Raw genomic sequence first — 115343 nt, forward strand, 5'->3', positions numbered from 1 at the left:
AAAGCCGTTGGTCCCAGATCATAAAAGCCGCTGACAGGGTCTTGTTTTGCCAGACCTTCTTTGACGAGGCTTTGCATGTAACGGTGCGCAGTTGATCCACCCGTACCGGCGCGCTTGGCGACTTCGCCAAGGGGAAGCTCATTTTCTGCATTGGCCAGAATTTTCAGAAATTTTGCGGCAATCGATACCGACTGAATTGTACCGGAACGTTTATCGCTCGCGCTTTCTGCTTGCTCTAACGAAATGCCGTCTTGCTCTTTCAAATGCCTAGCCTCCCGCCAGATGAACCAATGCCCATTTGTCATTCTTTATTCCGCTGGGGGCATGTGTAGCGTGAACTATGTTCAAAATCATACGCGACACAATGCGCATTTTATCATGACAGACCAAACCCCGCCTGTTGCCTGTGATATTCCGAAGCGTTGCCAAACTGCAACAACCAAAATCCGCTTACGTTCATACTGTATTGCGGTATGCATTCCTTATTGCGGAATTGTTTCCATGCGGATAACGGAACATGAACTACATACTCATGTTTTGGGGCGACCTATGAATATCCATTTTACCCGTGGCTTCCTCTATAATGTCAGTGTGCTGACATTGGCCGCAATTTCTGCAACGCCTGCTTTCGCACAAGACGTCCAGAAAACGAACGATTCCAAGGGATTGGTTCTTGATACTCTGGTTATCACCGGCGAAAAGGTGGCCCGGGATATTAAAAACACAGCTTCTTCGGTGACGGTGATTACCGCAAATGAGATTTCCAGCCAGAAAACGGGTGACCCTTCGGTTTCTGACGTAGTGCGCGGTACCCCGAACGTTGTTTACACGGATACGGTGAGCGCGCCTGTCATTCGCGGTCAGGATACGCAGGGCCCACACAATGGTCAGAACGTCTTTTGGGGTGGTACCGTTCCGCGCGCTACCATCAATATGGATGGTCACTATCTCAACTATAATGAATATTATTACGGTGGCACCTCTGTTTGGGATGTAAAAAACATCGAAGTTTTTCGAGGTCCGCAGACAACATCGCAGGGTGCAAATGCGATCGCCGGAGCGATCATAGTTAATACGAATGATCCAACCTTTGAACGCGAAGGTGCATATCAGGTAGAAATTGGGAACTATAATTCCAAGCGCACGTCGATCATGTTGAATAGCCCGGTTTATAAGGATGAGCTCGCTGCACGTCTTGCTGTAGATTATTCGGGACGCGACACATTTATTGATTATATTAGCCCAGACTTTCTGACGGAAGGTACGGATCAAGACTTCAAGGCATTGACTGCGCGTCTTAAGCTCCTTTGGGAGCCAGCGGAAATCCCGGGATTAGTAGCAAAGCTCACTTATTCTCATGCGCGCAGTAATCGTCCAAGCCAGGAAGCAGCTTCGGGACGTTTTGAGGACCTTGAGCACCTAACGACTTCCATGCCGACTTGGAAGCAGGATACCAATACAGGCATTCTGGATATCAGTTACGATCTGGATAATGGCTTTAAGTTGTATAATCAGACGCAGTTTTCAGCGTCGGGCGTTCACCGACATACCGGCACGCCGACATACGGTAAGGCTGATATCAATCAGAAGAATATTTCTAACGAAGCGCGGGTAACTTACGGCGAGCAAGAAGATACAATCAGCGGCGTCGCTGGCATCTTCTATGCTCACACAAAATCTGATGAATTGCTCTTGCTTCAAGGCACAACGACTTTTGATGATACCAAGTCAAATCTTGGCCTTTTTGCTGAAACGAGCTACCGCATCAATGATCAGTGGACCTTAACCGGTGGTTTGAGGTTCCAACAGGACAGCATTGAGCGTGTCGGTGTTTCCGCGCTAACAACCAAGCCTCTCAATTATGATGAAACATTTTCGGCAATCTTGCCAAAGATATCATTGGCATATGCGGTTACACCTGAGCTAACCGTCGGCGCGATGGTGAGTAAAGGCTATAATCCAGGCGGTGTTTCTTTAAATCTTTCTTCTCGTGATTGGCACTATTTTGATGAAGAAAAGCTCTGGAACTACGAGCTGTTTACGCGTGCTAATCTTCTTGATGACAAGATCATGCTCACGAGTAATATATTTTACATGGATTTCAAGAATGCGCAGTATAACATTCCCGTTATTCTGCCCGACAACCTCGTTCAGTCCTACACGATCAATGCCGAAAAAGCTCATGCTTATGGACTTGAGCTTGGGCTCGATTATCAAATATTGGATAATCTATCCATCAAGACCAGCGCAGGTATTCTCAGAACAAAGATCGACGAGATATCAAGCAATTTTAACTATAAGGGCAATGAGTTCGCAAAATCTCCAGGATATATGTTCAGCGTTGGCGCGAGCTGGAATGCGACAGAGAAACTCAACGTGTCAGGGCAGGTTCGCCATACCGATGGCTATTATTCGGACATAGCGAACACACCGACTTATGTCGTTGATGCCTATACGATTGCCGACGCTCGTGTGAGTTATGATTTTCATGAATCCGTTCAACTTTACGGTTTCGTAAAGAATATCTTTGACGAGCGGACGCCAACATATCTGCAGCAAAACCGCGGTATAGGCGGTTTGGAAGCAAGTATGACGATGCCACGTACATTCGGCATTGGTCTAAAAGGCAGTTTCTGATTGTCGTCGTAACAGGTTTACCAGCCGCGGCCTTCGGGTCCGCGGCTTTTGTCTTGAAAAGAAACCGGATTTGAAAATGACCGCGCGCAAAAAGCTTCATATCGGTATGTCACTTGCCCCAACATGGCTGAGCAATGACGGCTGGAGACACAAGAACAGCGATATTGAAGGTGTATTTGGTGCCGACTTTTATGTTGATATTGCGCGCCGCGCGGAAGCAGCAAAGCTCGACTTTGTGTTTCGTCCTGACAATCTGTTTCTCAACAGCCATATCATGGAAACCACACCGGGATTTGCCAGTCTGGATTCGACCGTATTGATGGCAGCAATCGCCCGCGAAACATCAAAGATCGGCCTTCTGACCACCGTTTCCACCACCTTCATGCCGCCTTATGCGGTTGCTCGTCAGGTTCTCTCGCTGCATCATTTGAGCAATGGTCGGGCAGGGTGGAACATCGTTACAGCACTCGACGGCAATGTAAATTTCGGTCTCGACGAGATGCCAACCTCGGACGAACGATATGCGCGCGCGGCAGAGTTCACGCAGGTGGTAGAGGCGTTATGGAAGAGTTTTCCGGGCTCTGCTTTGAAGCGCGACCGTGCCACTGGGCATTACACCGACCCATCGCAAATCAAGCCGATAGACCACGAAGGTGAGTTCTTCAAAGTCAAAGGGCCGCTGAATATTCCTTCGCTTGAAGAAGTTCCCGTTCCGCTCTTTCAGGCTGGGGCGTCGCCTGCCGGGCGCAGTTTTGCGGCCTCCGTTGCAAACGGCATTTTCTCGGCAACACCCGATATCGATGCTGCGATCAGTCTGCGTGGCGATTTGCGTTCACGCGCGCAATCCTATGGCCGTCATGCCGATGATGTGCGCCTGCTTCCGGGCTTGAGTCTTTATCTGGCTTCTACACGCGAGGAAGCAAGGGAGTTGTTCTCCTACACGCATGCGCGTGGAGATCGGGGGCGTAAGATCTCCTATATTCGCGAAATGACAGGCCTCGATCTGACTGACTGGCCTGAAGATCGTCTTATCCGACCATCCGATTTACCACCTCCGCCGGAAAAGACGCGCAGCAAAACCCATGCGGGATTGTTGCAGCGTCTGTTGTTGAAAGAGACACTTCACATTAATGATCTTTTGCGGCGGCCTGAAGTAATCAGCGCTGCTCATTGGCAGGTTATTGGTACTGTCGATGATGCGGTAGAAGAAATCCAGAAATGGTCTGAGGTCGATGCAATCGATGGATTTATTACCGCTCCCGGCGGTTCAACATCGTCCATGCATCTGGCACTTGATGAATTAATGCCACGCTTATCTGAAATTGGCTTGCTGCGTTCTGAATATGCAGGCAATACTTTCGCGCAACACTTAGGCCTGACAGATTAAAGTTTTTATGCGGGCAATCCATGAAAACTGCCCGCATTTGGCCGATTAACTTCCAGAGATTGAAGGCAAGATACTGTCTACTTTCATTGCATGATCAAGCATGCGTTGCAGATTGGCTGCGTGACGGAAATCTGGCTGCAGCCCGACATCGCTGGCGACGGCTCGTGCAAAGCGTTGATAGTTTGTCTCAACTGTTCCGGCATCAATATCGCGCCACGTGGCTGTTTCGACGTCATCACCGATGGAGCCACGCAGGCTTGAGCCTGTAGGCGTGTGAAGCACTTCCAATGCGCCCTTGTCACCATGGATGCGCAGGCGCAATTCATTGAGATGACCTGTCGCCCAACGGCTTGCATGGATGACACCCAGCGCGCCATTGGCATATTCAGCGCTCATAACGAAGCTGTCATTCGCATCCAGCACATATTCACCGATGTGATTATTTTCAGCTTTTTCGAATGTTTTCAAGTGCGCGGAGGCGCGCTCGATATCGCTACCGATGGCATAAGATGCAAAGTCCAGAATATGGATGCCGATATCACCCAGAACACCGTTGGAACCATGTTGGGTGGAAAGGCGCCAAAGCCACTTGCTTTCGGTTTTCCAGTCGCCCCATGCTTTTGATACGAGCCAGCTTTGCAGATAGGATGCCTCGAAGTGGCGTATCTCGCCAATCTCTCCTGCAAGAACCACCTCACGCGCCTTTTGCAACGGGGCGACATTGCGATAGGTCAGATTGACCATGTTGACGATACCAGCCTGTTCCGCAGCGTCGGCCATTTCTGCCGCAAGCGCATAGTTTTCCGCCAATGGTTTTTCGCAGAAAACATGTTTGCCAGCATCAATAAGAGCCAGTGTGGTCGGATGGTGGATGGGGTCAGGTGTCACGTTTGCCGCTGCATCAAACTTGCCCCATGCGATTGCATCTTCAAGTCGGGTGAAGCGATCGTGAATGGCGTGGTTTTCAGAGAAGCCATCGACGCGTTCAGCCGATACATCGCAGGCTGCAACCAGTTCAACACCATCAATGGCTTTGAAGGCTTCAGCATGGCTTTTCGCCATGCCGCCCGTTCCGATAATTAGAAGCCTCATCATGCACCTCAGCGATAACCGGCTTCGCCGGCCTTATGCAGTTTCGGGCTGCGTTCTTCGATTTGCTCTGGGGCCTTATCAACGGGCACGTTTGGTGCTGTGTGAACTCCCGTCCAGGCAGGCTGTAGGTTATAAGCCCATTTGACAGAATTACGCAGAACGGTCTGCACATTTGCATCGTGATAGGTTGGATAAGTCTCATGGCCGGGACGGAAATAGAAAATATTGCCAGCGCCACGACGCCAGGTCATGCCCGAGCGGAATACTTCGCCGCCCTCAAACCATGAGATAAATACGGTTTCGAGCGGTTCGGGTACTGAGAACTGTTCACCATACATTTCTTCGTTTTCAAGTACGAAGTTCTCTTCCAAACCTTGAGCAATCGGATGACCGCGATTGACGACCCATACGCGCTCGCGTTCGCCTGCCTCACGCCATTTCAATGCGCACGGCGTTCCCATCAGGCGTTTGAATATCTTGGAAAAATGTCCTGAATGAAGAACGATGAGACCCATGCCTTCGAAGACCCGCTTTGCAACGCGTTCAACGATTTGGTCATTGACGCCACCATGATCCTTATGGCCCCACCAGACAAGCACGTCGGTCTGTGCAAGCCGCTCTTCGCTTAAGCCGTGTTCCGGCTCCTGCAAGGTCGCGGTTGTCGCCTCAATGTGCGCATCCACGTTGAGGCTTGCTGCGATCGTGTTGTGCATCCCATCCGGATAAATTGAACGGACATCTTCGTTGATTTTCTCGTGAACATTTTCACCCCAGACGATAGTGCGAATAAGCACGATTATTCTCCTTGTTTTGGCGTTGTCGCCTCTGTCATTGAACTTGGGAGGTCTGCGTCAAATGGCTGTCAATTGAGCGCGCGGCCGGTTTCATCAAAGCGATGAATATTTTCCCCTGCGGGAGAAATGGAGAGTGTCTCGCCAGACTTGCGTGTTGCGACACCGTTTTCACGGACCACAAGCGGTTCCTCAAGGCCGAGATTGATGTAGATATATGTGTCGGACCCAAGAATTTCGGTATGAATTACCTTTCCTGTCCAACGTCCGCTTTCATGCGTTACCGTTAGGTGTTCAGGGCGCAGGCCGATGGTGTGTGCATCAAAACCTTGCGCATGTTCGCCTGTCAGGAAGTTCATTTTTGGTGATCCGATAAAGCCAGCTACGAACAGCGAATTTGGCTTTTCATAAAGCTCGAGCGGCGTTCCAATCTGCTCCACACGACCATCACGCAAAACACAGATACGGTCAGCCAGCGTCATAGCCTCCACCTGATCATGGGTGACATAAATCATGGTGGTATTTTCCATGCTGTGATGGAGCTTCGCGATCTCAAGTCGAGTTGCGACGCGCAAGGCCGCGTCAAGATTGGACAGAGGTTCATCGAACAGAAAGACTTTTGGATCGCGCACAATGGCGCGGCCGATGGCAACACGTTGGCGCTGGCCACCGGAAAGCTGGCGGGGGAGGCGTTCCAGATAGGGCGTCAATTGCAGCATTTCAGCCGCTGACTGAATACGGTTTTTGCATTCCTGCTTGGTTTTTCCAGCAAGCTGCATCCCGAAGGCCATGTTTTTATAGACAGTCATATGCGGATAGAGCGCATAGGACTGAAACACCATCGCAATGCAGCGTTTCGAAGGACTGAGACTGTTCACTACTGATCCGTCAATGGACAGGTCGCCGTCGGTAATCTCTTCAAGTCCGGCAATCAGACGCAGCAGTGTTGACTTGCCACAGCCTGACGGGCCAACAAAAACCATGAACTCGCCGGGCCGGATATCCATATCCACGCCCTTGATGACTTCAAAATTTCCGAAAGATTTGCGCACATTGCGCAGTTGAAGTTGAGCCATAAGTTAAACTCCTAGCCTTTGACGCCACCAGCTGTCAGACCGGAAACGATCCGCCGCTGGAAGATGAGAACGAGGATGACAAGAGGTACGGTGACGACGACGGATGCGGCCATGATGTTACCCCACGGAATTTCAAACTGGCTGCTGCCAGATAAAAGTGCGATGGCAACCGGCACCGTGCGCTGCCCTGCGGACGAGGTGAAGGTCAGCGCAAAGATGAACTCATTCCATGCTGAAATGAAGGCAAGCAGGCCTGTTGTTACCAGTGCAGGCCACATCAGTGGCATGAAAACCCGTGTAATGATTACCCAAGGTGAGGCACCATCGACGATTGCTGCTTCTTCGATCTCGACTGGCAAGTCACGCATGAAGATGGTCAGCACCCAAACGGTGAAGGGCAGCGTGAAGATCATGTAAGAAAATATTAGAGCGAGCGGCGTGTTGAATATGCCGAGAAAACGGATCAGCTCGAACAGGCCCGCAAGTACTGCGATTTGCGGAAACATCGACACTGACAAGATTGTAAGTAGCAACAGCCCACGTCCTCTGAAATTCACACGCGCCAGCGCATAGGCGGCGGTAACGGCAAGCAATAATGAAATCGCTACCACGACGGTCGCTACAAGAAGTGAGTTTCCAAGGCTTTCAATAAAGCTGCCATGGGTCAGAACGCCGGTATAATTGGCGATTGAAAAATTTTCGGGCCAGAAGTCGATCTGAAACAGGGCGGTCCCGGATTTGAAGCTCGTAATTATCGCGTAATAGAACGGAAAGACTGCAATCAGCATGATGAAGGCAACGAGCAGATAGAAGCTGAAGGTTTTCGCATGTTGCATAATGCTACTCTCCCTTGCCGCTGAGGTTTACACGCCCAAAAAACATGTAGAGGACAGTGATGGCTGCAATGATGAGAAACAGCACCGTTGATGCCGTGGCCCCATAAGCGAATTTGTCGAAATCAAAGAGATTTTCGCGCGCAAAAACCGACATGGTTTTTGTCTGGGCATTGTTTGGTGTCAGTACGTAAATCAGGTCAAAGATGCGCAACGCATCCAGCATACGGAAGATAACGGCGACCATCAGGGCAGGGCGTATCAGCGGAAGTGTCACGCGCGTGAAAACTTTGATCGGGTGAACGCCATCGATTTTAGCGGCTTCGTAAATGTCAGATGGCACCATTTGCAAACCGGCAAGGATCAGCAGCGCCATAAAAGGCGTCGTCTTCCAGACATCGACAATCAGAACCGCAATCATGGCCGTGTCCGGATTGGCGGTCCAGGCGATTTTCTGGCTGATAATGCCGAGATTGAGCAGAATATGATTTAAAATGCCGAACTGGTCGTTGAACATCCAACCCCACATTTTGGCCGACACAATGGTCGGGATGGCCCATGGTATGAGGATTGCGGCACGCACCAGTCCGCGGCCTCGAAATTGCGCATTCAACACCAAAGCCACGATCAAGCCGAACAGTGTTTCAAGGCTGACCGAGAAAATTGTGAATCGGATGGTGTTCCATACGGCATCCCACCAGGCCGGGTCCGCTAGAAGCCCGCGATAAACTGTCTTGCCGCTCTTGAGGGTTATCCATGTCAGATAATTCTTGAAGCCGACAAATTCGGCAGTCGCTAGACTGGTCAACGATGCATTGGTGAAGCTGAAATAGATGGTACGGAGCAGCGGCCATCCAGCAACGAGCGCCAAAACAAGAAGTGTCGGTGCAAGAAACAACCACGCAGACTGAATACGCTGCTTGTGGAGGTCCGAGTGGCGTCGGGTTCCCGATGCCGCTCTTGATGCATCAAGAGAGGTCTCCGTCATGATTTTCCTTTAAAAAATCTTGCGCTTGAAAATATGCGTTCGGATTGCTTGGGTCGATAATCCGAACGCCGCTTGAACAGTCCTTACCAGCCAGAACCTTCGAGTTCGGTCAGTTCGACTTCAAGCAATTCAAGGTTCTCAGCTGCGGTTCCGTTTCCGGAAAGCGTTTTATGCACCGCATTCCAAAACTTGGACGAAACCTCATTGTATTTCACCTTGGTAGCAGCTGAAGGGCGAGGGACTGCGTTTCGGAATATTGGTTTCCAGTTCGCCATAAAAGGCTGTGCTGCGATGATTTCCTGATCATCGTACAGAGCTTGAATCGTTGGAAGGCGAGAAATTTCAATAGCCTGTGTCTTTTGCACTTCGGGTGAAGCGAGATATTTCACCAGCGCAATCGCGGCATCCTGCTTTGTCGAATATTTGGATACGGCTAGGTTCCAGCCGCCAAGTGCAGAGGAGGGGGCCTCGCCGTCCGCGCCTGCGGGTAAAGGTGCGACGTCAAACTTGCCCTTCACCGCGCTGTCGTCATTGTTGCCGAGCGCATAAGCATAAGGCCAGTTTCGCATGAAAACGGCATTGCCTGTCTGCCAGACACCCCGAGATTCTTCTTCCTGATAGGCAAGCACACCTTGCGGCGAAATGGTGTTAATCCAGCCTTTTGCTCGGTCAAGTGCTGCTGCGGTCTGTTCATTATTCACCGAAATTGTACCATCGGCCTCAACGATTTGGCCGCCGCCCGATGATTTGACCCATTCAAGGGCGTTGCAGGTCAGACCTTCATATGCATTTCCCTGAAACACAAAACCCCAGAGGTCGGCTTTGCCATCTGCACGTTCTTTATCCATGATTTCTTTGGCAGTTGCCGTCATTTCACCCCAAGTTTTCGGGACGGGTTTGCCGTATTTTTCAAGCAAATCCTTACGATAGAAAAGCGCTGGTGCGTCGGTGTAAAATGGCAGAGCGACCAGCTTTCCATTCACGGTTTGCGAGGCAACGATTGAAGGAAAATGTGTGCCAGTCACATCTTTGGTGGCTTCGGTCAGATCCACAAACTGATCAGAGAGCTGTGGCGCCCAAACAATATCTGTTTGATAAACGTCGATATCGGCATTACCCGCTGCAAGCCAAAGTCGATACTGGCTGAATTGCTCGCTGCTGGATGACGGCATGGCAACGATATTGACTTTATTGCCGGTGTCTTTTTCAAATTTCGAAATCTGCTCTTGCAGGAATTTTATATTGTCGCCGGTTGAATTTGCGGCAATTGAAATTTCAGCGGCTGTAGCAAACGTTGTCGTCAGCCCAAGGGCGACACAAGCTGTAAGTCCACCTTTCAGCATATTCATTCGTTCCTCCTCCTATCCATTCAGTCATTCAAATTCATAAAATTGAAAACGGTTTGGATGGCAAAAAGGTTGCAGATAACGGAATTTATGTCAACCTACTCATTGTTTTAAGCTAATATTTCGCATAAAAATTGGATATTATATAATATTTTTAAATTATTGGTCTTTGACATAGATTGACGAAAGGTGCGTCTTTCAACATGAAAGGATGAGAAAGGTGCAAATAAATTGAAATCGTTTTAAATTAGAAATACTATTACAACTCATGCGTTATGTTCGTGTTTTTTCGAAAATTACGAGCTACTGTAATTTTTATCCATTCCGTTATCAGCACAGTTTTCAGAATTATTCTTCCTATGAAACTTCGTGAATTTGCCAAACAAGTCGGCCTCTCTGCCACCACCGTCAGTCGTGCTCTGAGTGGTTATCCAGAGGTCTCCGAGAGCACACGTAAGCGTGTGATGGATGAGGCTCTTCGTCTCGGCTACCGGCCCAATGTGAACGCGGTACGGTTGGTGACTGGCCGGGCAGGAGCGATCGGCGTGGTGATGGGGCGCAACAGCGAGTTTCATTTCGCAGAGTTCATGCGTGGGATGGCTGAACGGCTTAGTCTTGACGAGGTTGATATTCTCGTTAGCCCCACTGCCAGCAATGGTACCGATGACGAGGTGCAGCTGTGCCGGAGACTTGCTACCAGCCGGCGCGTTGATGCGATTATAATTACATCCCCCAAACCAAATGATGAGCGCATAAGACTATTGCATGAAATCGGCATGCCTTTTTTGGTTCATGGGCGATCTGAAATCGATATTCCCTATGCCTGGTTGGATATTGATAATGAAGGTGCGGTTTATCGTTCTACCGAGCATTTGCTGGACCTTGGTCATACACGTATCGCAATGATCAACGGTCGCTTTGGTTTCACATTTTCGTTGCACCGTGATGCTGGTTATCGCAGAGCACTGGAAGAAAAAGGGCTTACATACAATCCATGCCTGGTGGAGCACGGAGACTTTACGGATGAGATCGGGTATCGCTTGGCCAAAAAGCTGCTCGAACAAAATCCCAGGCCAACGGCCTTTGTTGCTGGCTCGATGATGACGGCACTTGGTATTTATCGAGCCGCGCGGTCTTTTGGGCTTGTGGTTGGGAAAGACATTTCAGTCATTGCGCATGATGACGTCATATCGTTTTTGAGCGCTGACAACATGGCGCCTTCGTTGACCGCCACGCGCTCATCTATGCGGGCAGCGGGTAAGCGTTGTGCTGATCTTCTGATGGATATTCTCGACGGGACTGTTCCAAAAGATGTCAATGAGTTATGGCCGGTTGAACTGGTTCTGCGTGAAACGGCCAAGCGACCTCCACAATAGAGACAAGCCAAAAACTGAGACATAAAGAAATCGGCTTTTCAGCTTAACGATTCTCCAATCAATTTGGTTGTATCACTTTTTAGGTGCTGGTTAAAATACAAGGGCTTGGAGCTTTATCTTTAGAGATAGCTCTATACCTGTTTTATCGGATAGCTGAATGAGCGGTATCGCAACCAGAACAGGCATTCTTAACGGTGCTTCCGATCAAATTCGGATGACTATGCGTAAGACTGCGCTCGTCATCGCTACGGTGATTCTGTGCATTCTCCTGATTTCGTTTCGCCCATTTTCGTCGGCTGTAGTCTCCGACGGCCAAGCATCCGGTGATACCATTAATCAGCTTGGTTTCGGCATCGTAGGTGTCGTTTCGCTCCTGTCGCTTGCGATGTTTGCCCAGCCCGTAAAAGTTGTGCGTCTGGTCAGCCTTGGCTGGCTTTTGATGTTTGCCATTCTTGTGGCCTCAGCATTCACCAGCCACGATCCATCAACGGCCATTCGCGGGATTATGCTGACACTGATCGGCATTTTCGCGATCATGGCCGTTCTTGCTTTGCCGCAGGATGCAGATGGTTATTCATGGATGCTGTTGAGTGCGGCATCGATTGTAATCATCATTTCTTATGGGGGCGTTGTGGCGCTCCCCAATCTCGGTACGCATGGTTTTGATGAGGTGGAGCCGCAGAATTCCTATCTCTGGCGCGGTGTCTTTACACACAAGAACATCGCCGGTCCGGTCATGGCGATTTTTGCCTTTGCGGGTATTTATCTGTGGCGACGCGGCTGGCGGGTTAGCGGTGCGCTGATTACCTTGTTTGCCTTGTTTTTCGTGGCGCATACCGGTTCGAAAACCACGGTAGCGTTAATTCCCTTCGCCATGCTTCTGGTGATTGGTCCGGGTTGGGTCGGTATGCGTGGCTTGGCACCGCTGATGATCCTCACCATTCAAGTGGTTTTTGCGCTGTTCACCATCGGCACTGTGTTGTTCGAGCCGTTACACCAGATGCTATTGAAGTTCTCTGTCGATCCGACCTTCACCGGCCGCACGTCGATCTGGGCTTTTGCAATTGAGGCGCTGCATAGTCATTTATGGCGGGGTTTTGGCTATGAAAGCTTCTGGAGTGCGGATGCTGCGAAAGAAGCTGCCAATCCCTATTATCTTGATTGGGATGTGCGCGGCATCGTGCACGGTCATAACGGCTATCTCGACATCACGCTTTCGATGGGCCTTATCGGGCTCATCTGCGCGATTGTCGTCATCATCATCATGCCGCTGGTCAACTATATGCGGTGCAGGCAAACACGCGAAAACCTGTTGTTGGCGGATTTCTTTTTGATGTTTGTCTTTTTCGGTACGCTCAATGCGATGCTGGAAAGCTTCTTCTTCCGTCGCATGGACCCGGTCTGGCTCATGCTCATCTTTGCGATTTTTGGCCTTCGCATGACGGCCAAAGTCACCATTCCGAAACGGTCTGTATAGAGGGGTTCCTGTTATAAAGGAATTGCAGGAACTGCTCTATCTTTTTGTTTTTACGCATTATCCTATGCAAAGCCGCTTCACACTTTTGCTGGAAATGCTCTAACCGGAGTTAATTATGAATATTGCGATCATTGGCACGGGCTTCGTCGCCGATTACTACATGACCACGCTGCGCAATTATCCGCAATTGAAGCTGCTCGGTGCCTTTGATCGCTCGGCAGAGCGCCTGAAAGTGTTTGCTTCGCATTATAACGTGCGCGCCTATGAGAGCTTCGAGGCCGTTCTTGCGGATACAAACGTGCAGATTGTGCTTAATCTGACGACGCCGGAAAACCATTATGCGATTTCACGCGCCGCTCTTGAGGCGGGTAAGCATGTCTATTCGGAAAAGCCGCTTGCCATGGATTTCAACGATGCCAAGGCGCTGGTTGAGTTTGCAGCCGCTAATGGACTGACATTGGCGGCTGCTCCGGCCAATGGTCTCAGTGACGCGCAAAAACTGGTCTCAAACTCGATGAGCGAGATCGGCACGCCGCGTCTGGTTTATGCCGAAATGGAAGATGGTCCGGTTTTTCGCGACAAATGGGCGACATGGCGCTCGCAATCGGGCGCGCCGTGGCCGGGTCTGCATGAGTTTGAGATTGGATGTACGCTGGAACATGCAGGCTATGCGCTCTCATGGCTGGTTTCGCTTTTTGGTCCCGTTGAAAGCGTAAACGCCTTCTCCTCGATCACCTTCCAGAACAAGGGGCCGGGAACAGAGCATCTGCACATGGCGCCGGATTTCTCCGTCGGTTGCCTGCGTTTCAAATCCGGTCTTGTTGCGCGTCTGACGTCCGGCCTTGCAATGCCGAAGGATCGCAGCCTGACAATTGTAGCTGACAAGGGTTCCATCACGGTTGATGATCTTTGGGATAACCGTTCTGCTGTCAGGCTTGAATCGACGGAAAGAAAGCGTTCTCTTCTGTCGCGTGTTTTTGGTCGCGTGGAAGCAAAGCTTGGCAAAACGCTGCCATGGAAACCGGCTGTCGGCAGCAAGCTCGCCTATCCAAAAGGCGATACGTTGAGCCTGCCTTCATTCCCGTCACAGATTGATTTCATGCGTGGCGTGGCTGATCAGGCGCGCGCCATTGAAACCGGTAAGACGGCTTTTTTCTCCGGTGCGGTGGCCTTGCACATCACCGAAGTAGCGCTCGCACTCAACAATGCCGGTGAAAATGCAGCGCCTTATAAGGTGCAGAGCAGCTTCTAATCCGGTTGCTTTGCAAGCACAGTGCTGACGATGTTTGCCACCGCTGCGCTGTGCTCAAGTGGCATGATCGGGCTTGAAATCTCGCCGCGTGTCACGGCATCGCGCACGGCTTGCGCCTGAAACTGCAATCCGTTTCCAGCAAAAGCATGGTGTTCAACCGTTCTGCCCGGCAAAGGCAGGCGGTTCAGAACCTTGCCAATCAACCCACCCGGTCCTTTCGGACCAAGGGCTGAATTTAGCACATTGTTGGAAAAAATCGTCAGACGCTGTGCTTTGAGAAATGGCGCATGGATTAGGATGGCACCGTCTGTGCCTTCAATCAGCATCTGGTTTTGACCATCCCGATCAAAGCCGCATGAGAGCTCAGCTTTGGCATTCGCATATGTCAGCATAAATTCCGTGCGCATATCGACGCCGCTTTTGGCCTTTTTCCAGCGCCCGCTGACACTCTCGGGCAGGCCCAGAAAGCTGAGCGTAAGCGAAACCGGATAGACACCGAGATCGAAGGCCGCTCCGCCGCCAAGTGCCGGATTGAAGAACCGGCTTTCCGGATTTTCTGCTCGGAAATAGGAAAGGTCTGCTTCGATGCGCTTGATCGTTCCGATGCGCCCGGCTTTGATATGCTCACGGGTGGCATGGATCGCCGGCAGAAAGCGACTCCACATAGCTTCCATGGCAAAGACATTATGTGCCCTGATTGCGGATGTGATCTCGTTTGCACCCTCTGCATCAAGTGTCAGCGGCTTTTCCGTGAGGCACGCTTTGCCTGCGGCGATTGCCTGTAATGTCTGCGGAACATGCATGGCATTGGGCGTTGCAATATAAACGGCGTCGATATCAGCGCTATTCAAGAATGCTGCGGCATCATCAAAAGCCTTGTCTGCACCGATGCGGCTTTTGAAATCCTCTGCACTCTGCATTGAGCGCGAACAAACAGCACTCACGCGCATATCACTGCTTGCCTGAATATCGGCTGCAAAGGCGCTGGCAATCGTGCCTGTGCCCCAGATGCCCCAGCGAAAATCCTTGCTGTCGCGCTGCTTACTCGTCATGATTTTACCGCCAACCCCTTCGCGAAACCCTTGTCATTCATCTGTTGTATATCGCATGATATGCGCGATTACGACCGGCTTTGCCTGCCGGGTGTCTCTTCATGTGATCAAGGTAAAAACATGGGTGGAATTGTTGTAGCCGTTGCACGCGATGCGAAGCATCACTTCTCGAAGCAGCTCGTTTCAGAGATAACCATTGTCGCGGGAGAGGGGGTTGAAGGCGATGCGCACAAGGGTGTGACCGTCAAACATCGGTCGCGTGTGAGAGCAGATCCCACGCAACCCAATCTGCGTCAGGTCCACCTCATTCAGGCAGAGCTTTTTGATGAGTTGACCCAGAAGGGTTTTGACGTTGCGCCCGCGCAGCTGGGTGAAAACATTACCACACGCGGAATTGATCTGCTCGCACTGCCCAAATCGACAATCCTCAAGATTGGTCCCGAGGTTGTTCTCCAAATCACGGGCTTGCGCAATCCTTGTTCGCAGATTGAGAAATTCGAAAAAGGGTTGTTAAACGCCGTGCTCGATAAAACGAAGAATGGTGAACTTGTGCTCAAGGCAGGCATCATGTCGATCGTTCTTGCGGGTGGAAATGTACAAGCCGGTGATAATATCGAGATTGAACTGCCGCCGCTGCCACATGAGAAACTCCAGCGTGTCTGAGCATTTAAATCGGTTAGTATTTTAGAAAAAGGCCTATCAAATTTGCGTCATATGCCCTAGATCATCCAACAATAGGATACAGACTGGCTCTGCTGGCGCTAGATAATGCGACAGCAGCAGCTAAGACAGTCCAGTCTGTCGGCTCTCTATTTCTGTATGACAAGCCAGTTGGCTTTGGTTCAAAAGGGCAAAAAATGGAAAAAGCAGATATCGGAATGGTCGGACTCGGCGTCATGGGTTCGAACCTTGCGCTGAACATCGCCGAGAAGGGCTACACTGTAGCCGTGTATGACCGCGACGAGCCTGTTCTGAACGCATTCATCGAAAAAGCTGGCGCGCTGCGTGACAAGATCATCCCTTGCGCCACTTTTGAAGAACTGGCTGACAATATCCGCAAGCCACGCCCAATCATCTTTCTGATCAAGGCTGGCGCACCCGTTGACGCTGAAACCACGCGCCTCAAGGCCTATCTTGAGCAGGGTGATATCATGATCGATGCCGGTAATTCCGATTACCGCGACACGATGCGTCGTCTCAAGGCACTTGGTCCGAACGATCCAACTTTCGTCGGCATGGGTGTATCGGGTGGCGCAGAAGGTGCACGGCATGGTCCGTCGATGATGGTTGGCGGCACGCAGGAAGCCTATGATCGCATCGCTCCAATACTTCTGGCTGCTGCCGCAAAATATAAGGGCGAGCCTTGCTGTGCGCTGGTCGGTCCGGATGGTGCAGGCCATTTCGTAAAGACCATTCACAATGGCATCGAATATGCCGACATGCAGATGATTGCCGAGATTTACGGCATCCTGCGCGATGGCCTCGGCCTGTCTGCACCTGCAATCGGTGATGTGTTCGAGAAGTGGAATACGGGTCCACTTAACTCCTACCTAATTGAAATTACTGCAAAAGTTCTGAAGGCTATTGATCCTGAAACCGGCAAGGCGATGGTCGATGTGATCCTTGACGAAGCTGGTCAGAAGGGTACTGGCCGCTGGTCGGCGATTGAAGCACAGATGCTGGGCGTTCCGGCAACCGGCATTGAAGCGGCTGTTGCTGCGCGTTCGATTTCGTCGCTGAAAGCAGAACGTCTGGCTGCGGAAAAGGCTTACAAGCCTGCGCCGCGCAAGCTTGATGTTGCTGATCAGGCTCAGTTCCTTGCAGATCTTGAGCAGGGTTTGTTGGCTGGTAAGATTGCAGCCTATGCACAGGGTTTCGCGGTTATGGCCGCAGCGTCCAAAGAGCATGGCTGGAACATTCCGCTTGCAACCACCGCCCGTATCTGGCGCGAAGGCTGCATCATCCGTTCGCTGTTCCTCGATGACATTGCGCAGGCTTTTGAAGGTCAGGAAATCGAGAATCTTCTCTTGGTTCCAGCATTCGTTGAACGTATGGGCAAGGCATCGAAGGGGCTTCGCAAGATCGTTGCACAGGCTGCATTAGCGGGTCTGCCGCTTCCGGCGCTTGGCTCGGCATTGAGCTACTTCGACAGCTTTACGCAGTCGCAGGGTACGGCCAACGTCATTCAGGGCCAGCGCGACTTCTTCGGTTCGCACGGCTTCAAGCGTGTGGACAAGGATGGTGATTTCCACGGCCCTTGGGGTAATTAAGAGCCTGAAGTTATGGTCCTGAGCGAGGATAATCACAAAAGGGCCATAATCTCAACATGACTTAAACACAGGATTCACAAAAAAGCCGCCAGTTTTGGCGGCTTTTTCGTTTGTTTTTGGTCTTAATCGGCCAAAACGAGCAGATCATGCGATGCAAAATGCACCGTCACTTTGTCCCCGCGCTGAGGCGGTGTGAGTGCCGGATCGTTGAACGTGTCGAATGATAACTGGTTCTTGCCAAGCGCCACGCGCGTGCGAATGACGGAGCCGAGGAAGTGCACATCCTCAATGGTGGCTTCAAGTGAAGTGTCGTGGCTCTTGCGCGCTTCCATACTGACCGCTTCCGGGCGCAGCGCCAATGTAACCGCTTTGCCCTTTTCGTGATGGCCAAGTTCTTCATTCACCTTGATCACGCGGCCATCGAGTTCAATGCTGTTCTGTCCCGGTTCGGCGACCGATGCTTCAAGCATGTTGAGCGTTCCAACGAAGGAAGCGACGAAGCGCGATGCAGGGCGGTTATAAATGTCGAAAGGCGTACCGATCTGGTCAGCCTTTCCTTCATGCATAACAACGATGCGATCAGAGATCGACAGTGCTTCTTCCTGATCATGGGTCACGAAAACCGTGGTGATGCCAAGCTTCTGCTGGATTGCCCGGATTTCCTGACGCAGCGAGATACGGATTTTCGCATCAAGTGCTGACAGCGGTTCGTCGAGCAAAAGAACTTGCGGCTTGGTTGCAAGCGCGCGCGCCAGTGCCACACGCTGCTGCTGGCCGCCGGACATCTGATAAGGATAACGGTCTGCTAGATGTTCAAGCCGGATCAGACCGAGCATTTCCTTGACGGTTGCGTCGATTTCCGCTTTTGACTTACCCGAAACGCGCAGACCAAAGGCTACGTTTTGCGCAACAGTCATGTTGGGAAACAGTGCATAGGCCTGAAACACCATACCGATATTGCGCTGGTTCGGCTTGAGATCAACCACATCCTTGCCGTCAATTTCGATTGCACCCTGATCGGCACTTTCAAAACCTGCAATCATGCGCAGCACGGTTGTCTTGCCGCAGCCTGACGGGCCGAGGAAGGAAACGAATTCACCTTTTTCGACAGCAAGGTTGAAATCGTGGACGACGGTATTGGCGCCGAAGCTTTTTTTCAGGTGCTTGAGATTAAGAAAAGCCATGACTGTTACCCGGCGTTTGTCTTGAATTTATTGAGGCGGGAAACGAGCTGCAACATGATGATGCTGAGCCACGTAATACCGAAGGAAATGATCGCCAGCGCGGAAGGTTCATAGGCGCGGTTGGCGCCAACGAGCTGCAGATAGGGACCAAAAGCGGGACGATTGAGCAGCGAAGCCAGCGTGAATTCGCCAATAACAATGGCGAAAGTGATGAAGGCACCGCTCATGACACCTGAGATCACATTCGGAAAAATGACCTTGAACATGATCCGGCCCCAGCCCGCGCCGAGACTCTGGGCTGCTTCGGTGAGCGTGCGTACATCAATGGTGCGCATGGCAGTATCAACAGCACGATACATGTAAGGCAGCGACAATGTCATATAGCCAAACATCAGCAGCAGGTCGGTGGCCCGCGTTGATGAGGTGAATGGCAGCCATGACGAAGAATTATAGATGCGCAGATAGCCGAACACGATAACGATGGCCGGAATGACCAGCGGCATCAGTGTGATAAACTCAATCAGCGGGCGCAAATGCGGCAGACGCAGGCGAACCCAATAGGCTGTCGGCACCACGAGTAGCACACCGAAGATGATCGTCAGAATGCCGAGAATGATCGAATAGCTGAAGGTTGCCTGAAAATTCGGATCGCTGAAAACGACTCTATAGGCATCAAAGGAGTATTCACCGCGACGCATACGAAGCGAAAATTCAAACGTGCCAATCAGCGGTACGAGGAAGTAGATCGCGCCAATGAAAAAGGCGATCCATGCACCGATTTTCTGGGCGTTAAGGCCTTTTTTCATCGTTGCCACCTTTCGGCACGCATACGCAGCCAGATGTAGATCAGGTTTGAAATGCCGGTAATGACGATCATACCCAGCGCCAGCGCGTAGCCTAGATTCTGGTTATGCAGCACATCACCTCTGATCTGTGCATAGAGCAGGATCGGAACGATGTTGAGCGATGAGCCGGTCAGCGCATAGGCGGTGGCAATTGCTCCAAAGGCGTTTGCGAACAGAAGCAGCGTCGTACCGAGCAGGCTTGGCCAGAGAATCGGGAAAGCAACCATTCGCCAATATTGCAGGTTGGTTGCACCCAGGATCGAAGAAGCTTCACGCCATTCTTTCTTAAGGCCATCGAGAGCAGGGGTCAGAATGAGCACCATCAGTGGAATTTGGAAGAACAGATAGGTGATTGTCAGACCGAAGAAACTCAACAGATTGAAGCCGGTCGAATACAAATTGAAGCCGAACCACTCACGCAACAGAATGGTTACGAAGCCGGTACGGCCAAGGGTCGCAAGAAAGGCGAAAGCCAGCGGAACGCCAGCGAAATTGGATGCAACGCCTGAGAATGTCAGCACCGTTGGGCGCAGCCAGCGCGGAAGATTGCCCAGCACCACGGCCCAGGCCAGAAAGAAGCCGATCAACGCGCCACCGAGCGCGGATGCAAGGCTCACTTTGATAGAAATCCAGTAGGCGCTGAGAATCTGCGGCTGGAAAAGATCCTGAACGTTTTTAAGAGTGAAATTGCCGTCCGGATCCTGAAAAGCGCCGACAATAAGATACATCGTCGGCCAAAGAAGGAAAAGTATGGCAAAGAGGAAGAACGGAGCAACGCCAAGCCACGATAGCGGCAATTGACGCTTTCGCACCTGCTTAAAAGGTACGTCTGTATCGGCTGTTGAACTCATATGTTCTTTCTTAGGGCGCGTTTTCGATCTTATGGGATCAAATCGGCACTCTATATCCTTTATTTAAAGCATAATCGAATTGATCCTCGTTTCACTCCGGTCGGATTATGCGGCTTAAAGCAAAATCTCGAAAAGACCACAGGACTTCCTGATTAATCGGCGTGAAAGCAAAGACTGTGACGACCATTTCTGGCCGCCACAGATCATAAACAGGGTAAGCTAAATTGACTTACTGGACGTTTGCACCAACCACGCTGTCCCAGTTCTTGGTGATTTCTTCCTGAGCGGTTTCAATCTGTTCAAGAGTTGGGAAAATCGCTTTTTCGTAAGATTCTGCTGGTGGCAGCTTGTCGAGCAGTTCCTGTGGAATCTTGCCAGCCTTGGCCATCGCGTTGAAGCGGATCGGGTGGCAGTAACCCTTCAGATAACCAAGCTGACCATCATCCGAATAAATATGCTCCATCCAGAGCTTTGCAGCATTTGGATGCGGTGCATAGGCACTGATTGCCTGTACATAAACGCCAGCAACGACGCCAGTCTTCGGGATCACAGTTTCGATTTCCGGATTGCCTTTGAGCGTATCACGGTCTGCGAGTGCATTGTAATCCCAGCGAATGACGATTGGGGTTGAACCCTGCGCCAGAGAAGCTGCTTTACCGATCACTGGAACGAAGTTGCCAGCGGCATTGAGTTCCTTGAAGAATTCAAGGCCTTTCTTGCCGGCTTCAGCGCCTGGTTCAGCGCCGCGTGCGATGCCTGCAGCGTGAACGCCGAGGATTGCCTGTGCGGAAACACGTGGATCACCGGCCAGTGCGACAGAGTTTGCGTAATCGCTTTTGAGCAGGTCTTCCCAATCCTGTGGGACGTCCTTAACGATGTCCTTGTTCACTTCGAAACCAAGAACGCCGTAATAGTCGCCATACCAGTAACCTTCAGGGTCCTTGGCACTATCAGGGATTTCGTCCCAGGTCGCGACCTTGTAAGGCTGAATCAGGCCGTCTTTCTTGGCAGTTGTGCCAAAAGCAAAGCCAACATCGATGACGTCAGGAGCCTGCGGGCCCTTGTTATCCTTGTTTGCCTTGATGGCCTCGATCTCGTCGCCCGAACCGGCATCAGGGTTCAGCTCGTTAACCTTGAGGCCATACTTGTCTTTGAAGCTCTTGATGATGTCGCCATAGCCGCACCAGTCATGTGGCAGCGCGATTGTGGTCAGTTCGCCTTCAGCCTTCGCAGCGGCGATGAGTTCAGCTGATGGTTCAGCGGCAGCGATCGAAACCCCACCGACAGCGATTGCCGTCGAAAGCGACAGCAGACGCGCAGTAAATGCAAGCATGTTAAACTCCCCTGTTAAGTCGGGCGAACGCTCCCGGTCGATTCCAGTGTTCGCGCACTCCCGATAGCCGTCCTAGATGACGGTTGGATGACAGTTTGTTGTTTGTCACAAATTATCAACGACGGAAAGTGAAACACGTTTTCAGAGACTTAGCAATTGACCCTAACAGATGAACTGCATTTTTATGACAATTAATATGACAAAGGTTTCGTCACTGTCATAATTTAAAAAGACGCTTTTCTCATAACGACAGGAGTTTGCCTGCGCGCGGCATTGCCGGCACAGATTGGTTTCGAATGAAAATATTTGAAGAATTATCGAAGCGAAGCCGGTTTCGTATGAAACCGTGCCTTATGTCATAAAATGGCTTTTAGTGACCTCCACCGCCACCCGCGGCCTGTTTCGGCTTGCGCAGCATGATCGCACACACAGCCAGTGAGCAGAACATCACCGTCAGGATAAAGAACACGTCGATAAATGACATGAGTGTCGCCTGCTGGCGCACCATTCCGGACAATTTGGCAATGGCGACAGTCGGGCCGTCGAGACCGGCTGCGTTATATTTGGCAGTCAGGTTTGCCAACATCTTTTCGGCTTCGGCATTGCCCCAGCGCACATGTTCGGCCAGCCGTTCGTAATGCATATCGCTGCGGCGCATCAGGATCGTGTTGATCACCGCGAGGCCGACAGCGCCGCCGAGATTACGCGTCAGGTTGAAAAGGCCGGAAGCATTTTTCATTAAAGACGGCGGCAAAGTTCCAAGCGCCAGATTGTTGATTGGAACCATACACAGCATCAGCGAACAACCACGCAAAATCTGTGGGATGAGAAGTTCGTAGAAATCCCAGTCCGCGGTTAGGCCCGTAACCATCCACGTACCCGCGGCAAAGCCCAGGAAGCCGATCATCATCATCAGCCGCGGGTCCATGCGCGTGGACAGAAACCCTGCAATCGGTGCTGTAAAGAACATGGCAAGGCCGCTGACAAACAGCGCTTCACCGATCATGAGAGCGTCGTAGCCACGTATCTGACTGAGATAGAGCGGATAAAGATAGGTAAGCCCATAAAGACCAACCCCCATCACGAATGAGAACAGCGAACCGAAGGCAAAGTTGACATTCTTGAAGGCTCGTAAATCTACGATCGGCTCTTCGGCGGTGAACGCTCTGTAAAAGAACAAAAGACCGCCGATCATCATAACACCGGTCAGAATGAAGATGGCTTCATCCTGTAACCAATCATTGCGGGGGCCTTCTTCCAGAACATATTCCATCGAACCGAGGAAAGCTGCCATCCCGGCAAGACCCCACCAGTCGAACTTGCTCAGCAGTGAGCTGTCGCCTTCGTCGAAGTCGATAAGGTTCCATGCTGCGATTGTGACGAGGATGCCGGGACCGACATTGACCAGAAACAGCCAGTGCCATGAGAAAGCATGGCTGAGATAGCCGCCGATGGTCGGGCCGATGGTTGGCGCAAGGGTGGCAACAAGGCCGATCATTGGTGACACAATGGAGCGCTTGGATGGCGGAAAGATCGTGAAGGCTGCCGCAAACACGCTCGGGATCATGCCGCCGCCGATAAAGCCCTGAATGGCGCGATAGACGATCATTTGATCGATATTGGTGGCAGTCGCGCAGAGCATGGAGGCAAGCGTAAAGCCCGCAGCGGAAACGGTAAACAGCACGCGGGTGGAGACAAGGCGCCCGAGGAAGCCCGAAAGCGGAATCATGATGACTTCCGCAATCAGATAGGATGTCTGCACCCAGGAGATTTCATCGGAACTCGCGCTCAGGCCTGCCTGAATTTCAGACAGCGATGCAGACACAATCTGGATATCCAGAATGGCCATAAACATGCCGAACACCATCGCAAGAAAGGCAATCGCCTTCTTGGGATCGATACGATCATCTGCGGGAGCCATAGGCCCCATCGTGGTGCTTGCAGCCATGAAGGCGCACTCCGAAAAGGAAAAAGGAGGTGGTGCATCGATGAAGTGCGCACCACGTAACTATTCGTTGAAAGGCCGTGTGGTGCCCTAGCTTTCTGGGGCCGTTCGGGTATCGATCTCAACGGTTACGCTAAGGCCTGCACGGATTTTGCCAGAGTCGAGTGCGTCCTGCGGGATCGTGATACGCACCGGGACGCGTTGTACGATCTTGGTAAAGTTACCCGTCGCGTTTTCAGGTGGCAACAGCGAGAAGACCGCGCCCGAAGCCGGTGCAACCGATGCAACCTTGCCTTCAAAATAAGGGCCGTCGATGGCATCAACATAGATGCGTACAGTTTCGCCAGTTTTGATATGGCCGAGCTGCGTTTCCTTGAAGTTTGCATCGATATAAAGTGCATTCACAGGAACGAGTGCCGCAATCTTCTGGCCAGCCGAAACAAGATCGCCCTTCTTGCCAGAAAGATTGCCGACGACACCATCGAAAGGTGCGCGAAGGGTGGTGAAGTTAAGATCGCGGGCGGCCTTGTCACGGGCGAGCTCCAGCGAACGCATGGTGCTTTCCGCTTCCTTATACTGCGCATTCAGCACTTCGATATTGGCATTTGCAGAAGCGATCTGCGCATTCGAGCCGGCAAGCTTTGCCTTGGCCTGATCAAGCGAAGACTGTGCATTATCCAGTTCCGATTGCGCCGAGAAGCGCGTATCATGCAGCTTCTGGACGCGTACCATTGTGCTCTCGGCATTCTTCAAAACAGCCTGCGAAGCCTGTTCGTCCGCCTGAGCCTGCTGCAAACTCGCCTTTGACGCGTCAATCTGCGCGTTGATGCGCGCAAGTGTCTGCTTCTGCGTGTTGAGCTTGGCTTCCGCATCGTCGAGTGCGATCTGATAATCACCGGCATCAAGCTGGAAGATCACATCGCCGGCTTTGACGTGCTGGTTGGCAACAACTGGAATATTTTCGATATAGCCGGTGACTTTCGGTGCAATGGAAGCAATGTCGCCCTGCACATAGGCGTCGTCCGTTGAAACCATGAAGCGGCCAACAGTCCACCATTCATATCCATACCAAAGTCCGCCCGCCACCGCAGCAATGAGAACGACCGGCAGAACAACGCGCTTGCCGAGGCCCTTTTTTTTACCACCCTGCGCAACGGCTGGTGCGGTTGTATCTGGAGAAGTCTGTGGAGCAGGCCGTTCCCCCATTGGTTCGGCGCTCACTCTGGACTGTTCTTCCTGACCAACAGGCGTCGGGAACGGTCGAATATCAGCTGTATCGACAGATTTGTGTGCGGACATGAGACAAACTTTCTGTATAACCGCTTCAACGAACCGCTTGGTTCGATGTTGACTTAGAGCAATAACTTGCCCATATCAAGTCTCATCGAACCGATTGGTTCGAGAAAATTATGAGTTTTGTACAATGAATTGTGATCAGCGCATAGAAAAGAACGCATCGATGGTTAGCGAAAGCACACCCGTCCAAACCGAGAGTGGTGCCGATTTGGAATGTGGCCGCACCCGTCTCGGTGCAGGGCAGGACCCCGCAAAGCGCCAGCAAATTCTTGAAGGCGCACAAAATGTCTTTTTGCGGATGGGCTTTGATGCTACAAGCATGAATGACATCACGCGCGAAGCAGGCGTTTCAAAGGGAACGATTTACGTTTATTTCAATAGCAAGGAAGACTTGTTTGTTGCGCTTTGTGAACATTATCGCCAGACGACATTCAGCCAGATGGTCGACAAGATCGACAAAGGCTTTTCCAATCGCGAGGAATTGGCAGAATTCGGTGTGACACTTGTCACGCTTATTACGTCGTCCACGGCCATTCGTGCTCAACGTATTATCCTCGGTGTGAGCGAAAGAAAGCCGGAACTGTCTGCGCGTTTTTATGAACGTGGTCCCAAACGTAGCCACATGATTATGGCGGACTATTTTTCGAGAATGATTGAAGCTGGGAAATTTGAGCCCTTCGACCCCATTCAAAAGGCGTATCAACTTACAGATTTATTCCTTTCAGGTCTCTATCGTCCACGTCTGTTCGGCGTGCTGGAGGAGCCGCCATCGCCAGAAATGATCAGGGATAATGTTGAATCGGCGCTCGATATGTTTTTCAAGGCGCATGCAAAAACACCTGCGAGTGTTTCAAAATAGGACAATCTGCGGTGCATTGAGCGGGTTTTGACGTTGTGTATCCCACAATTCGGCTTTTCTTTGCGGGAGCCATATTTTCGTACAGTTCTTGTGTGTAATCCGTGGCAATCAATTAATTGCGGGTTGCCAGGCAGCCTATTTTTTATGTGACTGAAAAGCGATTGAATATTCAATGGAGTCGATTCGCCGCTCATTTTTTTAACGCGGAAGTTGAAGCGACATCCTTCTGTTTACTACCAAGGATTTTATGCAATGACTCTCGATTTGATTCATTTTCCAAATTTTAAAAAGACTTTTTTCGGAAGCTCTTTTCAAAGTGATACACTGGCCCTTTTGACACGTATTCGCGATGAAATTGGATGTCGGCATATCGTTCATACTTACCGGGGACGGATCGCGGATTGCTCAAAACCCAATTCAGCGGATTTGACGGTCGTTATGACTTCTCCACCAAGCTGGGTGGCGCGATATTCTTCGAAAAATTACTTTGTTATAGATCCCATTTTTCAGGAAGATGCACCTTATTTCCGTAGCGATGTCAGCGGCATTGTCCGAGACCTCAAAGAAGATGCGGACAAATGTCCTGCTGTCGCGGAAATGCTATTGGATGCCGAAAAACACGGCATTGGTAATGTTCTGATTGCCGTTTCTGCACGTAATCCGAAGGGAGCTGTAGGCTGTACGCTTTTTAGCTTCGATTTGGAAGAAGGCGAAAACAGAGAGCAATTCGTCGCAAAGCTGCGCCCCCGTTTGCTCAGTGTCTCTGGTATTATTCATAATAGTCTTTGCGGATGTAAAGACACCAGCGCTGCTGCTTCTCTTTTGACACCACGCGAAGTAGATTGTCTACGTTGGGCTGCTAATGGCAAAACAGACGGAGAGATTGCTGAAATTCTCAGTATCGCTCGTTGGACAGTCGTTACATATCTTCAAAACGCTAAGATAAAGCTTAATTGCTCGAACAGAACATCAGCTGTGGCTACAGCCCTTTCTTTGGGTATTATTGATATGCCGGAGGTTCAACATCTTATGTAATTAATATTTAAATGTATTTGAAATAAATACATAGAATTTGTTATCAGTAATTGAATGATAATAAACGTTATTTATATTATACAGATAAATAAATTATTCTTTCTTAGAGCGTATCTTTGTCTGCAAGCCGTTTAACGCTTTGGGGATGCGCTCTAATAACAAGGCGGCTCAAGGTGCTTATGCATCACGTCTTGAGAATGTTCTGTGGCCACATAGGTTCAACCAAAGCTCGATCCGTTTTACTCTTCGAGCTTTGGTCTAAATAATCGTGGCCGGATGTACCGGAATTTTCAAGCCGAGATTATCCCGTAATGTCGCACCATCATAATCGCTGCGGGCAAGCCCGCGGCGACGAAGCTCCGGCAGAACCAGCTCGGCAAAATCTTCCAGACCTGTTGGGAAGATCGATGGCATCACATTGAAGCCATCTGCGCCATAAGTTTCAAAACGTTCTTCAAGCGCGTCAGCAACATCCTTGGCAGTGCCGACGATTTGCAGATGACCACGCGCGCCCGCAACCCGTAGATAAAGTTCGCGAATGGTCAAATTTTCGCGCCGCGCCAATTCAAACAGAAGCTGCTGTCTGCTTTTGCTGCCTTGAGTTTCCGGCAACTCAGGTACGGGACCGTCAAGGTCAAACTGCGAAAGGTCGGGACCCGACCAGCCTGACGAAAGTAGATTGAGCCCCACCGATGGGTGAATGAGGTTCTGCAGCTGGTCGAATTTATCCTGCGCCTCCTGCCGTGTGCGACCAACAACCGGAAAAATGCCCGGCATGATTTTGATATCATCAGGATTACGACCATAGCGTGCTGCACGCTGTTTGACATCCTTGTAGAAGTCCGAAGCTTCCTCGACCGTCTGTTGCGCGGTGAAAACGACATCCGCACTTTTTGCTGCCAGCTCCTTACCCGCCGCAGATGAGCCAGCCTGCACGGTCACCGGATGGCCTTGTGGCGAACGCGGCACATTCAACGGTCCCTGAACCGAGAAATACTTGCCTTTGTGATCCAGCACATGCCGCTTGTTCGGGTGGAAGAACCGTGCTTGCTCCTTGTCGTAAAGAAAGGCGTCATCTTCCCAGCTATCCCATAGCCCTTTGACGACATCGGCGAATTCTTCAGCCCGTTCATAACGGTCGGCATGTTCATAATGACGGTCGAGATTGAAGTTGCGTGCCTCAAAGTCGCTGGCCGAGGTCACAAGGTTATATCCTGCGCGACCACCGCTTAAATGGTCAAGCGACGCAAATTTTCGTGCGATGTGAAAAGGTTCATTGAAGCTTGATGAAGCCGTTGCGACAAGACCGATATGGCTGGTGACAGTGGAGAGTGCAGATAAAAGCGTGAGTGGCTCAAACTGTGCTACATAGCTGTGCGCTGTGCGGCTCAGAATTTCGAGATTGTCGCCACGCGTGCCAGCACCATCAGCAAGAAACAGAAGATCGAATTTGGCTGCTTCTGCCAGCCCGGCAATATTGCGATAATAATCGAAATTGATGCCAGCATTTGCAACAGCATCCGGGTGCCGCCATGCCGCAATATGGTGGCCGACCGGATAGACGAACAAGCCAAAACGCAGAAAACCCTCACGCTTTGCCATTTCAGGCGCTCCGGGCCTGAGATGGTGTTGCAACGGATAAGGGTGGCAGTTCCAGATTGGAGCGGAAGTCAGAACCGATATAATCCGTATCAATCAACGATCGGCGCCGAAGCTCCGGGATCAGGCCATTTAGAAGCAGATCTTCCTGATCGGGATTACCAATGCCGTGCAGCGAGAGAACGTCAACAGCACCTGTGTTGAAGCGTTCTTCAATCGCATCGACGAGCTGTTCCGGCGTGCCCGCCACTGACCAGTGGCCGGTTTCCTGCGCCTCAATGATCAACTGACGCAAGGAAAGGCCTTCACGCGCATAGCGACGGAACACTTCGACACGGCCCCGGCGGCGGTTAATGCTGGTGACTTCCGGTAGCAGGTTTTCTGGTAGCGGCTTGTCGAGCGGCAGGTCGCTCAGATCAATATGCCCGCCGAGCATATCGGCAAGTTTGATACGACCCTGATCATAATCGATTGCCTCGTGTTTATCCTTCAGGCGTCGGGCAACATCGGCTTCAGAAGAGCCAATCAGCGAATGAAGCGAATTCATGATGAATGGCAGATTGTTGCCACGGCCAAACTGAGCAGCACGACGGCGCAGCTCGGCGGCGAAGGCTACGGCATCTTCGAGCCTTGGCTGTGAGGTATAGACGACCTCAGCATAGCGTGCACCAACTGTAACACCGGCATCGGATTGACCGGCCTGAAACTGAACCGGACGCCCCTGCGGCAGAGGCGGCACATTCAGTGGACCTCTGACACTGAAATGCTTGCCTTCATAATTGATGGGATGAAATTTCGCTGGATCAACCGCGATATTACCTGATGGTTTGCGGGTGATCGCATCGCGCTCATTGGCATCATAGAGCGCATTGACGATTTCGATAAACTCCGCAGCTTTTTCGTAGCGCTCTTCCGGGCTTGGCAGATCTCCGCCGAAATTTTCCTCCCCGACCGAAGAGGTGACTGCATTCCAGCCGGTTCTGCCACAGCTCAAATGATCGAGCGTCCCAATCTGGCGCGCGAGATTGTAAGGATGCAGAAATGTCGTGGAGACAGTCGCAATAAGCCCGATATGCGATGTGGCATGAGCGAGTGCCGCCAGTGCAATCACCGGGTCCTGTGTGCCGGTGGTGCCTGCAAGACCTGCCGGATCAATCTGCAGAAGATCGGCGGTGAAAAGCCCGGTGATCCTTTCGGCTTCCGCCTTTTTTGCCAATTCTATTGCGCGTTTGAACCCAAAGCTTTTGTCCTGATCGTTGGCCGCGGACACAACATTGCTGGCACCGAACAGGGTTTTGAGGCGGCGGGTACGTGTTCTGGTCATGGAAACTTCCTCGTTTTTTAAGCAGCGCTTATCGTTGGAACTGCATCAAGCAGCGCGCGTGTGTAATTGTGCTGTGGTTGGGAAAAGACGCGTTCAACAGCGCCGCTCTCGACAATGCGGCCATCTTTCATCACCAGAACACGGTCTGTCAGATGATGAACGACGCCGAGGTCGTGGGAAATGAACAGAAGCGACGTGCCGGAGGCAGCTTGCAGCTCTGCCAGAAGGTCGAGCACCTGAGCCTGAACCGATACATCAAGCGCGCTTACAGGTTCGTCGGCCACCAGAAGTTTCGGACGCGGTGCAAAGGCACGGGCAATGGCGACACGCTGGCGCTGGCCACCCGACAGTTCACGAGGATAGCGCTTGAGAAACTGTGCGCCCAGACGCACAGCATCGAGCACTTCCACCACGCGCTTGCGCCGTTCATCGCCATAGACATGAACGGAATCGAGGCTTTCACCGACGATTTTTTCAACCGTGTAACGCGGATCGAACGAGCTTAGCGCGTCCTGTGCGATGAGTTGCATATGGGCACGTTGCGAACGGCGTTGCTCTTCGCGCAGATTGCTCCAGAGCCTGCCATCAATATGCACCGTACCCTGATCGGGTTCTGTAAGGCCCAGAACGATCTTTGCAACAGTGGTTTTGCCAGAGCCGGATTCCCCAACAATGCCGAGCGCTTCGCCAGCTTTTAGCGAGAACGAGACATCATTGACGGCCAAAGGCGTGTTGGCTTTGCCGTAATGCTTGAAAAGCCCTTTGGCTTCCAGAACATTGGTGCTTTCATCAATGCGCTTTGCCGGCAACGCTATTCTGATTTGCGGCTGGTGCGGCAGTGCTGGCGATAGCCTGTAGCCACGTGATCCGGCCGACGGAACCGCCTCAAGCAAATGCCGCGTATAGGCTTCCTTCGGCGCATTGAGGATCCGTTTTGTGGGGCCTTCCTCAACAATGCGGCCATTGTGCATGACCAGCACACGATCAGCCAGCTGTGAGACAACAGCAAGATCATGGCTGATCAGCAGAAGTGTCTGGCCTGCCCTGCGGCGCTCTGCAAGAAGATTAAGAATCTGCTTTTGAACCGTTGCGTCCAGTGCTGTGGTCGGTTCGTCAGCAATAAGCAGCGCCGGCGAACGCGCAACCGCTGTTGCGATCAGTGCGCGTTGCCGCAAACCGCCGGAAAGCTGATGCGGATATTGCAGCAATCTGCGATCGGGGTCGGGGATTCCAACTGAACGGAGCAGCGCCTTGCTACGATCCGTGACATCCGGTCGTCGGAAAAAGCCCTTCACGCCGAAGGCATCGGAAAGCTGTTGCGAGATACGGCGCAGCGGATCAAGCGAAACAAGAGCGTCCTGCAAGACAAAGCCGATCGTGTTACCGCGCAAACCGCGCCATTCCTTATCCCGATAATCGAGAACATTCAGACCATCAATCTCGAAGCGATCAGCTTCGACGACTGCTCCCGCTCCAGAAAGACCGATCAGTGCTCGCGCTGTCACCGACTTGCCGGAACCGGACTCCCCAACCAGCGCTACTGTCTCGCCGGGATGAATGGTCAGATCGATGCCTTCGACGACTTTGACGGATTGATCGTCGCGCTGAAAGCTGATGGACAGATTGCGGATTTCAACAAGGGGGGAGGTCATGACTGCCTCCGGCCTTCAAAGGCAAGTTGCCAGCGGCGTCCGAGAATGCTGATCGATATGACGGTGAGCGTGATAGCCAGGCCGGGCCAGACGCCAATCCACCAGGCAACACGCAGATAGTTTCGCGCTTCTGAGAGCATCGCACCCCATTCGGGAGCTGGTGGTTGCGGTCCCATGCCAAGAAAGCTCAAGCCCGCAGCGCTGATGATGGCTGTACCAAGTCCGATTGTTGCGAGGATCGGCACCTGTGCAATGGCGTGGGGCAATACATGCCGCAGTACGAGGATATGGCGCTTCAATCCAAACGTCTTCGCCTGCTCGACATAGCCGCTCTGTGCAATAACAAAGGTCTGCGCTCGGACGACGCGGGCGAACCGTGGAATGATGGCGACCCCAAGCGCAAAGATCAGATTGATGGTGCCCGGTCCTGTGAACGAGATGAAGACCAGCGCCAGCAGCAGGTCTGGAAACGAAGACACTACATCGAGAAAACGGGAAATTGCTTCATCGATCAGACCGCGCGATAATCCTGCCAAAAGCCCCAAAATCGAGCCAGCGATTGCTCCGATAGCCACCGCGCTAAAGCCGATCAGAACGGAATAGCGCGCGCCGTGAACCACGCGTGAAAAGACGTCGCGCCCCAGATGATCGGTGCCAAACCAATGTTCTGCCGAAGGTGGCAATTGTGCCTGTAGTGGATCGGCTAGCAACGGATCGGCTGTTATAAGCAAAGCTGGCCAGAGCGTTGCAAGCGCGATCAGTGCCAGAAAGAGCGATGGCAGTGCAAGTGCCGGGCGCGAAAGGACCAATTGGGCCAGATTACGTAAGCTTGTACCAGCCGGTTTTGCCGTCGAATGTGTTTCAAGTGCGGGGGTGACACTCATGACTTATCTCCGGCCTTCGGTTCTCAGGCGGGGATCAATCAGCAGATAGAGCACATCAACGATGGTGCTCATCAAGACATAGATAAACGCCGAGAAAATAGCGACAGCCAACACCACCGGCAGGTCGTGATAAAGCACTGCATCAACCGTGATACGTCCAAGACCGGGTCGACCGAATACGGCTTCGGTAATGACCGCACCTGAAAGAAGCCCGCCAATCAGCCAGCCGGTCAGCGTTACCGCAGGCAAAGATGCATGGCGCAAACCATGTCGCAACCGCAGCACAAGATTGCTGGTTCCCCAGCTGCGAACGGTGAGCGCAAAGGGTTCTTCCAGCGCGCGTTCCAGACCTTCGCGCAGCACCTGTCCGATGACTGCCCCAAGAGACAAACCAAGTGACAAAGCGGGCAGAACGAGTGCTGCGAAATTCCTGTCGCCTGATACCGGAAACAGCTTGAGTGTGAAGGAGAAGACGAAGAGCAGCACAATTCCAAGCCAGAAGGATGGTGTTGAAATCAGCACAAGTTCTGTGCCGGCTGCGATTGAGTGCGGCAGTTTTTTACCGGCTGTCAAAACAGCGCTGCCAACAGCAAAAACGATTGCCACAAAAAGCGCCGCACCTGCGAGTTTGAGTGTCGGCCACATCTGCGAGAACAGAAGTTGGGAAACATCCGTTTGCAGGTAATAAGAACGGCCGAAGTCGCCATGCAGAATACGTCCAAGATAGGAGAGGTACTGCACGAAAATGGGATCATCCAGACCCCATTCTGCACGAATGGCAGCTTCGACTTCTGGCGTACGCAACTGCTCGCCAATCAAGATGCTGACGATATCACCGGGCGCAAGATGGACGCTGATGAAGCTCAGTGTGATCGCGGCCCAAAGTACCAGCAGGCCTGAACTTATGCGCAGGGTGATTTGTCCCGTAAGGCTGTTGCGCGGGACTCCAAAACGCCGGGGCAACCAGCTTGCGGGTGCGCGACCGATGGTCGTGGTATTTTCAGCATCCATGATCTGTAGCTCCTCTGTGCCGAAGTCCGCAGGACGGCGTGTTTATTCGCTGCGCCAGATGTCGTAAGCCCTTTCAGGAAGTTGCTTGAACGGACGGAAGCTGATGCCTTTGACATAGCTCGCAGCAGCAACCTGGTCTTCAGGCTCATAGAGCGGCAGGGCATAGGCCTGATCCAGAATGGCGAAGTTTTGCAGCTTGCTGTAAAGCTCAAACCGCTTCGCCTGGTCGAGCGTCGAGGCGGCTTCATTCAGCCATTGTGCCAATTCAGGTGCCGAAGCACGGCTGTAATTGATGTATCCGCCCTTATCGAGTGGCAGGTAATGCAACTCGATATCGATGGCATCGGTTGGTGTGTTGGAATTGGCAATTGAGCCAAATTCGCCCGTCTTGCGGCGATCCGTATAAGTTCCGGCATCCACATAAACGATCTTGAGATCAATGCCCGCACTCTGGCGCGCCTGTGCCTGCAAAGCCTGCAACAGAACGTCACGCTGATCACGCACCGTTGCCTGTGCCTGAACAACTTCAATGGTCAGCGGCTTGCCGTCCTTGGTGCGGAAGCCTTCCGCATTGCGTTCGGTCCAGCCCGCTTCGTCAAGAAGCTTGTTGGCAAGCTCTGGATCAGCACCGTATTTTCCTTCGATGCTTTTGTCGTAGAATTGTGGATCAATCGGCGAAGTGATGCCCCATGCGCGAGTGCGTTCCCCCCGATAGACGGACTTGAGAATCGCATCGACATCAAGCGCAGCAACCAGCGCCTTGCGAACATTCAGCTCCTGCGTCGGCCCCCACTCGACATTGAGGAAAAGCGAATAAGGTGTGCCGGTATTCAAGGCTGTCTGATAAGTGAAATCAGGATTATCCTTGAACAAGGCTGCATCATTGCCGGACACACCTTCAATGACATCAACCTGACCCGAAGTCAGCGCACCTGTTCTCACTGAGGACTCGCCTAAGAAGCGATATGTCACTTCATCAAGATAGGCCGGACCCTGATGGCCGGCATTTGCCGGTGCCCAGTTGTAATCCGGGTTCTTAACGAAATTGAGTTCCTGCCCCTTGGCATAACGTTTCAGAATGAAAGGGCCAGTGCCTGCGATCTGAGGGCCGCCGGATTTGATTTCGTCTGATTTGAATGCAGCGGGCGAGAGAATTTCGAGGCCGGCGATATAATCGAGAAACGGCGCGTAAACGCTTTTGAGTGTGAAGCTGACTGTGTTGTCATCAAGCGCCTTCACATCCGCAATGCGCGACACTGGCCCGGTGCTCGTGCTACCGGAATAGGCCGGATCTTTGAGCGCCGTAATGTTGGCAATGATGGCTTGCGCGTTTAGCTTCTCGCCGTCCGTGAACTTCACATCATCGCGCAGCGTGAATGTGTAGGTTTTGCCGTCGTCTGAAATCTTATGGTCTTTCGCAAGCCACGGCACATAACCGCCGTTAGCCGTGCGTGCGAGAAGCGATTCATAAGCATTGCGCAGCAGAAGCTTGGTCTTGTCCTGACCATTAAGTTGAGGATTAAGCGTTGCGGGCTGAGTTTCAACACCCCAGACCAGCTTGCCACCTTCAACGGGTTTCACATCTTCCGCAAAAGCGATTTTTGGCAGCGCGACCGCTGCAAGAAGTGCGGTTCCAAGTGTTAGAAAATATCGGCGATTAAGCATGTTCGGTCTCTCTTGAGAGGAATGGAATTAATCCTGAAGCCAGATGTCGTAAGCATTTTCGGGAAGCCGCTTGAAAGGACGGAAACCGATGCCTTTTACGCGCGATGCTGCAACAATCTGATCGGCTGGCACATAGAGCGGCAGGCCATAAGCCTGATCGAGCAGTGCGAAGCGTTGCAGTTCTGCGTAAGTCTCGAAGCGCTTTTGAGCGTCGAGCGTGGAAGCGCCCTGATCCAGCCACTCGGAAACCTTCGGGTCTTCAGTTCGACTGTAGTTGATCGAGCCACCCTTATTGCGTGGCAGATAATGGAAGTAGATCGTAACGCCGTTTTCCTGCGTCGTGGTCGAGTTTGGAATTATCCCGTATTCGCCGTCTTTCTGGCGGTTGGAATAGGTGCCCGCATCGACATATTGCAGCGCAATATCAATGCCCGCATTCTGTCGGGCCTGTGCCTGTACCGCCTGCAACAGTATATCTCGCTGGTCGCGCACGGTGGATTGTGACTGAACAACCTCAATCGTCAGACGCTTACCGTCTTTGGTGCGGAACCCGTCTGCATCGCGTTCTGTCCAGCCCGCATCATCGAGAAGCTTGTTGGCAAGGTCCGGGTTGAAACCGTAAGTGCCTTCAATCGACTTGTCGTAAAAGTCGGTATCGGCAGGGGTGAGAATGCCCCAGGCACGTTCGCGTTCACCCCGATAAACCGACTGAATGATGCGCTCAACATCAATTGCAGCCAGAACTGCCTTGCGCACATTGATGTCAGAAGTGGGCGCGCGGGTGATGTTGAGATAGAGCGTGTAAGGTGTTCCGGTGTTGATTGAAGTTTGATAGCTAAACTCCGGATTATCCTTGAAAAGCTGGGCATCATTGCCCGGAATGCCTTCGGCTGCATCGATCTGCCCGGAGGTGAGCGCGCCGATACGCACTGAGGATTCAGGCAGGAAACGATAGGTCACATCATCAAGATAGGCCGGACCCTGATGGGCGGCATTTTCGGGTGCCCAATTATAGTCGGGGTTCTTGACGAAGCGGATTTCCTGACCCTTGACATATCGGTCGATGATAAAAGGGCCGGTTCCGGCGATTTCTTTTCCGCCGGCCTTCAGCTGAGCAGACTCGAATGCTTTGGGTGAGATCAGTTCAATACCCGCCGCGCCATCCAGAAAAGGGGCGTAAACACGGTCAACTTTGATAACGACGGTTAGGGGATCAACCGCCTCTACTGAGCTGACGCGTGCAACATGGCCTGCACTGATGCTACCCGAATAGGTCGGTTCTTTAAGTTTGTTGAAGTTGAGAGCAACAGCCGCCGCGTCGAATTTCTCCCCATCCGAAAACTTCACACCGTCGCGCAGTTTAAATGTATAGGTCTTGCCGTCTTCAGAGACTTCGTAGCTCTTGGCGAGCCATGGTACATAACCACCCTCCGGTGTGCGGGCCAAAAGGGATTCATAGCTGTTGCGTAAAATAAGCTTGGCCTTGGCCTGACCATTCAAATGTGGGTTGAGCGTGCTTGGCTCTGTCTCCACACCCCATGTGAAAGAGCCACCACTGACCGGTTCAGTCCCCGACTGTGCGAAAGCAATACCAGCTCCGGCGGAAAGAGTGAGCGCAAGGGCACTGAGCCCACCCAGTAAAAATCTTCTTGTTACCACGTTGAATATCCAGTTTGGGGGATTGAAAGGTTTTATGCCGCGATGGCCGGGCGAGCATTGGCGAGAAGCTCAATGGTTCTGAGACGGTGGGCGCCATCAGCAACCGGACAATCGACAATAAATTCTGTGACGCCGAAGTCCCGATGAAGTTGCGCTAGCTCTGCATGGACATGCTGTGGCGTTCCGCGAATGACATGCGGTGTCCGTTCTTCGATCGTATAGTGCGTGGCGCCTGCCTGTTTTGCATATTCGACCGCCTGCTCTTCGCTGCCCACATTGACAGGTTGCAAGCCTTCAACCGAAACGCGGAATCGCCGAATATCGCCAATCAGCCGTTCGGCCTCTTGATCGCTGTCTGCCACGATAATGCTGACTGCAAGTATTGCAGGCCGATGCGCAATCGCCCGGTAAGCCACAAGTGCAGCCTTTATTGCTTCGGCATCACCCTGAATATGCCCGGCATAAACAAATTCCCAGTCGAGGCGGGCGGCAAGTTCGGCACTTTCAATACTGGCACCAAGAAGAAATGTTTCCGGCTTTTGCGGTGGAACCGGATAAGCTTCGAGATGACTCTCCTCATCAGATCCTGCGTTATCATGACTGAGATAGCGATCCAGTTCAGTCAACTGCGTCTCAAAGGAAGGCTTTTTCGCCGGATCATAAGCTCCCTGCAAAGCACGCGTTGAAAGCGGCAAACCACCCGGCGCTTTTCCCACGCCCAGATCAACTCGCCCCGGTGCCAGCGAAGACAGAAGATTGAAATTTTCGGCAACCTTATAGGCGCTGTAATGCTGGAGCATGACACCACCCGACCCAATCCTGATGCGTTTCGTATGAGCGAGTAGAAATCCAATCAGCACTTCAGGCGATGAACTCGCCAGAGCGGGAGAATTATGGTGTTCGGCTACCCAGAAGCGTCTGAAGCCTGCCTGTTCTGCCCTCTGCGCAAGTGCAACCGTTCGGCTTAGAGCTGCTCTGGCATCTTCTCCGCCTTGAATTGGGCTCTTATCAAGAAAGCTAAGCGCGTAAGGCATGTAATCCTCATCAGTAAACCTATTGAAGATATAGCCTATGGTTTTTGTCTATCTTTAATCGAGAAACGTTGTTCCAATATTATGTCAATATTTAAACGTTCATATCGTGCAAATGTAAAAATAAATATGCAATCTGAATGGTAGATACTTCGATATGATTGGATATGTTCTTCTTAGAATGGTCGATTTTGAAGTATCTGTTTTCTCGGAGGCCTTTAATGGTAGATATTATTTCTCAATCGTCTCTTCTGGATCCTGCGGCGCAGCCTCTCATAGACGGGCTGGTTTATGAATATGACAGCCGTTATGCGAATCTGGATCGACCGGGTGGCGCGCGCGCCGAGATTCTGCGCTATCCTGCGGAAGCGTTTGAACCGCCACTCGGCGGTTTTCTGCTGCTTCAGCGCGATGGGGAAACCATCGCCGGAGGCGCTTACATGAGCCACGACGATGAAACTGTCGAACTCAAGCGTATCTGGACGGCGTCGCATTTGCGCCGGCAGGGGCTGGCGCGTCGTATCGTTTTGGCCCTCGAAGAAAGCGCTGGGGAGTTGGGTTACACACGTGCCTATCTCTCCACCGGCTTTCGCCAGCCTGAGGCAGCAGCGCTTTATATTTCGCTCGGCTATCGTCCACTTTTCGATACATCAGCGGATGTTCAGCACTATCGCTCATTGCCCTTTGAAAAGCACATCGGCACCAAACTGGGACAGCCAGTCTCCACACCGGTTTATCCCCCATCGTCCTCATTTGAAGAGGCAACCCAACGTGTGCAGGAACGCAAAGCGAAGCAGGAAGCAAAAATTCTCGCGCGGCTTCAAAGTTATCGCGAAGCAGCAGCCTAAAAGGAAATGAGTATGCCACTTTCAAATATTGAACATTTTGCCTTCCTCATTCCCGGCAGTCATCACGAGAATGATCCCGCACGAGGTTTGGAGGATACGCTTCAGCTTTTCGAGCACGGAGAGCGGCTGGGATATGATAGTGCCTGGGTGCGGCAACGGCATCTGGAACGCGGTATTTCATCTGCCGCGACATTCCTTGCTGCCGCTTCGCAGCGGACGAAAAACATCGGCCTCGGTACTGCGGTCATTCAGCTTGGTTATGAAAACCCATTCCGATTGGCCGAAGACCTTGCAACTGTGGACCTGCTCTCAAAGGGCAGGCTGAATGTCGGTGTTTCTGTCGGTGCCCCACCGTTTGCACATCTGATCGCAGATTTTGTGGATGAAGCGCCGATCGCCGATTACAGTCATACGCGTGCAGAAAAACTGGCTCAAGCCTTGCGGTCAGAACCGCTTTCGGACGAAACGGAAGCAGGCAATGCCGCTGGCGCACAAATCCCGCGTTTAAGACCCTTTGCCAGGGGGCTGACCGACCGTCTGTGGTATGGCGGCGGATCGCAGAATTCTGCACGTTGGGCGGGACAGGCGGGATTTAACCTTCTGACGGGCAACATTGTCAGCGGTGAAAATACGGATGATTTCCTGACGGCCCAAAAAGCCTTGATTGAACGCTTTCAGAGGGAATGGGCGCATGAGCGCGCGCCGCGCGTCGCGCTCGGCCGGGTGATCCTGCCCACGGACAGCGCGAGTCCTGATGCGCGTCGTCGCTATACGGAATTTGCCGCAGAACGCGACAAGCGAACCGGTTTCGCGCATGGTCCGCGCCGCACATTGTTTCTGCCTGACATTGTGGGGACGACAGAGCAAATTCTGGAAACACTGGCCGCCGATCCTGTTTTACCGCTTGTCTCCGAATTCCGGCTGGAGTTGCCATACGAGTTTCATGCGGAGGATTATGCGCAAATTCTCACAGACTTTGCGCGGCTTCTTCCTGCTTCGGAAACAAGGAAGCCGGAGTTGAGCGTGGTTCGCGCCGGGTAGCCCTGCAATCCATTCATTATGATCGGAATACAATCATGACGCAGTCTAAAGCTCTGCTTCTGGGCGTGGGTATCAGCGCCGCCACCACACCTCAAACAGGCAAAAAGCAAACGCGTCAGTTCTGGACGGAACTGATAAAACCGTTTGATACTGCGTTTGCATTTCTGACGCTGGAAGATGAGTTTGCACACAAGGAGGGCGATGGGCTGGATGCCATCTTGCTGGCAAACTGGCTGGCGCCACGCCTCACCAATATCGGCATTATCGCCGGCGCTTCGCTGAATTTTCTGGAACCGTTTCACGTTTCCACCGCCATTGCTACGCTTGATTATGTCAGCGAGGGGCGTGCCGGGCTTCTTGCGCAGCAGCTCACGGATCAACGCAATCTGGAAGCTCGCAAGGCGCTGGGATCGTTGAATGGGTATCCGTCGCTTGATCAACAGTCGCTGAAAACAGATACCGAAGACGCAATCGAAGTTATTCGCAGGCTTTGGGATAGCTGGGAAGACGATGCCGTCATCCGTGATCAGCAAACACAGCGTTTTCTCGACGCATCCAAGCTTCATTACATTAATTTCGAAAGCGATAATTTCCGCATACTTGGGCCTTCGATCACACCGCGTCCGCCACAGGGGCAGCCGGTTGTGGCCGCCACACTTTCAAACCTTGATGAACTGAATATCACCCGTGGTGCGGATGTAATTTTTGTTCCAGCAGATGAGCAGCTTATCAGTGTTGCGAATGCCGCACCGTTTGTCGTCGCCGATCTCGTGGTTTCTGACAAACCAACTGTTCAGGACACCATCGACGCTGCCACCGAAATCCAAGCGTGGGGCGCTTCGGGTATAAGGTTAGTGCTCTCCGACCCACAATTGCAAAGCGATTTCGTTCTCAAGGAACTGCTGCCCGCATTGCAGGCGCAAAAGCTTGTTCACATCGGTGAAGGCACTACGCTGCGGTCGCGGTTCGGCCTGCCGGATGCAATCAATCGTTACTCGACAGCCGCCTGAATGAGGGAACCGGGAAAATGACAAAGCTTAAACAGGTTATTCTTGGGGCACAGTTTCCGGGCGTCAACAATTTCACCGTATGGAGCGATCCGGCAGCGGGCAGTCAGATCGAGTTTTCTTCGTTCAGACATTTTGCCCAAACGGTGGAGCGCGGCAAGTTTGATTTTATCTTCCTCGCGGAAGGCTTGCGTGTGCGTGAGCAAAAGGGAAAGCTTCACGAGCTTGATGTGGCCGGTCGTCCCAACACGCTGGCTATTCTCACCGCACTCTCTGCAATCACTGAAAATGTGGGGCTGATTGGAACACTGACAACCACATTCAACGAGCCTTATGCGCTTGCACGGCAGCTTGCGACATTCGATGTTCTTTCCGGCGGGCGGGCAGGGTGGAACGTGGTGACGTCGCCTGGCGCATTTACGGGCGCAAATTTCCGGCGAGGCGATCATCTGCCATTCAAAGAACGCTATGAGCGTGCGCGTGAATTTCTGGATGCTGCGCAAAAAATCTGGGCTGGTGGTGATTTTGCTTTCAAAGGCAAGCATTTCGACATTATGGGTCATTCAGATCTCGCGCCTTTGCCACAAGGTGCGCCGGTTATTGCACAGGCGGGCGACTCGCAGGAAGGGCGTGAGCTTGCCGCCAGCCATGCGGATGTCATCTACTCCCGCCATGGGACGCTGGAAGCAGGGCAGGAATTTTATCGCGATGTGAAGCAGCGTTTGGTCAAGTATGGACGAAGCCCGGATTCACTCAAAATCTTGCCGGGAGCAAATTTTGTTTTGGGCGATACCCGGCAAGAGGCAGAGGAAAAACTGCGCGAAATCCGTCTGCAGCAGGTCAGCCCGAAATCTGCCATTACGTTTCTGGAACAGGTATGGAACCGCGATCTCTCAAGCTATGACCCTGATGGACCTTTGCCTGAACTTGAGCCGGATATTGCGCATGAGCAATTGGCTCTGGGCCGTGCAACACGCTATGATGACCGCATTGATACGGCGCGCGCGTGGCGCGAGCTTGCTGAACGTGACAAGCTCAATATCCGTGACCTGATTATCAAGGTTACAGCACGGCAGCAGTTCGTCGGCACACCGCAGACGATAGCGGATGAAATCAACGCTTATGTGCAGGCGGATGCAGCCGATGGATTTGTGTTTGCTCCGCATCTTACACCGGGTGGATTTGATGAGTTTGTCGAAAAGGTTGTGCCAATTTTGCAGGAGAAAGGTGTGTTCCGTGCGGAATATTCGACAGGCACTTTGAAAAGCAATCTTGGTCTATCGGATTGAAATCGTTAACTGTGCAATCAAGCGGTCGAAATTTCTGCCGCTTGATGTTTCTTATCTCGCATTTCGTTGATTTTAATTTTCTACAAGTTTAGTCGAATATAGAATTAGCATTCTGGGTACGCTCGCCGAGGGCTGATACGTTGGGATGGAATGAAATATCTGGAGTAATGGACAGAGATGGCTTCAACCGTAACCTATCTGCGCGAAACTCTTCCTCAAATCGAAGAAGAAACAGTTGCTCCTGCCGAGCTTAAAGCGGCGATGCGTCAGCTTGCTGGCGGTGTGAGCATTGTAACCGCAGGTTTTGATGAAGGGCGCTCGGGTGCGACTGTGACCTCAGCAACGGCCTTGTCGGTAGAACCTGCGACAATTATTGTGAACATCAATCTCTCATCATCTGTTTGGCCGGTGATCAACCGTCATAACCATTTCTGCGTCAATATTTTGTCTGCTCATCAACAGGCTGTTGCTGATCGTTTCGCCGGTAAGGGTGGCATTAAGGGCGCTGCACGCTACGAAGATGCTCAATGGTACGCGCTCGAGAGTGGCGCTTTGGCGCTTCACGGTGCACTTGCGTCGATTGATTGTGCCGTTGAAGACGTTATTGAGCGCCATACCCATGCAATCATCATTGGCCGGGCACTTAAAATTGTCACAGGCGAGGGCGAGCCACTGCTTTATCATGGCGGTGCCTATAAGTTTTTAGGTGTATGAAACACTGATTAACTGAAGAAGAAGCTTTTAATACTGAGGCTCGGGATTCATGCACTTCGTCCTGTAGCGCATTCCGAAAAGCAATCAGCCGTCGTGCCCGTCTACGATCTCTCTTTAAAAAGCACGCTCTGATCGAAAAGATAACGGTGAGAAAGCGGCAAACTTGCCGCGCCCATCGTCTTTCCATGAATGCCGACTCTGCCTTCGAGAATTTCGGGCGCCGAAAGCCCTTGCAGGTCGATGCGTTTAAGCTCCAGTTTCGTTGCTTCGACGATTCTGAACCGAACATTTTGCGGCAGCCAGCCGTCAATAATCGCAGCAGGAAAATCAATCACCGATGCGGCAGCAACGGCTGCATGGGCCAGTCCGCGTGCGGCCAGCGCAATCCATTCGTCTAACAAATCGCCGAAATCCGGCCAGCTTTCCGGTGAAAGCCACAGCTCTTCCGATGAGATATCATGTTCATGCAGCATGCGTTCAAGGACGAAGAGCGACGCCGTATCAATTAGCTGAATTGTTTTGTGCGAGTCGTCACTCCCACGCATACGCATGGGCATTGATCCCAGAGCGCCAGCGTTACCCGTACGGCCAGGATAGAGCGTGTTGTTCAGAACCACGCCACCGCCGATGAATGATCCGATTGAGAAATAGACGAAATCTGTAAACTCAGGCCCACGCCCGAAGGTCAGCTCCGCACCGCAAGCGGCGGTGCCGTCATTTTGCAAAAAGACCGGAAATGGCAAACATGATCCAAAATCGTGAATCAGGTCGGCATCAAGCCAGGCATTCATATCGGCAGCGGGGGCTCCAACTTCCTCGACCCAGTTCCAAAGTTCAAAAGGCAGCGCAATGCCAAGACCTGCAATACGTTCGCGTTTGTCTTCATCCAGTGATGCGGTAAATTGATTGATGCTGTCGAAAGCAAATTCGCGAATTTTGTCGGGAACGGGCCAGGAATATGTGACGTGGCGACGCTGGCGAATGTGGCCCAGAAAATCCATCAAAATGATTTCTGCGCTGCGCCGTCCGATTTTAAGGCCAAAGGAAAAAACACCGTCAGCGGCAAGCCGCATTGGCATTGATGGTTGCCCGACGCGCCCGCGCATGCGTTCGCCCTGTGTAATCAGACCATCTCTTTCCAGTTCGCGAATGATCACAGAAATTGTTTGGGCGGACAGCCCGGTCTTTCTTGCAATATCGGCCCGCGCCATTCCTCCATGACGGCGCACCAGATCGAGCACAAGGCGCTCATTGTAAGCGCGAACGCCGACCTGATTGGATCCGCGATTAATACTGGCACCGGCTCCGCCAAATTGCGGCAAAGCTGAAGCGGTCGCTGCGGGATCGCTGCGCTGCTCAGAACCACGTTCTGCAGTGTGCCTGATCATATCCTCTCCCAGAATCCTGCAAATTTATTCAGCTTGCCTATCCCAATCGTCGGTGTCGAAAAAGCCTTTATTTTAAGAACATGATAATTAAAACAGCGTGTTAGCTGCCTGCTTTGTCCCCAATGCTGACGAGAAAGTTTCATCTCCCAGGTAAGAGAGTGGCACGACAAATTAATAAATCAAGTGGATTTATTAATTGACTCTCCGAAGAAGCCGTGTTTTGTTTTTATCACGCCGGGGGAAAGAGGAACCGGTTTCACTCTGGGAGGAGTTCATGAAGAAGACAGTTCTTTCGGCAGCGATTGCTGCCTTAACGCTGGGTGCAGCTGCTTCTGTTGCAGGCCAAGCCCATGCGGCTGATGTCGGCGCTTGCCTGATTACCAAGACCGACACAAATCCCTTCTTCGTCAAGATGAAGGAAGGGGCTATCGCGAAAGCCAAGGAGCTCGGCGTTAATCTCAAGACCTATGCCGGCAAGATCGACGGTGATTCAGAAAGTCAGGTTGCAGCCATCGAAACCTGTATCGCAGATGGTACGAAGGGCATTCTTATTACCGCTTCCGATACAAAAGGAATTGTCCCAACCCTGCAAAAGGCCCGCGAAGCCGGTGCGTTGATCATTGCTCTTGATACGCCTCTGGAACCAGCGGATGCGGCGGATGCTACTTTCGCGACAGACAATTTCCTTGCCGGTGAGCTGGTCGGAAAATGGGCTGCGGCAACGCTTGGAGAGAAGGCCAAGGACGCGCGTGTGGCTTTTCTCAACCTGACCGCTGCGCAGCCAAGCGTTGACGTTCTGCGTGACCAGGGCTTTGACGTTGGTTTCGGCATTGATCCAAAAGACAGAACGAAGCTGGGCGATGAAGACGATCCACGTATCGTTGGCCGTGATCTCACCGATGGTAATGAAGAAGGTGGCCGTCGCGCCATGGAAAACCTTCTTCAGAAAGATCCGACCATCAATGTCGTCCACACGATCAACGAACCGGCAGCTGCTGGTGCCTATGAAGCGCTTAAAGCTGTGGGTCGTGAAAAAGACGTTCTGATCGTTTCGATCGATGGCGGTTGCCCCGGTGTTAAAAATGTCGAAGCTGGCGTGATCGGTGCAACATCGCAGCAATATCCGCTGCAGATGGCCGCACTTGGCATCGAGGCCATTAAAAAATTCGCGGATACTGGCGAGAAGCCAAAGCCAACCGAAGGCAAAAATTTTGTCGATACAGGTGTGGCGCTCGTCACGGACAAGCCGGTTGAAGGTGTTGAGTCAATCGACACGAAAACTGCGCTCGGCAAGTGCTGGGGATAATGGTTTAGGGCATTTCCTGTTCTGATCGCACCCTTGGAAATGCTCTAACCATCTGTTTTTACGTGCATCTTGTTCCAAAACCGCTTCGTACTTTTTGGGATGCGCTCTAGTGATAATTTGCATCCGGCGGTTTTTGCCGGATGCTCTTGCCCCATAAAGCAGGAGACAGGCATGACTGAGCCGCAGGCGACGACCACTGCTGTAAAATCATCAATGCAGGAATTTGAAAAACCTCTCTTGCAAAGTGCGAGCGATGTCGCATCGTTCGACGCTGGCGATCACTCGGTGCTTTATCGCGTCCGGCATTTCCTGCATCACAATCCAGCGGCTGTGCCATTGATTGTGCTCATGATTTCGTTGCTGGTCTTTGGCATCACGCTGGGTGGGAAGTTCTTTTCAGCCTTTGCGTTGACGCTCATTCTCCAGCAAGTCGCGATAACTGGTATCGTGGCTGCGGCGCAGACTTTGGTGATCCTGACCGCCGGTATTGATCTTTCAGTCGGCGCAATCATGGTTCTATCTTCCGTTGTCATGGGGCAATTCACATTCCGCTATGGCCTGCCTGCAGAGATTTCCATTCTGTTGGGTTTTGCGACCGGCGCGCTGTGTGGCTTCATCAACGGCTTCTTGATTGCTTATGTGCGGCTGCCACCCTTTATCGTTACGCTTGGCATGTGGCAGGTAATCCTTGCCACGAATTTCCTCTATTCCTCAAACGAAACCATTCGTGCGCAGGAGATTACGGCAGAGGCGCCGATCCTGCAGTTTTTTGGTGAAAGTATCCGCATAGGTGGGGCAGTGTTTACCTATGGCGTCATCGCAATGGTGTTTTTGGTGCTGCTGCTGTGGTTTGTGCTGAACCATACGGCCTGGGGACGCCATGTCTATGCCATAGGTGATGATCCCGAAGCCGCAAAATTATCCGGCGTTTCCGTCAAGCCCATCCTGATGTCGGTCTATGTTCTGGCGGGGCTTATCTGTGCGCTTGCTGGCTGGGCCATGATTGGGCGCCTCGGCTCTGTATCACCGACAGCAGGACAGTTCGCCAATATTGAATCCATTACGGCCGTTGTGATCGGCGGGATTTCGCTCTTTGGCGGGCGAGGATCCATTCTCGGCACCATGTTTGGTGCGTTGATCGTTGGCGTTTTCTCATTGGGTCTGCGCTTGTGGGGTACAGACCCGCAATGGACCTACCTTTTGATTGGTGTTCTTATTATTGCCGCCGTTGCCATTGACCAGTGGATCAGAAAGGCCGCCGCATGAAAACTTCACTCACGCCTGTCCTCTCCGCTAAAGGCCTGGTCAAGCGCTATGGACGCGTTACTGCCCTCGACCATGCCGATTTCGATCTCTATCCGGGGGAAATCCTCGCTGTCATTGGTGATAACGGCGCAGGCAAGTCGTCGCTTATCAAGGCGCTGTCAGGTGCAATTCGCCCTGACGAGGGCGAGATCCTGCTTGATGGCAAGCCAGTTAGCTTCCATTCTCCGATGGAAGCGCGTCATGCAGGTATTGAGACGGTTTATCAGAACCTCGCTCTTTCGCCTGCGCTATCCATCGCCGATAATCTGTTCCTCGGACGTGAAATTCGTCGCAAGGGACCGCTTGGTTCGTTACTCAGGATGCTTGACCGTGGGGCAATGGAAAAGATCGCCCGCGAAAAGCTGTCGGAACTCGGTCTGATGACCATCCAGAATATTGGTCAAGCGGTGGAAACCTTGTCGGGTGGGCAGAGGCAGGGCGTTGCGGTTGCACGTGCTGCAGCATTCGGCTCCAAGGTTGTCATCATGGATGAACCAACGGCGGCACTTGGCGTAAAAGAATCCCGACGCGTTCTTGAGCTTATTCAGGATGTGAAAGCGCGTGGAATGCCGATTGTGCTCATCTCCCACAACATGCCGCACGTATTTGAAGTGGCTGATCGCATCCATATTCATCGTCTTGGTCGCCGCTTGACGGTTGTCGATCCTAAACAATATTCAATGTCGGATGCCGTCGCCCTGATGACGGGCGCAATGGCGCCGCCTGCCGAGGCTGCCTGATCTGTTTGGTCCGGCCATTGTCCTTATGCCCAAAAAGACCTTGCGAGCTCACCCCAACTTGTGAAATGAGTTGAGAAATCAAAAGGAAAAGGTTGTATCCGGTAAATCTGTCACAAGATGTCGCGCCGGATTTTACCACGGTCAAAGGCCAGTGAATGAGCGAGAGTTTTGCATCTGTCGATGAAGAGCAGGAGCGCGCGCGTGTGGCGTGGCTCTATTTCATCGGGGGCCAGACCCAACAGGAAATTGCGCAGCGGCTCAACATCACACGGTTAAAGGTCAACAAGATCATCGGTCAGGTTCGGGAGTCCGGGCAGATACAGGTCAATGTAAGCCTGCCGCTTGTGGATTGCATCGAACTGGCGGAGAAGGTCGCAGCGCGCTACGGTTTAGCCGACGCCGTTGTGGTACCGGATCTTGATGATTATCTGGAGCAGAAGCGTGTGATCGGCGAAGCCGCCGGAACCATGGCAAGCGAACTGATTGCAGGGCGGGACATGGGCGTGGGCATTGCTTCGGGCCGCACTTTGAGTTTCGCAGTCAGAAATCTGCGTTCGCGACCGAAAGCTGAGAGCTGGGTCGTCAGTCTGACGGGCGGCGTGACCAGCGGCTCATCGACCAATACATTTGAAGTCGCAACCGATTTTGCCCGTGCGCTTGGCGTCGAGTGTCATTATCTTACCGCACCGATCTATTGCGCCAACCGCGAAAGCCGCGATGCCATACTTTTAAGCGACGAGCTGACGGACGTTCTGGCACGCACCGAAATTGCCGATATCGGCCTTGTCTCTTGCGGCGCACTGACATCGGAAACGTCACTCACCCATATCCGCGTGGTGAAGGACAACCTGGACTCCGTGCTGAAGCTTGGGGCGGTCGGTGAATTTCTGGGGTATTTTCTTGATGCTCAGGGGCGTCCGATTGACCATTTCCTCAATGATTCAATCATTGCATTGCCACCGGACAAGCTCAAACTCAAACCAGCATCTGTTCTGGTTTCGGGTGGGTTGAACAAAATTCCGATCATTCGGGCCATTCTGCGCGGCGGTTATGTCAATCGCCTCGTCACCAATGAAGGCGTCGCCCGCGCATTATTACAGGGGCCACGCTAAACACGGGCCCCGGTGCTGCTTGATTAAGCCTTTGCTTGAAGCGCTTCTGCCATGGCGCGCAAGGTTACGAATGTAGACGCTGCACCCGGATCAATATGACCGATAGAGCGTTCGCCAAGTTTGGCGGAACGGCCACGGCGCGATTCCATTGCAGCCGTCGCATTCATACCCGCTTCGGCACCATCGCGAGCGGCAATCAGCACGTCGAGCGTGGATTTGCCGGCCTTTGCCGCTTCATTCGCAGCCTCAACTGCCGGGACCCAGGCATCGATCATCGTCTTGTCGCCCGGTGCCGCACGGCCCCGATCCTGGATGCCCTGCGATGCTGCTGCAAGCCATTCGGCCATGCCGGCACCATCAAGGTTCAGACGATTACTGACAGCTGTGCCTGCGCGCAGGAACGCGGTTGCATAAAGCGGACCTGACGAAGCGCCAACCGCATCCAGAAACGCTTTGGCCATGCGCTTGCAGATGGCTTCAATGGTTTCATCGCCCTGCTCGTCTTCAAGCGCATGTTGCACGGCCTTCCAGCCGATCTCCATGGTGATGCCATGATCGCCATCGCCAATCACGCCATCAAGTTCCGAGAGCCAGTTCTTCTCGGCGATGATCTGATTGCCGACATTCATCATCATCGCCTTGAAAAGGGCAGGCGTCACATCGCCCTCGGTAATGAGCTTGCGCGGCGTGTCCGTAGTCGCTTCCTTGTGTTCAGCAGCGCGTGCTGCCTTGCGATGTGAAGCCGGTTCACGATCCGCTGCCTGCACAGCACCAACCGTCAAGGCAGGCGTATGGCATGGATGATCCAGCAGGGTCTGCAAGGTGTCATCGAGCTTCATCAGCGTGACAGATGCACCGGCCATTTCGAGCGACGTCGCATATTCGCCAACCCATGAGGCGTGGATCTGAACGCCTCTGCCATCCAGAATCTGCTTCACGCAACGGAAGATCAGGTAAAGTTCAATATGTGTGGTCGCACCAAGTCCGTTGACCAGAACTGCAACGCGATCACCAGCCTTGAGCGCCAGTTCCTCAACGACCGAGGTCATCAACTCGTCGGTCACTTCATCAGCAGGCGCAAGTTTCTGACGACGAATTCCCGGCTCGCCATGCAGGCCCATGCCGATTTCCATTTCATCGTCACCGATGGCAAAGTTCGGCTTTCCGGTCTGCGGCAGCGAGCAAGGGCTCAATGCCACGCCCATCGAACGGGTCGCCTCATTGGCAGCCTGTGCAAGGGCTTCCACACGCGGCAGGGATTCACCCAGATCAGCGGCAGCGCCCGCAATCTTGAACACGAAGAAATCACCGGCGATCCCGCGACGCTCTGTCTTGCGATCAAGCGGGGCGGAGGCCACGTCGTCTGCAACCGCAACATGACGCACATCCATGCCATCCTGTGCGAGTTCTTCCGCAGCCATGGTGAAGTTGAGGACGTCGCCGGTATAATTGCCATAGAGCATCAGTACGCCCGCGCCGCCATCCGCAGCCCGTGCTGCTTCTGCAATATGTGCAGGCGATGGCGAAGCAAAAACATTGCCAACAGCGGCTGCGTCTGCGAGACCGCGCCCGACATAGCCTGCAAAAGCTGGCTCGTGACCTGAACCGCCGCCCACAACAATGCCGACCTTGCCTTCACGCGGGCCATCGACCGCCACAACTGCACGCCCCGTTTCGCCCTCAACGCGCAGCATATCGGGATGCGCACCGACCATGCCTTCGATCATTTCTGCAATGATGTTTTCCGGCGCGTTGATCAGCTTCTTGGTTTTGACTTGTTCATTCATGTCTTTAGCTTTCTAAAACTCGTCGCGTGTTCAGATCAGTGGGCATCCCGGCGCAGATAACGACGCGATATGGCATCGAACGAAATAGCCAGCACGACGATTGCACCCGAAACAATGCCCTGCCAATAAGGAGAGACACCGAACAGAACGATAATGTTTTCAATAATAGCGATAATACCAGCACCGAAGATCGCACCGATCGGGCTGCCGATACCACCCGTTGTGGCAACGCCGCCGATGACCGAAGCCGCAATCGGCGCCAGCACCCAGCTATCGCCAATGGATGGCTGTGCGGTTCCAAGACGCGCAACCATCAGCACACCTGCAAGGCCAGCAATGGCACCGGCTGCACCGAACACCATAAGGCGCACACGGTCTACGCGAATACCCAGCATACGGGCGCCGTCACGATTGTTGCCAATCGCATACATGTAGCGACCGAACGGCGTTTTCAGCATCACGAAAGTCGCGATCAACAATGCAACAAACATGATGATGAATGGCACCGGAATGCCGAACAGATCGCCACGGCCAAGATATTGCACATCACGCGGAATGCCGGTGATGGCAACACCACGCGTCAGCACCAGATTGGCACCGCCAAAAATACCTGCCGTGCCTATGGTGAGCACTAGCGAATGCAGGCGGAGGAAAGTGACAAGGAAGCCGTTGAACAGACCAAGGCAAAGGCCGAGCAATATTGCCAGCAGCATGGCCGAATAAGGCTCAAAACCCATCCGTACCATCAAAATGCCGGAGACCACGCCGCAAAGCCCACCGATCACGCCAAGCGACAGATCGAGCTCGCCCAGCACCATCAGCATCGACTGTGCGATTGTGATGAGGCCGACAAAGGCGAGGCCGCGGGCAACAACCGACAAATTGTACGGCGTCAGGAAGTATGGTGACATGATGGCCGAGAGAGCAAAGATCACCAGAAGCGCCACAAAGACACCGGCAAGCGGCGTGCGGATGAGTTTGGAAAGGGGATTAGTTTGCATCGGCTTTTACCTCTGTTCCAAAGATCGCGCCCACGAGTGTTTCATTGTTGGTATCGGTGGTGGAGAACTCACCGGTGATATGGCCGTTATGCATGGTGATGATACGGCTTGCGCATTTCTGCAATTCGTTGAGTTCCGAGGAGACGAGGATGACACCGACGCCTTCCTCGGCGAGATTTTTCATGATGCGATAGATCTCGGATTTGGTTCGGATATCGATACCCTTCGTCGGCTCATCAAAGATCAGCACACGCGGACGCGTCGCCATGGCGCGACCGATAATGGCTTTCTGCTGATTGCCACCTGAAAGCTGCGAGATGCGCTTGCTCATTCCAGACGTGCGGATACCGTAGTCGTCGATAATCTTCTGTACGATATTGCGTTCACGGCGGTCCGAAATGCCGAGCTTGCCGCTGGTCAGCTCCAGTATCGAAATGCCGATATTCTCACGCAGTGAAAGCAGAGGCAGAATGCCGTGATGTTTGCGCTCTTCCGAAAGATAGAGCATGCCACCCGCAACCGAACGTGAGGTATCATTGAGTGTCCAGTTTTCGCCTTCGACCTTTACCTCGCCGGATTTGGCTTTCAGAAAGCCGAAGATCGTCTGCATCACTTCGGAGCGGCCAGCGCCTACCAGCCCGGCAAAGCCGAGAATCTCGCCCTTGCGCAGATCAAAACTGATGTCTTCAAAGCGCGACCCGGACAGACCGCGCACTTGCATGATGGTTTCAGTGGTCGGCTTTGACGGGCGGAAATGTTCGTCAAAGGAAAGATCGCGGCCAGACATGGCCCGGATCAGATCGGCTTCAGTGATGTCCTTGATGTGACCGCTTTCGATCTTCGTACCATTGCGAAGAACCGTATAATCATCGCCAATCTGGAAGACTTCTTCCATCTTGTGGCTGATGAAGACAATCGCGTGATCGCGATCAAGAAGACCGCGAATAACCTTGAAGACGCGCTCGACTTCAACCCGCGTCAGCGATGACGTCGGCTCATCAAGGATCAGCACCTTCATCTGCTCATTGGTGCAGGCGCGCGCAATCTGCAAAAGCTGCTGATCGGACACGGAAATATTGGCGACCAGATCATCCGGTTGCGCTTCGATACCGAAGCGGTCGAGATAGGATTTCGCCTCTTCCATCAACGCCTTGCGGTTAACGATGAAACCGCCATGGCCGGTTCGGCTGAATGGCATGAACAGATTTTCCGCAACGCTCATCTGCGGGAAAAGCGTCAGCTCCTGCGGCACATAGGCAACGTTTTTATAAAGCGCAGGATCAGCAACCGGATCGCGACCATCGATCAGCACCTGACCGCGCGATGCGCTGTCGGTTCCGGTCAGAATTTTAACGAGTGTGGATTTGCCGGCACCGTTTTCGCCAGCAAGAATATGCGTGCGACCCAGCTCGATTTTCAGGTCAACACCATCCAGCGCGGTTACGCCCGGAAAGTCCCGGCCTAATCCGCTTGTTTCAAGATAAGCCATGATGGACACCTTGGAAAACTATCGCTGCGTTTCCGGCAAGCTGCCGGTCATAGCCGATAGGACAGGAAAAAAGGGAGCACGGGAGAACCCGTGCTCCAGCAACGAGATCGGAACGGATCAGTTGCCTACGTTTTCCTTGGTGAGGAAAGCATTGCCGGTGTCGATATAACCGGGAACCGGAGCGCCGGTCGCCTGTGCCCAGAGCGTCATCACCGACCAGTAACCTTGAAGTTCAGGCTGCGATGCGGACGAGCTGTCAGCGACGCCATTGCGGATCATGTCGAGCATTTCCGGCAGGTTATCGAGGCCGACCAGCGTAACCTTGCCCTGCTTGCCGGCTTCAACGATAGCCTGACCGATACCAATAGGACCAGCTGCATCCGATGCAACCCAGCCCTTCAGGTTTGGATTGGCCTGCATGATGGCTGCGGCCTGCTGCTGCGCGATTTCGATGCTGTCATTGTCGATGCCTTCAGCAACAACCTTGATGCCCGGATGTTCCTTGAACACTTCGCGGTGGCACTCAGCGCGGATCGAATGGTTCGGTGCGGTTGGAACACCCATCATGATTGCGACTTCGCCTTCACCACCGAGCACTTCGACCAGACGACGGGCAGCAATCTTGGCCTGCTCGCAGAAATCCGACCCGATATGGGTGATGCTCATGCCTTCCGGCGGCACGGAATCGAACAGGACCAGCGGAACTTTCTGGTTCTGCGCTTCTTCGAGTGATGCACGGTTGCCCGATGGATCGAGCAGATCGAGTGCAAGACCATCCGGACGGGTGGCAAGTGCGCTGTCGATAATCTGGTTTTGCTGAACAACGTCTGCGCTCTGTGGTGCCGAGTAGACGATTTCAACATTGGCACCAGTCTGTGCCTTGAGTGCGGCGGCGGCCTGCTGGGCGCCTTCATTCACCTTGTCAAACCAAGGATGAACAACCTTTGGAACGATAACGAATCGATAACTGTCTTTTTTGATTGTTCCGGGTGCGTCCTGCGCCATGACGGAAACAGGCAGCGAAAAGGCAGCAACGGCTGCCAACATAGCAAGCTTTTTCATAAATTCCTCCCTTGGAAATCAGACGAAACATCCTCCGCCTGACCGCTTGAAAGATCACCCGGGAGGCTCCTCTGCCTTCGCCCCGATAGCGAACTCACCTCTAAATACAGATGTATTTTTATAATTACAAGAGTAATTAAAGCTCCGCTTTGCGTTATTCACTTTAGAAAAACAAAAGCTCCGGGCGTTGCCGCCCGGAGCTCAATTCGAAAAAATATGGTTGTGTTATCAGTTTGCGGAAACAAAATCCGACATGCTGGTAATCAACAGCATTCCGACAGTTGCGCCTGCGTCCTGAAGACCGATGGTCTTTTCTTGGAAAGCGGCAGCTTTGCCGTGCTGGGCAACCATCGTTTTGGTCGCTTCAAGCGCATCTTCGGCAGCTTTGGCGGCGGCGGCAAGTGCATCTGGCAGCGAAGCACCCGTTGCAGCTTGTGCTTCAAGCGTCACCGCGATTGGATCAAGAACATCGAGAAGCGTTTTGTCGCCAACCTTTGCCTTGCCGCGCTCGGCAATGCCATCGCGATAGGCGCGCCAGAAAGCGGCAATCTGTGTGGTTCCCAGCTCATCGATGCCGTCGCAGGCCTTGGATGCACGAAGGAAGCCGGTTGCGGTCAGCGTACCCATGGTCGATGGCGCGACGCGTGCCATGGTGGCACCAGCCGTGCGCAGCAGCTTGGAAATACCAGCCGCTTCCCCTTCAGCTTGCAGAGCTTCTGCGGCGCTCGCAAAGGCTTTGCTCATGGTGATGCCAAGATCGCTATCGCCAACCTTGCCATCCAGCGCGATAAGGAATTCGCGCTGCTGAGCAAAAAGCTGCTTCCAGCTATCGAAGAGGTTGATCAGATCGGATGCTGTAATGACGTTCATGTCTACACCTCAACCCGCAAAATGCTTGAAGAATGGGGTGTTAGCCGCAGCGGCAACCAGTGGCTCCAGTTCTTCATCAAGATGCAGCACGGAAACTGACGCGCCAGCCATTTCCATGGAAGTGGCAAACTCGCCGATCCAGACATGCTTGACCTTGACGCCACGCTCGTCAAAGAGCTGCGAAACCCGCCGGAACATGATGTAGAGCTCTTCAAGCGGGGTGCCGCCAAGACCATTCACCAGCACAGCAACTTCATCGCCCTTCGCATAGGTCTGCTCGGCGAAAATGCGTTCCATCAGCTCGTCGATGACAGCATCTGCGCTGGCAAGCTTCTTGCGGCTGATACCAGGTTCGCCATGGATGCCCATGCCGATTTCCATTTCATCTTCGCCGATGGAGAAGGTGGCATGACCGATTTCCGGCACAACGCAGCTGGAGAGAGCAACGCCCATGGTGCGGGTGCGCAGACGTGCCTTATCGGCAAGACGTGTCACTTCATCAAGCGACAGACCGTTGGCTGCAGCGGCACCAGCTGCCTTGTAGACAAAGAAGATACCGGCGACGCCACGACGCTTGTGTTCTTCACCGACAATCGAGGACGCCACGTCATCATTGCCAACAACCTGCTTGACGGTGATGCCATCGAGATCGGCAAGTTCCGCAGCCATATCGAAATTGATGATGTCGCCGCTGTAATTACCATAGATGTAGAGCACGCCAGCGCCCTGATCTATGGCTTTGGTCACCTGGTACATCTGCTCTGAGCTTGGCGACTGGAAGACGCCGCCGACGGCCGCGCCATCAATCATGCCTTCACCGATATAGCCGAGGAACAGCGGCAGGTGCCCGGAGCCGCCACCTGTTGCAATGCCGACCTTGCCGGATTTGGTATTGGCTGTGACCATGCAACGCTTGTCATTATCGACAAAGGTAAGCTCGGGATGTGCCCGATAGATGCCTTCGAGCATCTCATCCACGAAATTGACGGGATCGTTCAGGAATTTCTTCATGATTTCCTCTTGAGAGTATCGGGTTATTTCTTGCGTTGACGGGTGACGAAGAAGGCGGCAGCCAGCAGGATGAAGCAGCCGACGACGAGACGCTGCCACGTACTTGGGATGCCGACGAGCACCAGAACACTGTTGATGACGGTGATGAGAAGCACGCCGAGAAGGGTGCCGAAGACGGTGCCGGTGCCGCCGGTGATGCGTGCACCGCCGAGAACTACAGCGGCGATAACCGCAATTTCTGTTCCAACAAAGTCGAAAGGGCTCGACTGGCGATTGGCACAGACATGGATGATGCCTGCAAGTCCGGCCAGACCACCGGCATAGCCGAACAGGAAGATATGGATGGTGCGCAGGTTATAACCGAGGCGGCTTGCGATCTGGCTGTTGCCACCCATCGCAAAGATCGCGCGGCCCATCAAAGTGCGGTTCAATATCCACCATGTCAGGATTGCAGCCGCAGGCAGAACCAGAAAATAGAACGGCATGGTGATGGTGGCACCGGTTGCGGATTCAAACTGGAACAGCGGAAGGCGACCGAATGCACCCATTGTCGGGGGCAGGGACATAATCCAGACCGTGCCGACAAAAGCCAGCAGGAAGCCGCGAAACAGATATTGCGTGCCGATAGTGACGATCAATGAAGGCACATTGAGGTAATGCACCAGAAGCCCATTGAGAATTCCGAGAAAAATGCCGCCCGCAATCGCCATCAGAATGATGAAGATGATCGGCAGTTCCGGCATATAGGCTTGCACCAGAAGCGTCAGCGAATAGACGGTCGTGGCCGCAATCGCCGTAAAGGAAACATCGATGCCGCCAGAGGCGAGAATGATGAAGACGCCAAGCGCAAACAGGCCCATCACCACACTGGCACGGCCGATATCGATCAATGTCGAGGCTTGCAGGAATGCAGGGTTGATGATCGAGACAATCGTACAGATTGCCACAAGCAGGAAGAAAGTGATCGATTCCGGGCGCCTGCGAATGAAGTCACCCAACTTGAAGGATTGGACCTGACCCACATCCTGTTGATACTGTGACGCACTCATTAGGCAACTTCCTTCTGCGACGACATCATGGCTTGATAGAGCTGATCTTCGGTGGCCTCTGCAGCATCGAGCTCCGCGACAATGCTGCCCGAGTTCATGACGAGAATGCGATCGGCGTTCTGCAGAAGCTCCGGCAGATCATCGCTGACGATAATGAGGCCCATGCCAGCTTCGGCCAGCGCCTGAATTGCGCGGTAAATTGTGTCTTTTGATCCCACATCGACGCCGACGGTCGGACCGTGCAGCACTAAAAGCTTGGGTGCGATGCTAAGCCACCGACCAATCAGAACACGCTGCTGATTGCCGCCCGAAAGCGCGCCAACAGGCAGATCCAGATTGGTGGTGTTCAGTCGCATCTCTTTCATCAGCGAGGCGGCGATGTTGCGGCCCTGTTTCTGGTCCACGATGCCAAGGCTGTTGCAGAGCTTTCTAAAGATCAGCGCGATCTCGTTTTGGAAGATCGACTTGTCGAGGAAGAGGCCTTCTGCAAGCCGGTCTTCCGGCACATAGCCTATGCCGCGCTCGATAGCTTCCGCAGAGCTTTTGACCTCGGTTACATTTCCTTCGAGGCGGATTGAACCGGAATGCGCAGGCACAACGCCAGTGATCGCCATCGCAAGCTCGTTGCGGCCGGAATCTGCAAGGCCGGTGATGCCGAGGATTTCGCCTTTGCGTAAGCGAAAGTCGATGTCCTTGAAGCCCGAGGCGGAAAGGTGGTCGAGTTTTAGCAGTTCGGAATCACTAGGCTTTCCCGTGCGATAACGTTCGGCATCGATTTCCCTGCCGATCATCAGCTCGGAAAGCTGCTTCTTGGTGTAGTTTTCGATCGGGCCTTGCGCCACGCATTGGCCATCGCGGAAGACAACCGCATTGCCGCCGATGCGATAGCACTCATCGAGCTTGTGGGTCACAAAAAGGACGGCAACGCGTTCAGCGCGCAAGCGTTCAACGACTTCAATCAGATTGTCCACTTCGCGACGGGTCAGCGATGTAGTCGGCTCATCCATGATGACAAGCTTGGCGTGTGTTGCAATGGCGCGCGAAATGGCAACCAGCTGACGCACGGCAAGCGGCAACTCGGAAACGATTGTGTTGAGAAAAGCTTTGTCTGTTGGCAGACCAACCGTGCTCAATGCCCGTTGTGCAGTCTCGCGAAGCTGCGAAAGCTTGACGCTGCGGAACAGTCGACCATTGCCTTCCACGAGCTGCTCATTCAGCGCTACGTTTTCAGCGACGGTCAAATTGGGAATAAGTGACAGATCCTGATAGACGGTCTCGATACCGGCTGCCAGCGACTGGATCGGATTCAGCGACGTGTATGTTTTGCCATCGAGAATGATCTCGCCTTCGCTGGGTGCGTGTGCGCCGGACATGATCTTGATGACGGTGCTCTTGCCGCAGCCATTTTCACCCAACAGGTGATAGGCCTGACCAAGATCGATTGTCAGGTCGATGCCGCGCAGCGCATGAACGCCGCCAAAGCGCTTATGAATGTTGCGCAGTTCGAGAAAACGATCCGGCGACCGGTCGTTTTTCGTCCCATTCGTCGTTGTAGTTGACACGTTGAATTCCTTTGTCGCCGCACCGTTCGAACAAGCGATTGTGCTGGCTGTAGGACCGCCTGGCTATAATTGCCGCGCGCCAATGTCTTGATTTAATGTTTTTTGGTCCGGCCGAATTGCCCGGATGCGCGGGGGCTGCATCCGGGCTTTGACGCTATCCTGTGCAGATGAACGGTATCTGTACAGGATAGTGCGTCAGCCAATAGCCACGCTCTTAGAACAGGTGTTCCTTATAGCTAGCCTTGTCAGCGATAACCATACCATTGCCGATGACAAGAAGGCCGTCACCTGCACCCTTCTTGACGCTCACGCTGTTGTAGCCTTCAACGCCGAGATCGGTGCCGTCCTTGACTTCCTTCTTTTCGAGCAGAAGCTTGGCAAGGGCATTCATCGCCATGCCAGCCTTTTGTGGATCCCAGAAGCCGATTGCCGTGATCGCACCGGATTCAAGCAGATCAGCCGATGGGTTTGGCAAGCCCGTGCCAACCAGGCAGACCTTGCCGCTCAGGCCAGCTTCATCGATTGCGCGACCAACGCCGAGAACGTCGTTACCGGCAGATGTCTGGAAGCCCTTCAGGTCAGGATGCTTGCGCAGGATTTCCTTGGCCTTTTCATAGGTGCCGTTGGCGTCGTCGAAGGATTCATTGTTCGGATCGACGAGCTGCATGTCAGGATATTTCTTGGCATTTTCTTCCGCTGCGCCAACCCACTGCATGTGTGTGCGGCTGCCGAGCGAACCAACGAAAGTCGTCCACTTGCCGCTCTTGCCCATGCATTCTGCCAGACGCTCGTTGAGTGCGGTGCCGTAATCGGCGTTATCGAAAGCTTCAACGTCGGCCATGGTGTTGACCTGGTTGTCGGCTTCGTGGGTCACAACAACGATGCCGCGTTCCATGGCGCGCTTGAACGTGCCTTCAAGAACAGCCGGGTCCATCGGAACAACCGCAAGTGCATTGACGCCCTTGGCGACGAGATCCTGAACGATCTGGAGCTGCTGCGCGGCGTCAGCTGTTGCTGGACCGCTCTGCGTTGCAACCACATCTGGATTTGCCTTCTGATAGGCTTCAACGCCGGTGTTCATGCGGTCGAACCAAGGAATACCGCTGATCTTGACGACCGTTGCGATAACCGGCTTTTCCTGAGCGACGAGCGCGCTTGCGCTGCCTGCTGCAATTGCTGCACCGATGACAGTTCCAGCGAGCAGTTTTTTCGTTACTGATTTCATGACTTCCTCCACGCTAACATTCCCCCAATGTCTATGTTCGGGTGCCTGAGGGTTGAGCACCGATGTTTCCCTTTTGGCGATTGCCAAGGGTGAAGAAGCTCGCAATGTCGTATTTTCCGACAGCGAGGAAGGCGAGCAGCAGCAAGCCCCATGCAAAATCGCGGACAAAATTGGATAGGCCACCAAAGTTGAGCAGGCTCGACATAAGCTGCAATGCAATGGCGCTCATCACGACACAGATCACGCGGCCATAACCGCCTTCCGGCTTAACCCCCGCCATGACGGCGATCAGAATGGCGACCAGAAGGTAGGAACTGCCATAGTCGAACTTCACATTCACATTTCGTGCTGCGATGATGATGCCAGCGATGCCAGGCAGAAATCCGCTGGTTGCGTAAGTGGCAACCAGTACGCCGTTGCGCGGAAAGCCGGCAAAAACAGCAGCTTTAGGATTGGTTCCCATCAGCATCAGCCAGTATCCGTAAGGCGTAAAGCGCACGACGGCGGCAATCAGCAATGCGACTGCAATGAAGATCAGGAAGCTGATTGGCACGGCGAGGAACATATCGTTGCCGATGCGTGACAGAAGGTCCGGGCTGCCAACCATGACGGCACGACCACCAGACACGACAACTGCAAGTCCTGTAAATGCCATCTGTGTGCCGAGCGTGCAGAGGATCGGTGTGATATTGAAACGCGCAATCAGCACACCATTGACGATGCCGCCCGCAAGACCGATCGCAAGCGCCAACCCGATGAAAGCCAGACTAAAGCCGAGCTGGTTTTCGGCGCTTGAAATGAACATCGAAACGATAACTGCGGAAAGCACGCCTGCCAGATTGGCCAGAGCAATACCCGAAAGGTCGATCCCGCCATTGCCAGCGCACATTGCCAGCATCACGCCAATTGCCAGAAGTCCGATTTCCGGCACCTGGCCTGCCATCGACTGCAGATTGAACAGGGATAGGAAAGATCCTCCCGAAATATACGCGCCAAGCACGAGCAATCCGAGATTAATGACAACAAGCATAGCAAGCTGATTGCTTGTCTTCTGCATGGTCTCCTCCTGCCATGTTTAGTAAACAAGAATGTTATTCACTAAATGATTCAACAGATGGTGTGGCACTGTCAAGCCCAATATCACAGGATTTTGGTTGCTTAGAGCCTGAAATTAGCCTAATCGTTTTAAACGATGTTGTTTATGTTTACTAAACGGCGATCCATTTTTCGTTTGATGCGCGGAGAGCATGAAGAAAAAAAAGTCTTTTACGATCAGGGATATTGCTGAAAATGCGGGTGTCTCACCTGCCACGGTCTCGCTTGTGTTGAATGGCAAGGGTGAGATTTCAGGTGAGACGCGGGCACGTGTTCTTGAGTCGGTTTCCAGGCTGAATTATGTCCCACGCACTTCTAAAACCGGCACAAGCACGGGCGAAACGATACGCTTTCTCAAGATTGCCAAACATGGCGAGACGGTAAATCGCGATCACAGTGTTTTTGTCTCTGATTATATTGATGGCATGTCGTCTGAAGCGACACGCCGCAACTACACGCTGGAGGTCGTCAGCTTTGAAGGGCAGCCGATCAGTGCTGTTGCTGAATCGCTGGCCGGTGCTTCAATCCGAGGGGTGATAGCCCTGGGAACCGAGTTGTCTCCAGCCGACATTCACATGATTCAGGGACTCGGTTTACCCACTGTTTTCATTGATACATTCTACGAAGTCGTTGAAGCGAATTTTGTGGACATGAACAATGAAGATGCGGTCTTCAAAGTGCTGTCACGCTTCAAACAACTCGGACTTTCGCGGATCGGCTTTGTCGCCAGTCACACAGAAACAACAAATTTCCGGCTTCGACGTGATGCTTTTTTCAAGAATATGCAGCGGTTGGAGCTGAGCGTTCAGGAGCGTGACATTCTGTCGGTCGAGTCGACTTTTGAGGGTGCCCACCGAGATACATGTGCGATGCTGCATTCCGGACTTGATCTCGCGGAGGGCTATTTCTGCACCAATGATATTATTGCTTATGGGTTTATCCGTGCTTTGAAGGCAAAGGGTATACGTATCCCTGACGACGTATCTGTCATTGGTTTTGATAATCTTCCTCAAAGTGCCACGATGGAGCCGGGCCTTACGACGATCGAGGTGTCCAAGCGCAAGATTGGCAATCTGGCTGTGACCATCCTTGATGATCTGATTAATACATCTGAGACGCAGCCACCCGTTAAAATTCTTGTGGGTGCTGATCTTGTCTTGCGCGGCAGTGAGACGGTTTCCGTGAGACAGAAGGCGAAAAGCCATGAGTTTGGTTGAGTGTTAATACTTCGGTCGCAGCGAATTTTTGCTCGTGAAAATCGTATAGATCAGAGCAACCAGTTCGTTGTTAGGCGAGGTAAAGCGCTTTGGATTCGGGGTCGATTTCTATTCTGTCGCGCCCGTTGACTTTGGCCTGATACAGGCTCTTGTCAGCACTATCGATTAAATTCGGCAATGATAATGGATCGGCTGATCCGTGGCTGATGCCCGCACTCACCGTTAACGGAATTCGCGTATTCTCGAATAGGAACTCATTTGCCTTCATCGCAGTTTGAAGCTTTTTCGTAAGCTTTTCAGCTTCATGTATTTCTTGCTTCGGCATTACGATGAGAAATTCCTCGCCTCCGACGCGTGCAATAAGGTTGTATTCTCTAAAGGTGTGACGAATTAAATCTGCGCAATGTTTGAGTGCCGCGTCGCCGGCGCCGTGACCATAAGTGTCGTTTACAGATTTGAAATGATCAATATCGAGCATAACAGCCGATGCGCTGTGATCTGCGTTTCCTGTTTGAATGGTTTCGGATAGGGCCTGTATGCTCCAGCGGTTATAGAGCCCTGTCAGAGGGTCGCGCATTGCTATTTCGCGCAACACGGAGACGCTTCTTTCATAGGCAATCGAAAGAGAAAAGGCTCCGCTGGCGCTGATGTGAATAGTCGCCGCAATCAGGTTTAATTCCAGGAATATATCTGAGGGCAGAAGATTTTCTATCTCGGAAGACAGTACCCAGCCTTGAATTACCCTTAACAGCGATGATAGAGCGATGAAACTATAAGCAATGATTAAAGCGATTTTGGAAGGAAGTTTTTCCTTTTCTTTCCCAAGACATATAATAATTGCCAATATCTGTGCCGCGATCACAAAATTGATAAACCCGAACACTAAACTCTGGCCAAGTGACTGTGATAACAGCAAGGCAACGACAATTAAAACCGCCAGCGCAATAAACCAGATTGGCGAAGAGCGATGTCCGAAAAAATTTCGAATGGCTTGCCAGCGAAGCCCCAGACCGATCACGAGTAACGCATTTGGAACTAATAATGCTCCTGCTGTTCCATTAATATTCTTAGAGAATTGAAAAAAGGCAGCAGCAAATAACAAGTTTGAAATAACTAGATTAATCCAATAGCTTCTATCTTTTCTACCCATGCTGGCCAGCAGGAATGCCACAGCGAATACCAGCAATAATAGGGCGTTAACCATGAACATTGTTTGTTGGTCAAGGTTGAATAAGGCGTCCATTCGCTCTTCATGGCCCAATAAATTTAATAATGCTTATCAGCCTATAAACTGAATTACTTAAAAGTGATAGATTTAACATCAGGTTTAGGTCTTGTTATCCTCCCAGATAGATTGTCTGGGAGGTATAGCATTCAGGGGGCCTGATTAGCTTGTTTGAAGAAAGGCTCTCAGTTTCTCAAGTTCAGCCGGACGGATTTCATGTCCACCGGGTGCAATCAGTGATGTCACTTCCGCACCCTGTGCCTCGAACCAGTCAATCAGGCTCTTCGACAGCTTCAATGGCGAGATCGGGTCAGCTTCGCCCGCGGTGATCAGAACGCGTTTACCCAACAGCTTCGGCTGTGGTTCCGGTGTCCACGGGATCAGTGGATGCATGAGAGCTGCACGGTCGAACAAACTCGGATCCGCAAAAAGCATGGATGCCAGAATGTTGGCTCCATTTGAATAGCCGAGCGCATAGATTTCGCGTTCCGTGTGATGCTCACGAACCTCGCGTATAAAATCCAGCATCTTCTCCGTGCGCAGACGAAGATCGTCCATGTCATAGACGCCTTCGCCGGTGCGCCGGAAGAACCGGTTCGCACCGAATTCCGAAACATCACCGCGCGGAGCAACAATACCTGCGTCCGGCAGAATCTGGTCGATCAGGCCTGTGAACTGATGTTCATTGCCGCCTGTGCCGTGAAACGCGATAACGACTGGCGAACCGGCTGCACCTTCGCGACGGAAACTCTGATAATCATTTCTGGTCATGCTAATCCTCCAAAGAAGCGCCTCCGGCAGAGCCGGAGGCAACCCATTATTTGTCAGTAAGAGGAATGAGATTGGCTTCGATACGATCACGATAAGCTTCGTAACGGCTTGGCAGTTTGAGTGCTTCACCCAAATGTGCCGTATCCTCATCGCGGTCAAACCCGGGTTCGTTGGTCGCGACTTCAAACAACACGCCGCCCGGCGTACGGAAGTAGATCGCCCAGAAATAATCGCGGTCGATCACTGGTGTGACATGGTAGCCAGTGTCCATCAGCGCCTTGCGCACTTCAAGTTGTGCAGCTCGGTCCGGCACCGCAAAAGCGATATGGTGGACAGAACCCGCTCCCTGACGTGCAGCCTGTGCCGAAGGCAAAGCTTCAAGGTCAATCGTATCTGCACCATTGCCATTGGGAATGATAAAGCGGCTGACATTGCCTTCGGTTTCAGCGCGTTCATAACCCATGAACTTGAGCAGTTCCGCACTGGCATCAATATCGTGAAGCCGCATACGGGCGCCACTGAAGCCGCGAATAGCCACATCTTCAGACACGCCCGCACTGATCCATGGCGCACGCTTGTCGTCGTCAATCTCAACGAGTGCAAAACCATCACCATCCGGGCCCTGAAAGCGAAGGCGCTCAGCACCAAACACACGGTCTGATTCAAGACCTGTTACGCCCTTTGCGACCAGACGGTCTTTCCAGAAGCTGAGCGAACCCTTTGGTACTGCAAATTCGGTTTCACCAACTTCGCCGACACCTGGACGGCCGCGTACGATATTCGGAAACGGGAAGTAGGTCATGACCGAACCGGGGGTGCCGACTTCATCACCATAATAGAGGTGATAAACGCTTGGTTCGTCGAAGTTCACGGTCTTTTTCACGCGACGCAGGCCGAGTGTGTCGGTGAAGAAGCTGTTGTTCTGGCGGGCATCAGCGGCCATGGAGGTGACGTGGTGAAGGCCCTTGATCTGGTTCAGCATGATGTTTGCCTTTCTGCGGCATTGCCGCTTTGCAATCTTGTTGAACACAATCTAGTTCGCTTGATAATTGATAACAATTGATGCATTAATTGGTATACTGTTACGCAGATTGCAATAATGGCATGAATGAACTTAAAGCGCTGAGAACTTTTTTACTTGCTGCCGAGAAGCGAAACTTCGCGCAGGTCGCGCGCGAGATGGATATGACGCCAGCTTCCGTTACCCGCACAATCGCGGCGCTTGAGGCTGAGTTGGGCGTGCAACTTTTTGTCCGCACCACACGACAGGTCTCACTGACAAGCGATGGCGCGGTGTTTGCCGCGCGTATTGAGCCTGCTGTCAATACGCTGGAATCTGCGCGGCTTGAATTGATGAATGTGCATAAGGCCGATCAGGGGCGGCTGCGGATCAATGCGCCGATGTCGCTCGGTCAGCAGGTATTGCCGCAGATTCTGTGCGCTTTCCGCGAGCTTTATCCGAAGATTGAAGTCGAGCTTTCATTGACCGACCAGATGCTCGATATCGTTGAGCAGGATTTCGATCTGGCGATCCGTATTTCAGGCGCGCCATCTGATAAATTCACGATCTGGCGCAAGATCATCGAAATAAAGCGTATTCTGGTGGCTGCGCCCAGTTCGCCCTTTGTCGACGCTGCGCATCCGAGTGAGCTGCCATCGGATCGATGTCTGGGCTATAGTTCAGAAAGTCGCCGGGAAAACTGGGCTTTGTCGGATGGAGGCTCAACGGTCAATGTTTCTGCCGGGCGTATGATCAGCGCCAATAATGGCGAAGTGCTGGCCAGTATGGCGGCTGATGGGGCAGGGGTCGCCATGCTGCCTGTTTTCATCGTGGCGGAACATCTGCGCACGGGACGCCTTGTGCAAATTTTGCCGGAATGGTCACCGCCGCAACTCTGGCTCACGCTTTATTATCCGCCATTCCAGAAACTGCCTCCTCGTATTGCGGCCTTTTCGGATTTTTTCGAGCGTGAGATCAAGGCAATCGTCACGCGGATGGTTTGATGGTTGTATGAAAAGCGGTGATTTGATTTATTGATCGACGCGCGGTTTTGGGCTGCTTGACGCATCTCTTCTGCCTGATTGCGCCCTCATAAATACAATTTATTGACAAAATGACGATAAGCTGATGACATAAAGTTAATAAAATAAAAGGGACATTCTATGGTGCATGAGGCAGATCCGCAGAGCGGCTCAGATATTTTGCTGGCAATGCAAGAATCGGGTTTCGATGAAGTGTCGCTTCCGAAGCATCTGCGTTCCGTTGCATCCCTCGGCCCTATTGTATCTTCCTCACATCTTGCCGAAGGTGGTTCGCCGGGCATGTCAGAAGTCGAATACGGGCTTATTCTGGCATCCCACGCATTTTCGCGCTGGATGGTTCGCTGCATGGCGGCGGCAGGCTTGCCGGGATTGTCTCCCATTGAAGTTTTGATCCTTCATTCGATCCGGCATCGTGGCCGCGAGAAAAAACTCGCTGATATTTGCCTCGTGCTCGATATCGAAGATACGCATATCGCGACATACGCCATCCGTAAGCTGGAAAAGGCGGGGCTTTTGACCACTGGCAAAGCTTCCAAGGAAAAGACAGTCAAAATTACCGAGAAGGGTGCAGAGGCTTGCGCGCGCTATCGCGAGATTCGCGAGCGACTGCTTGTTGAATCAACAACCAATGCACGCCCTTCAGAAGAGACGTTGTCGGAGGTTGCGGCACTTCTGCGCTTCATGTCCGGTGCATTTAATCAGGCCACACGGTCGGCCATTACACTATAAGAGAGTTACTGGTTTGAGTGGAACTGTGTCCAAACCTCTGCTGACGGTTGAGGGTCTGAGTGTTGAATTCGGTGCCAATCGCGTCGTTAATGATCTGAATTTTTCTGTCTCCGCTGGTCGCACACTGGCTGTTGTTGGCGAATCTGGTTCGGGTAAGTCGATTACGTCGCTTTCGATCATGCGCCTTGCGGATATGAGCGGCGCAAAGTTTCCCGACGGACGCATTCTGTTTAATGGCCCTGAAGGTGAACGCGATCTGCTGAAAGTCGATCAGAAAGCAATGCGTGGCATTCGCGGCAAAGACATTGCGATGATCTTTCAGGAGCCAATGACGTCACTTAATCCGGTCTTCACCATCGGCAATCAGATTTCAGAAGTGCTGATGCTGCATGAAGGCATGTCGAAGAATGCCGCTCTGGCTGAAGGCAAGCGTTTGTTGGAGATGGTGCGTCTGCCGGATGCGGAAGGACTGCTCAAGCGTTACCCGCATCAGCTTTCCGGCGGTATGCGCCAGCGCGTTATGATCGCGATGGCACTTGCTTGCCGTCCAAAGTTGCTTATCGCTGACGAACCCACCACTGCACTCGATGTCACCATTCAGGCCCAGATTTTGCACATCATCAAAGATTTGCAGAAAGAGCTTGAAATGGCGGTCATTTTCATCACGCATGATATGGGCGTGGTGGCTGAAATGGCCGACGACGTTGTTGTCATGTGGAAGGGCAAAAAGGTTGAAGAAGGCCCAGTTGGCCGCATCTTCGAAGCGCCACAGCATCCTTACACACAGACGCTTCTGTCGGCCGTTCCGAAACTTGGCAGCATGACGGGCGAAGCGTTCCCGAAGCGCATGCCGGTGATGATGATGCGCGATGGTGTGCCTGTGCTGTCAGGCGAAGAGCGCATTCAGGACACGGCACATTATAACGGCAAGCCGCTTCTTGCCGTTGATGATCTTTATGTGCGCTTTCCGATCAAGAAGAATCTGTTTGGCAAAGTTACCCATGTCTGCAATGCAGTCTCGAAGGTTGCTTTCGACATTTATCCGGGTGAAACCCTCGCACTTGTTGGTGAATCCGGTTCTGGCAAGTCGACCATAGGACGCACGATCCAGCAGCTTCAATCGCCGCTTTCCGGCGATATTCGTTTTAACGGCAAAGCCTATTCGCAGATGAGCGCTCAGGAACGCTATGCGATGCGCCGCGAAGTGCAGTATATTTTCCAGGACCCATTTGCTTCGCTTGATCCGCGCAAGACTGTCGGCTTTTCCATTGCAGAGCCGATCCGCACCCATGGCCTTCTTGATAACAATAAAGCGATCAATGCGCGGGTGGCAGAATTGCTGGAACGTGTCGGTCTCGGTCCTGAACATGCTTCGCGTTATCCGCATGAGTTTTCCGGCGGCCAGCGTCAGCGTATCTGCATTGCACGCGCGCTTGCATCAAAGCCCAAGCTTATCATCGCCGATGAAGCACTCTCGGCGCTCGATGTTTCTATTCAGGCGCAGGTAATCAACCTGTTTATGGACCTCCAAAAAGATCAGGGTCTGGCCTATTTGTTCATCAGCCATGACATGGCGGTTGTTGAAAAGATGAGCCATCGCGTTGCTGTGCTTTATCTTGGGCAGATCATGGAGCTTGGCTCACGCCAACAGGTTTTTGAAACGCCTTCGCATCCTTACACGCAGCGTCTGTTGTCTGCCGTACCGGTTGCCGATCCTTCGACGAGGACCCAACGCGCAGCTCTGGAAGGTGAAATTCCAAGCACAACGCGCCGGATTGATGACAAGCCTGTCATTTACAATCATCGCGAAGTTTCACCAGGCCATTTCGTTGCTGAAAGCGCTTGATTTCCTAAACTTAAATGAAACCCAAAGGGGAAAATAATGATAAAGAAAGCACTGAAAGCCGCTCTTCTGGCTTCCGTTCTGTCGGCTGCCGTGATCGCATCGGCTCCGGCTTTCGCCGCAGGCAAGCTGACTGTTTCGTCGCCGCAAGACCCGGGCAGCTGGGACCCGATCGACACATTCCTCGTCAACTGGGCTTCGGTCGCAACCAATATTTTTGACGGCCTTGTTTATCGTGGCCCTGATCTTAAAATCGTACCGGGCTTGGCTTCGTCGTGGGAAGAACTCGATGAAGGCAAACGTATTCGCTTCAACCTGCGCGAAGGCGTGAAGTTCCACGATGGTGAACCATTCAACGCAGAAGCGGTGAAATTTACCTTTGATCGTCTGCTTGGTGAGGAAGGCGCGAAAGGTCCGCAGCGTTCCAATTATATCGCCATCGAAAAGATCGAAGTGATCGACGACAAGACGGTCGATTTTCACCTGAAGACACCTGATCCGGTTCTGATCACCAAGCTTGCTGGCTATGGCGCAATGATCGTTCCGCCGAAATATATCGCTGAAAAGGGCGAGGACTATTTCAACACGCATCCGGTTGGCACCGGCCCTTTCAAATTTGTGTCCTACGAACCAAAGGTCAATATCCAGCTTGAAGCCTTTGCTGATCACTGGGGCGGCGCACCGAAGATTTCAGAACTTGAATATCGCTTCATCACAGAACCTTCGACTGCCGTTGCTGAACTTCAGGCCGGCCGCGTTGATCTCGTTATCCCGCCAACCATTCCTATTGGCATGATCCCGACGATTGAAGGCGATGCAAACCTGGAATTGGTTACAACTGATGGCCCGACGGTTGATGCGCTGCGCTTTAACACGCGTGATGGCATCACAAAGGATGAGCGCGTTCGTAAAGCCCTGATTATGGCTGTTGATCGCGATGCGATCATCCAGTCGATCCTTGCTGGTCAGGCAGAGCCGATTGCCAGCTTCCAAGGCGCTTTGTCGTTTGGCTACGATCCTGAACTCAAGCCCCTGCCATACGACCCTGATCAGGCTAAGAAGCTCCTTGAAGAAGCAGGCGTTCAGCCCGGCGCAACGGTGCAGATTGACGTTCGTGGTAATGACGCGACTTTCAATGAAGTGACACAGGCTGTTGCAAGCTTCCTGCAGATGGTCGGCATCAATGCAACGATTAAGCCATATGACGTGAATGTGCTGCTGAACGATGTTATTCCACAGGGCAAGACTGGCGCTATGTTCCAGCAGAAATGGGGCGGCTGGACGTTTGATTATGATAACACCGCTTACTCGATGTATCATTCGGGTGAGAAGTGGAATCCGTATGAAGAGGACGAGCAACTCGACAAGATGCTCGAAGCGCAGCGCTCTGTTCTCGACCGTGGTGAGCGCGAAAAGATGCTTCAGGAAATCGCAAAATATGCGGCTGATAAGGCATATGAAATGCCACTTTATAGCTCCAAAGCGATTTTCGGCGTGAACAAGCGTGTGAAAAACTTTGTTCCAGCACCGGATAACCGTCTGCGTTTCACAGATGTAACCGTCGACTAATCAAAAATAATACGGCAAGCCGTTAACCGGCTTGCCGCTCTGTTTCGGAGGTGCTCAGGTGGCCGGATTTCTGATAAAACGAATTTTGCAGGCGTTGTTCGTGCTGATCGCGATGACGATGCTCGTCGCCTATGCGATTCGCCTGACGGGTGACCCAGCACTGATGTTGACGCAAGGTGCGGGTAGTGTCACAGAGGCTGATCTTGAGCGTATCCGTGAAGGACTTGGTTTGAACCAGCCGTTCCTCGTTCAGTACTGGCAATTCCTCAAAGGGTTGTTCACATTTGATTTCGGTCGCAGTTTTCTCGGCGGCACGCCTGTTTCTGTACTGGTTGGAAAAGCCTTGCCTGCAACGCTGATGCTTGCTTTTGCGTCGCTGTTTGTCTCGCTTGTGATTTCCATTCCACTCGGCATTAAAGCGGCTGTGTCCCGCGGTAAATGGGCGGATCAGCTTATTCGTGTTTGCTCACTGGTTGGCCTGTCGTTCCCGAATTTCTGGCTGGCCACGATGCTCGTTTTGCTTTTCGGTATTTCGCTGCAATGGTTGCCGCCAAGCGGTATGAGCGGCTTCTCAAGCTTCATTATGCCAGCAATGACGATGGGCATTATTCTGACCGCAACCAATGTGCGTCTGGTCCGTACGTCGATGCTCGAAACGCTGCAATCGCAATATATTATGGTGGCGCGTGCCAAAGGACTGAGCGAAAACAAAGTGCTCTACAAGCACGCTCTTCGTAATTGCGCGATCCCGCTGATTACATTCATTGGTCTTCAGTTTGGTGGTCTTTTCGGCGGCATCGTGGTCATTGAAAAAGTGTTCAATTGGCCGGGTATGGGCACACTTGCTTTTGATGCGGTTGGTGGCCGTGATTACCCGGTTCTTCAGGCAACAATTGCAATTTTGTCGATGATGATTATCGGCGTCAATCTTCTGGTAGACATAGCATATGGCCTTGTCGATCCGCGTATCCGGACGGAGTAGTGCAATGGCTACACAAGCGGTTAAAAAGACCTCAAACCTGCGGCTTTCGCGCTTTGCAAATCTGGAATTCATTGTTGGATTTCTGCTGACAGGCGGCATCTGTTTTGCGGTTATTTTCTCCAGCTCTCTCTTTCCCGCTGGTGCGAACAAGGTGGACCTTCTGGCGCGTTTGACGCCGCCCTTTGTTAATCCTGCGCATATTTTCGGAACCGATCCGCTCGGACGCGATGTTCTGGCACGTGTGATTATCGGCGGTAAAATTTCACTCTTTGTCGGCTTTGTATCGGTTATTGGTTCTGTGATCATTGGTACGATCATGGGGCTGGTTGCAGGTTATTATCGCGGCTTCTGGGACATGGCCTTGATGCGCTTTGTTGATGTGCAGCTTGCGATGCCATTCATCCTGCTTGCGATTACTTTCATGGCTATTCTCGGCGGCGGACTGGTTAACACGATCATCCTGCTGATTGTCTCGCAATGCGTTCAATATGCCCGGCTGGTGCGCGGTTCGGTATTGTCGCTGCGCGAGCGCGAATTTATCCTCTCAGCGCGTTCGATTGGCGTCAAAGACTGGCGTATTATCTTCCAGCATCTCCTGCCGAATCTGATGGGCCCTGTCATTGTTCTGATGACGCTCAATGTGGCCAATAACATTCTGCTTGAATCAAGCCTGACCTTCCTTGGTTTTGGTATTGATTCAACCATTCCAAGCTGGGGCGGAATGCTCGCTGATGGACGTACCTACCTCCAGACAGCATGGTGGGTAAGCCTGTTCCCGGGCCTTGCAATCCTCTTCACCGTGCTTGGCCTCAACCTTCTGGGTGATTGGCTGCGCGATAGTCTTGATCCTACAGGCAGGACTGCACGATGAGCGTGATTTTTGAAAAGACCTACCAGCGTTCAATTGATGTGCTGATCGAGCGCTTTGTAAAGTCGCAAATGCGTGGCGCGCGAGTTGAAGCCTGGCTGTTCGATGACCAACCCAGCCGTTTTGCTGCGGAAACGAAGCTGCGTGAGTTGGGCGTCGAAGCGTGTCTGCGTTCAGCCTATAAGCCGCTTCTGCATTTCTTTTTGGAAGAGGTAGACGGTGCTGAACTGACGGCTGCAACCGTTCGCTATCCGCGCCATGACAATTGCGTCGAGAACCGTTTCTTGCTGGAAACCTATCCACTGTCAGCACTTCTTCCAGAAGCAAAAATCAGCTTCAGTGCATCTGGCAAAGATGATTTTTTCTATGAAGTCGATTTGACGTTTGCCGATGGGCACAATGAAAGCCATCGCGTTTTCGCACCCAATCGCGTTCATGAAGATTTTATTGGTGAAACGCTTGTTTCACCGACCGGCTGGCTGGTCGTTGAACATGAAGGCCGCGTTGAAAGCGCACGCTTTGAGACCGATTATGAAAAGCTGTTTCACGATACGATTTCGACCATTGCGACCCATGACTGGGGCAGGGGTGAACCTTATTTCGAAGAGCTGAATATTTCGGTCAGTCTGCCGATTACCGACCGTCGCCTGCCTTTTGATGAGGAAGCGCTGAGCCTGACGGAAGCTCTGCACGAGGATATATATTTCTCGCTGCTGGAGGTCTTTCAGAAAAAGTCTGGTCGCCCTATTGGTGATCGTGGTTTGCAACCCGGGCAGATCATGCCGGAAGTCCGCTTCCATGATGCCGAGCCTATGGTGAAAGTCGAAACACGACCACTTGCAACAACTGATGCGCTGACTGCCGAGCAGGTTTTGGAAAATGCACAGGCACCGCTTTCCGCTGACCAGATACGCCGAGAAATTGCGAAGCTTGGCGGCTCGCCGTTTGACGCTAAGACGCGTGCAGGGCGAACCGTGCGGGCAACCTATGTTTCGGGCAGTAATTTGCCGATGATGATTAGTGCTGGCCAGCACGCCAATGAAACAACGGGGATTGTCGGCGCATTGCGCGCTGCAAACCGTCTAGTTGCACGCGATGGCGCACATTTCACAATCTCTCCGCAGGAAAATCCGGACGGCTATGAAATCCATAAGCGTCTTTGCGTTTTGCACCCGCATCATCTGCACCATGCCTCTCGTTATACGGCGCTGGGCGATGATCTCGAATATCGCAGCGGCGAAGGTCTTTTTGAGAAGGCGATCCGTGTAGAAGCAGAGGCCCTTACAAGTGCGAAGCTTCATGTCAATCTGCATGGTTATCCGTCGCATGAATGGACACGGCCACTGTCAGGCTATGTGCCACGTTCTTTTGCCATGTGGACGCTGCCAAAGGGCTTCTTCCTGATTATTCGCCACCATGCATCATGGGAAAAGCAAGCTGAACAATTAATGGATCATGTGACAAGGCACCTTGGTGCTATCGATGGTTTGCTTGATTACAACGATGCGCAGATCAGGCTTTTTGAGCAATATGCGGGCGAAACGGGTTTTCGCATTATCAATGGCTTCCCATGTCTGGTCGGCGTTGATGATCGCCATACGGTTCCGCTGACGCTGATTACGGAATATCCGGACGAGACGATCTATGGCGATGCTTTTGTAAAAGGTCATACCGCACAAATGGAAACTGTTGTCGCGGCTTATGAGGCTCTGCAATTGTTCCGTTTCGGATCAGCCCTAACCAGCTGATGTGACAGCGTTAAGTTGAAAGCAGAAAGCCGCCCCTCATAGAAAAGGTGCGGCTCTTTTTATTGTGTTTTTGAAGCTTAAACCGGAAGCCTTTGACGGACAAGCGTTGTCCAGTAAGAGCATCCCCATGCAATGACATCATCGTTGAAATCATATTTTGGATGATGAAGATTGGCGCTCGGGCCATTGCCGATGTTGATCATGGCGCCCGGTACTTCATTGAGCATGAAGGCAAAATCTTCGCCGCCGAGGGTCGCAGGCATATCGCGTGTAACCCGATCAGGGCCGGACACAGCCTCCGCTGCGAGAGCGGCCAGTTCTGTTTCATTCTCATGATTGACTGTCACAGGATAATTACGCTGATAATCCAGCGTGGCTTTTGCACCGAATGCATCGGCGATGCCTTGAACAGCTCGTGTAAGACGCTCTTCGACGTGATCGCGTACTTCTTCACGCAGGGTACGCACGGTGCCGGTCAGCTTGATCGACTGAGGAATAACGTTGAAAGCATCGCCACCATGGATTGTGGTGATCGAAATCACAGCAGAATCCAGCGGATCGATTGTGCGGGCAGTCAGGGTCTGGATCGCCTGAATAAGCGCTGCCGTCACCGGTATAGGATCAATCGTATGATGCGGCGATGCGGCGTGACCGCCAACCCCGTCGACCACGATGTCGATCACATCTACAGAGCCCATGATCGGACCCGAATTGATTGTGAAGTTGCCCACTGCCAGATTGGGGCGATTATGCATGCCATACACTTCGTTGACCGGCCAGCGCTTGAAAAGCCCATCGTCGATCATGGCCTTTGCACCCGCACCACCTTCTTCGGCAGGCTGGAAAATGACGATGACCGTGCCGTCAAAGGCCCGACTTTGAGCCAGTTCGCGCGCCGCGCCCAGAAGCATCGTGGTGTGACCATCATGACCACAGGCATGCATCTTACCGGGAACCTTCGATGACCATTCTGCACCAGTCTCTTCGAGAATTGGCAGCGCATCCATGTCAGCACGCAACGCAATAGCGCGGCCGGACTTGTTGGTTTGTCCGCGAATAACGCCAACCACGCCTGTGCGACCAATGCCGGTCACAACTTCATCGAGACCCGCTGCACGCAATGCTTCCGCCACTTTTTCGGCGGTACGGTTCACATCATAAAGCAGTTCCGGGTTTTCATGCAGATCACGGCGGAAAGCAACCAGATCGTCAAGCTGGTTCGAGGTCCAGTTTTCAACCGGCATATCAGGCTCCCTGTTGTTTGGTGTCGAGGCTGTATCGGAAGTCGCAATGGCTTGCGCCCTTCATGATGGTCTGTGTGCGCTCCAGCTTCATTTCTGGATTATAGCCGATGCAGAAATCACCATCGCGATTACAGGACAGCAGATGGCCGATATGACCAAGCCCCATATCGCGGTACATTTCTGAATAACGGCAACGCTTCACGTTAAAATCGAAATGATCCTTGCCCTGCGATAACACTTCGATTTCCAGCGCGTTATCTTTTGTCCACAGCGGCAAAATATCGGCAAAGTCCTGAAGATCGGGCGTCCGGCCAAGTTCTTCCGCAAAGTTCTTACCTTGTTCAATCGCTGACCTGGTAACAGCCTCACCGATTGCGGCCTGAGCTTCTTCCTCGCCTGACCGCTCGCGAAGAACCTCATAGACATTTTTCAGAACGAGCGCCTCGATGCGGCGGCGCTCGAGAATTGGCATTTGATTCATGGATCTACCTTTCACATGAATATTGATTGGTATGTTCAGAGATTGGGCTCGGTAAGGTCCTTGCGTCGCAGCCATGCGAGATAAAAGGGTGCGATCTTCCGCGCGATTTTATGGAAAGGCAGCGGCGCCTGCTCTGAGAACGGCAATGCAAGTTCCTGAACCGGCTCCCCATCCAGTGCTCGCGCCAGCTCTCGCCCAAGTGCTGTGCCGAGGGCCACCCCGCGGCCATTGCAACCGATCCATGCCCAGCCATCGGTGCCGAGCTGATGGACACGCGGAAAACGGTCCCATGTCATGCCGATATAGCCGCTCCAGACATGGGTCATTTCGGGCTGCCCAAGCGCTGGGAAAGCCTCTGCCAGATTGCGCGCAGCCTTGTGCTTCACACGTTCTGCAACATTGTAGTCGCCCATGACCACACCGCCGGTAATCAGACGATTGCGCGCATCATAACGGAAGAACCGCAGGTCGCCACGTGTATCGGATACCGCCTGACGGCCGAGAAGAATTGTTGCACGGAGGTTGTCGCTGAGTGGTGCCGTTGCCATCTGCCACGAGAGAACGGGCACGATGCTACGTGCCAGACGTGGCGCCAGTTTTTCACGCAATTCACCCGTATAGGCGTTGGTTGCGAGCAGAAAGCCTTTTGCACGAACCGTCGCGTTTTCGGTGCGTACTTCCCAATGATCGCCCTTGCGTTCATAGGAAATGACCGGGCTTTGTTCATGGATAGTTGCACCATGGCATTCGGCTGAGGCTGCAAGGCCACGGGCCAGAGCCAGCGGATTGATATGGCCGCCAGTCGGGTTGAACATGCCGCCATACCAGAAATCGCTGCCTAGCAGCTTGGCGGTCGCAGCACAATCAAGATATTCTGCCGGAAACCCAAACCGCTTCCATGCTTCGACACGCGCTTGTGATAGCTTGATCCGTCCTGGTGAATGCGCAGGCTGGAACCAGCCGGTTTGCTCTGCTTCCGCTGCGATGTTCTCCTCACGCACGATGGAAAACAAAATATCCGCACTGTTGCCAATCAGCTTTGCAAAACGCTCACCGGATGTTCCGTAACGTTTGGCGATAGCATCAGGTTCGGCGGCGGTCATGGTGGGAATGACTTGGCCATTGTTGCGTCCGGATGCTCCCCAGCCGACTGCTTTGCCTTCAAGCAAAATGACACGCTTGCCGCGCTTGGCGAGGTGTAAGGCTGCTGATAGGCCCGTGAAGCCGCCGCCAACGATAACGACATCTGCTTCAGCATCGCTTATCAAGGGCTTTGCAGGCGGACGGCTTGGGGCTGTTGCGGCCCAGATTGATGGTGGGAACTGGATGTTTTCCATAATGTCTGGCGCTTTCATTCTGCGCTGGTCGAGCGAGGAGGCGTCCAGTTTTTGCCGGGAATGGAGGCAAGCAGACGCTGCGTATATTCATGCTGCGGATTGGCAAAGACTTCAGCCGTTAGCCCGGCTTCCGCGATTTCACCCTTCGACATCACGATAATTCGGTCGCAAAGCTGTGCTGCAACACGCAGATCGTGCGTTACAAAGAGAAGCGAGAGGTTGAGCCTTTCGCGCAGATCAGCCAGCAGGCGCAGTACTTGTGCCTGAACCGAGACATCGAGTGCGGAAACCGGCTCATCTGCCACGATAATGCGTGGCTCCAGAGCCAGTGCACGGGCGATGCCGATACGTTGGCGCTGACCGCCGGAGAATTCATGCGGAAAGCGATCCGCGGCAGAAGGTGAAAGCTCAACCAGTTCGAGCAGTTCACGGGCTTTGGCATGGGCCTGTTTTTTTGGCACGCCATGAACAATTGGCCCTTGTGCAATCAGATCAACGACGCGTCGACGCGGGTTGAGTGAAGCCATCGGGTCCTGAAAGACCATCTGGATATCTTTGCGCATGGCGCGAACTTCGCGTGCGCTGGCGCTGAGAAAATCACGGCCATTCACATCGACTTTGCCACTGTCGGCCTCAAGCAGTCTTGTCACGATCCGTGAAACTGTGGTTTTTCCCGATCCGCTTTCGCCAACAACGCCCAGTGTTTCACCCTGTCGAAGTTCAAACGACAAGTCTTTGACAGCAGGCACGGCACTGCGCTTGCCGCTGAACAAACCACCCTGCGCCTTGAATGTCTTGCGAAGATTGCTGGCCTTGAGAATGACAGGCAGACTATTGCCGGATGATGTGACTTCTGGCGGCGTCAGTGCGGGAACTGATGCGATCAGCGCCTTGGTGTATGGATGCTGCGGATGATTGAGGACCTGTTCGGCAGGGCCTTCTTCAACGAGCTCACCAAGACGAAGCACCGCAACACGATCCGCGATTTCTGCCACCACGCCAAAATCGTGGGTGATGAACAGGATACCCGTATTGTGTTCGCGCTGAAGATCGCGGATCAGCTTGAGAATTTGCGCTTGCGTTGTAACATCAAGTGCAGTTGTGGGTTCATCGGCAATGATAAGGCGCGGTTTCAGAATAAGCGCCATGGCAATCATGACGCGCTGGCGCTGACCACCGGAAATCTGGTGCGGATAGGCATTATAAGCCGATTGCGGGTCAGGGATTTTGACTTCCCCCAACATGTCGAGCACGGCAGCACGCCGTTCCTTGCGACCAAGCTTGGTATGAAGCCGCAGCACCTCATCAATTTGCCAGCCCACTGTCTTTTGCGGGTTGAGTGCCGTCATAGGTTCCTGAAAAATCATCCCGATACGGTCGCCGCGCAGCTTTTTCATATCGGCTTCGCTCAGCGAATAAAGGTCGGTGCCTTCGAGCTTGATTGAGCCGTTTGTAACGCGCACATGTGGCTCTGGCAGAAGCCGCATGATGGCACCCGCCGACAGGGACTTGCCCGAGCCGCTTTCACCCACAAGACAGACGATTTCACCCGGCTTGATGGTCAATGTCAGGTCCTGCAAGGCGTAGCGGCGATCCGCCCCCTTGGGCAGGGCGATTTGCAGGTTCTGAATTTCGAGAACGGGAGCCGCAGTCATTTCTTCTTCTGCCTTGGGTTGAGCGCGTCGTTAAGCCCTTCGCCGAGCAGGCTGAAAGAAAGCACGGTGAGCAGAATGGCAATGCCGGGAATAACCGAACAGAACCAGTCGGTGCGCAACACGGCACGGCCTTGACCGATCATGTTGCCCCAGCTCGCATAATTGGGATCGCCGAGGCTTAGAAACGCCAAAGCACTTTCCATGAGAATAGAGGTCGCCATGACCACCGACGCAAAAACCACGACCGGCGGCAAGGCATTGGGTAGAATTTCACGGAAGATAATCGACAGGTTTCCGACACCGAGATTGCGCACAGCGTCAACAAATTCGCGCTTACGCAGAGCCATAAATTCGGCGCGGACCATACGCGCAGGCGCGGTCCATGAAACAATGCCAATACAGATGATGATGTTCTCGATAGAGGAACCGAAAATTGCCACCAGTGTTAGCAGCAGTACAAAGCTTGGCACGGTCTGGAAGGCTTCCGTCACACGCATGAGCGCATCGTCGATCCAGCCGCCGTAATAGCCTGCAACTGCGCCAATGATGATGCCAATGACAATCGAAATCATGGTGGCAATAACACCAATCAGCAGCGAAATGCGCGCACCGTGAAATATTCCCGCCATGATGTCTCGCCCGAGCTGATCGGTTCCCAGGGGCGTTGCAGCATTGACGAATGGCCACGTAAGCGGTTCACCCACGCGGCGCAGTGGATCGCCGGGTGTAATGACATCGGCAAAAACTGCGATAAACACCACGGCAATGAACAGAATAAGGCCGAGTACAGCTGCACGGTTGCGGCTGAAACGCTGCCACAAAATCCGGGCGCGTGAGGCTTGCGGGCGAGGAAGAGTGAGGTCTTGAGAAGTCATGACAGTTCAATCCTGGAATCAAGCCGCGCATAGATAAGGTCGGTGATAAAATTCACGATCACCACAAGCACCGAGCATAGAAAGATGATACCCATCAATGTGTTGAGGTCGCGCTTTATCACAGAGGTGTAAGCCAGCTGACCAAGGCCGGGCAGTGAGAAGATCGTTTCAATCACCACGGAACCACCAAGCACAGTCGAGAACTGAAGCCCGAGGAGTGTTACGACCGGAAGAAAGGCATTGCGCATGATGTGATGGAACATGAGGCGCGCACCACTCGCACCTTTGGCGCGTGCGGTACGGACATAATCCAGATCTTCGACTTCCAGAACACTGGTGCGCATCAGGCGCATGTAGAAAGCAACATAAATCAGCGAAAGCGCTGTGGTGGGCATCACCATGTGAACGGTAATGTCCCAGACGTTTTTCCAGCCAGAGTAGAATCCGCCAATCGTTTTGTAGCCGCCAACAGGCAGCCATCCAAGTTTGACGGAAAAGACAAACATTAAGATGAGGCTCAAGAAGAAGCTTGGCATCGCATAACAGATCAGGCCAAGTGTTGAGATCGCATTATCCGTCAGTGAATAGGCGCGGCGTGCCGCAAAGGCGCCAAGCGCGATGCCGAACACAAAAGCCACCGTAAGCGACGAAACCATGAGAATAAGGGTTGGTACAAGGCGGGATATCAGCACATCCAGCACCGGTAACTCATAGACATAGGACCAGCCGAAGTCGAACTGTGCAAGCTTCGTCATGTAAATCCAGAGCTGAACCCAGACTGACTGATCAAGACCATATTCGGTACGCAAATTGGCGACAAATTGCGGATCGGCACCGCCCATGTCGCCGACAAGGGCATCCACCGTGTCGCCGGGTGCAAGCTTGATAAGAAGGAACGAGCCGATCATGATCAAAAGAATGACCGGTATCGCCTGCAAAATACGCCGGAGCGCAAAACTCAGGATGGGAGGCAGGGACATTGGGGATTATCCTGCAGATATTCGGATGCAGTTTCTGCTTTAAGGAGGAGAAAAGCTGTTGCCGGAAGCCGGCAACAGCCTGATTGCGGTTATTGATCGATCCAGAGGTCATACCAGCTTGAAGAATCCCAACGCGGTGTATTGTGATGGTTCTTCAGTGCCTTGTTGGTTACGCCGACAAACGGATGTTCAATTGCAAAGATGACGGGAAGATCTTTCATCTCAAGCTTCTGAATCTGATGATAGAGATCTGCACGTTTTGCCGGATCAAGCTCGGAAGCGGCCTGATCAATCAGCTGATCCATTTCATCGGATTTGTAATCGAACTGGTTCGACCACGCTGTGCCAACCGGTGCGCCCGAACGGAGCCAGACGGTTGTGGAAACAGCAGGATCAGAGCGGAACTGATGCCAGCCGCTTGCCGTGTCGAAATCGTGATCACGATAGACGCCATTCAGGAAGCCCGGTGCATCATTGGTCAGCAATTCCACATCGATGCCGACTTCTTTCAAAGCCTGTGCGTAATATTCAGCCCATAGCTGCGTATATTCCCCCCAAGGTGCCGGACGATGGCGCAGTTTGAAGCGAATACCATCAGGGCCCGCGGGATACCCAGCTTCGTCAAGCAGCTGCTTGGCCTTTTCGACGTCGTAAGGGTATGTTTGCACGTCATCTGTATAATTTGCGCCACCAGAGCTTGGGATCGGGCCACGACCCGGCTTGGCATAGCCGCGCATGATGTTCTTGATCGCGAAATCAATATCAAGCGCGTGATAGATCGCCTGACGAACTTTCAGATTTGCAAGGATCGGATTGCGCAGGTTGAATTCAACAGTCGAGTGCGCAACGTTGTTTTCAAAACCTTTGGTTCCGGTGTCGAAACGGCCATCTTTCTGGAGGCGTTCGGTGTCGGACATGGAAATACCGTTAAAGCCGGTTTCCATCAATTCGCCAGCTTCAAGTGCTGCCGCAGCCGCAGCCTTATCAGGCATGAAGCGCCATATCACACGGTCGAGATAAGGATATTCCTTGCCGCGCCAGTAGTCATCGTTACGCTCGGCAATGATGTGCTGCCCGCGCTCATACTCAACAAATTTAAACGGACCCGTGCCAACTGGCGCCGAGTTGTATTTGTTCTTTAGAATATCCGTGCCTTCATAGAGGTGTTTTGGTACCGGATGTCCAAGATCAGGCATGGCCGCAACGAGCAGTTCCAGCGGCATAGGCTTTGAATAGTTGAAAACGGCCGTATGCGGATCTGTGCAATCAACGGATTCCAGATTTGCCTGGAGCGTCGTTGAATAGTTGAGCAGTTTTTTCCACAGGTTCATCGCGCTGAAGGAAACGTCCTCGCAGGTGAAAGGCTGACCATCGTGCCAGCGAACATTCTCGCGCAGCTTGAACGTGATCGCCTTGCCGTCTTCCGATGAAGTCCAGCTTGTTGCCAAAACAGGCACATAGCCTTCATAGGTGCGATCAATAAGCGGCTCCATAATACGGCCAGTAATCTGGTATACGCCAGTGGAAGCGCGCAATGCAGGGTTAAGGACACCCTGTTCGGTATTCATGTGTACAATGACCGAGCCGCCGCGTTTCACTTCTTCGGCGTGAGATGACGCCGAAGCGAGCGAAAAAGCGGCGAGAAACAGGCCAAGGCCGGCTTTTCTGATATGCATTATATGTTCCCCTGAAGGACGTTGAGGGAGGGCTTTCAAGCCTCTTTTCCCGCACCGGCCAATATTGTTCAAGCCCTTGAAATAGCTCAAAAAGCTACCTCAAAGTGCAAATAATCCATGCAAGCACGACTATGCTAGAATCTGCTGAGATATTGTCAAGATAAACTAATAATCATCCCAATAATGGTAAAATATACCGGATGAGCAATGTTAATAAGTGTCGATTTTCTGCAGGCGGGCAGGGCAAAATTGCTAAATATGAGATTTGGAGGCCTTATATGCGAAAAATGCATCCCGATTTGAGCAAAAATCTGGATTGAAAAGCCAGCTTCGATGTCATGCCTTTTCTTGTTGGCTTGCACTTACGAAATCCGCATGCACTATTCCGCAGCCAACAGACCACCCGTATCGCGAAACGCAAATATCTGAATAGAACAAGCGAAAGGAACTCTCTGCATGTCTCATCCTGTTAAAGGTGTCGATCACGTTTTTCTTCTGGTCAACGATCTGGATAAAGGCGCGGAGCAATATCGACGTCTGGGCTTCACATTGAGTCCGCGTGGCCTGCACAGTAAGGAAAAGGGTTCCGCCAATTATACGATCATGTTCCCGGATGATTATTTCGAGCTTCTTGGCATGGTTGCGGAAACGGAAGGCAATGTTCATCTGCGCGAGAAGTTGAATGTGCAGGGTGAGGGGCTACATGCGATTGCTTGCCGTATAGAAAGTGCTGAACAAGCTAAGTCGGAACTTGCTGCTTTGGGTATCAATACGGGGGAAGTGGGCAAGTTTTCCCGCCCGGTGTCATTGCCAAATGGCAGTGAAGGCGTGGCTGCATTTGAGACAGTTTCGTTTGCTGATAGTGAAGTGCCACAGGGTATGGTTTTCATGTGTCAGCATAAAACCCGCGATACCGTATGGGTGCCAGACTTACTGCAACATGCAAATGGAGCGAAAGGATTGGCGGCGATTGTTGCTATTTCAGACGATCCGGCCACGACTGCCGAAGGCTTTGCAAGGCTTTTCGCTGAAGGCAAAGTAAGTGAAGATAACGGCGAGTGGGCTGTTGTTACCGGACCTAATTCTGCTGATATTCTGGTGTTTACACCAGAACAGGCAAAAAAGGCTTATGCAGGAATCGATTTCAGTACTGTGCCCGCGCTGGCTTTTGCGGCATTGCGCATAAAAACAAGCTCGCTTGAGATTGCACGTGCCGCTCTTGATATGGCGAATGTACGGTATACGGAAACATCGCGTGGCTTTCTGGTAGATCCAGAAAATGCAAATGGGACGGCGCTTGAATTTGTAGAAGCGTAATCTGCATTCATTGGCTGACTAAAGGATCGTGTCCCAGAAGTGATATCTCAACGCTTGGGGCACGATTCAGTATGAAACAGAAATCATGCTTGAAGTTTGCTCGGGAATGCATTGAATCAATTTCAACGTGTGGAACTTACTAAGTTTTGACAAAGCTTGAAAAGCAAAAATCCCGGACAAAGCCGGGATTTTGATGCCTGAAACTTATCGGAAAAATGGAGCGGGCGAAGGGCTTCATCCTACAGTTTCAATTTTATAAGTCATTGAAATTACTTAATGTAATTCCCCATGGATTCTCAATTTTGTACCACGGATTGTACGTCATTTTTCAATAACTCTCCGTGTTAATAGAGCGCGCTATTCTCTGGGCTCTTAACTGGTTTAGTTCGAAAACTAACCAGTTTTAATTACCTGAAGCACTTTTGCGTCCCGGTCGCAGATTCTCCATTAAAAATGCTTCTTGATCAGGCTGGTCAAAAAAATCTCGCACGTCGCATTGCAACGCTGTCGCTAATTTAGCGAGAGTTTTGATCGTTGGGTTCATTAAACCTCTTTCCAAGCGCCCAGTGTAGGCGCGCTCTACCCCAGAAATCAGTGCAAGTTCGTCCTGAGAAATGCCGCGAGCTACTCGGATACGACGAAGGTTAATTGCTAATAGTTCATGAATCTCCATTTGCAGACGAAACACCGTTGCCAACTGCTTGACCACGTTATAATAATTCCCGTAATATAGGACGTTTAATCGTATAGTTGGTATAAACGTAGGTGGCATAAAATGGCTGATATCGTAAACGCGCTGGTCAAAGTGAAGAATGCAGATGTGCTATCCGTAAGTGAGTTCATTTCCGAGCGTTTCAAGGACGTTTTTTCGACAGCTAACGGCTACACAAAAAGATGCCGATCAAACGTGATATTCAGGCGGTTCAATCGTTCGTCCATGGGGCTTTAAAGCGATAGCTACAGTTCAATTAGCGGACGCTGACGCCTTAATCATCAAATTGTGGGGCAGGCCGAAGTTTCAGCTGATGAGTTATATCGCCCTGCTGCTGCTGATGATTGGCGGCTTTCTATGCTTGGTCATTAACCCGATTGAGTACTGGTTTTGTGCAGTCCTCATGCTGCTATTCTATATCGCTCTCATTTCAGAACGAAAAGCGACCGCAAAAAAGATCAGCCAAGTGCTCGAGGAAGTGAAAGTCCGTTTCTCGTAATTTCCAGTCATCTCGCAGCGTTTTGGAGAATGAGATGTATATGAAGCGATCCGCATGGTTGTTGAGCTAGGCCTTTCCGTGAGCACTGCTGTCTCTGCGGAGAACAAAGCTTATATGAATGAAGCGGGCTGGGAGGTCTATTTGGACAAACCAACTTCAGACCCGCATGACGATGTCTGCATGTTAACCACCATGGACGTCTTCAAGAAGGTGAGACTGTTCTATAGCGTGAAAGTTAAGTTTGAAACTGATCGCTTATCTCAAAGTTCCGTGTTGGCTCTGTTTTTCAACCGCGTAGAAGGACGAGTTGGACAGGATTTGTCGAACCTAGTCAGAATCTGAGTTTCAGCTTCCGGATGGGAAATGCCGATTACACGCGCACGACAGCCGTTGCAAAAGTGGTGAAGCCTGAATCCGACCCGGTAGCAGCAGTTATCTATTCGGTCGATGACCGGTTTAACAGTGGTACGATGGGAAACATGAGATTTTCCGGTCGTGGGACAGCTGAAGCTCAAATATTAGAAATGGATAATGGAAATCGGTTCACTGCGTCATTTGATGCAGGAGACAGCATTTATCCTGCCAATGCGATGAACAAATGCGTCAATGAATTGCGACAAACCATCAGTAAGAAAAATGGACTTCCATTTTGAAATCCGGGCTCGCTCAGTGAGTGGATTGCAGTTTATGCAATTTTGTGAAGACATCTATCAGCTTCAAACTAGGCTGCACTAAAAATCTATCCAACTTCGGTTTAGTCCAACTGTAGACAGATACTCATAGATTATTCAGGTAGTTAATAATGGAAGCCGCAGGCTGCGATTGCAGCTGTCGCGGTTTTTCTACTGCGTGGTTCTGGTGATATCCCAAACCGACAGATACAAAGCATGACGATAATTGAATTGAATTCGTCGCAAAAGTGATAGTTCTACCAAAGATTTGTTCGACTAAAGTATTGTTACCCTGTGAATATCCCTAAAATGGCTTGACATGTAAGCGGAAATTGCGCATCCGGCAAACATTATTTTAGGTTGCAGCATTGATGTTCTGCGTGTTGGGCGCGAGTAACATTTGATTATCGTGCAACCAACGCATGCATAGTACAGTCGAATATTGATCATCTACGCTGGTGAAGCTGTTTGATGGTCCACTGACCTTTTTGCGGGAATTGGTCGGATCTATCGGGGACGTATTGAAATGCAGTTTGGTATGAATTTGGCTCCCTTGGGTGCCACCGTAATAATATTGATGTCGAGCTTTTTTCCTGTGCAGGCACAGGAGACTGCTACCGGCGTAGCACAATCCGAAGCACCAGCTGTTCAGTCAAAACGTTTTGATGACTGGTATTATCGTTGCGCCGAAGTCAAAGCCGCAGACGGGAAAACTCTCGCACAATGTGAAGTCGCTCAGATCGCTCAGGTCAAACAGGGCGAGGAGAACGTCAATGTTCTCACGCTGGCCATTGCTAAAACTGCGCCTGAAGCCGGAAAGAAACCCTCCGGCAATGAGCTGTTATTGACTGCACTCGTTCCGCTGAATGTTGTGCTGCCAATTGGTCTTGGTATGGCTGCTGACAGCAGAGATGTTGTTACGATCCCTTATCGCAACTGTAATCAGGCTGGATGCTGGGCGCAGCAGAAGCTCGATCAAAAAATGCTCGCTGCTTTGCAAAAAGGGTCTGCGGGAGAAGCGCGTCTGCGTCTGATGAATGGGCAGAATATCAATCTCAAGTTTTCTTTGAAGGGGCTCACCAAGGCTCTCGCAGAATTGCAAAAGCCAACTAAAGCCTGACGGATAAGATTATGATGTTTTCTGTTCGTTTGGGCCAGCTTTGGCTTGGACTCAGTGCTTTGTTGCTTGCTTCGACAACTTCTGGTTTTGCCCAGCAGCTACCCAATGGTGTGCCGAATGCGGCTGCATCCCCTGCCGATGATTTCATGCGTCGTCAGGCCGAACAGGATTTGGAACAGCGACTGCGTGCTTTGGGTGATGCAACACCGCGTGAAGTGACACCAGTTAGGCGCGAGCATGCCGAGCCGACGACGGACGCTGCAACCGGACCATGCTTTGCAATCACCCGTGTTGAGGTGGAAGGTGTCACTCTGCTTTCAAGTCAAACACTAGCTCCCACATTGGCTTCATATCAGAACAAGTGCATTGGACTTGCTGATATCAATGTTCTGTTGAAAGACATCACCAGCCTTTACATGGATGCGGGGTATATTACGTCACGCGTTTATGTGCCGGAGCAGGATATCGCAAAGACCAAGGTCTTGCGCCTTGTGGCAGCGGAAGGTTCACTTTCAGACATCTACCTCAATGGAAAGCCTGCTGAATATCCGGGCTTGCTTGCAACTGCCTTTCCCGGTCTCAAGGGGAAGCCTGTTAATATACGTGATGTTGAACAAGGGCTTGATCAGGTCAATCGACTGTCTTCTAACAATGCAAAGACGTCAATGTTGCCAGGGAAAGAGCCAGGGGCTTCTATTCTCAATGTCGAGAATAAACCCGGTCTGCCGTGGCATTTCTCACTGGCCAACAACAATCTTGGTCAGAAATCGACCGGTTATTCACGGTCTTCGGTTTCATTCCGTATGGATAATCTGTTCAATCTGAATGACCTTTTGTCGCTCACCTATGAACATACCGGACCTGATTATCCATGGCCCAATGACGGTGTTGGTCAGAGCAACAGCATTTCTGGCTCAATCAGCGTTCCCTATGGCTACTGGACCTTCACGCTCAACGGCTCCTATTACAAATATCGCAGTTCCGTTCCCGGCCAATATTCGGACATCGACAGTTCTGGTAAATCGAAGCAACTGGGCTTTAGCGTTGATCGCGTTATTCTGCGAGACAAGGATTCCATCACGACTCTCAATGCTGGTATCGCTTATAAGGCTACTGACAATTTCCTGATGGGCAGTCTGATTGAAGTCGGTAGCCGTGAATATTCTGTTGCTAATCTTGGCATATCACATTCGCGACGGATGCTCGGCGGGCTTTGGGTCTTCGATCTGAGTTATAATCAAGGACTTGGCCTCTTTGGCGCAACGAAACGCGGTGAACCGGGCGCAGGCGATGCCGAGCCAGAGTTTGCGAAGTTCACGGGCACGATCAACGTCACCAAGCCCTTCCAGTTAGCCAGCCAGAACCTGCAATTCTCGACACTGATCAACGGACAGTATTCGCCCGACAACCTTTATGGCGCAGAGCAGATTTCACTGGGTGGATACTCCAATGTGCGTGGTACTCGTGACAGCATCCTGTTCGGGAATAATGGCCTGTTCACCCGCAATGAGCTCGTCTGGCGCACCTTGCCGTGGAAGGATAGTGAGCTGTTGACCAAGCGCCTCGGCGAATTGCGGCCCTACGCAGCCATTGATTATGGCCATGTATTCGAGCAGTCGCGGTTTGGCATTGAAGGCGGCGATGTCTCCGGCTGGACCGTAGGGACGCGTCTGGCGGGCGGCAATATTGGTGCCGATATCGGCTATTCACGCATCATCAAAAGCACAGCCGATACCAATGGCACGGATTTGTTTTTTGTCAGCACATCGCTGCAGTGGTGATGTGCGAGCAGGGGTTAATTATGTTTTCCGGGGATATTATGAACAGCAAGAAACAGTATTTTGCAGTAGCTGCAGCGATGGTCCTTAGTATCGCCCTCGCAGGCTGTGGCGGTCGTGAAGCAAAACCTATTGCAATAACCAATCCAACCGATAGCGCATTTGATTGTGCGGGGATTTCACGTGAGTTCGCTGCGAATGAGCGACAGATCACGGTAACCTTGAAAGAGCGCAGTCAGGCGCAGGGCAAGAATATCGTTCTGGGAGCCGCAGGCGTGTTCTTCCTTCCAGCACTGTTCTTCATGGACCCGAAGTCGCCTGAGAAGGTGGAGATCGATGCGTTGCGCAATCGCAACAAGGTTCTCGAAGATATTGCACGCACCAAGAAGTGTTCGGTACCCAAATCCCAACTGACAGAAGTTTACAAAAAACTCGACAATCCGGGCAGCGGACAATCCGTAAAATCGAGAGATTAGAGACTCTTGCGGCGTAAACGTCGCATGATTTTCGATTCATATTTTAAGGCAGGATCGGCCATGAAGAATTTTGCATACCGTCATTATTTCTCGCATGTCTCCGGTTTCTCCAAAGGAACCAAGCGGACACATCGCTGGTTTGATCCTGCCGCATTTGCCCGCAAAAGCGTTGCCAGCCTATTGAGCGGGCTTCTGGTGCTCCAGCCTGTATTATTGCAAGCGCAGCAGCTCACCCCTGATGTGAACGCACCAATTGGCAATCAGCCTGGTATTGGAGCCGCACCCAACGGCGTGCCGCTTGTTGATATCGTCACACCCAACGCTCAGGGCCTTTCGCATAATAAATATGGCGACTTCAATGTCGGCACGCCCGGTCTGATCCTCAACAATCACAATGGTGAATTTGGGACTTCCAAACTCGGTGGCGTGACACCCGGTAATGCCAATCTGAAGAACAGTGGGCCTGCGAGTGTTATTCTCAATGAAGTGACAAGCGGTAGCCGGAGTTCACTGCTTGGGCCGACAGAAGTCTTTGGTGGTCGGGCCGATGTCATTATCGCCAATCCGAATGGCATCACCTGTGATGGCTGCGGCTTCATCAACACACCGCGTGCAACACTGACCACTGGCACGCCAGACATCGATGGCACAGGACGGTTGTCCGGGTTCACCGTTCAGGGCGGTGATGTCACCTTTGGATCAAAAGGTGGCAATTTTGCTTCCGGCGATGGTGCGGTTGATCTGTTCGATATCGTGTCCCGTCGCATTCAGATCGATGGTCCGGTCAATGGTAAAAACCTCCGGCTGACGGCTGGTCGACAAAAGTTCGACTACGCCACGGGTGAGGCCACCGCTTTAAGTGGTGCGGACGATGCGGGCGAGTTTGCCATCGACGGCTCAGCCTTGGGTGCCATGCAGGCGGATCGCATCAAGATCGTTGTGACCGATAAAGGCGCTGGCGTGCGCATGCGCAATGATATGGCGGCCAATGCAGGCGAGTTGACACTTTCTGCAGACGGCAAAATATCGCTTGGTAATGCTTCTGGCCGTGATGGTGTATCCGTTCAATCGAAAAACAGGCAGGTCGAAGCAAGGAAGATCACCTCGAAGAAGAAGGTGGTCGTAAAGGCAGCCAAAGGCATCACACTGGAAGCGGTTTCTGCCGACGAAGATGTCATTCTGAGCAATGGCGGCGGATTGCTTTCGGTGGCTAGCGACGTTGTATCGCTTGGAAATATAGAGTTGACCTCGTCCGGTGCGATTACGACTGGCAATGTTGCGGCTGGCAAGAACGCAAGCTTGCAGGCGGGACAGGGCATCGCTTCTGGTCAGGTCATAGCCGACGGTGCGGCAAATCTTGCCACAACATCCGGCAATATCGCGCTGTCTGGCACCGCCAAGGCAGGCGGTGGCGCACTGACTATGACGGCAACGTCCGGTTCCATCGCCGCTGCCTCGCTTGTCAGTTTCAACAATATGACGCTCACCGCAGGAACGGACATTACGAGCGGTGACATTCTGTCCGGCGGCGCACTTGTTGCCTCCGCGCATTCTTTGAAAGCCGGGAATGTCGTCTCGGGTGTCGATTTTGCCAAAACGAACGCTGCCACTGCGAGTGGTGCGACCACTGCGGGTGGAGCGATCAATGGCGCTGTCCAGATTGGTTCGACGGGCGATATGCGCCTTGAAACGACGAGAGGTGTTGAGGTTGCTTCGCTGCTTTCTGCTGGAAATCTGAATATTTCAGCGTCTTCGCTTGCAGCGAAAAACGTGACCAGCCATGGGACGGTTACGATTTCTGGCGAAACGAATGTCTCGGGCCAGCTTCTGGGGAGTGGCAATGTCAGCATTACGGGCAAAAACATCGCAGCTGGTGCGATCATCTCAGGCGTTGATTTTGCAGCCAGCAAGTCGTCAAACGGTGCCGTCATTGTCGGAAACACAGGCGATATAACACTTGTAGCACAAGCCGGAACGATTGATGTCGCAACACTTTTGTCGGCAAGCAATCTTGTTGGCGATGCTGCCACTTTCAAAGCGGCCAATGTCACCAGCTATGGTACAGCCAATATCTCCGGCACAACGACGATCAGCGGCCAGCTTCTCGCAGGCTCAGACATCACTGTTAACGGCCCAGCCATTTCTATCGGTGCTGCCGTTGCTGGTGTCGATCTCAATGCATTACGACAGGGCAATATCGTTTTGGGGAATGGCGGACGCACGCTTAACCTCACCGCAACTGCGGGTGATTTGACAGCAGATCGATTGCTTTCCTCTGGAAACACAACTGCATCTGCATCAGCAAATCTATCTGCCAATATCCTCACGCATGGGGATTTGCAACTGACATCAGGTAACAATCTTACCCTCGTCGGACAGTCACTTTCCGGTGGCAATGCCACGCTTGCGGCACGAGCCATGAACATCGGAACGATTGTTTCCGGTGTAGATTTTGTAGCAACTGAACAATTAGGCGGATCGCTCACATTAAAGTCTAACAATACTCAATCCGGCTACACGACATTAACGGCCAATGGAACGATTGATGCCGGAACCTTGTTGTCGGCACAGGCTTTGGCGGTCAATTCGGGTTCGTTCAATGCCACAGACGTCACGAGTAACACCACAGCTAATATCACGGGCGCGACTACAATCAGTGGCCAGCTTTTGGCGGGTTCTGATCTTTCGGTTACGGGGGCTGCGATCAATATCGCGACGGCTGTCGCTGGCGCTGATCTTATTGCCTTGGCAAAAGGTACAATTACGACCAGTGGCGCATCGCATGATCTCAATCTTATAGCCACGGCTGGCGATCTGATTGTCAACCGTCTTCTGTCTTCTGGAAACACAGTTGCCTCCGCTACTGAAAACTTATCTGCGAATGCTGTTTCGCGTGGCGATCTGACCCTGACAGCCGGGGGCGCTGTTACGCTTTCAGGCCAATCTCTGGCAGGTGGCAATGCAACGATTAACGGTGCATCGCTGAATATTGGCACACTTGTTTCCGGTGTTGATTTTGCTGCCACCGAGCAATCAAATGGCTCTCTTATCCTTAAGACAGGTGTACCAACAGTTGGCCAGATGACACTCGGAGCGTCCAGTGGCTCGATCATTGCCGATCAATTGCTCAGTGGCGGCGATCTGAAGGCAAAAGCACAACAGAATATCTCCTATAACAGCCTGCAAAGTTTTGCTTCTGCCGATCTCAACGCTGTTTTGGGTTCCATCAGCCTTGATAAAAATACGGTCGCGAAGGGCAATATCGCACTCACATTGCAAAGCCTTGATTTGAGCAATGATCGTTCAAAGCTTGCGACTGCTGGAACCCTGATCGTTACGGCTGATAACGCCAATCTTTCTAACTCGACGCTCACTTTTGGCGGTATTGCTCTGAACCTCTCAGGTTCTACTGACGCATCAAATTCAAAAATCCGTGCAGTAACTGCCAATGGTGGCAGTGGTGATATTACGATCAACGCTCAGACGGTCGTTACAACCTCTGCCACAGCTTTATTGGCAGCACATGATCTGACTTTGACGCTGGCCTCGCTTACCAATGCAGGTCAGCTGGCTGCCAACAATAATCTTGGCCTCAAGATCAATAATGACCTCACCAATAACTCAACCGGTTTGATCTATGCAGGCAATAACGGCCAATTGTTCGTCAACGGCACGATATCCAATAACTTGGGTGCGATCCTATCTGGAAATGACCTCACCTTCGCCAACTATGCGGGTGCGGGCAAAAACGCCGCACTGATCAATAAAGCCGGGCTGATCCAAGCGGGTAAAAATCTCTCCATTCAGACCGAGTATCTCAAGAATGAGGCCAATGGCGAACCGACGATTGGCGAGCGGCAGGAAGATGGTCCTCGCTATTCATTCGGAACGCCCGATAAATATGATGAGCTTTTTGACAACGACACCCTAATGCGGGGGCGGTTGTTCTATGATGCTCGTGAGGCTGTCAAATGGGGTAGGGGCGGTTGCCGTTATAAAAATGGCGATCCTTGCGATGTGACGTGGCTCGATAAGGGGCTATGGAACACCAAGGAAGAGACCTATGGCTATATCACCTTGCCGGACGGTACGACCTATAAAGCCTTTACATGGAATGAAGTCGGCTCCAACGATGGCAAGGGCAAGATCTGGTATGACTGGAATGACCAGGCGGCAATGTCTGCGCAATATCAGAGTCAGTATTTTGTATCAAAACCAACCATTCAGGGCATCATACAGGCCAATGGCGATATGGCGATTGATGCCACCAAAATCGACAATTTCTACAGTTCGATTGAGGCAGGTGGCAACGCTGAGATCACAAGCGATCATCTGACCAACAAGGGCGTTACGCTCTATAAAAACGTCTATATGACCTGTCTCGCTGATGCTGAAACCTGCTACGGTTACAATGCAGACGGGACGCGCAATTCAGCCGCTGACATTAGTGCTAATGCTTCCGTGCTTGTTGGCCGGGAGGCTGTTGATAGTCTGTCGTCAGTGATCAGAGCCCGTGGCGCACTGACACTGAACGTTGCCACCACCGATAATACGGCTGCTGACGGCTCAATTGCAGGATACGCACGCTATGAAGCAGCCTCTACAACCGGTGATCCGCTCAGCGCTTTGAATGGGATCACTGCAGGCGGGGCACTGTTCACACCGAATGCTGCCCTTGATGCTCTGCTTGCAGAAAAGGGGCTGTCGCTTTCAGGTAATGGCCTCCAAGCAGGGGGCATTTCCATATCCGCAGCAGAAATTGCAGCAGCACTTGGTAATTCTGCGCCGAAACCAGATTCAGGTGGTTTTGGCGGCACATTGCCGGGCCAAAACTTCATTTACGAGACACGGGCCGAATTCCTTGATGTCAGCAAGTTCTATGGCTCCGGCTATTATCTCAATCGTGTCGGCTATAAGCCCGATACGCAGATGCTGTTTCTGGGCGATGCTTATTTTGAAAATCAGCTGATCGACAAACAGATGCGCGAAGCTACAGGTCGTGGCCTTGGAAGTGGTTCGTATAATTCTGTCGATCAGATGAAGGCGCTGCTCGATAATGGCGTTGCATATGCACAAAGCCATGGCCTGGTGTTTGGCGAACCGTTGAATGCTGAACAGCTTGCAGCACTCGATAGCTCTATCGTCATCTACGTCAAACAAAATATGAACGGTGTCGAAGTCTTTGCACCTGTGCTTTATGTGGCTGCGAAAGACCGCGAAGCAATCGTTTCTGCGGGCGCGATGATTGAAGGCAATAGCGTTGTTGTCGCAGGTGATGCTGTCTCCAATTCCGGTCTCATTGCATCCAACACTGATCTGCGCGTTGAAAGCACGACAATTTCTGCGACCGGTGGCGGCTTTACGGCCAATGGTAATCTGACGCTTGCTGTAAGCAACGCCATTACGCTGAGTGCTGGAACAACGACGTTCAACGGACAGACCGTTGTGGTTCCGACAGATGCGGTTGCGGCTGGCGGTAATGCGATACTTCAATCTCGTACAGACGTTAATCTGAATGGGGTTAATGTCAAAGCAGGTGAAGGCCTGGCAATCAGCGGCGAGAACGTCAGCATCGGTGTTGCCAAGGGAACATCAGTCGATGGCTCTGAGAGCGTCACAGGCTCAAACCTTGCAGCGGGCAGCGATCTTGCCATCAAAGCCACCAATGATGTGAGCGTTTCTGGCAGTCAGATTAAGGCTGGTGATAACCTAGCCATTGCCGCAGAAACGGGAAACCTCACCATTCAGTCGGCTCAGGCTAATCGTAAGGATGGCTTTGGTGAAACCACAACACAGCAAAAATCTGAAATCGCTTCGGGCGGATCGACATCGCTGACTGCTGACAAGAATGTTGTTATTGCAGGCTCTGATGTCAGCTCAGGTGGCAATCTCGCAGTCCAGGCAGGTGAGAGCGTCGCTATTATCGCGACGCAGCATCATGCCAGCGGGTCATTCGGCTCCAACAGTTTTGATACCACCACCCAGCAAGGTTCCAACCTGTCTTCCGGTGGAGATACGAGCGTCAAAGCCGGAACTGACATTCTGATTGGCGCCTCCAATCTTGATGCAGGCGGCAATGTCGATCTGGCTGCTAAAGGCGATGTCAACATCGTGGCGATGGCAGATCGCAATGAAGAACACACGAATGGCAAAATCTATCAGCGCAATGAGACCGAGACCAATGCTGTTGGATCATCGATTTCGGCTGGCGGAAATGTCAAAGCGGATGCAGGCAATGATCTCAACATCATTGGCAGCGATATTAGCGCCGATGGCTCTGTTGGGTTGAAAGCTGAAAACAACGTCAATGTGCTGGCTGCAGAGAGTGAATATCACCTCGATTCCAAATTCAAGGAAAGCGGGGGCACATTCGGCAAAACGCGCGCATGGACGAAGAACGAAGACAGCACGACGCTGACAGGCTCGTCGATCAGCGCAGGCACGGGCGTTGATATCAGTTCCGGCAAAGATACAACGATTGCCGCATCAAAGGTTCAGGCTGGCGATAAAGACCATAAGGCTGATCTCAACCTTAACGCAGGTGGCGATCTCATCATCGCCTCCGGCAAAGACACTGTCGATCAGGATAGCTCCAAGTCGAAATCCGGGTTCCTTTCAAAGAAGAGCAGCACAAATCAGAACTACGATGAAACAACCGTCGCATCGGAATTGGGCGCATCGGGCAATGTGAACCTCAATGCTGGTGACAATGTTGCGATTTCCGGCTCGAAAGTCAAAGCAGGCGACAATATTGCTATCGAAGGTGACAGCGTTTCCATCATAGGTGCACAGGAGCAACATGACAGCGCTTCATCCTCGAAAAAATCTGGCTTTGGTGTTGGCTCAGGCAACGGCTTTTATTCGGTCTATGGCAAGGAGCAGAAAAGCGCGAGCGAGAACATCGTTGCCAATGTTGGCTCTGAGCTCTCAGCTGGAAACGATGTCTCCATCAAGGCCCGTGAAAGCGATGTGAATATTGTCGGCTCGAAAGTCGCAGCGGGCAACGATATCGCACTGGATGCAGCGCGCGATGTGAACATTCTGCCAGGTAGCGAAAGCTACGCATCCGAAGAAAAAGAAAAACGCTCGGGATTCGGCATACAGGTTAAGTCTGGTGAAGGCAGCGCTTCCGTCGGTATAGGCTTTGGCTCGTCAAAAGATGAAACCAGGCATGGCGCTGAAACCAATGCAACATCGGCGCTCAGTGCGGGACGTGATGTGGTCATCACAGCCGGACGTGATGCCAATCTGCAGGCAGCGAAGGTCGAAGCAGGCTCGACAGTCGATATTCTAGCCGAACGTGATGTCAATCTGCTCTCGGCGCAGGACAAGACCAACTTTGAGACCATGCATGAGGAATTGTTCGCTGGCATTACAGCGACGGTTTCTTCAAGTGTCGCGTCGGCAGCCAGCAACATTTATGATGCTGCGAAAAAAGTTGGCGATGGCAGTTCCAGCCAGTCAATTGCGATGGGTACGATTGCCGCGATCAATGGTTACTATGCCTATGATGCACTGGTGAACGGGAAGCCAATCACACCAGGTGAGTTCAAACAAGATGGACCACTTCTTTCAACTTCCATCACGGCAGGCTTCCAATATTCGAAGAACAGTGCCTCAGGGTCGACATCGACACCTGTGCCTACGACTATTCGTGCTGGCGACACAGTCATCATTGAAGCGTCGAGCGGTGATATTAATGCAGTCGGTGCGCAGATCGCAGCTGGTTATGATGAAAAAGGTATGCCGTCAGGCGGTCGCGGCGATATCGCTCTGATTGCTGGAAATGACATCAATCTCATCAGCGCTCAGGCGACAACGGAAAATTCCAGCAAAAACGTTTCTGGTGGCGTGCAGATCAACCTTGATCTCACTGGCGGCAACTTCAACTTTTCGAAGGGAAATGCTGACGGAACGACCGTCACAAACGTCAACACGCATGTTGTGGGTACTGGCGGGGTTTACCTGCAATCTGGCAATGACACGAACCTGAAAGGTGCAACTGTCACCGGAGAAACGGTAATTGCCGACATTGGCGGTGACCTTAATATAGAAAGTCAACTTGATACGTCATCAGGAAAAGCCAAGCAGGTTGGCGTTGGCGGCGGTATTGGAACGAGTGGCAATGGAATCTCTGGCAGTTATCAGACTGCCAAAGGCGACGCTGCTATTGTCTCCGAACAATCCGGCATTCATGCAGGTGAGGGCGGTTTTGACATCAAGGTCGAAGGCAACACCAAGCTTACGGGCGGTGTGATTTCCAGCGAGGCCGACCCGAAAGACAATCGTCTTGAAACCGGAACGCTCGAATTCGAAGACCTCGACACCCATTCCGAGTGGAAGGCAGATACCTATGGCGGCGGTCTCTCCGGCAAAGGACCACTCGTTTCCCCGCCAATCAAGGAAGGTGAAAGCGAAACAGGCAAGGCGCTGTCAGCAATCTCTCCCGGCGAGATCATCATAACCGATCCTGCTAATCAGCAGCAGAACATTGATGATCTGCGGCGCGATACGACAGATACCAATACCTCGCTACCTGGCATTCCGGATCTTCAGAAAATTCTCGGCGAGCAGCTCAAAACCCAGCAGCTCTATGATGATGCAGCCGCCAAAGCAGCCAACATGATCGGCACCAAGGCCGGTGACTTGGCCAATGCTGCATACGAACGTGACGACAAAGACGAATATGAGTTCTGGAAAGAAGGTGGTCCTGGTCGCGCGGCCCTTCATGCAATCGCAGGTGGTCTCCTTGGAGGGGTAACAGACTTCAGCGGCATGTTGAGCGGCGCTCTCGGCGGCGCATCTTCGGCTCTACTCGCGCCCAAGATTAGGGAACTAGTTGCAGAGTTCGTCAAAGAATCTGGACTGACGGGTTCGGCAGCAGAGTTCATGACCAACACAGTAACTGGTTCAATCCTTCAAGGAATTGGCGGTGTTACTGGTGGGGCCGGAGCTGCTTATGCAGGGAATGCATATCAGTTTAATTATCTCGATCATGCGGATGCTGAAAAGCGGACTGCAGCTAAAGCAGCATGCGCTCAAGGCGATGCAGCTGCCTGCGAAACGGCCAAGCAACTTGATGAAAAGGATGAAAGGCAACAGAAAGCTTATGTAGATTGTCGAGCAAATGGCTTTTCTGGCGATGGTTGTGGAAACGTCCTTTGGGACGCAACTGCGGCGATGTCGAGTTATAGCGGAATCGCTAGCATTTATCTCCAGCAAGAAGATTGGACCCGGATCGTTCAAGACCCGGATGTTCAGCAGCAACTCGTTAACCTATTCGCACCAGAAGGCTATGAAAATCTTTCGGCTGAAAAACGCGCTGAGCTGAATAAACTCGTGTCGTTTTTGGTTTCTGACCCATCGGGATTTACTGGATTTCCTTATCTGATCAAGAAGGTGGAGGAGGGCGATCTGCTCGCAATCGCGCAGTTTGTCGGGCTGGTTTCCAAGACCAAAGGTGCGGGGGCGATTTCAAAAGCTCTTGGGAAGTCCGATGACGGTAGCATCCCGCAGGTGATTATCAATCAACAGAATGGCGCGGCTTTCGAACAGCAGGTGGTTGACGCTTTTGGCCATGTCGGAGGGGTCAAAAATAGTACACCGGTAACTGTGACGTTGCCGAATGGTGCCAAGGTTACCACCATTCCTGACCTATGGGGTGCAAACGTTGGGGGCTTGGTTGAGGCAAAAAACGTTCAAAGGCTTTCAATGTCTAATCAGTTACGTGCCCAAATTAAAATAGCAATGGATACTGGACAGCCAATGAACTTAGTTATAAGCCCCAGAACAACCAATGTTTCCGGCCCGCTCATTAGAGATGTCCGAGGCACGGGTGGAAATATTTATGTATACAATCCCTCAACCTCGAGCCTTGATCGTTGGCAGCCATGAATTATCATCTTGTTATGAGTTTTGTAACTACGAAAGACCTTTCTGATTGGAGTGTGGGTAGAGAAATATTGTCTAACGTATTTAACGAACCCAAACTAATGCCGCAGAGAATAGCAACCTTTGGCGAGGTCACCGGAAAGCATGGAATAGATGTAGCAGACCTTTCAGAGTGTCAGAAGTACTGGGCTAATATAGGGACATCAACCTTTAATGGAGTCAGTAATTCTTTTTTGCTGGATTTCCACTGGAAGAGAAAAAGTACAATTAAGTCGCAGGGTGCTGTTGTCTTTCCGCATATCATAGGAAATACAAGAACGGCATCGAGAATTTCATTCGATTCACAATTCAGGAAGGATGTGGATTGGCTCAGCCTGTTTCAGAGGTGGGTTGAGGTCACTTCCCCAACAACAGCGGTTTTTCATCCATTTATCGGTGAGGACCGACCAGCTAAGATCAATAAAAACCTTCTAGAATATAGCTTCAAAGAAGATGTATTAGAAGAAGCGTGGTCCCGGTTCTTGACTGGAGATGTCTACACCAAATTCCGAGCCGGAGAATTAAATAGTCTTGTGTCTGGTTTAACAAACTTAGGATGGGCCACTTATCTCGGAGGCGAATTCGCTCAGGAGGTAGATGAGAAGGCTATTTTGTCGGCGGGTTTCAAGGTAACCAAAATCGAGGGGGGGTATATGATTCTAGTTACCGAGGATCTGGAAAATATCATTGGAGATTATACCCGGTTCTCAGAAGAGAGAGCAAAGCTTAAAGCGCTGTTTCGCTCTAATTTATTCTTAATAGATAATTAACCAAAATAACACTGATTGCTTGGGGGATTATCCACCCACAGAAATGATCGACTGGCTCCTAATGAATGGGCATGCAAGCGATCTCTTAGCTATGATGCTAGGGGAGAATAAGCATGCGGATATTGATTCATTTAACAAAATGGACTCAAACTCGAACATACTTCGGAAAATGGTTGTGCATCATCTGGAATTTATTATCAGATTTGGGGATGTGCAAAACCGTATCGAAGTAGATTGTAATATTTTTTCATCAAAATCTGAGTATTTTAAAGCTTGGATACTTGCTATAATGCCCGGTATTTCGCTCATACAACTTTATTGGACGTGCGTAGATCTTGGTATTAGTTATTGCATAGATATATAAACGTAATTTAGTTTTAATTTTATTCGACTTATTGAAAATAATACGGGTGGTTTATGGAAGAAGAACAATGTTATTTTCAATGAATGGTAAAAATCATCTATGTCCTCGATGCAATCAAGATTCTGTATTAAAAGCCGTTGTTAAGAAAACGGGTAAAGATTTATACATATGTGATGAGTGTGATGCAGTATGGTTTTGCAAAGAAAGCATCGAATATGCAACGTTTAATTATTTTGATGTATATATGGAGAGGCAAGGACTTGAAGATAACTGGGATGAGTTGGAAACCAATGTGAAGTTATAATTAATAGGCTTCGATATTGTATCATAGGGTATCAGAGTTCGTGGACAAAATTTGAATGCTTGAATCGAATTTTGATTCAAGGCTGTTGATTTTTACTTGAACTTCAACCGCTTTTCCACCTCGCGCTGAAACGAGCTCAAGATGGAAACCCCATTTTTCCATTGGCTTAAGATCAATACTCTGGGTCACGAGCACACTGAAAGGTTGGATTACTTTATGTGGGAAATCAACGCCAGCAGCGAATAAAGCGAATACTTTATCGGGTGGCAATGCTGGAGGTGAGCAGATCAAACTGCAGCGCGACACGCACCTCTGAAACTGAAATTGCAATGCTAAATATTTCTGAATCGGCGCTGATGAGTGAAAAGGGCGGCAGAAGCAAAATATATTAATTTGTCTGATGACAAAGTGGCGCAATTTAAGACACTTGATATGGCAAAAATGGCTCAATCTATAAAAAAATATTTAGACGCTGAAAGGAATTTTAAAGATGATGAGTGGGGGCAAACGGCATTTTAAGATTGCACTTTTGCTAGGTGCAGTTGCGTCCATGCTTACGGGATGTGCTGGCGGAAAGGGAGGATTAAATATTCGCCTCTTTGCTGAAGCCAATCAGCTCGATAAAGAATGGAAGAATAAATCAGTCGAATCTTTCGAAAAGCGATTTGGTGAGCCGATTGAAAAATCGAATTCGAATAATACAGTTGTCATGCGATGGACGAAGACATCTGCGCCGTTTTGGGTGCCGTCGCAACTTTACTATCAATCCATGGGTCCCAATATGTCGATGCGGGTTCATAAGCCAGCGCATTATGAGACAGCAAACTGCATCATCGCTGTATCGAATGTTAATGGACGCATAACAGGTATCAAGACAGTCGAGGATGGGTGGATTGATAAGAAGTCGTTCTGTCAAAAATCTTTTGGAATTTGATTAATCGCTAGCCGATGCAGGCTTTGCGGGTCTGATAGCCTTTGATGTGATAAAAAAATTGCTGGGAATGGCTTATGGCAACAGCAATATTGCTGCGGCCTCTATTGGAGTAAGACTTTGAATAACCAAAGTCGAAGGAAAGTTCTGAAAGTTCGGTTCCGGTCGTTACAGGCATTCGCGGTGGCAACAGCGTAACGATTGAAGCAATATCGGGTGATATCAACAGCCATGGTGCTCAGATTATTGCAGGTTATGATGAAAATGGTCTGCTTTCTGGCGGTGCTGGCGATATCAGCCTGAAAGCAGGCAATGATATCAATCTCGAAAGCGCGCAGACAACCAACAGTTCATCTTCGTCCAGCAAATCAGCTGGCGCAAGCATTGGCTATTCTGTCGGGATTGGACTAGGCAGCACGACCGGGGGCGTAACCGGAAGTGCCCATGCTGGTTCCGGAAAATCGAACAGCAATGGAACGACGCAGGTTAACACTCATGTCACCGGTTCAGGCAGTATCAATATTGAATCCGGTCGCGACACCAATCTGAAGGGTGCAGTTGTTGAAGGTGACACGATTACCGCCAATGTCGGTCGCGACCTCAACATCGTCTCGGTTCCTGATACCGGTGAAAGCTCCAACAAGTCGTCGTCATTCGGTATCAGCGGCTCATTGAGCGGTGGAACACCGAAGGTCACCGGTGTTTCGCTGGGCTATGGCACAGGATCAGGTGAAACCAACTGGATCAACGAGCAGTCCGGTCTCGTATCGAAAAGCGAGATGGATGTTCGCGTTGAGGGCAACACGCATCTTGGTGCAGGCAAGATCGTCTCGGAAAACGGCGATCTGAAGCTCGACACCGGTACGCTCACGCACGAAGATTTCTCCGGCTCGAAGAAATACGAAGGCTTCGATATTCAGGCCAGTATTGATCTGACCCCGAAGGATGCTGACGGCAACAAGCAGCAGCAGCCGGATCAGACCGCTCAGCCCAACCACACTGCAGAAGGCACATATCAGCTTGACGATACACGTCAGGAAGTACGCGCCACCGTTGGACCGGGCAAGATCATCATTCGTGACAAGAATAAGCAGACAGAGCTTGAAGCGAGCGGCCAGACTGAGGAGCTAGCTGCCCTGAACCGTGATCCTGACAAGGCATACGAGATCACCAAGGATAAGCACGTCGAGATAGAATATTATCTGTCGGATACCAGCCTGAATGCCGTCGCATCGAGCATTGGAAAGGCAATGGAACCGGGCGGCTTCGTGGATCGTTATCTGCTTGGGAAAAACCTGACGCAAGATGAGAAAAATAACATCCAGAATGGGTTGGCTGCCATTGCGAATGGCGGAACCTTGGGAGGTTGTGGTCAACGGCAGTGCTTCAACTGGCTGAATCCGGCGAGTTGGATCGTGTCGTCTGCCTATGCGAGTGAAATCAGCTATTACATCATCCAAGCAGATGATTCGCATATCGACTTGGGCATAAAGACCTATGATGACTGTAAGGATGCGATCTACGATTACCTAAATTCATTGGGCTACGATCAGCGCATTGCCGTTTTGCAATCCGCTGGCTTTGGCACCAAAATGCTGGGAAATACCGCTATTGGCGAAGCGGTTTTCCTGACTGATTGGTTGATGAACGCTATTGATCAAATGGATGGAAAGCCGAATGGCTTTTACTCTAAGCAGTTCACTGATGGATATATTGACAGCTACAACATTGACGAAGCCAAGAAGCTCGAGCTTCGAGCGAACTTGGCCGACTCCTCGTTGTCGTTTGATGAGAAAGCTCAGCAATTAGAAGCAGCTGGAATAGATATTCATGCAATGCTGGCCGCTGCAATGTTGGGAGCCGCCGCAAAGGGAGGTAAATCTTGGGTCATTTCAGTCGATGCGACTAGTAAGATTCCTACCACTTGGGGAAGTGGTCAACCCAATAAGAAAGGCGTTGGAACCCGTTGGCAAGACCCCAATAATCCGGGCCATGGCTTTCGCATTGATCAGGGAAACCCAAACCATAGTTTGCCGAGCCAGCGAGAAGATCACGTGATTGTCCGTTCTGGGGGAAAGTTATAGGCAGAGATGGTAAGCCAATTTCCGGGAGTATTCATGATAATGCTCAGCAAGCCCACATTCCCTTATCAGAATATAAAAATTGGTCTAGTTGGAATTCACCATGATTAACAATGATCTAAAATATCCATCAATGCGTGAAGAGCTTCTTCGTAGCCTCTTAGAATTATCTGACGCTGAGTATCAGAGGAATAAGTGGTTGCCGGAGAACTCTTTAAATGGTATTCCGGAAAGTAATCTTGACTATTCTGTTCATTTTCTTTTTGATGACACTAGTTTATCGACATCTCCAGAAAAATGTATTGGTTGGTTTCTGAATGATGAACGTGAAGCAAAATTGGTCTTTGAAGTAATTCAGACGTTGAGTAATATTTTCACAAAATATGGAACTGAAATGGAGGGTCGGGATTACATACAATTACGTGAATGGGCAGACGTTGTAAGGAAAGCAAAATTTGCATACGATGCAATAAAGTAGATGTATACTCCTTTGCGCTTTGTATATGATTATACGTCATTTTTATTGCGCCACAGTTTGCATTCCTAAAGCGGTGATCTGACGCTCGATACCGGCACGCTAACCCATGAGGATTTCTTAGGCTCGAAGAAATATGAAGGCTTCGATATTCAGGCCAATATTGACCTGACCCCGAAGGATACTGATGGCAACAAGCAACAGCAGCCGGATCAGACCGCTCAGCCCAACCACACTGCAGAAGGCACATATCAGCTTGACGATACCCGTCAGGAAGTGCGTGCGACCGTCGGGCCGGGTGAGATCATTATCCGTGACAAGAATAAGCAGGCCGAGCTTGAAGCCAGCGGCCAGACCGAAGACCTCGCAGCCCTTAACCGCGATCCCGACAAGGCCTACGAGATCACCAAGGATAAGCATGTCAAGATCGACTATTACCTGTCGGATACAAGTCTGAACGCCGTTGCATCAAGCATCGGCAAGGCAATGGAACCGGGCGGCTTCGTGGATCGCTATCTGCTTGGGAAAAACCTGACACCTGAAGAGCGTGCAAACATTCGCGAAGGACTGGACGCGATTAATAACGGCGGCAGCTTTGGCGGTTGCGGCGGAAAGCGCCAAGGCTTCAACAGATTCAATCCGTTAGGATGGGTCGTTTCATCTGCATACGCGTACGACACCAGTTGCTTCATTATCAAAGCTGATGGTTCAAAAATCGAACTGGGTATTTCGACTTACGAGCAATGTCAGGATGCCATCAAGGCGTATTTAAACACATTGAGCTTTGATGAGCGCGCAAAGGTTATTCAGGAGGCGGGCTTTGCATTCGGCTCAGGTGCTATCCCAGCCGATCTGCTTACTTGGCACGTGAATGAACTGCTTCGTTTGGTTGTCGATGATCTGGATAATGGGCAACGGGGCCAATATAGCGAATTCTATAATCAGGGGGTGTTTGCAGGAACCGAATCCGGGATCGCCAAGTCTGCAGAATTGAGCGCTATCTGGAATAATCCGTCCCTCTCATTTTCTGAGAAGATTGATGAACTCTATGATGCTGGTCTTGATGTCATGGGCATCATGGCTGCAGCAACAATGGGAGGAATTGGAAATAATTCTGGAATTGCCGGAAAAGGCCTGATTTCATCCGCCCGTGCAAACCATATTCTATATGGAGATAGTACAGGTGGTGGGCATTTGTGGCCTGGTGGTCCAGGTAAAAGCCCCTTTCCCAAGAGCTGGACATCACAACGAATACTGGATGAAGTGGATGCGATCGCGAAGAATCCCAATATCATCGGGACAACACAATATAATCAGCGTATCGTGAAAGAAGCTGTAGTTGATAATGTTAAAATCAGGGTCGTCATAGAACCAGCCTCAAAGGGGGGGGTGTTGTGACCGCATTTCCTACAAATGTACCTAGGAATCCGTAGTTATGACTTCAAAAAATGCTGGAAATTTTCAGAAGATTGAAAGTCTTTTGATTGAATCTCTTAATAAAGTGAGTGAATACATCGATGATAAAGACCATAAAGATGTACAAGAATATATAAACCATCAAGAGTACGGAGTTGCATGGGAGTTGTTGTGGTGCATTTTAGTAGATAAACAAGTGATCATTCCAGAATCGATGAGGATAAGTGGAAGAATGATGGGGTTAGGAACTGACCAATGATAGCCTTCAGATGCGCGACAGAGTGATGTATTGCGATGGCGCGCGATCAGTCTGCCGGACACAATGTGCGATCCTGAGGAGACTGAGATGATAGAAAAAGCAAAAGAATGGCCTTCGAGGGGTAAATCAGTGCAGCAGCTAATTAGGGAACTAGAGAGTTTCGAAAACAAAGAAATGAAGGTTCTTTTGCACGTAGATGGTGTTGAAGGCGCGAAGGAAATCAGTTTGGTTGGAAAAAAAGATGGAGCCTTTGTGTTTTTCAGCTTCGATTCTAACACGGGAAAAGGATAGTTTTTTCTTTGCAGTTTCGATTGAAGTTTATACTGGTCAGGTGTTGCTATGCGTCAGCTCGAATGGAAACACCTCATCTGTTGTGTGGGCTCAGCCAAGTTCTTTAAAACTACAGAACTTGGTTTACCGAGTATGGTTTATATGCCGCGAGTTTTGTTGTCGCTCTAAGCGCTAAGGAAGGTAAAAGTTCGGCTCTGTTTCTGCATTACGCCTATGCGGCTTTTTCGCTGATATTATGCTGTTTCAAATTCTTGCCATAGATACCACAATTACAGGACAAATTATCTAATGTCAGAAGGCAATCCGGCAATTAAAGACGACAATGATCTCCCCGAAGGGAATATAAGCCTAGATACCGCGACAACAGTTGCTTGGGCGATTTAAGCGATTTTAGAAGAATTCGAGGTGCAACCCGTACTGTTTATCGGTTCTGGATTACCCAGACGGTATATTGGGGCCCCAGATTGGGAGGGCGCTAAGGTATGCTCTTGATGCAGTTGGGGATAAAGCTCAGCCTTATTCCTATTTTGTTCAGAAATTTGGTGACGACAAAGTCAAGATTGGAACTGCCATCGCCGATCTCATTTTTGAATGGGCTTGGGCCCCGGGCAAGGAACGGTTCGATGCATCGCTTTTCAAAGGTACTGATTCCCACGTTTTTATGAAGTCGCTGATTGCTGAGCACCTCGACGAAATCACTCCAAAGACGCGGGAGCATTTTATCAATGACTTCGAAGCCGAGCTTGCCGCCCTGCGGGACATTCGCCCGCATGCAATCATCACTACTAACTATGACTCTATGATTGAGCTGATATTTGAAGGTTATGAAGCTATCGTGGGGCGTGGAGTACTCCGCTATGATCTAAACTCCTTCGGCGAGATCTTTCACATTCACGGGATGACCAGTAATCCTGAGAGCTTAGTTCTTACCGCAACAGATTACGACAATTCGCACAAACAAAGTCGGTACTTTGCGGCTAAGTTACTTACATATTTTGTTGAGCACCCAGTTTTCATTTTTGGCTACGGATTGGGCGATCCAAACGTTCGAACCCTTCTTCAAGATATTGGCCGCATTGCTGCAGACGAGACCGGGCTTGTCGGAAATGTTGCTCAGATCGTTTGGCACGCGGAACTTAAAGGCGGTCCGTCTCAGTCTGAGGTTGTCATTGACGACGAGGATGACGAACGGCAATATCGGCTGAGGGTGTTCAACGTGACCTCTTTGAAGGAAGTTTTTGAGCTTCTGTCGGCTCGCCATGAACTTAAGCAAGTCAATCCAGCGCTCCTACGGTCTCTTGCTGCTAGACTCATGAAACTGACCCGCAAGGACATTCCCGGAGGCACCGTGGAAGTTGATTACACAACCTTGGAGAAGGTGGCGCAAGACGACAAACATCTGCCGAAAATGTTGGGGCTGTCATTCGCGGACACCGACAACAAGACCCATCCGTTTACCCTTGGACAAGTCGCTGACGAACTAAAACTGAGCGGATGGAATGCGGTCGACAAGCTGATTAAGCGAATTAAGTTTGACACGGGCGTCGACCTTCGAGCATCTGACAATTGTTATCATGAGCGGATCAAAACTGGAAAGAAGTCTGCAACAAGAAAATGGTCGCATGAGGCTGTTGATCTGTTTCGCAACGTTATGGCAGGTAAGCCATACAAGCTACGAGAGTAGACATTCATTCCGCCAAGGATTTTATAACACGCCCCCAAATCCGACTGCGCCCGTTAAAGCAACTAGACGTTTTCAACACGTGCTAGGGTATGTGTAGGTCTGTCGGGTACGGCGACTTCAGGCCTCAAAAGGCGTTTTACGCTAACGCAGATTTCGTAGTTTCGAAAGGGTCTAGCGGCTGCAGCCGGTTGCGGCAATTATGCTATTCCAGCTTTGGCCGCCCTCCAGCATCTTCAGAAGCGCTGCATTCCGCGACTTATTTTCTGGCCTACCTTTATATTTTCCATCGACCTTGGCTTTGGCTATTCCCTGTTTCTGCCGCCGCCTACGATCATCATAATCTTTTCGAGCTATCGCTGCGATCATATCCAGAAGCATACTGTTGATTGCTTCAAACATCCGAAGCGTAAATTCATCCGTACTATCGGAAGCCATTGACCATGAAGTGGGAAGATCGAGCGCCACAACCCGGATTTGTTTTATTCTAATTTCCGCCTTCAATTTTTCCCAGTCGGCAGCGTTCAAACGGCTCAACCGGTCCACTTGCTCAATTAAGAGTACATCACCGGGTTGGCTGTCCGAAAGAAGCCGGAACAACTCGGGGCGATCCAGTGAAGCGCCACTTTCGTTTTCGACATAGAAGGCAGCGATCTTCAAACCACGTTCTTAGGCAAAGGTAATCAGATCGTCCTTTGCCCGATTAGCATCTTGTTCCTTGGTTGACGCTCGCAGATAGGAACGTAGAAACATAGAACTACTCAAAAAATTCGTTTTAAGTAGTTCCTTTATATTTGGTTCGTTTTGAGTTTTAAACGTTAATTATCGAACCAGAAACGCGCTGGTTCTCTTGAGGTTTAAACGTAGACACCGTTATGTTTTTATAGACATATAATACCAGGAGAAAATTTTCTCAATTGCACCTTTTCTTGCACCATCAACTAAGCTGCTAATGGTACGAAAATAATAAAATCAATAATTTATATAAAAAACCTACAGAAACACTGGAGCGGGCGAAGGGATTCGAACCCTCGACCCCAACCTTGGCAAGGTTGTGCTCTACCCCTGAGCTACACCCGCTCGCGCCAGTCTTCTCTGAGAGAGAAGTCGTTTCCGTTAGGCAGGCGGTATATGGACTAACGGATTCCGGATTGCAATAGGGAATTTCATGCGTTTTTAAAAAAATCCGAAAAGATTCACAGGCTTGTTGGTTTTCATGTTTGTTAAGCAAAAAATATATCCCAGTATGATTATCGCTTCCGACGCGAAATGCTGATGATAGATGCGAATGCGGCAAACCCAGCAGCAATAAGCAGGATGCGCGGGATGTTGCTGATACTCCAATGCGAGAGCAGGAATGCGACGAACGCAGCGCCAAGTGACTGACCAAGCAAGCGAGCTGTTCCCAGCATACCGCTTGCAGCGCCACTTCTTGCGCGTGGGGCGGAGGTTATGATCATGCGGTTGTTTGGAGCTTGAAAGAAGCCGAATCCGATGCCGCAAATCGCCATGCGCCAGCAAATATCGACCACGGACGGTTGCTCTGGCAGCGTCCCGACGAGTGCCAGCCCGACAGCGAAGAACACAAGCCCGACCAGGCCGAGCGTGGCGGGCGAATACTTGTCCGAAAACTTGCCGGATAGCGGTGCAACGATGGCCAAGGCAATCGGCCAAGGCATCATCAGGAAACCGACCTCGATAGGTTGGAAGCCATAGACGTTCTGAAACAGGAATGGCAACGATATGAATGCCATCATCTGTGCCAGAAAGGACATGATTGATGTGCAGAGCGACAGGCTGAACACGGGGATGCGTAGAAGATCGAGCGGCAGCAGGGGATTAGTTGTCTGCTTGGAGCGACGTATCAGCCAAGTTGCTGCAACTGCACAGCCGATTGCCTGCAAGGCCAGAAATGTTGAGCTGACGCCATTGCCAGCACTATCAATAACCGTAACCAGCAGGCCGAGCGTGCAAGCAGTGAGGATAGCACTCAAATAATCGAACCGACGTGATGAGAGTTCGTTATAAGGCAGGCTTTTCACCCCCATGGCAACAGCGAGAACTCCGAGTGGAATATTGATGACGAACAGCCATGGCCAGCTGAGTGAATGAAGGATGATTCCTGCAAGTGTTGGCCCAATGGTCGATGAGAGGGCAACGACCAGTGCGTTCAAGCCAATTGCAGTTCCAAATTTTGCTTGTGGCACCGTATAGCGGAGCAATGCCGCATTGACGCTCATCAAGCCTGCTGCACCAAAGCCTTGTATGATGCGGGCAATTGTGAGCGCTTCAAGCGACCGCGCAAAAACGCAGGCAATTGATGCAAGCGTGAAGAGCGACACACCAAGCAAATAGACGCGACGGTAGCTATAAATCTCGCCCAAGGCTGCAAATGGCAGCAATGTAATAACGATTGCGAGCTGATATCCGTTGACGATCCAGATGGACGCAGCTGGTCCGGCAGAGAAATCGGCTGCGATAGTGGGAAGTGCAACATTGGCAATCGTGCCATCGATAACTGCAAGTGTGAGGCCGACCATAAGGGTTGCCCAAGCCCAATAAATTTGTGGCTTTGGCAAACCATCCTGAATTACTGACTTGTTCGGCTCAATAACTGCTTCGTGTTTCATTCAATGGACCAGTCATGCGAAATTTCAAGCAACCTTACCCCACAAGGCAAGGACGGCAAGTCATCTAATCCAGAATTGGCCACAGAACATAGGCAAACCCGTATTATCGCGTCAGGTAACGCTATTGTGTGCCACTTTCGGCAGGAAGGGCCAGATTCATCACATGCGCGTAATGGCGCGGATTAAAGCGCAGATAGAGCGGACAGATGCTTGCAACCAGAACCAGATGTATGATCCACCCGGATGCAAAGGTGCCGGTTAAATTGTGCAGCAACGCCGTTGCCACGGGGCCCAGAGCTGCGATCAGAAAGCCGCCGCCTTGCATCATCGCGGCCAGAGCGCCTGCTTCTTGAGGCTTGGGCAGATGATCAAGCGAGGTAATCATGGCGAGTGCGAAACTGCCGCCAAGGCCAGCGCCGCAAATTGCGGACCAGAAATAAGGTGAGATTTGCGGTGCAAAAGCCAAACCGGCAAAGCCTGTCGCTTGCATCACCAGTGTCAGGAGAAGCCAAGGGCGACGATCAATGCTATGTCGTGCAAGCAGCGGCAGGCCAAAGGCCGACAAAGCCTGCGCTATTGCCATGACGGCGACCAGATTGCCGGTTTCTGCCGCTTCCATGCCTAATGACTTATAGTACGGCGCAAGCCAGGCCACCATTGATGAATAACCGGCATTGACGAGGCCAAAAGCCGCCATCAGCATCCATGTCCGCGGGCGACGGAGCAGCTTTCCGGTGATGCCGGATTTTGAACTAGAAGACGCCGTTTCTTTAAGAATTGGAATAGCAGTAAGCAACGCAAGCACTGCAGGAATTGCAAGAACAGATAGCGCGAAACGCCAGTTGTGATCCGTACCCGCAAGCCATGGTGTCAGTCGGGCGCCAAGCGCGCCGCCGCCCATGATCATTGCAGAATAAAGGCCGGTAACAGCCGCAATACTTGCCGGGAAATTTGCTTTGATCAGGCCGGGCATAAGTGCCTGTATCATAGCAACCCCAGCGCCGCACAGAACGGCGGTAAGCACCAGAGAAAAACCATCTGGCACGAAGCCCCGCAAAACAGAACCCAATGCAAGAATGATAAGGGCTGCGAACATGCTCCGGCGTGTGCCGACCATCGATTGAATGCGTGGAGCGATGAAAGCACCTAGGCCCATCAGCGTCATGGGGAGGAATGTCAGCAAAGACAACATGCCAAAACCCATTCCGGTATCTGCTACAATATCGGAAAGCACGGGTCCTGGAGCCGTCAAGAAAGGTCTTAGATTAAGGCCAATAAGAACAACGAGTGCGATAAGAGCTATGGGTGCGGCTTGCGTGCTGCCATGGCTTTGCTGGGTCTGCATGATGAATTCAGTCTTTTATTTGTTCTTTTCCTGCCAGCGCCGATAAAGCGCGGCATCATCGTCTGGCGAACAATGTCTAAAATAAATGCCAGTTTGCTCCGTCACTGGCTTGGCCAATTCCGAGGCAATTTTTGCTGTCGAAAGGCCGAACGGTTCTGCCTGCTCGTTGGAGTAGGCGAACATGATTTTATTGATGCCTGACATCCGCATTGCAGCGAAACACATAGGGCAGGGTTGGCCGCTCGCGTAAACGCTGCAATCATCCAGCCGAGGCGACTGCAAGATCTTGCCTGCGGCACGCAAGGCGAGGAGTTCAGCATGGGCTGTCGGATCGCAATCCGCCTGCATACGATTGACGCCGATGGAGATAATCTTGTCATCCTTTACGACAACGGCTCCAAAGGGACGACCGCCGAGTTCGACATTGTCGAATGCAAGTGCGATTGCCTTCTGCAAATACTCCTGCTCGTTACTCATTTGCCGCCTGCTTTCTCAAGCATCGCCACCATGGGCGCAAAGCCGCGCTGGCGCGCATGCTGCAATGGCGTAACACCGTCATTGTCGGCGAGGTTCACGTTAGCACCCGCATCAATCAGCAATTTCACGATATTGATGTGGCGCTGACCGCCATCACCCAGGATCACGGCTTCAAGCAAAGCCGTCCATCCAAGATTGTTGACGTGATCAACGTTTACACCCGCTTCAATCAGTGTGCGGACGGTTTCGACGTGCCCACGTTCTGAGGCCGGGATAAGTGCCGTTCCGCCATAGCGATTGGTACTTTTAAGATCGGCACCATGCGTAAGCGTGAGTTTCAGGATTTCCAGATGTCCGCGTGCGCCTGCGTAAAGATAGGGGCTATCCTTGATCGCATCCTTTGCATTCACATCTGCACCAGCCTCGATCAGTGCGCGGGCAACATCGACATGATTGGCATGTGTGGCCGCAAGAAGCGCTGTTTCGCCGGCCTTGCCTCTGGCTTCAAGACCGACGCCTGCCTTGATCGCTTCTTTAACCGCAGCAAGATTTCCAGCAGCAGCGGATTGAATGAGTGGTGTTTCAGCGCTCGCTACGGCATGGCTGACAGGTAAAACTGGTTCGATCATGATTATTGTCCCTGCAATCAATGCCAAGGCACCCAAGCTGACTATTGTCTGACGCATCGGCAGTACTCCTTGTTCATTGCTAAAATAGTTGCAATAAGACATATTTAGAAATTAAATGTTCAACTGGAATTTATTTGAATTATGAATACGATATTTAGCCTCGATCTTATGCGTGCTTTCGTAGCCGTCGTTGAAAGTCGCAGCTTTACGGCTGCAGCCGCTCAACTATATTCGACACAATCAACCATCAGTCAGAAAATTCTGCGCCTTGAACAAGCTGCCGGACAATCGCTTCTCGAGCGGGCACGGCATGATGTTCGGCCAACTGATGCGGGTGAAAAGCTGCTCGGCTATGCGCGGCGGATGCTTCACCTCCATGATGAGGCAGCAGCTGCCATGACTGGCAGTGCGCTTACAGCAGTCCTTCGCCTTGGTCTGGCCGAAGATTTTGCAGCAAAATTGGTGACGCCGACACTTGCTGCATTCTTGCGCGCACATCCCAAGATGAAACTTGAAGTGACGAGTGGGTTAAGCCGGGAATTGCAGAAAGGTTTTGAAACAGGGGAATTTGATCTGGTGATGATCAAGCAAAAGCGCGGTGAAACACTTGGGACTATGCACTGGGCTGAACCATTGTCCTGGTTGGAAAGTGCCGATTATCCTGTTTCAGACATGGATGCGCTGCCTCTCGTAGCGTTTCCACCGAATGGTTTGTACCGGAGCGACATGATGGAGGCGCTCGATCACATTGGAAGGCCGTGGCATGTCGTTTTCACGAGTTCGAGTCTCGCGAGTGTGCAAAGTGCGGTTGCTGAAGGACTGGGGGTCAGCCTGTTGCCTGCGCGTGTCGCGTTACCATCGCATCGCATTGTTCCCGAAGCAGCCGGATTACCTTTTGTAGAGCCGATGGAAGTCGTCATTCAGCACATCGAGAATGGACCTGATCAGATCGGGCAGCTTGTACAGATGCTAGCCGAAATTGTCAGTGAGTGATGGATTATTGCTTTAAGGACTCGATTTGATGTGACTCATTGCGCCAGCGATGCTGAATCTGTTTGACTCTACCGCGAGTGCGGTGTTTTTGCCTGCTGATAGCGCTACAGAAATGCCGACAGGATAGCTCCACCACCATCATCTCAAAGTTCCCTTCGTTTGCTGCAATCACCAGGCGGCACGGTTTTTGCTTGTTGCAGACGGGAGGCACTTTACGGGAATACGACAATGTCCAACACCACGATCACGCATAACGACGGAAATACCCTGTTTCCGATTGTCCTTTCTATCGTTGCAGCTGCTGCAACTGGCGTTCTTTGGGCTTATGCCAATCCGATCCAGCTCGTTCCGGGTGTGATCCAGTGGCGAATTTTTGCATTTCTGCCACCGTTGGTCGGCATTCTTCTGGGCCGCAAGAGCGGATTTATCTGTGGTTATCTCGGCACGGTCATCTGGTCGCTCCTGGCTGGCACGTTCATTCCCGCGCACTCTCTGATCATTGACGGCATCATGGTTGGCCTTACAGGCCTGATTCCGGGAATGCTGTTTGATCCAAAGACCACAACGTTTAATCGCGCAACGCTGATTAAAATTGCAGCAACCTGCCTTGTTGTGGGTCTTGTGATGGTTGCCGCCGTTTCGGCAAGCTTGGCTTATCTCGGCATTTTCCCATACTGGTGGGCAGTGATGTATCTCGGCCTTTCAGATATCGTTCCAATGCTGATCGGTACGCCGTTGTTGGTTGTTCCAGCTCTCAAGATTCTCAAGGGCGCTCATCCGTCCGGTTTCACCCGTTTCTGATAGAGAGCAGTAAAAGTGCTCAAACTACAGAATGTAAAAGTAGGCTTTGGCGATTCCGTTCTGGCAATCGCCGATGCCAACCTCGAAATTCGCGACGGCGAACGGCTTCTGGTTTGTGGCGCGGGCGGTAGTGGCAAAACCACGCTGCTCAACGCTGCATCGGGCATCGTTCCGCGCCTCATTACCCCACAAGTCTTCGGTGGTGAAGTCTCACTCAATGGCAAGCCGATGTCTTCCATGCCGAAGGATGAGCTGTTCAGCACAGTCGGCGTCGTTTCGCAGAATGTGGAAGATCAGCTTTGGGATCTGAGCGTTGAAGATCTCGTCGCTTTTCCACTCGAAAATCGTGGACTTGCCAAGGATTTTGTTCGTGCTCGTGTTGACGAGCTGCTCAACGAGCTTGAGCTGAACGCATTGCGAGGACGGCGCGTCTTGACGCTTTCGGGCGGCGAACGGCGCATGGTGGCTATGGCCGCGGCACTTGCGGCAGAGCCGAAATTGCTTGTGCTTGATGAACCGACAACCGGACTTGATCCTGCAGCGCGCCAGCGTCTCGTGCGGGTTTTAAAAAAACTCGGTGCATCCATATCAGCCTTGCTGATTGCAGAGCAGGATCCAGCATCGCTGCAGGCGGTCGTCACCGATGTCGGTCTGGTGAAAGAAGGCAAGCTTGCGCCCGTCGTGCCGCTTACTTCGATTATCAACGATGCGGCAGCGTGGGAAGATGCCGGCGTTCTGCCGCCAATTGCTGCACGCAAACGTCTGACGAATGCGAAGAGCGGCGGTGAAGTTCTTGTTTCCGTTTCAGGAATCAAGACACAGCTTCAGCGACGCGATGGCCAGCCGGTTCTGGAAAATGTGAATTTCCAGATCCGCGCCGGTGAAGTCGTCGCTCTGATCGGCAAAAACGGTGCAGGTAAAACCACGCTGTTTCAATCGATCCTCGGGCTTCAGAAAATTGCAGCAGGCTCAATCATCATTGGCGGCGAGAAGGCCGACAAATGGACGGCTGCGAAGCGTGCCCGCTCGGTGGCTTACCTGCCGCAGAACATGCGCCGCATCCTGTTTAACATGACTGTGCTGGAAGAAGTGGTCTTTGCGATCACCGCCGCGACCCGTGCAGCAAAGGACGATGCAGTGACTGCTCGCGCAACGGCCTGCCTGCAAAAATACGGACTTGGTGGCCATGAGGAAACCAATCCATTTGCGCTTTCGTCTCGGCAGCAGGCCTTGCTTGGTCTTGCCTGTGCAGAAGCGGCAGGTGCTTCGGTTGCCATCCTTGATGAGCCGCTGCTTGCACGCGATCTCAATGGTCGTCGAATGCTGGAACTGTTCCTCGAAACGGCGCTCGCCGAAAGCCGTGCAGTCATGTTGATCTCTCATGATCTGGAACTCGTGGATGACGTTTCGTCCCGCGTCATGATCCTGGATCGCGGTCATGTCACCTTTGATGGCGATGTGGATGCATCCTGGGATTCCGATGCCTATCGTGCGCTGGG

94 protein-coding genes, 1 tRNA gene and 2 pseudogenes (2 of these 97 running past the window's edge) are annotated in these 115343 nt (G+C 51.8%); 47 read left to right on the forward strand and 50 right to left on the reverse strand.

The window, feature by feature from the left end:
- Positions 1-305: the beginning of an IclR family transcriptional regulator gene (locus tag H5024_RS16085; RefSeq protein ID WP_247875309.1), read on the reverse strand. 556 nt of this gene lie to the left of the window's left edge; 305 of the gene's 861 nt are visible here — the first part of the coding sequence; it begins with the start codon at positions 303-305; its stop codon lies beyond the left edge, outside the window.
- Positions 306-549: 244 nt separating this feature from the next.
- On the opposite strand from H5024_RS16085, the gene H5024_RS16090 reads away from it, so the two are divergent.
- A complete protein-coding gene (locus H5024_RS16090) occupies positions 550-2637 on the forward strand; it encodes a TonB-dependent receptor (RefSeq protein WP_187548129.1) in 2088 nt (695 codons plus the stop codon).
- Between the two features lie 76 nt (positions 2638-2713).
- Positions 2714-4024, forward strand: coding sequence for an NtaA/DmoA family FMN-dependent monooxygenase (locus tag H5024_RS16095; RefSeq protein ID WP_187548130.1), 1311 nt, complete (start codon positions 2714-2716; stop codon positions 4022-4024).
- 45 nt (positions 4025-4069) lie between these two features.
- Here the strand turns inward: H5024_RS16095 and H5024_RS16100 are convergent, their stop codons facing one another.
- From H5024_RS16100 to H5024_RS16125, 6 genes are all read right to left on the reverse strand, one after another.
- Positions 4070-5116, reverse strand: a complete 1047-nt coding sequence (locus H5024_RS16100) for a Gfo/Idh/MocA family oxidoreductase (protein ID WP_187548661.1) — start codon at positions 5114-5116, stop codon at positions 4070-4072.
- Between the two features lie 8 nt (positions 5117-5124).
- On the reverse strand, positions 5125-5910 hold the full coding sequence (locus tag H5024_RS16105) for a ThuA domain-containing protein (protein WP_187548131.1): 786 nt from the start codon (positions 5908-5910) through the stop codon (positions 5125-5127).
- A gap of 68 nt (positions 5911-5978) precedes the next feature.
- Complete coding sequence (locus H5024_RS16110) at positions 5979-6983, reverse strand: ABC transporter ATP-binding protein (RefSeq protein ID WP_187548132.1); 1005 nt, start codon at positions 6981-6983, stop codon at positions 5979-5981.
- An 11-nt stretch (positions 6984-6994) separates the two neighbouring features.
- On the reverse strand, positions 6995-7822 hold the full coding sequence (locus H5024_RS16115) for a carbohydrate ABC transporter permease (RefSeq protein WP_187548662.1): 828 nt from the start codon (positions 7820-7822) through the stop codon (positions 6995-6997).
- 1 nt (position 7823) lies between these two features.
- Entirely contained in the window at positions 7824-8804 is a 981-nt protein-coding gene (locus H5024_RS16120) for a sugar ABC transporter permease (protein WP_187548133.1), read from the reverse strand.
- 83 nt (positions 8805-8887) lie between these two features.
- The gene (locus H5024_RS16125; RefSeq protein WP_187548134.1) at positions 8888-10153 is read right to left on the reverse strand and encodes an ABC transporter substrate-binding protein; all 1266 of its coding nucleotides are present in this window, start codon (positions 10151-10153) and stop codon (positions 8888-8890) included.
- Positions 10154-10509: 356 nt separating this feature from the next.
- On the opposite strand from H5024_RS16125, the gene H5024_RS16130 reads away from it, so the two are divergent.
- From H5024_RS16130 to H5024_RS16140, 3 genes are all read left to right on the forward strand, one after another.
- Positions 10510-11526: a substrate-binding domain-containing protein gene (locus H5024_RS16130; RefSeq protein WP_187548135.1), complete on the forward strand. Its 1017-nt coding sequence runs from the start codon at positions 10510-10512 to the stop codon at positions 11524-11526.
- A gap of 214 nt (positions 11527-11740) precedes the next feature.
- Positions 11741-13003 carry an O-antigen ligase gene (locus tag H5024_RS16135; RefSeq protein WP_247875368.1) on the forward strand — a complete coding sequence of 421 codons (1263 nt, stop codon included), beginning with the start codon at positions 11741-11743 and terminating at the stop codon, positions 13001-13003.
- Positions 13004-13118: 115 nt separating this feature from the next.
- Positions 13119-14255 carry a Gfo/Idh/MocA family oxidoreductase gene (locus H5024_RS16140; RefSeq protein ID WP_187548137.1) on the forward strand — a complete coding sequence of 379 codons (1137 nt, stop codon included), beginning with the start codon at positions 13119-13121 and terminating at the stop codon, positions 14253-14255.
- Here the strand turns inward: H5024_RS16140 and H5024_RS16145 are convergent.
- Positions 14252-15307, reverse strand: coding sequence for a Gfo/Idh/MocA family oxidoreductase (locus H5024_RS16145; protein WP_187548138.1), 1056 nt, complete (start codon positions 15305-15307; stop codon positions 14252-14254). The two genes, H5024_RS16140 and H5024_RS16145, sit on opposite strands and share 4 nt — an antisense overlap.
- A gap of 120 nt (positions 15308-15427) precedes the next feature.
- Here H5024_RS16145 and H5024_RS16150 point away from each other — a divergent pair, with 120 nt between their 5' ends.
- Both H5024_RS16150 and gndA read left to right on the forward strand, forming a co-directional pair.
- Entirely contained in the window at positions 15428-15970 is a 543-nt protein-coding gene (locus H5024_RS16150; protein WP_187548139.1) for an MOSC domain-containing protein, read from the forward strand.
- 194 nt (positions 15971-16164) lie between these two features.
- The gene (gene gndA / locus H5024_RS16155) at positions 16165-17577 is read left to right on the forward strand and encodes an NADP-dependent phosphogluconate dehydrogenase (protein WP_187548140.1); all 1413 of its coding nucleotides are present in this window, start codon (positions 16165-16167) and stop codon (positions 17575-17577) included.
- 122 nt (positions 17578-17699) lie between these two features.
- Here the strand turns inward: gndA and H5024_RS16160 are convergent, their stop codons facing one another.
- The 6 genes from H5024_RS16160 to H5024_RS16185 all read right to left on the reverse strand — a co-directional run bounded on the left by H5024_RS16160 (position 17700) and on the right by H5024_RS16185 (position 25034).
- Positions 17700-18761 (reverse strand): ABC transporter ATP-binding protein, encoded by a 1062-nt coding sequence (locus tag H5024_RS16160; RefSeq protein ID WP_187548141.1) that lies wholly within the window; start codon positions 18759-18761, stop codon positions 17700-17702.
- 5 nt (positions 18762-18766) lie between these two features.
- The gene (locus tag H5024_RS16165; protein ID WP_187548142.1) at positions 18767-19567 is read right to left on the reverse strand and encodes an ABC transporter permease; all 801 of its coding nucleotides are present in this window, start codon (positions 19565-19567) and stop codon (positions 18767-18769) included.
- Positions 19564-20457, reverse strand: a complete 894-nt coding sequence (locus H5024_RS16170) for an ABC transporter permease subunit (RefSeq protein ID WP_187548143.1) — start codon at positions 20455-20457, stop codon at positions 19564-19566. Before H5024_RS16170 ends, H5024_RS16165 begins: the two co-directional genes overlap by 4 nt.
- Before the next feature lie 229 nt (positions 20458-20686).
- A complete protein-coding gene (locus H5024_RS16175; RefSeq protein ID WP_187548144.1) occupies positions 20687-21790 on the reverse strand; it encodes an ABC transporter substrate-binding protein in 1104 nt (367 codons plus the stop codon).
- Positions 21791-22160: 370 nt separating this feature from the next.
- On the reverse strand, positions 22161-23738 hold the full coding sequence (locus H5024_RS16180; protein ID WP_187548145.1) for a DHA2 family efflux MFS transporter permease subunit: 1578 nt from the start codon (positions 23736-23738) through the stop codon (positions 22161-22163).
- Positions 23739-23825: 87 nt separating this feature from the next.
- Complete coding sequence (locus H5024_RS16185; RefSeq protein WP_187548146.1) at positions 23826-25034, reverse strand: HlyD family secretion protein; 1209 nt, start codon at positions 25032-25034, stop codon at positions 23826-23828.
- Between the two features lie 160 nt (positions 25035-25194).
- Here H5024_RS16185 and H5024_RS16190 point away from each other — a divergent pair, with 160 nt between their 5' ends.
- Positions 25195-25890 (forward strand): TetR/AcrR family transcriptional regulator, encoded by a 696-nt coding sequence (locus H5024_RS16190; protein WP_348770705.1) that lies wholly within the window; start codon positions 25195-25197, stop codon positions 25888-25890.
- 252 nt (positions 25891-26142) lie between these two features.
- Complete coding sequence (vjbR, locus tag H5024_RS16195; protein ID WP_187548148.1) at positions 26143-26925, forward strand: HTH-type quorum sensing-dependent transcriptional regulator VjbR; 783 nt, start codon at positions 26143-26145, stop codon at positions 26923-26925.
- A 258-nt stretch (positions 26926-27183) separates the two neighbouring features.
- Here the strand turns inward: vjbR and H5024_RS16200 are convergent, their stop codons facing one another.
- From H5024_RS16200 to H5024_RS16235, 8 genes are read right to left on the reverse strand one after another with little or no spacing between them, the layout of a single operon-like run.
- On the reverse strand, positions 27184-28527 hold the full coding sequence (locus H5024_RS16200; protein WP_187548149.1) for an LLM class flavin-dependent oxidoreductase: 1344 nt from the start codon (positions 28525-28527) through the stop codon (positions 27184-27186).
- Between the two features lies 1 nt (position 28528).
- Positions 28529-29848 carry an NtaA/DmoA family FMN-dependent monooxygenase gene (locus H5024_RS16205; protein WP_187548150.1) on the reverse strand — a complete coding sequence of 440 codons (1320 nt, stop codon included), beginning with the start codon at positions 29846-29848 and terminating at the stop codon, positions 28529-28531.
- Positions 29849-29865: 17 nt separating this feature from the next.
- Entirely contained in the window at positions 29866-31500 is a 1635-nt protein-coding gene (locus H5024_RS16210) for an ABC transporter ATP-binding protein (RefSeq protein ID WP_187548151.1), read from the reverse strand.
- Positions 31497-32384, reverse strand: a complete 888-nt coding sequence (locus H5024_RS16215) for an ABC transporter permease (RefSeq protein ID WP_187548152.1) — start codon at positions 32382-32384, stop codon at positions 31497-31499. The genes H5024_RS16210 and H5024_RS16215 overlap by 4 nt, the downstream gene beginning before the upstream one ends.
- A 3-nt stretch (positions 32385-32387) precedes the next feature.
- Entirely contained in the window at positions 32388-33395 is a 1008-nt protein-coding gene (locus tag H5024_RS16220) for an ABC transporter permease (RefSeq protein WP_187548153.1), read from the reverse strand.
- A 42-nt stretch (positions 33396-33437) separates the two neighbouring features.
- Entirely contained in the window at positions 33438-35060 is a 1623-nt protein-coding gene (locus tag H5024_RS16225) for an ABC transporter substrate-binding protein (RefSeq protein WP_187548154.1), read from the reverse strand.
- Between the two features lie 27 nt (positions 35061-35087).
- A complete protein-coding gene (locus tag H5024_RS16230; RefSeq protein WP_187548155.1) occupies positions 35088-36719 on the reverse strand; it encodes an ABC transporter substrate-binding protein in 1632 nt (543 codons plus the stop codon).
- 32 nt (positions 36720-36751) lie between these two features.
- On the reverse strand, positions 36752-37753 hold the full coding sequence (locus H5024_RS16235; protein WP_187548156.1) for an LLM class flavin-dependent oxidoreductase: 1002 nt from the start codon (positions 37751-37753) through the stop codon (positions 36752-36754).
- Positions 37754-37971: 218 nt separating this feature from the next.
- On the opposite strand from H5024_RS16235, the gene H5024_RS16240 reads away from it, so the two are divergent.
- From H5024_RS16240 to H5024_RS16260, 5 genes are all read left to right on the forward strand, one after another.
- Complete coding sequence (locus H5024_RS16240; RefSeq protein WP_187548157.1) at positions 37972-38598, forward strand: GNAT family N-acetyltransferase; 627 nt, start codon at positions 37972-37974, stop codon at positions 38596-38598.
- 12 nt (positions 38599-38610) lie between these two features.
- Complete coding sequence (locus H5024_RS16245; protein WP_187548158.1) at positions 38611-39639, forward strand: LLM class flavin-dependent oxidoreductase; 1029 nt, start codon at positions 38611-38613, stop codon at positions 39637-39639.
- Between the two features lie 35 nt (positions 39640-39674).
- On the forward strand, positions 39675-40649 hold the full coding sequence (locus tag H5024_RS16250) for an LLM class flavin-dependent oxidoreductase (protein ID WP_187548159.1): 975 nt from the start codon (positions 39675-39677) through the stop codon (positions 40647-40649).
- A gap of 17 nt (positions 40650-40666) precedes the next feature.
- Entirely contained in the window at positions 40667-41935 is a 1269-nt protein-coding gene (locus H5024_RS16255; RefSeq protein ID WP_187548160.1) for an LLM class flavin-dependent oxidoreductase, read from the forward strand.
- A gap of 177 nt (positions 41936-42112) precedes the next feature.
- Positions 42113-42649, forward strand: coding sequence for a flavin reductase family protein (locus H5024_RS16260; RefSeq protein ID WP_187548161.1), 537 nt, complete (start codon positions 42113-42115; stop codon positions 42647-42649).
- 101 nt (positions 42650-42750) lie between these two features.
- On the opposite strand, the gene H5024_RS16265 is transcribed toward H5024_RS16260, so the two are convergent.
- Positions 42751-44037, reverse strand: coding sequence for an ROK family protein (locus H5024_RS16265; RefSeq protein WP_247875310.1), 1287 nt, complete (start codon positions 44035-44037; stop codon positions 42751-42753).
- Between the two features lie 274 nt (positions 44038-44311).
- Here H5024_RS16265 and H5024_RS16270 point away from each other — a divergent pair, with 274 nt between their 5' ends.
- The 4 genes from H5024_RS16270 (at position 44312) to H5024_RS16285 (ending at position 48500) form a co-directional block, all read left to right on the forward strand.
- Positions 44312-45343 (forward strand): sugar ABC transporter substrate-binding protein, encoded by a 1032-nt coding sequence (locus tag H5024_RS16270; protein WP_187548162.1) that lies wholly within the window; start codon positions 44312-44314, stop codon positions 45341-45343.
- 171 nt (positions 45344-45514) lie between these two features.
- Complete coding sequence (locus H5024_RS16275) at positions 45515-46609, forward strand: ABC transporter permease (protein WP_187548163.1); 1095 nt, start codon at positions 45515-45517, stop codon at positions 46607-46609.
- Positions 46606-47388 (forward strand): ATP-binding cassette domain-containing protein, encoded by a 783-nt coding sequence (locus tag H5024_RS16280; RefSeq protein WP_187548164.1) that lies wholly within the window; start codon positions 46606-46608, stop codon positions 47386-47388. The genes H5024_RS16275 and H5024_RS16280 overlap by 4 nt, the downstream gene beginning before the upstream one ends.
- Before the next feature lie 155 nt (positions 47389-47543).
- Positions 47544-48500, forward strand: coding sequence for a sugar-binding domain-containing protein (locus H5024_RS16285; protein WP_187548165.1), 957 nt, complete (start codon positions 47544-47546; stop codon positions 48498-48500).
- 23 nt (positions 48501-48523) lie between these two features.
- Here H5024_RS16285 and dhaL read toward each other — a convergent pair whose 3' ends face one another.
- The 10 genes from dhaL to H5024_RS16335 form a co-directional block, all read right to left on the reverse strand.
- The gene (gene dhaL / locus H5024_RS16290) at positions 48524-50287 is read right to left on the reverse strand and encodes a dihydroxyacetone kinase subunit DhaL (protein WP_187548166.1); all 1764 of its coding nucleotides are present in this window, start codon (positions 50285-50287) and stop codon (positions 48524-48526) included.
- 35 nt (positions 50288-50322) lie between these two features.
- Positions 50323-51288 (reverse strand): ABC transporter permease, encoded by a 966-nt coding sequence (locus H5024_RS16295; RefSeq protein ID WP_187548167.1) that lies wholly within the window; start codon positions 51286-51288, stop codon positions 50323-50325.
- The gene (locus tag H5024_RS16300; protein WP_187548168.1) at positions 51278-52777 is read right to left on the reverse strand and encodes a sugar ABC transporter ATP-binding protein; all 1500 of its coding nucleotides are present in this window, start codon (positions 52775-52777) and stop codon (positions 51278-51280) included. Before H5024_RS16300 ends, H5024_RS16295 begins: the two co-directional genes overlap by 11 nt.
- Positions 52778-52894: 117 nt before the next feature.
- The gene (locus H5024_RS16305; protein ID WP_187548169.1) at positions 52895-53839 is read right to left on the reverse strand and encodes a substrate-binding domain-containing protein; all 945 of its coding nucleotides are present in this window, start codon (positions 53837-53839) and stop codon (positions 52895-52897) included.
- A gap of 228 nt (positions 53840-54067) precedes the next feature.
- Positions 54068-54709 (reverse strand): dihydroxyacetone kinase subunit L, encoded by a 642-nt coding sequence (locus H5024_RS16310; protein WP_187548170.1) that lies wholly within the window; start codon positions 54707-54709, stop codon positions 54068-54070.
- 9 nt (positions 54710-54718) lie between these two features.
- Positions 54719-55720 (reverse strand): dihydroxyacetone kinase subunit DhaK, encoded by a 1002-nt coding sequence (locus tag H5024_RS16315; protein ID WP_187548171.1) that lies wholly within the window; start codon positions 55718-55720, stop codon positions 54719-54721.
- 23 nt (positions 55721-55743) lie between these two features.
- Positions 55744-56769: an ABC transporter permease gene (locus H5024_RS16320; protein ID WP_187548172.1), complete on the reverse strand. Its 1026-nt coding sequence runs from the start codon at positions 56767-56769 to the stop codon at positions 55744-55746.
- Positions 56769-58331, reverse strand: a complete 1563-nt coding sequence (locus H5024_RS16325; protein WP_187548173.1) for a sugar ABC transporter ATP-binding protein — start codon at positions 58329-58331, stop codon at positions 56769-56771. The genes H5024_RS16320 and H5024_RS16325 overlap by 1 nt, the downstream gene beginning before the upstream one ends.
- Positions 58332-58545: 214 nt before the next feature.
- Positions 58546-59556 carry a substrate-binding domain-containing protein gene (locus tag H5024_RS16330; RefSeq protein ID WP_187548174.1) on the reverse strand — a complete coding sequence of 337 codons (1011 nt, stop codon included), beginning with the start codon at positions 59554-59556 and terminating at the stop codon, positions 58546-58548.
- Between the two features lie 31 nt (positions 59557-59587).
- Positions 59588-60613, reverse strand: coding sequence for an ABC transporter permease (locus tag H5024_RS16335; RefSeq protein WP_187548175.1), 1026 nt, complete (start codon positions 60611-60613; stop codon positions 59588-59590).
- A gap of 190 nt (positions 60614-60803) precedes the next feature.
- On the opposite strand from H5024_RS16335, the gene H5024_RS16340 reads away from it, so the two are divergent.
- Entirely contained in the window at positions 60804-61868 is a 1065-nt protein-coding gene (locus H5024_RS16340) for a LacI family DNA-binding transcriptional regulator (RefSeq protein WP_187548176.1), read from the forward strand.
- Positions 61869-61938: 70 nt separating this feature from the next.
- Here the strand turns inward: H5024_RS16340 and H5024_RS16345 are convergent, their stop codons facing one another.
- The 3 genes from H5024_RS16345 to H5024_RS16355 form a co-directional block, all read right to left on the reverse strand.
- A complete protein-coding gene (locus H5024_RS16345) occupies positions 61939-63111 on the reverse strand; it encodes a GGDEF domain-containing protein (RefSeq protein ID WP_187548177.1) in 1173 nt (390 codons plus the stop codon).
- 144 nt (positions 63112-63255) lie between these two features.
- Complete coding sequence (locus H5024_RS16350) at positions 63256-63864, reverse strand: alpha/beta hydrolase (RefSeq protein WP_187548178.1); 609 nt, start codon at positions 63862-63864, stop codon at positions 63256-63258.
- A gap of 46 nt (positions 63865-63910) precedes the next feature.
- Positions 63911-64846 (reverse strand): VOC family protein, encoded by a 936-nt coding sequence (locus H5024_RS16355; RefSeq protein WP_187548179.1) that lies wholly within the window; start codon positions 64844-64846, stop codon positions 63911-63913.
- 122 nt (positions 64847-64968) lie between these two features.
- Here H5024_RS16355 and H5024_RS16360 point away from each other — a divergent pair, with 122 nt between their 5' ends.
- The 7 genes from H5024_RS16360 (at position 64969) to H5024_RS16390 (ending at position 73646) form a co-directional block, all read left to right on the forward strand.
- Complete coding sequence (locus H5024_RS16360; protein WP_187548180.1) at positions 64969-65868, forward strand: LysR family transcriptional regulator; 900 nt, start codon at positions 64969-64971, stop codon at positions 65866-65868.
- A gap of 159 nt (positions 65869-66027) precedes the next feature.
- On the forward strand, positions 66028-66636 hold the full coding sequence (locus H5024_RS16365; protein ID WP_187548181.1) for a winged helix DNA-binding protein: 609 nt from the start codon (positions 66028-66030) through the stop codon (positions 66634-66636).
- Positions 66637-66661: 25 nt separating this feature from the next.
- Positions 66662-68482, forward strand: coding sequence for an ABC transporter ATP-binding protein (locus tag H5024_RS16370; RefSeq protein ID WP_348770706.1), 1821 nt, complete (start codon positions 66662-66664; stop codon positions 68480-68482).
- Positions 68483-68518: 36 nt separating this feature from the next.
- Positions 68519-70048, forward strand: a complete 1530-nt coding sequence (locus tag H5024_RS16375) for an ABC transporter substrate-binding protein (RefSeq protein ID WP_187548183.1) — start codon at positions 68519-68521, stop codon at positions 70046-70048.
- Positions 70049-70106: 58 nt separating this feature from the next.
- Positions 70107-71030, forward strand: coding sequence for an ABC transporter permease (locus H5024_RS16380; RefSeq protein ID WP_187548184.1), 924 nt, complete (start codon positions 70107-70109; stop codon positions 71028-71030).
- Positions 71031-71034: 4 nt separating this feature from the next.
- The gene (locus tag H5024_RS16385) at positions 71035-71901 is read left to right on the forward strand and encodes an ABC transporter permease (RefSeq protein ID WP_187548185.1); all 867 of its coding nucleotides are present in this window, start codon (positions 71035-71037) and stop codon (positions 71899-71901) included.
- Positions 71898-73646 (forward strand): peptidase M14, encoded by a 1749-nt coding sequence (locus tag H5024_RS16390; protein ID WP_187548186.1) that lies wholly within the window; start codon positions 71898-71900, stop codon positions 73644-73646. Before H5024_RS16385 ends, H5024_RS16390 begins: the two co-directional genes overlap by 4 nt.
- Positions 73647-73723: 77 nt before the next feature.
- Here the strand turns inward: H5024_RS16390 and H5024_RS16395 are convergent, their stop codons facing one another.
- The 7 genes from H5024_RS16395 to H5024_RS16425 all read right to left on the reverse strand — a co-directional run bounded on the left by H5024_RS16395 (position 73724) and on the right by H5024_RS16425 (position 81894).
- Entirely contained in the window at positions 73724-74890 is a 1167-nt protein-coding gene (locus tag H5024_RS16395; protein WP_187548187.1) for a M20 aminoacylase family protein, read from the reverse strand.
- Between the two features lies 1 nt (position 74891).
- Positions 74892-75371 carry an L-2-amino-thiazoline-4-carboxylic acid hydrolase gene (locus H5024_RS16400; RefSeq protein ID WP_187548188.1) on the reverse strand — a complete coding sequence of 160 codons (480 nt, stop codon included), beginning with the start codon at positions 75369-75371 and terminating at the stop codon, positions 74892-74894.
- 35 nt (positions 75372-75406) lie between these two features.
- On the reverse strand, positions 75407-76726 hold the full coding sequence (locus tag H5024_RS16405; RefSeq protein ID WP_247875311.1) for an FAD-binding oxidoreductase: 1320 nt from the start codon (positions 76724-76726) through the stop codon (positions 75407-75409).
- Positions 76723-78363 carry an ABC transporter ATP-binding protein gene (locus H5024_RS16410; RefSeq protein WP_187548189.1) on the reverse strand — a complete coding sequence of 547 codons (1641 nt, stop codon included), beginning with the start codon at positions 78361-78363 and terminating at the stop codon, positions 76723-76725. The genes H5024_RS16405 and H5024_RS16410 overlap by 4 nt, the downstream gene beginning before the upstream one ends.
- Entirely contained in the window at positions 78360-79238 is an 879-nt protein-coding gene (locus H5024_RS16415; protein ID WP_187548190.1) for an ABC transporter permease, read from the reverse strand. The genes H5024_RS16410 and H5024_RS16415 overlap by 4 nt, the downstream gene beginning before the upstream one ends.
- Positions 79235-80218 (reverse strand): ABC transporter permease, encoded by a 984-nt coding sequence (locus H5024_RS16420; protein WP_187548191.1) that lies wholly within the window; start codon positions 80216-80218, stop codon positions 79235-79237. Before H5024_RS16420 ends, H5024_RS16415 begins: the two co-directional genes overlap by 4 nt.
- A gap of 89 nt (positions 80219-80307) precedes the next feature.
- A complete protein-coding gene (locus tag H5024_RS16425; protein WP_187548192.1) occupies positions 80308-81894 on the reverse strand; it encodes an ABC transporter substrate-binding protein in 1587 nt (528 codons plus the stop codon).
- A gap of 456 nt (positions 81895-82350) precedes the next feature.
- On the opposite strand from H5024_RS16425, the gene H5024_RS16430 reads away from it, so the two are divergent.
- A complete protein-coding gene (locus H5024_RS16430) occupies positions 82351-83211 on the forward strand; it encodes a VOC family protein (protein ID WP_187548193.1) in 861 nt (286 codons plus the stop codon).
- Between the two features lie 403 nt (positions 83212-83614).
- Here the strand turns inward: H5024_RS16430 and H5024_RS16435 are convergent, their stop codons facing one another.
- Entirely contained in the window at positions 83615-83920 is a 306-nt protein-coding gene (locus tag H5024_RS16435) for a helix-turn-helix transcriptional regulator (RefSeq protein WP_348770707.1), read from the reverse strand.
- 316 nt (positions 83921-84236) lie between these two features.
- Between H5024_RS16435 and H5024_RS16440 the strand changes: the two genes are divergently transcribed.
- From H5024_RS16440 to H5024_RS16520, 17 genes and pseudogenes are all read left to right on the forward strand, one after another.
- Entirely contained in the window at positions 84237-84422 is a 186-nt protein-coding gene (locus tag H5024_RS16440) for a hypothetical protein (RefSeq protein ID WP_187548194.1), read from the forward strand.
- A gap of 356 nt (positions 84423-84778) precedes the next feature.
- Entirely contained in the window at positions 84779-85075 is a 297-nt protein-coding gene (locus tag H5024_RS16445) for a hypothetical protein (protein ID WP_187548195.1), read from the forward strand.
- A 595-nt stretch (positions 85076-85670) separates the two neighbouring features.
- Positions 85671-86213 (forward strand): invasion associated locus B family protein, encoded by a 543-nt coding sequence (locus tag H5024_RS16450; protein WP_247875312.1) that lies wholly within the window; start codon positions 85671-85673, stop codon positions 86211-86213.
- Positions 86214-86224: 11 nt separating this feature from the next.
- Complete coding sequence (locus H5024_RS16455) at positions 86225-87994, forward strand: ShlB/FhaC/HecB family hemolysin secretion/activation protein (RefSeq protein WP_247875313.1); 1770 nt, start codon at positions 86225-86227, stop codon at positions 87992-87994.
- A 20-nt stretch (positions 87995-88014) separates the two neighbouring features.
- The gene (locus tag H5024_RS16460; protein ID WP_187548197.1) at positions 88015-88467 is read left to right on the forward strand and encodes a hypothetical protein; all 453 of its coding nucleotides are present in this window, start codon (positions 88015-88017) and stop codon (positions 88465-88467) included.
- Between the two features lie 60 nt (positions 88468-88527).
- Positions 88528-98361: a hemagglutinin repeat-containing protein gene (locus H5024_RS16465; RefSeq protein ID WP_187548198.1), complete on the forward strand. Its 9834-nt coding sequence runs from the start codon at positions 88528-88530 to the stop codon at positions 98359-98361.
- Positions 98349-99167 (forward strand): hypothetical protein, encoded by an 819-nt coding sequence (locus H5024_RS16470; RefSeq protein ID WP_187548199.1) that lies wholly within the window; start codon positions 98349-98351, stop codon positions 99165-99167. Before H5024_RS16465 ends, H5024_RS16470 begins: the two co-directional genes overlap by 13 nt.
- 431 nt (positions 99168-99598) lie before the next feature.
- Complete coding sequence (locus H5024_RS16475) at positions 99599-99835, forward strand: hypothetical protein (RefSeq protein WP_187548200.1); 237 nt, start codon at positions 99599-99601, stop codon at positions 99833-99835.
- A 360-nt stretch (positions 99836-100195) separates the two neighbouring features.
- Positions 100196-100354: a hypothetical protein gene (locus tag H5024_RS16480; protein WP_187548201.1), complete on the forward strand. Its 159-nt coding sequence runs from the start codon at positions 100196-100198 to the stop codon at positions 100352-100354.
- Positions 100326-100769, forward strand: a complete 444-nt coding sequence (locus tag H5024_RS16485) for a hypothetical protein (protein ID WP_187548202.1) — start codon at positions 100326-100328, stop codon at positions 100767-100769. The genes H5024_RS16480 and H5024_RS16485 overlap by 29 nt, the downstream gene beginning before the upstream one ends.
- A 173-nt stretch (positions 100770-100942) precedes the next feature.
- Positions 100943-101356, forward strand: a pseudogene (locus H5024_RS21315) (hemagglutinin repeat-containing protein); the annotation flags it as partial.
- Positions 101357-101545: 189 nt separating this feature from the next.
- A complete protein-coding gene (locus tag H5024_RS21320; RefSeq protein WP_247875314.1) occupies positions 101546-102850 on the forward strand; it encodes a hypothetical protein in 1305 nt (434 codons plus the stop codon).
- A 100-nt stretch (positions 102851-102950) separates the two neighbouring features.
- The gene (locus H5024_RS16500; protein ID WP_187548203.1) at positions 102951-103325 is read left to right on the forward strand and encodes a hypothetical protein; all 375 of its coding nucleotides are present in this window, start codon (positions 102951-102953) and stop codon (positions 103323-103325) included.
- Positions 103326-103598: 273 nt separating this feature from the next.
- On the forward strand, positions 103599-104720 hold the full coding sequence (locus tag H5024_RS21630) for an EndoU domain-containing protein (RefSeq protein WP_187548204.1): 1122 nt from the start codon (positions 103599-103601) through the stop codon (positions 104718-104720).
- A 37-nt stretch (positions 104721-104757) separates the two neighbouring features.
- Positions 104758-104997, forward strand: a complete 240-nt coding sequence (locus tag H5024_RS16510; protein ID WP_187548205.1) for a hypothetical protein — start codon at positions 104758-104760, stop codon at positions 104995-104997.
- Positions 104998-105084: 87 nt separating this feature from the next.
- Positions 105085-105288, forward strand: a complete 204-nt coding sequence (locus H5024_RS16515; RefSeq protein WP_187548206.1) for a hypothetical protein — start codon at positions 105085-105087, stop codon at positions 105286-105288.
- Between the two features lie 451 nt (positions 105289-105739).
- Entirely contained in the window at positions 105740-106972 is a 1233-nt protein-coding gene (locus H5024_RS16520; protein WP_187548207.1) for an SIR2 family protein, read from the forward strand.
- Positions 106973-107143: 171 nt separating this feature from the next.
- Here H5024_RS16520 and H5024_RS16525 read toward each other — a convergent pair.
- From H5024_RS16525 to H5024_RS16550, 6 genes and pseudogenes are all read right to left on the reverse strand, one after another.
- Positions 107144-107722 (reverse strand): annotated as a pseudogene (locus H5024_RS16525) (recombinase family protein).
- A gap of 252 nt (positions 107723-107974) precedes the next feature.
- Positions 107975-108049, reverse strand: a tRNA-Gly gene (locus tag H5024_RS16530).
- Positions 108050-108219: 170 nt separating this feature from the next.
- Positions 108220-109599 (reverse strand): MFS transporter, encoded by a 1380-nt coding sequence (locus tag H5024_RS16535; protein ID WP_187548208.1) that lies wholly within the window; start codon positions 109597-109599, stop codon positions 108220-108222.
- A gap of 121 nt (positions 109600-109720) precedes the next feature.
- Positions 109721-110944 carry a cyanate transporter gene (locus tag H5024_RS16540; RefSeq protein WP_187548209.1) on the reverse strand — a complete coding sequence of 408 codons (1224 nt, stop codon included), beginning with the start codon at positions 110942-110944 and terminating at the stop codon, positions 109721-109723.
- Between the two features lie 15 nt (positions 110945-110959).
- Entirely contained in the window at positions 110960-111421 is a 462-nt protein-coding gene (locus H5024_RS16545) for a nucleoside deaminase (protein ID WP_187548210.1), read from the reverse strand.
- Positions 111418-112107, reverse strand: coding sequence for an ankyrin repeat domain-containing protein (locus tag H5024_RS16550; protein ID WP_187548211.1), 690 nt, complete (start codon positions 112105-112107; stop codon positions 111418-111420). The genes H5024_RS16545 and H5024_RS16550 overlap by 4 nt, the downstream gene beginning before the upstream one ends.
- 84 nt (positions 112108-112191) lie before the next feature.
- Between H5024_RS16550 and H5024_RS16555 the strand changes: the two genes are divergently transcribed.
- The 3 genes from H5024_RS16555 to H5024_RS16565 all read left to right on the forward strand — a co-directional run.
- Positions 112192-113043: a LysR substrate-binding domain-containing protein gene (locus H5024_RS16555; RefSeq protein WP_187548212.1), complete on the forward strand. Its 852-nt coding sequence runs from the start codon at positions 112192-112194 to the stop codon at positions 113041-113043.
- A gap of 228 nt (positions 113044-113271) precedes the next feature.
- Positions 113272-113844, forward strand: coding sequence for an aminotriazole resistance protein (locus H5024_RS16560; RefSeq protein ID WP_187548213.1), 573 nt, complete (start codon positions 113272-113274; stop codon positions 113842-113844).
- A gap of 15 nt (positions 113845-113859) precedes the next feature.
- Positions 113860-115343, forward strand: the 5' portion of a protein-coding gene (locus tag H5024_RS16565) for an ATP-binding cassette domain-containing protein (RefSeq protein WP_187548214.1). It continues 43 nt past the right edge of the window; the window shows 1484 of its 1527 coding nt (coding positions 1-1484); the start codon lies at positions 113860-113862; its stop codon lies off the right edge, out of view.

Source organism: Ochrobactrum sp. Marseille-Q0166, assembly GCF_014397025.1.
GTDB lineage: Bacteria > Pseudomonadota > Alphaproteobacteria > Rhizobiales > Rhizobiaceae > Brucella.

Excerpts from the sequence above, each read along its gene's own strand:
- H5024_RS16090 (WP_187548129.1), top strand. The coding sequence starts at position 550 with ATGAATATCCATTTTACCCGTGGCTTCCTCTATAATGTCAGTGTGCTG.
- H5024_RS16095 (WP_187548130.1), top strand. The coding sequence starts at position 2,714 with ATGACCGCGCGCAAAAAGCTTCATATCGGTATGTCACTTGCCCCAACA.
- H5024_RS16100 (WP_187548661.1), bottom strand. The coding sequence starts at position 5,116 with ATGAGGCTTCTAATTATCGGAACGGGCGGCATGGCGAAAAGCCATGCT.
- H5024_RS16110 (WP_187548132.1), bottom strand. The coding sequence starts at position 6,983 with ATGGCTCAACTTCAACTGCGCAATGTGCGCAAATCTTTCGGAAATTTT.
- H5024_RS16120 (WP_187548133.1), bottom strand. The coding sequence starts at position 8,804 with ATGACGGAGACCTCTCTTGATGCATCAAGAGCGGCATCGGGAACCCGA.
- H5024_RS16125 (WP_187548134.1), bottom strand. The coding sequence starts at position 10,153 with ATGAATATGCTGAAAGGTGGACTTACAGCTTGTGTCGCCCTTGGGCTG.
- H5024_RS16130 (WP_187548135.1), top strand. The coding sequence starts at position 10,510 with ATGAAACTTCGTGAATTTGCCAAACAAGTCGGCCTCTCTGCCACCACC.
- H5024_RS16135 (WP_247875368.1), top strand. The coding sequence starts at position 11,741 with ATGACTATGCGTAAGACTGCGCTCGTCATCGCTACGGTGATTCTGTGC.
- H5024_RS16140 (WP_187548137.1), top strand. The coding sequence starts at position 13,119 with ATGAATATTGCGATCATTGGCACGGGCTTCGTCGCCGATTACTACATG.
- H5024_RS16145 (WP_187548138.1), bottom strand. The coding sequence starts at position 15,307 with ATGACGAGTAAGCAGCGCGACAGCAAGGATTTTCGCTGGGGCATCTGG.
- H5024_RS16150 (WP_187548139.1), top strand. The coding sequence starts at position 15,428 with ATGGGTGGAATTGTTGTAGCCGTTGCACGCGATGCGAAGCATCACTTC.
- gndA (WP_187548140.1), top strand. The coding sequence starts at position 16,165 with ATGGAAAAAGCAGATATCGGAATGGTCGGACTCGGCGTCATGGGTTCG.
- H5024_RS16160 (WP_187548141.1), bottom strand. The coding sequence starts at position 18,761 with ATGGCTTTTCTTAATCTCAAGCACCTGAAAAAAAGCTTCGGCGCCAAT.
- H5024_RS16165 (WP_187548142.1), bottom strand. The coding sequence starts at position 19,567 with ATGAAAAAAGGCCTTAACGCCCAGAAAATCGGTGCATGGATCGCCTTT.
- H5024_RS16170 (WP_187548143.1), bottom strand. The coding sequence starts at position 20,457 with ATGAGTTCAACAGCCGATACAGACGTACCTTTTAAGCAGGTGCGAAAG.
- H5024_RS16175 (WP_187548144.1), bottom strand. The coding sequence starts at position 21,790 with ATGCTTGCATTTACTGCGCGTCTGCTGTCGCTTTCGACGGCAATCGCT.
- H5024_RS16180 (WP_187548145.1), bottom strand. The coding sequence starts at position 23,738 with ATGGCTGCAAGCACCACGATGGGGCCTATGGCTCCCGCAGATGATCGT.
- H5024_RS16185 (WP_187548146.1), bottom strand. The coding sequence starts at position 25,034 with ATGTCCGCACACAAATCTGTCGATACAGCTGATATTCGACCGTTCCCG.
- H5024_RS16190 (WP_348770705.1), top strand. The coding sequence starts at position 25,195 with ATGGTTAGCGAAAGCACACCCGTCCAAACCGAGAGTGGTGCCGATTTG.
- vjbR (WP_187548148.1), top strand. The coding sequence starts at position 26,143 with ATGACTCTCGATTTGATTCATTTTCCAAATTTTAAAAAGACTTTTTTC.
- H5024_RS16200 (WP_187548149.1), bottom strand. The coding sequence starts at position 28,527 with ATGGCAAAGCGTGAGGGTTTTCTGCGTTTTGGCTTGTTCGTCTATCCG.
- H5024_RS16205 (WP_187548150.1), bottom strand. The coding sequence starts at position 29,848 with ATGACCAGAACACGTACCCGCCGCCTCAAAACCCTGTTCGGTGCCAGC.
- H5024_RS16210 (WP_187548151.1), bottom strand. The coding sequence starts at position 31,500 with ATGACCTCCCCCCTTGTTGAAATCCGCAATCTGTCCATCAGCTTTCAG.
- H5024_RS16215 (WP_187548152.1), bottom strand. The coding sequence starts at position 32,384 with ATGAGTGTCACCCCCGCACTTGAAACACATTCGACGGCAAAACCGGCT.
- H5024_RS16220 (WP_187548153.1), bottom strand. The coding sequence starts at position 33,395 with ATGGATGCTGAAAATACCACGACCATCGGTCGCGCACCCGCAAGCTGG.
- H5024_RS16225 (WP_187548154.1), bottom strand. The coding sequence starts at position 35,060 with ATGCTTAATCGCCGATATTTTCTAACACTTGGAACCGCACTTCTTGCA.
- H5024_RS16235 (WP_187548156.1), bottom strand. The coding sequence starts at position 37,753 with ATGCCTTACGCGCTTAGCTTTCTTGATAAGAGCCCAATTCAAGGCGGA.
- H5024_RS16240 (WP_187548157.1), top strand. The coding sequence starts at position 37,972 with ATGGTAGATATTATTTCTCAATCGTCTCTTCTGGATCCTGCGGCGCAG.
- H5024_RS16245 (WP_187548158.1), top strand. The coding sequence starts at position 38,611 with ATGCCACTTTCAAATATTGAACATTTTGCCTTCCTCATTCCCGGCAGT.
- H5024_RS16250 (WP_187548159.1), top strand. The coding sequence starts at position 39,675 with ATGACGCAGTCTAAAGCTCTGCTTCTGGGCGTGGGTATCAGCGCCGCC.
- H5024_RS16255 (WP_187548160.1), top strand. The coding sequence starts at position 40,667 with ATGACAAAGCTTAAACAGGTTATTCTTGGGGCACAGTTTCCGGGCGTC.
- H5024_RS16260 (WP_187548161.1), top strand. The coding sequence starts at position 42,113 with ATGGCTTCAACCGTAACCTATCTGCGCGAAACTCTTCCTCAAATCGAA.
- H5024_RS16265 (WP_247875310.1), bottom strand. The coding sequence starts at position 44,037 with ATGATCAGGCACACTGCAGAACGTGGTTCTGAGCAGCGCAGCGATCCC.
- H5024_RS16270 (WP_187548162.1), top strand. The coding sequence starts at position 44,312 with ATGAAGAAGACAGTTCTTTCGGCAGCGATTGCTGCCTTAACGCTGGGT.
- H5024_RS16275 (WP_187548163.1), top strand. The coding sequence starts at position 45,515 with ATGACTGAGCCGCAGGCGACGACCACTGCTGTAAAATCATCAATGCAG.
- H5024_RS16280 (WP_187548164.1), top strand. The coding sequence starts at position 46,606 with ATGAAAACTTCACTCACGCCTGTCCTCTCCGCTAAAGGCCTGGTCAAG.
- H5024_RS16285 (WP_187548165.1), top strand. The coding sequence starts at position 47,544 with ATGAGCGAGAGTTTTGCATCTGTCGATGAAGAGCAGGAGCGCGCGCGT.
- dhaL (WP_187548166.1), bottom strand. The coding sequence starts at position 50,287 with ATGAATGAACAAGTCAAAACCAAGAAGCTGATCAACGCGCCGGAAAAC.
- H5024_RS16295 (WP_187548167.1), bottom strand. The coding sequence starts at position 51,288 with ATGCAAACTAATCCCCTTTCCAAACTCATCCGCACGCCGCTTGCCGGT.
- H5024_RS16300 (WP_187548168.1), bottom strand. The coding sequence starts at position 52,777 with ATGGCTTATCTTGAAACAAGCGGATTAGGCCGGGACTTTCCGGGCGTA.
- H5024_RS16305 (WP_187548169.1), bottom strand. The coding sequence starts at position 53,839 with ATGAAAAAGCTTGCTATGTTGGCAGCCGTTGCTGCCTTTTCGCTGCCT.
- H5024_RS16310 (WP_187548170.1), bottom strand. The coding sequence starts at position 54,709 with ATGAACGTCATTACAGCATCCGATCTGATCAACCTCTTCGATAGCTGG.
- H5024_RS16315 (WP_187548171.1), bottom strand. The coding sequence starts at position 55,720 with ATGAAGAAATTCCTGAACGATCCCGTCAATTTCGTGGATGAGATGCTC.
- H5024_RS16320 (WP_187548172.1), bottom strand. The coding sequence starts at position 56,769 with ATGAGTGCGTCACAGTATCAACAGGATGTGGGTCAGGTCCAATCCTTC.
- H5024_RS16330 (WP_187548174.1), bottom strand. The coding sequence starts at position 59,556 with ATGAAATCAGTAACGAAAAAACTGCTCGCTGGAACTGTCATCGGTGCA.
- H5024_RS16335 (WP_187548175.1), bottom strand. The coding sequence starts at position 60,613 with ATGCAGAAGACAAGCAATCAGCTTGCTATGCTTGTTGTCATTAATCTC.
- H5024_RS16340 (WP_187548176.1), top strand. The coding sequence starts at position 60,804 with ATGAAGAAAAAAAAGTCTTTTACGATCAGGGATATTGCTGAAAATGCG.
- H5024_RS16345 (WP_187548177.1), bottom strand. The coding sequence starts at position 63,111 with ATGGACGCCTTATTCAACCTTGACCAACAAACAATGTTCATGGTTAAC.
- H5024_RS16350 (WP_187548178.1), bottom strand. The coding sequence starts at position 63,864 with ATGACCAGAAATGATTATCAGAGTTTCCGTCGCGAAGGTGCAGCCGGT.
- H5024_RS16355 (WP_187548179.1), bottom strand. The coding sequence starts at position 64,846 with ATGCTGAACCAGATCAAGGGCCTTCACCACGTCACCTCCATGGCCGCT.
- H5024_RS16360 (WP_187548180.1), top strand. The coding sequence starts at position 64,969 with ATGAATGAACTTAAAGCGCTGAGAACTTTTTTACTTGCTGCCGAGAAG.
- H5024_RS16365 (WP_187548181.1), top strand. The coding sequence starts at position 66,028 with ATGGTGCATGAGGCAGATCCGCAGAGCGGCTCAGATATTTTGCTGGCA.
- H5024_RS16375 (WP_187548183.1), top strand. The coding sequence starts at position 68,519 with ATGATAAAGAAAGCACTGAAAGCCGCTCTTCTGGCTTCCGTTCTGTCG.
- H5024_RS16385 (WP_187548185.1), top strand. The coding sequence starts at position 71,035 with ATGGCTACACAAGCGGTTAAAAAGACCTCAAACCTGCGGCTTTCGCGC.
- H5024_RS16390 (WP_187548186.1), top strand. The coding sequence starts at position 71,898 with ATGAGCGTGATTTTTGAAAAGACCTACCAGCGTTCAATTGATGTGCTG.
- H5024_RS16395 (WP_187548187.1), bottom strand. The coding sequence starts at position 74,890 with ATGCCGGTTGAAAACTGGACCTCGAACCAGCTTGACGATCTGGTTGCT.
- H5024_RS16400 (WP_187548188.1), bottom strand. The coding sequence starts at position 75,371 with ATGAATCAAATGCCAATTCTCGAGCGCCGCCGCATCGAGGCGCTCGTT.
- H5024_RS16405 (WP_247875311.1), bottom strand. The coding sequence starts at position 76,726 with ATGAAAGCGCCAGACATTATGGAAAACATCCAGTTCCCACCATCAATC.
- H5024_RS16410 (WP_187548189.1), bottom strand. The coding sequence starts at position 78,363 with ATGACTGCGGCTCCCGTTCTCGAAATTCAGAACCTGCAAATCGCCCTG.
- H5024_RS16415 (WP_187548190.1), bottom strand. The coding sequence starts at position 79,238 with ATGACTTCTCAAGACCTCACTCTTCCTCGCCCGCAAGCCTCACGCGCC.
- H5024_RS16420 (WP_187548191.1), bottom strand. The coding sequence starts at position 80,218 with ATGTCCCTGCCTCCCATCCTGAGTTTTGCGCTCCGGCGTATTTTGCAG.
- H5024_RS16425 (WP_187548192.1), bottom strand. The coding sequence starts at position 81,894 with ATGCATATCAGAAAAGCCGGCCTTGGCCTGTTTCTCGCCGCTTTTTCG.
- H5024_RS16430 (WP_187548193.1), top strand. The coding sequence starts at position 82,351 with ATGTCTCATCCTGTTAAAGGTGTCGATCACGTTTTTCTTCTGGTCAAC.
- H5024_RS16440 (WP_187548194.1), top strand. The coding sequence starts at position 84,237 with ATGAGTTATATCGCCCTGCTGCTGCTGATGATTGGCGGCTTTCTATGC.
- H5024_RS16445 (WP_187548195.1), top strand. The coding sequence starts at position 84,779 with ATGGGAAATGCCGATTACACGCGCACGACAGCCGTTGCAAAAGTGGTG.
- H5024_RS16450 (WP_247875312.1), top strand. The coding sequence starts at position 85,671 with ATGTCGAGCTTTTTTCCTGTGCAGGCACAGGAGACTGCTACCGGCGTA.
- H5024_RS16455 (WP_247875313.1), top strand. The coding sequence starts at position 86,225 with ATGATGTTTTCTGTTCGTTTGGGCCAGCTTTGGCTTGGACTCAGTGCT.
- H5024_RS16460 (WP_187548197.1), top strand. The coding sequence starts at position 88,015 with ATGTTTTCCGGGGATATTATGAACAGCAAGAAACAGTATTTTGCAGTA.
- H5024_RS16465 (WP_187548198.1), top strand. The coding sequence starts at position 88,528 with ATGAAGAATTTTGCATACCGTCATTATTTCTCGCATGTCTCCGGTTTC.
- H5024_RS16475 (WP_187548200.1), top strand. The coding sequence starts at position 99,599 with ATGTTATTTTCAATGAATGGTAAAAATCATCTATGTCCTCGATGCAAT.
- H5024_RS16485 (WP_187548202.1), top strand. The coding sequence starts at position 100,326 with ATGATGAGTGGGGGCAAACGGCATTTTAAGATTGCACTTTTGCTAGGT.
- H5024_RS21320 (WP_247875314.1), top strand. The coding sequence starts at position 101,546 with ATGGATGTTCGCGTTGAGGGCAACACGCATCTTGGTGCAGGCAAGATC.
- H5024_RS16500 (WP_187548203.1), top strand. The coding sequence starts at position 102,951 with ATGATTAACAATGATCTAAAATATCCATCAATGCGTGAAGAGCTTCTT.
- H5024_RS16510 (WP_187548205.1), top strand. The coding sequence starts at position 104,758 with ATGACTTCAAAAAATGCTGGAAATTTTCAGAAGATTGAAAGTCTTTTG.
- H5024_RS16515 (WP_187548206.1), top strand. The coding sequence starts at position 105,085 with ATGATAGAAAAAGCAAAAGAATGGCCTTCGAGGGGTAAATCAGTGCAG.
- H5024_RS16535 (WP_187548208.1), bottom strand. The coding sequence starts at position 109,599 with ATGAAACACGAAGCAGTTATTGAGCCGAACAAGTCAGTAATTCAGGAT.
- H5024_RS16540 (WP_187548209.1), bottom strand. The coding sequence starts at position 110,944 with ATGCAGACCCAGCAAAGCCATGGCAGCACGCAAGCCGCACCCATAGCT.
- H5024_RS16545 (WP_187548210.1), bottom strand. The coding sequence starts at position 111,421 with ATGAGTAACGAGCAGGAGTATTTGCAGAAGGCAATCGCACTTGCATTC.
- H5024_RS16550 (WP_187548211.1), bottom strand. The coding sequence starts at position 112,107 with ATGCGTCAGACAATAGTCAGCTTGGGTGCCTTGGCATTGATTGCAGGG.
- H5024_RS16555 (WP_187548212.1), top strand. The coding sequence starts at position 112,192 with ATGAATACGATATTTAGCCTCGATCTTATGCGTGCTTTCGTAGCCGTC.
- H5024_RS16560 (WP_187548213.1), top strand. The coding sequence starts at position 113,272 with ATGTCCAACACCACGATCACGCATAACGACGGAAATACCCTGTTTCCG.